We start from the raw sequence: 115,343 nt of genomic DNA on the forward strand, positions 1-115,343 counted from the left end.
ATTTCACCGACCGAAGGGAGGTTTATTTCTATGGTATTTCCAAATATTTCAAAGTGTTATCCGATACAAACTACAAGGGTTCAGATGTTTTGACTTTTTTAGGTCCGGGTGATCAAAATCCAGCCAATATTCCATTCCGATTTTTTGCATCACCCGAATGGAAGCCTTGTTGTCAGAGGAGGCAAATGAAAGAACTTCTTTTAATCCTAGCTCCTTTGCATAGTCAAGGCATCTTTTAGCACCTTCTGTTGTAAACCCTCTGTTCCAAAATTCTTTGTGGATTCTCCATCCTATATCCACACATGGAGTGAATTCCGCCTCAAAAGTTTTCCATCCCATTCCGATCATTCCCAGTAGTTCTCCTGTTGCCAATAAATCAACCGCAAAATAGCAGTAGCCTTTATCATCAAACAGACGGTTCATCCGCTCCATCATGGCCTGAGACTCTTCTACCGATAAGGGTTTTTCGAAGTATTTCATGATTTCCGGATCAGCATTCATCTGACTGAAAGCTTCTAAATCTGAGTCTATCCAAGATCGAAAACCCAAGTTAGGTGAGGTGAAGAGGTGGGATTTATCCATTTGAGATTAATTTTCTGTCATTTTTAGATCATAATCGAAAAAATACATGATTATTTTCGATTATAATCGAGGATTTATATATTTTTGTAGTATGATTACTCGACAAATTGAATCGGAATTACGGACGAGGCTCTACAAAGGTAAGCTATTAGTGATTGTCGGGCCGAGGCAGGTAGGGAAAACAACGTTAATGAAACAGATTCTGAATTTTCCGAATGATGCTGTACTGTGGCTCAACTGCGATAATCCAGATGATCGATTGGGGCTTCAGGACACTACGGTTTCTTCACTTCGATCTCTGATTGGAGACTATAAGTTAGTCGTGATAGATGAGGCACAGCGAGTATCAAATATCGGACTTACACTTAAGATTTTGGCGGATGAATTCCCCGAAGTTCAGGTTCTAGCTTCTGGATCATCGGCCTTGGAGCTTGCAAACTCAATTAAAGAGCCATTAACAGGACGAAAGCGGGAATTTCAACTATACCCGATTTCAACCCAAGAACTTTGTGAACATACGTCTCCTCGTGAGGAACTGCGACTTTTGGAAAAGCGACTGGTATTTGGATTTTATCCAGAGGTAATTAATCACCCTAGCGATGCTCGAGAGGCACTTCAGGAAATCAGTAGTAGTTATTTGTATAAAGATATTTTGAGTTTGCAGGAAGTAAGAAAGCCCGCAATTTTGCAGAAATTATTACTTGCTTTAGCGCTTCAAGTAGGATCAGAAGTCACGTTTAACGACTTGGGTAATACCGTGGGAATTGATAAGGAAACCGCCGAGAAGTATTTAGATCTTTTGGAAAAGGCATTTGTTATTTTTCGATTGAACTCCTTCTCGAATATGCGAGTGAGAAAATAGCGAAGTGAGATTAATAACCAAGAAGTTCGAAATTCTGGGGTATCATCAAAATAATTTCAATTCTTTGGAATTAAGGACGGATAAAGGGGCGCTTTGGGAGAATTTTTTAATCAGTGAGCGGATGAAATACCTGAGCTACCATCGGATAGCTACTAATGTCTATTTTTGGCGGACTACTACAGGAAAGGAAATTGACTGGCTCGAGGAGCGTGAAGGAAAACTTTTTCATTTGAGGCAAAATGGAATCCTGAGCGGAAGGCTAAACTTCCTTTAGGTTTTGAGGAAGCTTATCCCAATACCGAGTTTCAGATCGTCCATAGAGAGAATTACATTGATTTTTTGAGATAGATTTTCTTAAAGAGAAATTAATCCCTGATTGAATCCAGCTGCAATAGAGTTCCAATGGATTCCATTTTAAATTCCCTTACACAGCCATCCCATTAAAAGGATTAAACCTTCTTCTTCCTACGCCCATGCCTACGGCTCGGCAGATGGTTTTTTCTCCAAACTTTCCATTGATTTTGTCCATGGCCTGGTACAGGTTGATTTGCTCCTGGGTATCTTCAAAGAGTTTGATCTGATAATTCCCATAAACCAGCGAACTGAAACGTACTCCAATCAGGCGGATTAACATGCGGCGGCTGTAGAGCTTACGGAAAAGTTCCTTGACCAGTGGGATCAGCGTATGGTCTGCGGAAGTATAGGGAATGCGTTGCTGCACGGTGTGGGTATCAAAATCCGAATAGCGAATCTTGACGCTCACACAGGCTGTTAACTGTAGGTTTTGACGCAGTTTTCCAGCGAGCTGCTCACACATGGCTACGAGCGTTGCTTCCAGCATTTTCACATCAATGGTGTCCTGTTCGAAGGTGTTTTCCGTAGAGATGGACTTGGCTTCAGAGTAAGGAGTTACCGGAGACCGGTCGATGCCATTAGCCTTTTCCCAGATCATATTCCCATTTTTCCCAAAAGTAGCCTGCAGGAGTTCGGCTGGCATTTGCTGCAAGGTATGCACTTTCCGAACGCCCATATTGTAGAGCGTTTGGGAGGTTTTCTCTCCGATCATGGGGATTTTCCGTACCGAAAGAGGAGCGAGAAAGGGCTTTTCTTCCCCAAAAAGAACCTGTTTTTCATTATTGGGTTTGGCTTCACCCGTAGCTACTTTGGAGACAGTTTTGTTTTCTGAGAGTCCCAGGGAAATAGGCAGTCCCGTTTCTTTCATGATGCGTTGTCGGATTTGCTGCGAAAGCTTGAAGCAACCGAAAAAGCGATCCATTCCCGTAAGGTCGATGTAGAATTCATCGATGGAGGATTTTTCAAACAAAGGGACTTCCTCCCGGATGATCTCGGTGACCTCGTGGGATTTTTGACTGTACTTTTCGAAATCTCCTCGGATGATCAATGCCTCGGGACAAAGTTGCCTGGCAGTACGCATGGGCATGGCAGAGTGTACCCCGAATTTTCTTGCTTCATAACTACAGGAAGCTACGACCCCACGGTCTCCTGAGCCCCCGATCAATATAGGCTTCCCGTTGAGCCTACTGTCAAATAACCGTTCTACCGACACAAAATAGGAATCCAAATCCATGTGCACGATGCTTCTCTTCCCTTCCATTTGCATTGTTAATTAAATTGACATTTTAATGTTTATAATTTAAACAAAAGTTTTATATTTGGATACTTGGAGTGAAAGATTGAAGGAGATTGACAAATAACAAAAGACATGCTTTGCAGGATTTGCCTGTAGCGGATACAATAGAAATAAAATGGAAATACACCTCCCTTCGGTCGGTGAAATAATTGATTCGAAATCTATTTCGTAAAAAATATACTTCGCTAAAAAATAAAATATGAATGAGAAATCAGCTTATATCCCAATTCATGAGCTAGAGGTTTATCGTCTTTCCCGAAAGCTTTCTACTAGTGAATGGACTGTTTATCAACGGTTGAGCTTTCAAGAAAAGAAGGTTTGGGGCGATCAAATGTTATCTGCTATTAATTCAGTAGGAGCAAATATTGCCGAGGGATATGCTCGATTTCATTTTTCAGAAAAATCCAGATTCTATTACATTTCAAGGGCATCTTTATCCGAAGGCGTAGAACATTGGATTGATTTGGGCTTTGAAAGAGGTGTTGTTTCTGATCAAGAATTCTTATTATTCAATCAGCTCAGGCGTGATGTTCAAGTCAGGTTAAATAACATGATTAAATCTACTTATTCTGCTAAAAATCAACTAAAAGATAATAGCTAGTCTAGTATTTCGCCCGCTTGCGGGCTTATTTCCATTGTGTTTCCACTGTATTTCAGATATAATTATGACTTTAAACGCCAACATTAAGTTTCTAAGAAAGAAAAAATCGCTCACCCAAGAGATGTTAGCCTCTGCCTTGGGGATTTCCAGGTCTAAACTGGCAGGTTATGAGCTCAATGTCAATCCTCCCTTGGAAACCTTGGTGAAGCTATCGGATCATCTGGGGGTATCAGTGGATATCTTGCTTCGGGAAGATTTGACATCTTATTCGGAATATAAGCTTCGTGAATTGCTGGAAACAGACCAGTTTCTAAGAGGAAGAAAACTTCGGGTTTTGGCGACGACCGTGGATGAACAGGGGAGGGAGCTAATCGAAGTGGTTTCCCAACGTGCCAAAGCAAGTTACCTGGCCGGTTTTGCCGATCCGGAATACATTGCTGAACTGCCTCGATTTGCCTTGCCATTTCTACCCATGGATAAAAAGCATCGCGTGTTTCAGGTAGATGGAGATTCTATGCTCCCCATCCCTGATGGAGCTTGGATCGTATGTGAATATGTAGATGATTGGCTGTCCATCAAAAATGGGGAACGCTATGTGGTGGTAACCGAACAGGATGGCGTGACTTTTAAACTGGCGTACAATCGAATCCAAAAAGAAAAGAAGTTGCTACTTTGTTCCGCCAATCCGATTTACCCGCCTTTTGAGGTGGAGATTGAACAGGTAAGGGAGATTTGGAGGTATCGATTGGCGATGAGTTGATGTCTTCACTAATGAAATGGAAATATGTCTCATTCCGTTCGGCGAAATGCAGTTGAAATACGTTTATGTACCCTCTTTTAAAAAACACTGATTAGTCCATGCCAATTATAGCCACCACCCTGGGAAACATGCTCATCGAACTAGATGAGGGGAAACTCACTTTACTTCAGTTTACCGAGGATCCGGTGAGTGATGAATCCTTGGAAGGAATGGTGAAGGAAGTAAAACATCAGCTGGATGAGTACCTCTCTGGCAAGAGAAAAGTATTTGATCTTCCTTTGGATTTAAAAGGAACAGATTTTCAAAAAGTGTTTGGCAGGCCGTGAATGAAATCCCTTTCGGGCAAACGACTACCTATATGAAATTGTCCCAAAAACTGGGAAACCCAGCAGCGATTCGTGCGGTGGGAGCAGCTATTGGAGCCAATCCCATTTTGGTGATTGTTCCCTGCCACAGGATTATCGGCACGAATGGTCAGCTGACAGGCTATGCAGGAGGCTTGGAAAGAAAACAAGCACTGCTGGAGTTGGAAGGTTTTCCTGTCCAACAGAGCTTGTTTTGAGCCTAGTCTTTCAGTTCGACGATTACCTCTATTTCTACGGCAATATCATTGGGCAGTGCTGCCACACCCACGGCAGATCTTGCATGCTTCCCCGCTTCTCCAAACACTTCTACCATCAAGTCAGAAAAACCATTGATGACTGCAGGATGCTTGGTGAAGTCAGGAGCAGAATTGACCATTCCCAATACTTTTACAAATTGTTTGATTCGGCTCAGATCCCCGCCCGTAGCAGCTTTGAGCACAGCCAGAATTTCTACGCCTGTTTCTCTAGCAGCTTGATACCCCTCTTCCACGGTTAGATCAGCCCCCACTTTGCCGTACACATCAGGTCCATTTCCGGCAAGATAAAGCACATTTCCTACTTGTCGCCATTTAACGTAAGTCCCCATAGGTACACCGACTTCGGGTAGGTTAAGACCTAATTCTTTGATTTTTGCTTCAGGATTTTGAGCCTGTACCATCATTGGAAGGCAAAAGATGAATGCCAATCCGAGGATTAATTGTTTCAATTTCATGCGTTGGTTGATGTTTAGTATTCCTAAGCTAAGGGTTTCTGCTTATTTTTACAGCCTATTTAAACCCTATTTCCATGAGCGATCTGAGCATAATTCCATATTCTCCTGATTACAAAGCTGATTTTGTAGCGATCACCAAAGCTTGGGTAGAAGATTATTTTACGCTGGAACCCTTTGATATTGCTCAGCTGGAAAATCCTGAGCAGGTAATCATCCAACCTGGAGGGGATATTATTTTTGCCAAGATGGGCGATGAAGTTGTGGGCACTGTAGGCCTTGCGAAAGCAGAAGATGGAATTTTTGAAATGGTGAAAATGGGAGTGAAGCCAGTTGCCCAAGGAAAGGGCGTAGGTATGTTATTGGGTAAGGCCATTATTGAAAAGGCCAAAGAAATGGGAGGGAAGAAACTGGTCCTGTATAGTAGTACCAAACTTCAGCCAGCCTTACATATTTACAAAAAACTTGGTTTTTATGAATCGGTGCCAGAAGCGGGTAAATATTGTAGATGTGATGTGAAGATGGAGTTAGACCTGGTCTAGGCCTGCTTTTGAAAACAGGATTTTTATCATGTTTCTCGTTGATTTTCATTAGGATAAGTTAATAGGTTTTTAAGGATATTGAGGTTTAAGTATTAACCCCAATAACCATGAAGACTATACTCGTTCCTTTCGATTTTTCACCATACGCTGTTGCCGCTTTGCAGACTGCTTATAAAATCAGTCATAAGTCAGGTGCAGAAATTTTATGTGTTACCGTGGTCCCTACCGAATTGGATTGGGAATTTTTATCTGAAGAGGCAAAAGCCAAACATTCTCAAGTTCTGGATGAATACAATGAAGCCAAGGAAGTCTTGCCCTCCTATTTAAGAAATATTGCTCCTGCCAAAGCCCCGATCAAACCTATCGTGAAAATTGGTGTTCCATTTGAATCAATTCTTCAGGTTGCAAAGAGTAGTATTCCACCGACTTGATTGTCTTGGGAGCTTATGGAAAAGGGAATGGGGGAGTGAATTTTATTGGGAGTACCCTTCAAAAAATCTTAAGAAACTCCCCTATCCTGTTCTTGCTGTCAAGGAATTATTGGATGGGAATGGGTTTCGGAAAGTAGGTTTTGCCTCAAATTTTGACCCGGCTTCCAAAACTGCATTTGAACGTATCAAGCCATTGGTTAAACTTTTTAGAGCCAGTGTGCATCTGGTTTTTGTCAATACCCCCGCTCATTTTACCAATTCGATTGAAGTGGAGGAACGTATGAATCATTTTATGAAGGGCTTTGAGGAGCTCACCTTCCATAAACACGTGTTTAATTATTCCGATCCTGAAACCGGACTAGAGAAATTCAGTGATTTGCATAAAATAGGATTGATGGCTTTGGTTTCCGGTCACCATGAAAAAATCCCGAATTATCAGATTGGAACGACTGAAACGCTGGTGTTTCAAAGTGATTTGGCTGTGCTTAGTATTAAGCTTTGAATTACCAGAATCTAAATCGCTTCTCGTAGATTCGATCCCGGAAGATCCAGTTTTCGAAGATGTCTTCGGATAAGTGAATTTCCAATCCTATGTTGATGGTCAAATACCCATCAAAACGGTGTCTTAATCCAGAGCCTCTTCTGATTCTGCCCCCATTTTTTAGGATTTTATCTACGTCTGGCATCCCATTGTCATCTAAAAACTGAGGGTTTCTAATGGCTAGCCTCAAGCGATCTGGATTGCTTCCATCTACATAATCTTCCACCAGATCCAGGTAAAATTCACTGACATTATAGGCGGAAATATCATCCATATAGTCGGTGAGCGTGAATCTATAATTCCCCTCAAACGTCAGGTCCATGTATACATTTAACTTGTATTTAAGGCCCAGTCCCATTGGGAAAGCGATGATGTAACGCTCGTAGGGGTTGTTTTCGAGTTGTAAGGGCCTTAAATCCACCCACTCTCCATCTAGCTGTGTTTCAGGATTATTGGTGGACAATGCCAATCCTGCAAAAATATAGGGGTTCCAAAGTGGTCTATGGATATTGGGTACTTTGACCGGGTGCCAATGGTATTCGAAGATGCTGGATATTTCCCAGTTTTTGGCTCGGAAGGTTAGATTTCTGGGAAATCTGAAGGCTCTTGGATCTGAAGGTTCATCCGCACCGGACATTTTGTAATAAGTGCCTTCCAACCTTGTTCGAAGGTGCGTTCCTATCGTTCTTCTCACCGAAAAGGTGGCGTTCCAATCTGGCTGGATTCCTTCCTGATATTTCCAAAAGGAATATAACTCTCCAAAATATTGGGTAGGTCCTATACTTGCTCCGATAGACCAGGGTTCTTCAAAACGATACCGGTAAAAGCTCTGAGAATTGGCGGCTGACCAAGTGCAGATAAACAGACCTATGAATAACAGTTTTCTCATGTTCAACCCCAAGCTTTCCTGAATGAAAAGAGTTTATTTACGAAAAATAGGCTATTTAATCATATTTTCAAATCCGGAGCGAAGATGCAAATCCCTTTGAGGGAATGGAATTTCGATCCCTTCTTCACCAAATCTTCTAAAGATTTCATAATACAACTGACTTTTAAGGATTTTTGGTCTATTGATATATTCAGAAGTCCAAACCCTTAAGTTGAAGTTGATACTGCTGTCCCCGTAATCTTCAAAAAGTACATCTGGCTCCGGAGTGGTCAATACCCCTTTATTGGCATTGGCGACATCCAGTAATATTTCCCTGACTTTTTCTGGATTCTCCTTGTAGGAAACCCCGACGGGGAAATTGAAACGGATCTTTCGCTCATTGTGGGACCAGTTGATTACCTGACTATCTATGAATTGACTGTTGGGAACGATGATGGTGATGTTGTCGTTGGTGACAATCATAGTGGACCGTGCAGAAATCTTGATTACATCCCCTGTTACATCTCCCACTTCAATTCGATCTCCGACTTTGATGGGTTGCTCAAATAGGATAATCAGTCCACTGATGAAATTGTTGGTGATATTCTGAAGACCAAAACCAATACCCACACCCAAGGCACCGGCCAAAATCCCAAAGGCACTAAGATCAATCCCATTGGTTTGTAGGATGGAAAAGATCCCTCCCAGAATCAATAGATATTTGATCATGGTCCCAATAGATTGCTTGGTACCTACGTCTATATGGTATCGCTTCAGAACCTTATGGACCATAAACCGTCTGATCCATTCTGTCACCACAAATAGCGCGACGAATGAAATGGATAGGGTAATGATTAATCCAATGGTAAGTTTAGAGTCTCCCAAATTGAAAAGGCTGTAATTCATGAGGTCCTGAAACCATTCTATAAATGAGGAAGCTTTTTCTTTTGCTACTTGATTTAGATTTTCTTGCATATAATTCGGGTACTTTGTCGAAATTTCGCCTTTAATATTATTGAGAACAAGGGCCTTAAACTATATATATTTAAACCTGATTAAAAATTCAATATACTATTTTGTTTTAAGAGTGATTTAGTCTTGCTTTTAAAATGGATGATTGGATTTTATTAATTTTGACGTATGAGTAAGAATAAAGAAGAACTTGAACATAGGCTTCGGCTACGGAATATAAAGCTCTCGGATTTTGATGATATCCGGGAAATCATGGTTTCGATTTATAAAAATCCAGGGGTGCCTGGACTAAAGAAGAACTTAAAAATCAATTACGAGTTTTCCCAGAGGGTCAGATTTGTATTGAAGACAATGGGAGAGTGGTGGCTGCAGCCTTGAGTTTGATCGTAGACTACAATCAGTTCGGTGATAACCATACCTATGATGAGATCACGGGATATGGGAAGTTTGACACCCACAACGACGAGGGAGATACCTTGTATGGAACCGATGTGTTTGTGCATAAGGAATACCGTGGAATGCGTATTGGACGTAGACTGTATGATGCACGAAAGGAACTCTGTGAAAACCTCAACTTAAGGTCTATTATTGCCGGAGGTAGAATCCCCGGATATGCCAATTATGCGGATGAGATGACCCCTCGTAAATACATCGATTTGGTCAAGAATAAAGAGATTTTTGATCCGGTGTTGTCTTTCCAGCTTGCCAATGAATTCCACGTTCGGAAAGTAATTACCAAATACCTTCCTGAAGATACTGATTCACGTGCCTATGCCACCCTCTTGGAGTGGATCAATATCTATTATGAGAAAGATGAAAAGCTGATCGGGAATAAGAAATCCATCGTAAGATTGGGTCTGGTTCAATGGAAAATGCGTCGTTTTTCCAATGTGGATGACCTGATGCAACAGGTAGAGTTTTTCGTGGATACGGTATCAGGGTACAAATCAGACTTTTGCTTGCTTCCTGAATTCTTTAATGCCCCTTTGTTGGCAGAGTTTAATGACATGGATGCCTCTGAAGCTATCCGTAACCTGGCCGATTATACCGATGAGATTGTTTCCAGGATGAGTGACTTGGCAGTTTCTTATAATGTGAATGTGATTGGCGGTTCCATGCCCGAGTACGATGGCAAAAAACTAAGGAACGTGAGTTACTTATGTAGAAGGGACGGTACGCAAGCCAAGCAATACAAACTCCATATCACTCCTGATGAAGCAGCCTATTGGGGACTTCAGGGAGGAAATGGAATCAATGTGTTTGATACGGACGCTGGAAGGATCGGTATTCTGATTTGCTATGATGTGGAATTCCCTGAATTGGGTAGGATCTTGGCAGAACAGGAGATGGACATACTATTTGTGCCCTTCTGGACGGATACAAAAAATGCCTTCCTTCGGGTAAATACCTGTGCCAAATCCCGGGCCATCGAAAATGAATGTTATGTGGCGATCACGGGTTCTGTAGGAAACCTTCCTAAGGTGGAAAATATGGATATACAGTATTCTCAAGCAGCCATTTTTTCACCATCTGATTTCTCCTTTCCTCATGATGCGGTGGTAGCGCAGGCTTCTGAAAATGAAGAAACCATTATTGTGGCAGATGTAGACTTGGATTTATTGACCAAGCAAAGAAAAGCCGGAAGTGTAAGAAATTTAGAACAAAGAAGATTAGACCTTTATTCAATCCAATGGAAACAGAAAAAATAATCGCATCCTATTTCAGTTCAATTTCTGAAGAGATCTGGGAACGGGCAAAAAGATCAAACTCCTGATTTCGGATATAGATGGGGTGATGACAGACGGGGGTATTATCTATGACGATAGAGGATTGGAATTCAAAAAATTCAATGTAAAAGATGGGTTGATTGTCAAGCATTTGAGGAAATCCGGTGTTTTGGTTGGAGCAATTACTGGCAGGGAGTCCCAAGTAGTGATGAACCGATGCGAGGAATTGAAGTTTGATTTTCATTACCATGGAGTGAAGGATAAAGGCAAAAAGCTAAACGATCTCCTGGAAACCATGGAAATAGACATGGAGACCGTTGCTTACATTGGGGATGATTTGATCGATGTTCCCATACTAAGCCAAGTAGGACTTGCCATTTGTCCTGCAGATGCCTTGGTCTATGTACAGCCATTTGCCCATTGGGTGACCCAAAGCAAAGGTGGAGAAGGGGTGTTTAGAGAGGTAGGCGATTTGATTTTACATTCCAAAGGACTATTGGTCCCGATTATTGAGAGTTTATCAACTAAAGAAGCATGATTAGAAATACTAAACCCATGAAAATTACCGATCAGGTGATTTTAGGGGAAGAAAAACCGGTACTTTTTTCAGGCCCTTGTGCCGTAGAAAGCTATGATATTTGCCTTGAAATTGGCACCAAAGTAAAAGCTTGGGCAGAAGAACATGGCTTTTCCTATGTTTTTAAGGCTTCATTTGATAAAGCTAATAGAACTTCCTCAGGTTCGTTCCGAAGTATTGGGATGGATAAGTCCTTGGAAGTTTTGCAACGCGTAGGCAAGGCTTTGGACGTTCCTTTGGTTACAGATATTCATGAAAGCTACCAAGCAAAGGAAGTAGCTGAGGTAGTAGATGTTTTGCAAATACCTGCCTTCCTTTGTAGACAAACCGATTTATTATTGGCTGCCGGAGAAACCGGAAAAGCAGTGAAGATCAAGAGAGGTCAGTTCATGGCACCGGAAGATATGCAATACGCAGTGACCAAAGTGCGGTCTACAGGCAATGAAAACGTGTGCTTGACCGAAAGAGGTTTTTCCCTTGGCTACCATAACCTGGTGGTGGATATGAGGGGGCTGCCCATCATGAGGCAATTTGCCCCGGTGGTATTTGACATTACTCATTCAGTTCAACAACCGGGAGGTCAAGGAGGAACATCCGGAGGGCAACGGGAATTCGCGCCGATTTTGGCAAGGGCTGCAGCAGGCACCGGGATTGATGGCTTCTTTATAGAAACCCATCCAGATCCAGCTAAAGCATTGAGCGACGGGCCGAATTTGATTCCCCTTCACAGAATGGGTGATTTCCTGGAGATGCTCAAGGAGGCTTGGGAAGTAGGAAGAAAATATCAGGACTTTCAAATCCAATAAATCATAATTATCTATGAAAATTCCATTATTTACCTTTTTGCTCCTCTTTTTTATAGTTCATATTGATTCTTTATATGCCCAATCTGAAGATGAGGTGAGTAGACTGATCCGGTTCAGAATGGAATCAGATGAACCCCTAGATAAGATTGAAATCCGTAAGATTTCCTTATTGACTGCGGACGAGATCATCGACTTTTATAATCATCGGGCATTTGAAAAAGCATGGACTCAAAATGGTTTATTGACAAAAGCAGCCTATGATTTGAGGTTGGAGATTATTCAATCTGAATTTGATGGGTTGACGCCCGAGGATTACCATTTAAGTAGGATTGAGTCCTTTTTCAGGACTTTTGAAGCGAACCAGGCCAATGGAGTACCAAACGAACCAGGAGATCTGGCAGATTTCGATATTTTCTTAAGCGATGCCTTTTTTCACTTGGCTAGGAACCTCGAGATCGGCAAGGTTGATCCGTCTAAGTTTGGCGAGGACTGGGAAATCGCCAGAAAAGAGCCCGTTTTTAACTATCCTGTCTTGTTGGAACAAGCCTTGGCTCAAAATGATATTCATGGAAACATGGAGCTTCTGTATCCCAAATTCAGCATCTATAAGAAAGGGAGGGAAGTCATCCGCGAGCTTGTAGAAAAGGTAAAAGAGGATACGTTGAATTGGAAAAAGGTCAAAATTGACAAGGCAATCCGTGTTGGAGAATCCAATTCAGTGATTCCCCGATTAAGGGAACGTTTGATTTATTGGGGCTTACTGGAGGAATATAAGTTCCAAGACGATAGACTCTATGACTCGATCATGATGGATGGAATCAAGGATTTTCAGGGAACGCACGGGTTGGATATAGATGGTATTATTGGTAAGAAGACAGTCCTGGCATTTAATGATAGTCCCCAGCAACAGCTGAATACGGCGATCGTCAATATGGAAAGGCTGCGTTGGCTTCCAGATACGGTAAAAAATGCAGAGTTTATTCTGGTGAATATTGCCAATTTCCAGTTGGATTACCTGAAAAATCTCGACACCCTTTTTTCCGAACGGGTGATAGTAGGAAAGAAGTACCATGAATCCCCCATATTTATGGCAGACATGAGTTACATCGTTTTTAGTCCTTATTGGAATATTCCCTATTCCATTACCCAAAGTGAAATCATTCCCAGTGTGAGGAGAAACCCGAATTACATTTCTGAAAAGAACATGGAAGTCATCACGCCTTCAGGCAAGGTGGTAGATCCAAGTACCATTAACTGGAATTCCAGGTCATTCCCATATTTGGTTCGTCAGAAACCCGGAGAAGGAAACTCTTTGGGCTTGGTGAAATTTATGTTTCCCAACAAACACAACGTTTATATCCACGATACCAATGCCCGGTCTCTTTTCGCTCTGGATGACCGAGCCCGAAGTCACGGATGTATCCGAGTAAGGAATCCCCAGGATTTTGCCAAGATCCTGTTGGCAGATGACCCAACCTGGACCATGGAGCATATACAAACTGCCATGCATCAGACCCAGGAACAAGTCGTCCAATTGAATCGTAAAATCCCTGTGGTGTTGGTTTATCTTACGTTTTGGGCAGACTCCAAGGGAGAGGCACATTTTAGGGAGGATATTTATGATCGGGACGAAAAAGTACTGTCGGCTTTGAAGCAGAACAGTTTGGACTAATAAGAGAGTCCCGATTCCCCAAAACAGGGATTTTATTTCGCGAATCCATTTGAATCCATTTCAAATGGATTTTTCTTTTTTAATCAAAAACTTCATTTGGAACCTATATGGCCTTCTTTTTCGATTCTTTATGAAGCTTTGAAAATCCAGCATTCTAATTGGACTGAGGAGCATAGGAATACCTCAACCTACCCACCTTGACTATGAAAAATAAACCATTGATTATTATTTTAACCTTATTTCTTATTGCTGCCGCCATTTTTATAGTGGGTAGAATGGGAAGGTCGGATCTTACGGAGGAAATAGAAATGAGACTTTCTTCCTACGATGAAAAACAAGCTGTTCAGATTGCAGGAGAACCACTACTTAGCTCAGAAGAAATCAAGGCCTTTTATGCAGAAAGGGATTTTGAAGAAATCTGGTCAGAGAATGGAAAAATCAATTCTCTTGCTGAAAATTTCCTTGAGGAAATTGACCATGTCAAATACGATGGACTTAACCCAGAAGATTACAATCAAATTTTGATTCAGGAGTTTTTCGAAGAAATTGAAGGAAAAAGAAAGATTCTTAAACCCAAGTCCACTCCAGAATTAGTGGATTTGGAGTTCCTGATGACGGATGCATTTTTGAGGCTTTCCAAAGACTTGGAGGTGGGAAAAGTCGCTCCAAATTCGAGGGGCTCCTATTGGAAATTAGCGGCAAAAGAATCGAAAATCAATTCCCAAGATTTGCTGGAAGAAGTAGCGGATGGTCTTGACATCCAAAAAGCACTGGCATCCCTTTATCCTGAAATAGAAATGTACACGAAGGGAAGAGAAGTAATTCAAAGTCTATATGAGAAGAGCCAGGATGATACGCTGAGCTGGAAGCCTGTCAGTTTCGAGCATTCTCTAAAAGTTGGAGATACGCATGCATCTGTACCTGGCTTAAGGGATCGATTGAAGTTCTGGGGTTACCTGGGAGCGTATGAGGTGAAGGATCCCCTTCTTTTTGATTCTACCATGTGGAAAGGCTTGAAAAGTTATCAATTGGAAAATGGAATGAATCCAGATGGAGCGATAGGGGAGTTGACCGCTGATTTCCTAAATGATTCTCCTGAAAAGCTGATTGAAATCGCCTCGGTCAATCTTGAAAGGATGCGTTGGATTCCTGAGATCAAATGGGAGGAAGAATTGGTTTTGGTGAATATTGCCAATTACCAATTGGACTACATGAATAATGGGGATACCACGCTATCTGCTAAAGTCATTGTAGGGAAAGAATACAATGAATCCCCGGTATTTACGGCTCCCATGAGTTACATCGTTTTTAGTCCCTATTGGAACATTCCACCTTCCATTACGCATGATGAAATCATTCCTTCTGTACGAAAAAATGGAGATTATCTAAGGGAGAAAAATATGGAAGTAGTGTCTAACTCGGGAGAAGTCCTGAACCCAAAGCAAGTAAACTGGACGGGAAAAGAGGGCGCTGATTTTCCATATCGTATCAGACAAAAGCCAGGAGGATCCAATTCCTTGGGCTTGGTGAAATTCATGTTCCCAAATGATTATAACATCTACATTCATGACACCCCCGCCAGAAGTCTTTTTGCGAGAGAGTCAAGAGCATTGAGCCATGGGTGCATCCGTATTCAGTACCCAGACCTTTTTGCGGAAGCCTTGCTGAAAGATAAAAAATGGACCAAGGAACGAATCCAAGAGGCCATGCATAAGGAACAAGAAGAAGTGGTAAAACTGGACAGAGAAATCCCTGTACTATTGCTGTATTTGACATTTTGGACTGATGAGTCGGGAAATGCTCATTTCAGACCTGATATCTACCATCGGGATACGGAATTGATCAAGAAGCTGAAAGCACCTCTGAAGACTGAATCAAAGCAGAGGTCTTGAGGTAATTGGGATCTTTTCCATAAATAAACAAAAGAGAGCCTCCTTTGATAAAGTCAATGGCTTTTGAAGAGATTTCTGTTGGAAGCGCTGGACAACCCAGGCTCCTTCCCAATCTCCCTACGTTCTTTGCAAATTCCTCTCGGGCATAATCAGCACCATGGATCACGATTGCTCGATTCCTGGCTTGATCATTAAACCCTTTTTCCAAACCATCCAGGCGAAGGGAATAGCCATGTTTCCCATGATAAGTTTCAGCGGTTTTATAAAAGCCAAGGCTGCTTTGATAGGATTCTGGCTGGTTGGAGAATTTGCTGGCCATCAGATTACCGGAGTTTCTCCCATGGGAAACAACCGTATGCAGCAATACCATTTTGTTTTGTGGATCAATGATCCAAAGTCGCTTTTCTGTGGATGGCAAACTAAAATCAATGATGGTAATTACCTGCGATTTCAACTCTCCACTCAATTTCTTCCATCCCTTAAAGGCAAGATCGAACACTTCCTTATTGGGGAGCGCAACTGAAGTTTCAGCCAACTGCTCGTATAAAGTAAGGGGTGGAGACACCATGGTTTTTTCAATCGATGTTGGCTCTTCCAATGGAAGGACGTAACTGAAAATCCAAAGAATGGGAATAAGTAAATTGGTTGAAATCATTTAATCCGGGTGATTTTTCAAAGATACAATGTTGATTTCTGGAATAAAAGTTCCAATGGTTCAGAACTTTAAAGGATTTTATTGATTTGGATCAACTATTTATGGGAACCTATTGCTAAGTTCTTCCAGTTATTAAGTTGCTTGATTACTCAACGGCTTTTATAGCGAAATATTATTCTGTAATTTTGCAGCTGATTTTAAATTTAAAGCCCTGATCAGTAGGGAATTATTAATAATGTTTAAAAAAATCTAGAAAAAGATAAACAAAAAATAAATTTCCACTGTTCAAACAACGCATGAAAGTTACCGTATTTAGAAAAGAGCATTTTAATGCCGCGCACCGTTTACACAATCCAGAATGGTCAGATGAGCAAAACAAGGCTTTTTTCGGTAAGTGTAATAATCCCAATTATCATGGTCACAATTATGAATTAGTGGTGACTTTGAAAGGGGAGGTAGACCCAACTTCTGGGTATGTATATGATATGAAAGTGCTCAGCGATTTGATCAAGGAGCATGTCTTAAATAGATTTGATCATAAAAATTTAAACCTGGATACCGATGAATTCAGTCAACTTAACCCAACCGCCGAAAACATTGCAGTGGTTATTTGGAATATTTTGAGGGATAAAATTGATCGGAAATTCGAATTAAAGATTCGACTTTATGAAACAGAAAGAAACTTTGTTGAATACGATGGGAATTAATATTTCCAGCGCCTCATTTGAAGAAATTGGGGAAGAGCATGTGGGGACATCTTTAGAAACACCATTGAGAGAGGATGCTTTTGAGATGGATGATGAATTAAAGATCGAATTAATCGAAAAGCATTTCCGTGAAATCATGCATATCATGGGTTTGGATTTGACTGACGATAGTTTGAAAGGGACCCCTCATCGTGTCGCAAAAATGTATGTAAAAGAAGTTTTCAGCGGTTTGAATCCAAAAAAAGCCTGTTGCCAAACTTTTTGAAAACAAGTACAAGTACAATGAGATGTTGGTGGAGAAAGATATCACCTTCCATTCCCACTGCGAACATCATTTTGTACCGATTTATGGTAAGGCTCATGTAGCATATATTTCAGGTGGAGAAGTAATTGGCCTATCTAAAATCAATAGAATTGTACAATATTTTGCCAAGAGACCACAAGTTCAAGAAAGGCTGACGATGCAAATCGGGAACGAATTGAAAGAGGTTTTGAAGACAGATGATGTGGCAATTATCATGGATGCCAATCATATGTGTGTAAGTTCCAGAGGAGTTCAGGATGTGAACAGTTCCACCGTGACATCTTTCTTTTCAGGCAAATTTGAAAAAGACGAACAAGCTCGAAATGAGTTTTTAAAATATATCTCTTTAGAGAAGTAATATTAATTGTACTAAACCAACACCAAAACCGGGCCTAGGCTCGGTTTTTTTTATGATTTGAGATTCCTCATTTGGATCATTGCCCTGTTCTAGGAAGACAGGAGTTTTTCAACCCATATGACTGATTACATTGGCAAGGCCTGCTGCCCAAATCAAAAACCCCACCGCTATTTGCCACTTGAGCTTTTTATGGTACCAGATAAATAGCCCATAGCCCAGGATAAAAAACAAGATCCATGTTAAACCGAAATCTCCAAACAGATGCCCCACTGCACGGTCCCAGGCCGGTTGGATGAGCAGGAAAGAGCCTAACATGATATTGGCCTTGTGTTTATTGGTGTCTTTTCTTCTGTTGTAATAGGCCAATCCGATTAAGATTGATCCAAAAACAAGCTGACTAAAAACCATGATCGATAATGGTGCAAATTCCTTGAAGTAGAGGGGTAAGGTGCTAAGTAGAAAACCGATGTAAATCAGAAAGCCAATTTTTCCGACTTTCATATGAGTTGCCGCATTTCCTTTTCTGATGAGTACATTTTGTACGACCAACAGGGTAAACCAGCTAAATGCAAAAAAGCATGAATTAGAAATTTGGGTTGTGAGTTACTGGGTTGATGGACGTCGGTTAACCAATTGTCAGAAAAACCAATGACCATGATGATCCAAAGTAGTATGCTGAGCACCAAAAAGAAGTGTTTTCTCATATGTTCTGATGATTAATCTGAATTAGTTATTGAATACCCGATGTGTTAATCTACTTATTCCGCTAAATCGGAGTTTTTCTAAAATACTCATTTTTAGTTGATTCCAAATTGGTGTATTCATGGGAGCTCTTCATAAAAGAAAATTGGAGCCATTAAAAAAACCATTGAGGTGTTGGAGACCTCAATGGTTAATGGGTAGAAGAAATTCTAAAACAGCTTGAGCTGATCAGGAAAAAGACATGGATGCGCTTATTCGCTTACATGAAACCTAGTTTTTACTTACTTTCTCAATTTCTATTCGTCGGTCTTTTCGTTCCAAAGCTTTATTGAACTCCTGAATGTCATGGTTGATCAGTTCTGAAAATTGCTCAATGGCCACTTGTAATCGTGCGTCTAAAACCTGATAAACTTCACCCTGCTGGTTGGTAGGACGGTAGTCGATTCCACTTGCATTGATATCACTGGCCAATGCACTCAAGCGACCATAAAGCTTGATAGGGGATCGAAAGGCGTCTTCACGTGCACCTGTCAGGTGGATGTCATAGAGTTTGGAGGCTACTTCTTCGGCTGCTGTTTTTAATCGTAAGGCCTCCTGCTGCGTTTTCCGATCTGACTCTTCAGCGAGAATGATGTCCAATTCTTTTCTTAATTGTTCAACTGCATTGATATTACTAACGGCCAAATTCATGGCATCACGTAATTGTAAAGAGAAAGCAACTTGGGCTTGCAAATCTTCCATACTGCCTTCAGCATAAGGATCTTTCAAGACCATAAATGTGGTGGATGTGTTCGCTACTTCTGTACCCGTTGAATCTGACAAAATCAAATTGGCGGTATATTCGCCAGGCACAACCCTTGGGCCATACTGTCCTGCCATCAGGTCTAAATCCCATTGCACCAATGGTCTCCAACCTTCCCCATTGAGTTGAACCCAAGGCCTTCCTGGAGGTGCCACACGAAGTTTTGGAGTGTAAGTAGGCTCATAGCGTAAGTCCCATTGCACCCTGTTGGCTCCGGCATTGGTACGGGCAGGCAAGCTACGCACCAATTCCCCATTGGTATTTTTAATCTCAATTTTGGCATCCCCAACAAAAGCTTCTGGCAAATGATAATTCAGACTTGCCCCATAATTTGGGTTTCGACCTGAATTGAAGCTGGCCCCATCTGTTTTGATGTTTTCTCGCTCGTTAAAGCGATACGCATCCCGAACTTCATAGAATGCGACCTCTTGCATATTGTCTAGATTTCTGACAGCGGCAAGGTCATCCAAAATGTAATAACCACGACCATAGGTTCCCACTACCAAGTCATCAAAACGTTCCTGGATCTCCAACCAATACACAGGAGCAGGGGAAGGTTGAGTTTTAGACGACTCCAGCTTTGTCCATCATCGTAGCTGACATAAATCCCTTTGTCGATACCGGCAAAGAGTAATCCCGGTCTTTTTGGGTCTTCTTTGACCACATGTACAAAACTTGATTCAGAGCTTGGAATACCCTCGGAAATCCTGGTCCAGCTTTGTCCATAATCAGTGGTTTTGAAAATATAAGGATCAAAATCGCCCATTTGATGTAGGTCCACCGTGATATAGGCTGTGGCCTTGTCATAACGAGAAGGCTCTATGTTGGCGATGGTTCCCCATTCTGGAAGATCCGGGATATTTGCGGTCAAATTGGTCCAATTTTTTCCGCCATCCTTGGTCAATTGAACTTGCCCATCATTTGTCCCGACCCAAATCACATCCGCCTCCAACTTCGATTCTTCAATGGCAAAAAGAGTGGCCCCATCAAAAGTCATGAGGTTATCAGTGGCTACTCCTCCCGAGTTTTGCTGATGGTCTTTCAGGTTCAAAGTCAGATCAGGTGATATGATTTGCCAACTTTGGCCTTCATCATCTGTCTTATGCACAAACTGGCTTCCCACATAGACTCTTCCCTTGGTATGAGGAGAATGTGCCAGTGGAAAATTCCAATGCCAGCGGTATTTCATGTCTGCCGGAGCCCAACCATAGCCTGCTTCTGGCCATACGCGCACCTCTCTGGAATAGCCGGTTCTCAGATCATGCCTTTCCAACCCACCATCGTAGCAGCCAGACCAAATGATATGGTTATCCACCGGGTCAGGTTTGGCGAAGCCACTTTCACAACCCCCAACGCCTTTCCAAAGTCCCAAAGGAATGTATCCTGCCAAAGAATTGCTAGGTCCCATATAAGACCAACCATCTTGTCTATTTCCAAAAACATTATAGGGGATCTGGTCATCTACCGCCACATGGTACATCTGTGCAATCGGCAATACCACCCGTTGAAAAGAAGCTCCATGGTTGAAACTGATACTTACCCCTCCATCATGGGCTACCATGATCCGGTCCGGATCGGTGGGGTCAATCCAAATGTCATGGTTGTCACCTCCGCCACGGGGCGGTCTGGGATTTCTGGTTTTACCCCCGTCTAAGGAATGGACAAAACGTACCGACATGGAGTAAATTTCATTGGGATCTCCTGTGTTAACACGGAGTCGCGTGTAGTAGGGTGCACGCTCGTTCCAGTCATGTTCCTGGCTCATTAATTCCCAACTCAAGCCCTTATCTTCAGAGCGCCATACTTCAGGGCTTTCTGCCTCAAAAAGTGCATAGACCACATTGGGGTCGCTGTGTGAAATGGCTACGGAAGTCTTGCCTACGGGTCTCTCTGCTCCGAAGGTCAAGCCATTCTTGCTCATGGGTTCCCAGGTATCCCCACCGTCAGTGGATTTATAAATACCACTACCTGCTCCACCTGAGTTGAGCCCCCAAGTATTGATGTGGATGGACCACATGGCAGCATAGAGAATATCAGGGTTTTCGGGATCAATGGCTAAATCTGAAGCCCCGGTTCCTTCATCAATGAATAGGACATGTTCCCAGGTATCTCCACCATCTTTGGTACGATAGATTCCTCTTTCTTTTTGGGGCCCATAGGTGTGTCCCAAGGAGGCTGCATAAACTATTTCAGGATTAGTCGGATGAACTAAAACCCGGCCTATACGACCTGTTTTTCTAAACCTTTGTGTTCCCAGGTTTTGCCTGCATCAGGAGAGAAGTAAATCCCATTTCCCATGGCATGGGCTGGTCTAATGATAAATGTTTCTCCGGTTCCTACCCACACCTGATTGGGGTCTGAAGGGGCCAGTTCCACCGCAGCTACGGAGGATATATCCTGATCATCGAAAATGGGGCGCCAGTTGATGCCCATGTCTTCCGTTTTCCAAAGTCCCCCAGAAGCAGCGCCAATATAGGCAACTTGTGGATTACCTGGTTCGCCTATTACCGCAATCGCACGATTGCCTTCAGGACCAATAAACCGAAACTGATGATTGTTTAATTGCTCATCAAGCGAGGATTGGGCCAGGGTAATGGTAGAGATTAAAAGGAGTGATAAAAAACTAAGTAATGCTTTGCTCATGGTCTGTGTGTTGTTTGGGAACTTTAAAATAAGGAATATTCCCTTAGGATTAATTTGAATTCTACCAATGGACCCAGTCAGCTTCTGTCTTTGGCTTTTTTGCTTTTCGTGATTTCAATCTCGAAAGGTATTCGTATGGGTAATAGTCCTATTCTCGCGCTTGAACCAGATTGGAAATCCGTCCTCTGATTGTTCCAATTCCTTAGCTGAAGTGCTAAAAGAATCCCTACCATCACAAACACAATCTCTTCAAAAGCATATTTTATATACTTTCTAGTTTTACCTTCTAAAAGTAGATTTTGGCGAATTTTTCAAAAGAAATTGATCATGGGTTAGTAGTTGTCATTATCAAGCCAAATGAATGCGTCTATTCATTAATGTCTGGCTTTTATACCCTAAACTACCCAATAATTTGTCATTCGAATTAAAGGATTTCCAGTTGAGGCCATTTTAATCAACAATAGAGTGTAAGATTTGGTCCTAGAAACTAGAATAGTTAAAAATCATCAAACTTTTTTGACTAAGGGTTTAAATACCTATTTTGTTAGAAATAGCTTATGATGAAACAAATTTTTTGGGTATTCCTGCTTTCTGCAATGTTGTCTTGCAGCGAAAAAGCCACCGACACGATCGAAACCAAAAACATTCCTGAACTAGTCGTGGTAGATAGTTTGGTGATTGATCGGCTGACCAAGCCCAGCTTGGTGGATGTGAAAACCGACCATTCGGAGTATTTATTTTATGATTGGAAGACTTCCGAATTTCTAAGAATCAGTCCCAATGGAGAAATTTTGGAATCCGCAAATTTGACCGGAGATGGAAAGAACAGCATGCAGGCTGGTTATTTTGTTGCTGCCAGGTATGGGAAGGATAATGAACTCTTGATTCAGACCATTTCTGGTACTTATGTGTATGACCTTGACTTTAGGTTAAAGGAGAAATGGGAGAATAACTATGAGCTGGTCACACGAACCGTAGGGGAAGTCCCGGTTTTGATACGAATGGAGATATTTTATACACCTTTTCCATAGAGGCAAGTGACCGGCCAGAAATCATAAAAAAGGAAGATTATAGCATAGCTTATCCTTTTATTACCCTAAGGGACATTGAAACCTATGAAGTCCTACAATCCGAATTTATTCCCAAAGAAAGTCAATTGGCTAAAAACCAGGCTACTATGCCAAATTGGATCCGCTGGTTCAGTTTGATGCCAATAAACTCTATCTCTTGTTTCCCAACTCTCCCGAGCTTTATGAGTACCAGTTGCCGGAATTAACCTTGGTTGATCAACTGGATTTAAATCCTGAGGAAAATTACAAGCTGATTGAGCCTGCCGAACTGGGAAGCAACCAAGAGTTTTTAAAAGCTTGGCAGCTGGAGAGTATATTAACTTCACCTTTTCCAATGGTTATTTATTGACTAGTTATTATAGTGCCGCTCCAAAAGAGGAGGTGGAAGCACTTCCAAAAGAGGTAATAGGAGGAAAGGAATTTATGGAATTGGTGGATCTATATAAATCAACACCTACGTATCAAATCTTTAAGGGGAAGGAAAAGCTTTGGGAAGGGGATTTTGACATAAAACTGAATATCATCAGGGATGTGATCTTCGCAAGCTATCTGCCTGGGGAAGATCCTGATGCAGTAGAGAAGGATGTGCAGACGATTTATTTTTATGAATTGAGGTAATAAGTTCAGGATTTAGGATTTTGAACAGTTAGGATTTTACGCCACACCAATTTATGCTTGTTTGGACCAATGAAATCAGTACTTAATATGAGTTGGTCATCCCTGAACTCAAATTTTCTGATTTGATTTTGACCGACCCAATTCGGGAATGAACTCATTTTTATTTGATGGACTACTTGATTAGAATGCGGGTGTACCTCATAATTCCCCGAATAGGCAATAAACCCCTTAAACGCTGCAAGAACTTCATTTGGTTGACTTTGAAGAGGGTCCTCAGATAGCATTAATGGCCGATTGTTTTTCATGATCATGACTGACATCTGTCCATGGCCATCATAATTTATTTTCCCTATGGCATCCTCTCCATAGGGAAATTCTATACTCCCATCTTCTTTCTCAATGGTCCATTCTTGTAGTTCCCAAGCACCAATAAATTGCGGGTCTTTCATGTTTTTCTGGTTTAATACACTCAATATGGTGGTATTTTAATGGATACTTTGCCGCGGATTCCAACACAGTACTTCCTATCCATAAATCACCATCCAACTCATTTATGATGGTAAGCCTTTCTCGTAAAATCTTGTAGAAAACCTTTTTTAATTAGTCCTTACATTCTAAAATATTCATTTTAATTGACTTGGAAGTAATGGCAGGTATTGACCTCCGAAAAATAATATTTAGGAAACCCTCAAGTTTACATGAATCCCAACTGTTTTTTTGCTTTTCGGGATTAGTAATTTCGAAGTATTTTAGGAAGATTTAGAATCCGATTTTTTTACTTGGAGTTGAGATCCATTGAAAAAGGTTCCTTATTACTAATCCGGAACAGTAAATTTGATTGAGCTATGAGAAATATGTTTTTCGCTTTATGCCTCCCGCTTTTAATAATCTCCTCTTGTAAGGAAAAAGAGACAGATGAAGGATCAGACTATCCTCTAATCAATACGGTAACAGGGCAAATTCCAATAGACTCCATGGGTTTGACGTTGATCCATGAGCATATGCTGGTGGATTTTATTGGGACAGATTCGGTTTCTCCAAATCGCTATGATCGGGAAGCGGTGATCAATAAAGTGCTTCCCTATTTATTGGAAGTAAAGCAATTTGGAGTCAAAACGATTTTTGACTGTACGCCTTCTTACCTGGCAAAAGACCCCTTGTTGTTGAAAGAACTTAGCGAAAAATCCGGAATCCGGATTGTGACCAATACAGGCTTTTACGGGGCCGTAGGCGGGAAATATTTATCAGATTTTATCTTTCAGGAAAATGCCTCTCAGATTGCTGACCGCTGGATCGCAGAATTTAATTCTGGTATTGATTCTACTGGAATCAAACCGGGATTTATCAAGATTTCTGTCAATGAAGAGGAACCCTTAAGAGAGGTAGATGCCAAGTTGGTAAGAGCGGCAGGCATAACACATGTGCAAACTGGCCTACAGATAGCTTCCCACACGGGAACCTGGAATACAGCGAAGCAAGAAGTTGAAATTTTACAAAATATGGGCATTGATCCTTCTGGATTTATTTGGGTGCATGCTCAGGCGGAACAGGATTTTCAGAATTACCTGGAAGCAGCCAATTTAGGGGTATGGATCAGTTTGGATGGAATAGGCTGGGGGCTGGACGAGTACGTGGATCGCCTGACCTTTGCAAAATCAAATGGTATTTTAGAACATATCTTGATCTCCCATGATGCAGGATGGTATGATCCATCCAAACCAGATGGAGGAGACTTTCAGCCCTTTACCAATATTTTTGAAAAGCTTATGCCTGCATTAAATGAAAAAGGATTTAAGCAGTCCGATTGGGATTTGCTGTTGATCGAAAATCCTAAAATTGCATTTGGAAAAGCACAGGAGGGAGATTCTTAGATCACTTTTCTCAAAACTGATTGTCTTTCTTCTTTCTTCGGATTTCAGACATCCGCATAGGCATTTGATCGATCGTTCTAAATAGACTTTCGCGAGTAAGTAGCTCATTTTTTCGGAGTTTAACTCCTCCATCCAACCCCATCAGAATCACCTCAAATTCGGAAGTTGGATTTTTGAGTTTTTCTAGATCTTTTCCAGCCTTTTTCCAATCCTCTCTTTCCTCTAGTCCCATTTTGTATTTCCCGGCAACGGATAGGTATACTGCAATTTTCCGTTCCTCCAATCCCTCAGGACCTTTTTTAAATTCCTCTATTTGTTTCTTGAATAAGGGATTGGTAGCATTTTCGGACTGAATAATTACCAATCTATCCTTCCATTGATGAGAGGAAAGACGTTGTGCATTGCTTGGGGAAATGACCATGAATAAAAATATGATGAAGAATAATCTCAAGTTGATCATACTCACCTAACTCAATTCAACCCAATTGGTTATAAAAAACTGAGGGAATCTATTTTTTCTGGGATCATTTCTGTCTCTAGATTATTGTCTTAATCGGTTAAAAATCAATATATTGAACTAGCTAATTATTGACCCTATGAGTTACCCAAGCATTTTCAACGACGTTCTTGGTCCCGTGATGAGAGGACCATCCAGTTCCCATTGTGCAGCTGCTTTACGAATTGGCAGGATTTGCCATGACTTAATGGATGGCCGTATTTCAACCATAGAAATTGATTTTGACCCCGATGGCTCATTGGCTACTACCCATAAGGATCAAGGTTCGGATATGGGCTTGTTTGGTGGCTTTTTAGGCTGGGAAGCAGACGATGAACGGTTAGTCCATTCAGAAATTCATTTAGGAGCTGCAGGGATTCAATATAAAATAACGATCAAAGAACTGGAGTCCAAACATCCAAATACCTATCAAATCACCTTAAGTAACCCTTGGGAACAACACCAAGTCATTGCCAATTCTACAGGAGGAGGAATGATTGAGGTAATAGAAATTGATGGAGTTCCGATCTCTTTGGCAGGAGATAAATACGTTACTTTGATTTACGCAAATGATTTAGCAATCGTGAATCATTATTTGGAGCAAACGGGGGTGTTGGAGGATTTTGATGTCATTGCTGGACCTGGGAAGTTTGTCATGTTGACCGGATTGTCATTTTTAGAAACTACCCTTCTGGAAGAATTAAAAGAGCTGGATGCTGTCTCCCAAATCAAACAGCTCAAACCGGTACTACCTATTCTGGCAAGCAAAAACCCTAAAGTACCCTTCATCACCTGTGATGAAATGTTCGCCTACAATGAAGACAAGAATTTAAGTTTGTGGGAATTGGCACTTAAATACGAAAGCATGCGGGGAAATATCTCTGAGGAGGAGGTGCTATCCAAAGCAAATTCTATTCGGATTATTCTAAAAAATGCAGTTGAAACCGGACTGAAAGGGACGGAGTTTGAAGATCGGATTTTAGGACCTCAATCGGTGAATTTCAAATCCATGATGGAAGGGAAAAAGCTGATCGATGCGGATGTGCTCAATCGGATTATCATGTACGTTTCTGCCATTATGGAAGTAAAGAGTTCCATGGGCGTCATCGTCGCCGCCCCTACAGCAGGATCCTGTGGAGCCATGCCAGGTGCAGTATTGGGTGTTGCTGATTCCTTGGGGCTTTCAGAAGAAGAAACCAATAAAGCCCTGTTAGTCGCTGGATTAATTGGAGTATTTATCGCTGCGCATTCCACCTTTGCTGCTGAAGTAGGAGGATGTCAGGCAGAATGCGGTTCAGGTTCTACCATGGCTGCTGCTGCCATTGTCAGTTTGGCCGGGGCCAGTTTGAAACAAAGTATTGCTGCCGCTTCCATGGCCTTGCAAAGTTCTTTGGGAATGATCTGTGATCCGATTGGAAACCGAGTAGAAGCCCCTTGTCTCAATAAAAACGTGATGGCAGCCTCCAATGCCTTATCCTGTGCTAATATGGCCTTGGCCAATTACGATCACTTGATTCCATTGGACGAAGTGATCGAAACCATGTATGCGGTAGGCAAAAGCATCCCAAATACTTTGAGATGTACCAATTTGGGTGGTCTTTCTATTACCAAAACTGCCAAAGAAATCGAAAGCCGATTGGAGCAAAAGCAATTCTTTAAAAGCTGCTAACTTTCCGTTTTCTTAACTCATGGTTTTACAAAGCTGAAGAATTTCCCAGTTGGTGAATGGTATTCTGTATGGAACCTACGAATTCTTTTCCATCCTCATCTTGAAGTTGGTACTGAATCTCCATGACCCAAGTAGGTTGGATATCAGGGATGCTCAATAAAACCGTTTTTCCATCTTTGTCCAATTCTACTTTTGATACGTTGATGGTCTTCTCATTGTAATGCTTGGATCCATAGTTTCTGGATCGTAACAAGTCCCAGGTTTTGACTGTGTAGTTTGAAATCTGCTGAACACTTTCCTCATCCAATGAGGCTGAAAATGTTAATTCAATGCCTGTTTGAGTGGCTTTGATTCCAATAGGAACAACTAGCGGTTGATCTACTTTTCTAATTCTATAGAGTCCACCTAATTGGGGTTGGGCAGAACCCCAGGCAGAAAGTCCACACAGGTATAGTTGTCCATCACCAGGGTTGAATCTCCCTCGCATGACTCCCGTAGAGAATCTTGGAATAGGTAATTCCACGATTCCTCCCTGGACTTGCTCTCCGACGGTTTCATAAGGAATCACAAATACTTTTCCATAGCCATAGGAGAGGTTCAAAAGCTTTCCATTGAGTGGCCCCCATTTTTCACTGTCTACCCAGAGAAGTTCAGAGGGAGATTGGTCAATATCCCTTTCCACCCAAACCAAGGGAAGCTCCATGCCACTCTCGGTACTGTCTTTCGGTGGGTTGTAGCCAAACATATTGCCGTAAAAACCACCTTCTTTGACCCAATTGATTCGGTTCATCGGATTCCAATGACCTTCCTGATCCGTTACGATAAAGGTCCCGTCGGGATTGAGACATACGCCATTGGCAGCACGAAATCCGCTGGCAATGATCTCCGTATTTTGTCCGTCTTTGCTTACCTTAATCAAGGTCCCATGTTGGGGGTCAGGGCTTCCCTGGCATGTCGACCACTCTTTGCATAATAAAAATTCCCCTCTTCATCCACTTGAAGTCCCATGGCAAATTCATGGAAGTGATCGGTGACCATATGGTCATTGTTGAAACTTTCGTAGAAATCTGTTTCTAGATCCCCGTTCAAGTCTTGAAGTCGAACCAGTTGGTCTCTACATGTTACAAAGATTTCCTCATTGACCACCTTGATTCCCAGGGGTTGGAATAGTCCCGAAGCGATTCTCTTCCAGCTCAGCTTTCCGGAATCTTCCAAAAACCCTTCTACAAGCCACACGTCTCCATCGGTAGAACAAATCACCCCTTTGTTGGGATCTTTGAAGAAGTCCAGCCCGCTCAGCCTGAATTGATTTTTCCAGGGACTATCAAAGGGTGGGTTCATGATGTCTACCTGAAATGGTCCATCTTGCGCACCCCTTAAAATTTCAGTGTTTAGCTTTTCAGGATACCTGGCAGGCCCACCTTTGGTGAAGCTACTTAAGTCTTCCGGTTTTGGAGCAGAGTTGGCCAATTCCTGTAGCCCAGCGTTTCCTGCCTGGGCCATCCATAATTTTAATTGGATGGTTTTCCCATTTTCAATAGTCAAGACATGGAAACCATTTTCCTTGCTTAAACTGGCACCTTCTCCTGTCAAGGCCACTGCAGTACTGCTCGGCGCTACTCTCATTTTTAGGGTTTCTTCCGAAGGGGTCAGGTGGAGTGTTCTGGTGAAAACAGGCTGATTTTCCAGCGTTTCCAAGCCAAAAGCCTCCAAAAGCTTGGCGTTTCCCACGGTGTAGGATAAAACTACCCGGTCCCCATATTGATAAAGCCCTTCGTAATGCGTCCATTCCTTGGGCAAAGGGCCAAACTTCCGTTGGTCCCGAGCTGTAAACCTGGGGTCTTCAAAACTTCCGGTCTTGGGGTTTGCCCAGCCGGGTGCTACTGGATTTTCAAAGTGAAGTTCACCAATGGTTCTTGGGGAGATATTGTGTCTACCATTGAATAAAATTGCCTCCCAATCAATAAAACCTTCTCCGGTCCAAGCCCCGGCTACACGCATCAGGTCATGGTCAAACATCATCCAGGCTTTTCCTGCCGCCACTCCTCCAGGGCCTTGATCCAATCGGATAGCAATGCCTTTGTATGCGAAATTTGAATTGACCAGATTTTCATCGGGGAGGGAGCTTTGCCTGAAGAGCGCTCCCTTGGAGCGGCATCCAAACCTGCCAACTCATAGGTGTTGATCAAGAAATTGCCATAATCCATTTCTGCCCAAGGCTTGAATTCCTTGGGTTCCGGACCTATGTTGGTTCCGACTGGTAAGCTTGCCAAGTAGGTGGAATCTACTTCAACGAATTGTCCCGGGTTTTCCTCTTTCAAAAAGTCTCTCTCAAGTAATTGATGAGATCATATTTTTCCACTGGGGTCAAATTGACTTGTGGAGGCATGGAGCCATAGCCCCGGGTCAGGGTTTGGTAGATGGAATAAGGATCTTTGCCCACCTTAAATTCGTCTTTCCAAAACTTAAAAGCATTCGGCATGGACCCTTCCTGGTCTGGGTTTCCATGGCAATTAAAGCAAATGTTGTTGTAAATATGTTCTCCGGTTCGAATGGACTCGCCTTGTCGATCTCCCCAGGCAGTAATCAACCGTTGATGGTCTAAGTTTTTTTCGAATGCCGGAAGATCTGACTTTGACAAAGTAAATCCGGAAGTACTTTTTCATCAGAATCCTTGTTGCTGGAATCACAGGCGTCAAAAATCAAGAGAAGAGAAAGAAGGCTTATTCCAAGGACCAGTTTTTTCATAGGTTGATTTGATGGGTTGATCAAAAAAGCGATTTCCTTCCTGCGCAATTGCGGGATAGGGATGATGAAAAATACATATTTCTCAGGGCGAATGGTACTATTCACGGAATTTTCTTTTGTAAAGAAAGTTGCTTCCTGTATAGATATTTACCAATCAAAAAAAATGAATAATAGGTAGAATCAATCAGATTCTAGATGGTTTTTGGAGGGAGATATTGGTTCCCTGATTATTGAAAGGTTAGCTCTCCCAATTGGTTTTTCATGGCCTCCTGCGCATCCAAGATTTTTTGATCGTGCCAGGATGATCTACTGTCAAAAGGTCTTTTACCGTATCCAAGGTTTTTACATAGTAATCTGACCAGGTATCGAGAATCTCTTGTTCCTCTTTGATAGATCCTCCTGCTGCTATTGAAGATTTGCTCAACTCATATTCCGTGGTTAATCTTTTCTGTGCACGGGCTGCGATTAACTCGACCATTTGCTCGGCTGTTTGATTATCTCCATTCAAAAGCGTGTAGGCCGAGACCAAAGCAGCAGTCCCAACATTGACCATGGTATTTTGGGAAACTTTGTCCAATCGATCCTGATCGGTATGGTAGAATTGGTCGGTAAAGTGCCAAAGTAATAAACCCGGGATGTCGGCTCTTAAAAATGGGGTATGGTCTGATCCTCCTTCAAAAGGGTTGGTTTTAACTACCCAATTTGCATAGGCGCCTTGCTCCTCAAAAACATGAATCATGAAATCATTCAGGTAATGGGGTTTCATATCTTCTTTTTCCAAAGGCCTACCGCCCCATTCTGAATGTTGGTCTTCTCCCCGGGTCCAAATGGCACTGGGATCAGGCATTTTTCGATCAGGAAGGTTCCCCCGGTGATCTCGGTATTTTCACCCACCATATCCAACGATATTCCCCAGTTGATTTCTGGTTCCCTTTTTCTTCTTCCTCAATGTATCTACGGGTAGAAATAATTTCATCTCCCCATAAAAAGGTCAGGGTTCTCTTTAAATCCAATTCACCCTTCTGGAAAAGATCTGCAGTAATCTGCGCCATTTCCAATTGAGTCCCAACGCCGGTAGCATTGTCATTGGCACCAGGTTCTTGGATATGCGCCGAGAAGACTAAACTTTCCATTGGAAGCTCAGAACCCTTTACATTTGCAACTACAGTCAGTTCTTCCGAATCATAAATCTTGGTTTGGATGTTGACATGTACAGAAACAGGGCCTTTTTCTAATGCTGCTTTCAGTTTTTCTTTGGCTTCGTAGGAAAGCGCCACTGCCCAAGCAGGTTTTTTGGCATCATATCGAAGACCTCTGAACTGAATGGATTTGGTGTTCTTGTTGGGTTGAAGGTAATCCGGCATATCATAGGTGAAGATTCCCAATGCCCCGCCTTCTTTCACAGCGGATTGAAAGGCACGGTAGCCTCCTTCGCCTGCAAATATGATTTTCCCTACTACATCCAGGCCTTTCAAGGCTTCTTTGTTTTCAACGTAAATAACTTCTGCCGTAATCCCCTCTTTTGGAGTGGAAGAAGAGTATTGGTACATCAAATGCCGATTGGTGGAAAAGTCCAACAGTTTCTCCGCTTGCCCAATAATTTGAACAGATCCATCCAGGGGTTCCCAGGTGGGTCTTTCCATTTTCTGGTTTCGATTCGGTAGGTCAAGCGATCTTCATTGGTAGCATCTTCCTCTAAAACATACCCCGCTTCTTCCAATTTGGAGGAGATACGGTACACCGTATTGTTGAACCCTGTATTTCCTGCTACCCTCCAATATTTTTCTACGAAGGCAACGGTTTCATAAGCCTCTTTTCCTTCAAATTTGGGTCTGACCAATTCGAAATAGGAATTGGTGGTTTGAAGAAGGCTCCTCTTTTGGGAAAAGACTGAAACAGATAGGATAAAAAGGAGCAGAAAAAGGATGCCTGACTTTTGCATAAGGAAAATCTCAATTCGTAATAAGCCGTAAATTTTATGGATTTTAGTTTGAGAACCTACTCGCTGAAGTAATTTGATCTATTGTTTTGGGGAGGATAGAAAAATAAACCAAACATTATTCGGTAAAATATTTCATATCATTTCCTCAATTTGCCTGACCTGCTTACCTTTGCGCATGGCAGAACAAATCCTAATCCTTGATTTCGGTTCTCAGTACACACAACTCATCGCCCGAAGAGTTAGAGAGCTGAACGTTTATTGTGAAATCCACCCCTATAATAAAGTACCAGAAATCACTTCCGATGTCAAAGGAGTGATCCTTTCAGGTTCTCCTTGCTCCGTAAGGGAAGCAGGTGCTCCTGATTTGGATTTGGATGTTTTAAGGGGAAAATTACCATTATTGGGCGTTTGCTATGGTTCCCAATTATTAGCTCAGAAATATGGAGGAGAAGTTCTTCCTTCTGAAATCCGGGAATACGGCAGGGCAAATTTAAGTCATATTGATACCCATTTTGACTTGTTGAAAGAAATGAGTCATGGTTCACAGGTGTGGATGTCTCATGGAGATACAATCAAGGAGCTTCCCGAGAATTTTGAAGTGATCGCAAGTACCGACTCCGTACGAGTAGCTGCATTCAAAGTAAAGGAGGAAGAAACCTACGGAATTCAATTTCACCCTGAAGTAACGCACTCAACAGAAGGCAAAAACTTACTTAGAAATTTCGTGGTTGGTATCTGTGGATGCGCGCAGGATTGGACTTCTGATGTATTTATCGATGCTACAGTTGCTGAATTGAAAGAGAAAATCGGATCTGATAAAGTGGTGATGGGACTTTCAGGCGGCGTAGATTCATCGGTAGCTGCTACCTTGATTCATCGGGCAATTGGTGATCAATTGACCTGTGTTTTTGTAGACAATGGATTGCTACGTAAGAATGAATTCGAAGAAGTGTTGGATTCTTACAAGCATATGGGCCTGAACGTGATCGGTGTTGATTCCAAACAGAGATTCTACGATGCTTTGAAAGGATTAACTGATCCAGAAGATAAAAGAAAAGCGATAGGTCGTGTTTTCATCGAAGTGTTCGATGATGAAGCACATAAAATCGAAGGGGTAAAATGGTTGGGGCAAGGAACGATCTATCCGGATGTGATTGAATCTGTATCAGTGAAAGGTCCATCTGCAACGATCAAATCTCACCATAATGTGGGAGGATTACCCGATTTCATGAAGCTTTCTGTAGTAGAGCCATTGAATACCTTGTTCAAAGATGAGGTTCGTGAAGTAGGTAGGGCATTGGAAATTGTGGAAACAATTATTGGTAGACACCCATTCCCAGGGCCAGGTTTAGGAATCCGGATATTGGGAGATGTCACAGCTGAAAAAGTTAAAACCTTACAGGAAGTAGATCATATTTTTATTCAAGGTCTGAAGGATCATGGTTTGTATGATCAGGTTTGGCAAGCAGGTGCAATGTTGCTGCCCATTCAGTCGGTAGGGGTAATGGGAGACGAAAGAACCTATGAAAAGGTGGTTGCATTGAGAGCAGTAGGCTCCGTAGATGGAATGACTGCAGATTGATCCACTTGCCGTATGAGTTTTTGGGCAAAATCTCCAATGAAATTATCAACCGTGTCAAAGGGGTAAATAGAGTTGTCTATGATATCTCTTCCAAGCCACCGGCAACGATCGAATGGGAATAAACCCTTAGGGCGTTTTTGGAGCCACGAAGATCTTGTAATACAAACGGTTGTATTATATATTGTTAAAACCCGAAGTAACAGCTTCGGGTTTTTCATTTTGATTAGCTTTCGGCCTAAACTTTGGGTTTGAAAATATTGGGTTAAATTTGCAAACCCTGTTTTGATGTTCGATACACTTTCAAATACATGAGAAAATATTTCTTATTACTTTCCGCGTTTTTCATAATCACCGTCAATTTTGCACAAAATATTCCTGCGGATTATCAAAAGGCCCAAAATTTCCTGAATTCAAAAATTACTGGGAGGCCATGCCTTTGTTCCGAGAGTTTTTGGATGCAGATAAATACGGGAACCTTTCCAATTATGCGGCATTCCATATTGGTGAAGCAGCTTTGGGTGCCAATCAGCCGGAGCAGGCTATCACAGCCCTTCGTTTGGTATCCGAAAAGGTTTGGACAAAGTCAGATGAATCTAAGTACTTATTGGCCTTGGCTTATTTCCAAAACCAACAAAATCAAGAGGCCTTGAAAACCATCAAAGGAATCAAGAAAGAATCTGTGAGGGAATTGGCAGAGAATGCAACTTTCGAATACCTCAAGCAGACCAGTGCCAGCTTTATGGTAGCCAATCTGCAAGAATTCAAAGAGAATAAAGGATATACTGCCGCCCTTAAAATGGTTTTGGAAAGCCAGACGATTTTGTCAGCAACGGAAAGAGCAGCCTATTATGAACTTCAGGGAAACGCGCAGGGAGTAAATGCTGTCAAAGACATGGTCCTGGATTTTGTGGTGATATTGCCTTTTACAAGTTCCCCAAATGCACCTGCTTCTTCCGTGGAGGCCTCCAGTTTTGTGTTTGAGTTATTTCAGGGAATCAAGTTCGCAGTCAATCGATTGCAAGAGGAAGGAAAGCAAGTAACGCTTCATACCTTTGATTCCAAGCGCGATATGAATCATTTGAGTGAGCTTTTGAAAGATCCGGTCATGGCAAAAGCCGATGCAATCATTGGACCTATCTATCAGGATGAAGTGGATTTGGTGAGTTCTTTTGCTGAATCTTCCAAAATTCCATTGATTCACCCACTTTCTAATTTGGGAGAGCGATTTGAAAATACGGAATATAGCTACCTTTTTAGACCTTCTGTGGCCTCTCTTTCCAGAGGAGTAGTAGATGCATTGAAGAAGCAGGATTGGGGAAAGAAAGTAGCGATTGGATACAGTGGAAGTTCCCGGGATGAAAGAACAGGTCTTCTATTGAAAGACCAGCTGACTGCAGCAGGATTTTCAGTCATCGATGAGCAGCAAGTCAATCCCCGCAATGTGATTGACTTCCTACAACGACAAGGCATTAGAACAGGGATGGATAGTGTGGAATTGGAGGTAGATCAAATCATTTTATTAACGGATGATCCATCGATTGCCCAGCCTACCTTTGGATTGATGGAATCGGTGAATGCTTCAGTGCCATTTTTGGTAATGGATTCCTGGTTGGGATTCAATTTTGCGGATTATGAAATGCTGGAGTTTCCCAACTTCCATTTTATTTCCAATAATACACCCAGGTTCCATGCGGAAGCCATGCAGCAGTTTAAGGATAATTTCTATGCCCAGAACCTAGTATATCCGAGCTTAAATGCAACTATCGGGAGGGAATTGGTGTTTTGGTTATCTTCAAATATGGGTCCAAGCAAGGGCTTTGATTTGAGAAGGAATTTGGATCAGTCCGCCTTCCAAACAGGTAAAGTGACTTGGGGATTTAATTTCCAGAATAGCAATAATAATCGATATGTCCCTGTATTCAAGATGGAAGAAGGGGAATTGAAACCATTACAGTAATACATGCAAATTTCAGAAAGTAAAAGGCTGTTTGCCCATGCTCAACAATTCATTCCGGGAGGCGTAAATTCTCCTGTCAGGGCATTTCGTGCAGTGGGAGGAGAGCCTCTATTTATCAAGAAGGCAGAAGGTGCCTATTTGATGGATGAAGATGGAAACCAATTCATTGAACTAATCAATAGCTGGGGGCCTATGATCTTGGGACATAATCATCCCATGATTAAAGAAGCTGTATTAAAAGCCATGGAAGATGGTACTTCCTTCGGAGCTCCAACTGCCAAAGAAATTGAAATTGCTGAATTAATAGTCAGTATGGTTCCTTCGGTAGAGAAAGTACGAATGGTAAACTCGGGAACTGAAGCGACTATGTCAGCAATCCGAGTAGCCAGAGGTTATACTGGCCGTGATAAGTTTATCAAAATGGAAGGGAATTATCATGGACACGGAGACTCATTTTTGATTTCAGCAGGATCTGGAGCCATGACCATGGGGAATCCAGATTCCCCTGGTGTGACAAAAGGAACAGCCAAAGACACTTTGTTGGCGCCATACAATGATTTGGAAGCCATAGAAACATTGGTAGCTGCAAATAAGGGAGAAATTGCTGCCTTGATTTTAGAGCCAGTGCCAGGAAATATGGGACTTTGTCTTCCTAAAGCCGGATACCTTCAAGGCCTTCGTGATATTTGTACTCGAGAAGGAATTGTATTGATTTTTGATGAGGTGATGACCGGATTCAGATTGGCAAAAGGAGGAGCCCAGGAGCTTTTTGGAGTAATTCCTGATATGACTACTTTGGGTAAAATCATCGGTGGAGGAATGCCAGTAGGGGCTTATGGTGGTAAGAAAGAAATCATGGAATTTGTTTCTCCTTCAGGACCTGTTTACCAGGCAGGAACATTGTCTGGAAACCCCATTGCCATGGCAGCTGGATTGGCCATGTTGAATCATCTCAATACGCATCCAGAAGAATATGCCAGATTGAATCATATTGGTGAATTGATCTCTGGTGGAATCATGTCAATCAATAAGGAGCTTGGTTTGAATTATACGGTCAACAGGCTAGGAAGCATGTACTCTATGTTCTTTACAGATCAGGAAGTGTATGATTTTGCTACCGCTAAGGAATCAGATACGACCCTTTTTGGGAAATACTTCCAAGCCATGTTGAAAAGAGGAGTATACCTAGCTCCTTCCCAATTTGAAAGTTTGTTTTTATCCACTGCCTTATCGGATGAATTGATCCATAAAATTCTTCAGGCACATCGGGAAAGCATGATTGAACTGATGCACTAATAGAGACCGGCTTTGAGCCGGTTTTTTTATTTCAATCCTAAAATAATTTTTAGAAAACCTGCCAAAAATACCCAATAATGGGTATTTCGCTGCATATTCATAACCCGTACCTTTGATCCAGTTGATAAGTTTTAAAGAAGAGGTTGCTTAGTTTAACTTGATATTTAACCCATTTTTCTTCTATTTTTTGGGAACCTGTTTCATGCAGGTTTTCTTTTTTAAAAAGGTTTTCAGGGAAATGTCTAACTCCAAAATCATCGCGAAAGCCAAGCCTGTAAAATAAAATAGGCCCAGGAACCAGAATTTTAGTAGGGTTTTAAACCATCCTTGTTCGGATACCTTCAACATGGATACATAGGTGTAAGTAGAGACTCCGATAAAGGCCAATAAGAAAATCAATGGGATCGCTATTTGTAATTTTGCCATCCATAGAATAGCCAATCCATAAAGAAGGTAGGCAAAGGAATGAATATGAAGTCCATGGATTAAATGTTCTACATAATATTTCTTACTTCGGATGTTTAAAAGCCACAGGAGAAAAGCAAAGAAAGGCAATAATAAAAACATCATCAAGGGAAGGTTCTGGGCAGCACTTGAAATGAACAGACTGGAATTGGCTATAAATCTCCTTTTTGAGGCACATCCAGGCCAACCGAAACATTGAAGGAGGTTTGGGATAACGCCTCAGAAAAGGTAGAGTCCGAAACTTCCGGATCAATGGACAATGCCCTTAGGCTTTTCCAACTATTTTGGGAGCTTTTTATGGAATCTTGAACCAACTGATCAATATTTTCCAGGTTTTCGGCATTCAATTGCATGGAGTCAATAGTGATTCCAAGTTCTTTTACTTCATCCAGTTTACCTGTTTTCTTGAGAGAATCAAATGTTTTACCCGCTCTCGAATTGATCTTCATTAATCCCTGACTGTCTTCATTAATCCCTTCTGCGGTGATTTCTCCACTCATGATCCGATCTACTAGATCTGCTGGAATGACCATGGAGACAATGAAAAAATAAAATAGGGAAGTGATTAAATACAAGCGGATAGGATGAATATATTTTCTTCTTTTTCCTTCATTAAATGTGTTGGTTAGCTTCCCGGGATGAAATAAGAAAACCGGTAGGGTTTGGAAAAAGACCGTTTCGAAGTTTAAATAATTGGAAATAAAATCTTTTAAAAAACGGATAATGGTAACCCTCTGGTCCACGTTTTCTTGCCCACAAAATGAACAGAAATTATCTGCATTCGTGAGCTCTTTGCCGCAATTGAGGCAATGATCCAGTTTTCTTGAGTCTTTCAATCGATGGTTTTTTTCAGGAAAGTTAATCTATCAGGTTCAAATTAATACAGCTTTCGACATAACCCTTAAATTTGTTTGAAAATAAAAGCAACATGGCAGTAAAAGTATACGGAATCAAGAATTGTAATACCATGAAAAAAGCATTTGACTTTCTTCAGGAAAAGGGAGTTGACTACGAGTTTTTCGATTACAAAAAACAAAAACCTTCCAAAGAATTATTAGAAAGTTTCTTGACCAAGACGGATTTGGATTCATTGATCAACAGGAAAGGAATGACCTTCCGAAAATTGGATGATCAAACCAAAGAGTCCTTAAATGATGCTTCCAAAGCAATAGCTTTGTTGATTGATCACTCCAGTATGATCAAACGCCCTGTCATCGTCTATCCGAATGGAGCTTTGACATTGGGCTTTGATCCAGAGGCGATCAGTGAACAGTTGGCTTAATACTCAATCGTATCAGTTGGGAGAGGTGGAAGTTGATAGAGCTCATTCTCTAGGTAGAAGCTGAGGTCCTTTGGGATTTCAGCTTCTGATAGGGGTGTTTCAAAGGCAAACACTTTTTCCAAAGAAGGATGATTATTGAGGAGATTCAGTTGGTCAAAACTGATGGCCGTGTTATTCAGATAAAGATTTTTTAAATGCTGATTTGAATTTAAAGCAGCTAAGGTAGAACCTGAAATCCCTGTTTGGTTTAATTTCAAAACAGTCAAATTGGGAAGGCTGGAAATGCTGTCCAGGATGGGGTCTGTAATTTCTGTGCCTGTCAAATCAAGGTAAACAATTTGGTTTTTTACAGGGGTTAATTTAGTCCAGTCCTGATTGCTAAAGTCTTGAAAATTGATACATGAAATGAGCAACCAGTTCGACTCTTCGGATACCTGTTCGGCAAAAAATCCCTCAGATTTTAATTGATCAAGGGTTTCTGCCGACGCGGCTTCTACTAGTTGTTCTGGGTAAAACGGCTTTTCAACCCGATGAAAGAAAGGTTCCAGGGTTTCTGCTGAAATAGTGGATTCTCCAAGTTTGGATTCTTTGGTTCCTCCTAGCTCTATCCATGCTTTGATTAATTCTATGGCCTCTTTTTGAGGTTGTCTTTTTTCCTCAGGGGGCATATGGTCCTCATCGTCCTTGGGTAGAATCAACCGAGCGTACAAGGAGCTTTCCTCAGCATTCCCTGCCATTAAAACACTTCCTCCTTCCCCACCTTTCAATAGCGCTTCGAAAGAGGTCAGGTCTAACTCTCCTTTTAAATTTTTGGGGTTATGGCAGCTTTTGCAATTCTGATTGATAATAGGTTGCACCACCTGATCATAATAAGCCAATTGCTCCCATCCTTGTTCGGGGATGACCAACCCTTGGTCAGCCTGCAAATCTACGCCCATGAGTTCCTGGACTTCCGGAGGTAACACTTCAATAAGGTATTCTTCTCCATGGGTAATATTTCCTCCCAAATGTCCAGTAAGAAGCATCAGGCCAAACAGCCCTGTGGATTTCCATTTTAAATGTTTTGGAAATACGGACTCCTTGTTGACTTCGTAAAAGAGCCAAAAGGAAGCTAGCGCAGTGGACCAACCTAGCATAAAGTGAAACTGGACTGTATCCCATGTGAATCCTTCGTATTGGTATTGAAGAAAACCTGAAACCGAAGAAAGGACTGCAGCGATTCCTCCTAACAGAAAAGCAAGCCGGATCGCATCCAAGTGTTGATTGGAGTCTTTTTTAGAAAGAAAAACAAGGATGATCCCGAATGCCAATATGCCTATGGGAAGGTGAACAAGGATAGGATGAAACCTTCCGAATAGCGGTAAAATGAAATCAATCATGTGCGAAACGGGCTTGAATTGCTTTCATGATATATACATTGGCTTCCCATTGATCTGCAATGGGTTTATTGGTAAATGGAATGGTCGGTAAATACGGTGGAGGACCAAATTCCGTGGTAATGGTAAAAATTTCACCGTTGGAATTCCGGATGATTTCTTCCCAAATATCCAGGTGAACCTTTACTGCATTTTCCCATTCAGGAGCGGCTGGATTATTGATTTGTGGTCCTTCAGCAAAACCCACCCGAGCATGAATATGATGGACAGCGGGCATGATTTTTTGAAGGTTGGGATCGTTTTTGGAGATCAAGCGTTCGTGCACTACCATCCAATGGCTGATATCCAAGGTGTATTTTAGATCAGGAAATCGCTCCAACATGGCAACAGCTGCAGGCAAGGTATAGGAAAATCTTCCTCGATGGGTTTCGTGGATGATCGGAATTCCAGATTCTTTGGAATAAGCATCAGCTACTTTTATAAATGCCAAATTTTGTTCAGAAGTCCAGAAATCATTTCCCGTGTGGTTATTGACCTTGACTGGTTTCCAGGATAATATCTCTTTCAATCCTGCTTCATAGGATTGTAATGCCTCCTCAAATGGAAGTCCTCTATTGGTCCCGTGGAGGAAAATGACTTTGAGTTGATACTTTTCCAGTCCTTCTTTTAGGGTTGCTCTAGCTTCATCAGATCCTGGCATCCAAACTTCAATACCATCATATCCATCGGATTTTACCTTGGCCAAAAACTCATCCATAGGCAACTCATTTCCCCAATCAGTCTGGAAGAACATCAGTTGATGTTGGGCCAATAGGGTAAGGGGAATAATCCTAATACCAGGAGCAGGATTATCTTATTGATCAATCGCATGTTTATGCTAAAATTTTTCTTATTAATTCTCCTTCTACATCAGTTAGTCTGAAAGGCCTTCCTTGGAATTCGTAGGTAAATTGCTCGTGGTCAAAACCCATTAAATGCAGAATGGTCGCATGAATATCATGTACGGATACCTGTTCACCTATCCCAGAGAACCCAAAGTCATCGGTCAGTCCATAACTGGCTCCTTTCTTGATTCCGCCGCCTGCCATCCACATGGTAAAGGCATCACCATGGTGATCTCTTCCCAAAAAGCTTTGGGTTTTTCCTTCACGGTTTTCCTGCATGGGAGTCCTCCCAAATTCACCACCCCATACCACCAAGGTATCTTCCAGTAACCCTCTTTGTTTTAGATCCAGTAGAAGTGCAGACATGGGACGATCAATCTCTCTACACTTATTTCTAAGCCCCATATCGATGGAACCGTCGTGATCAGTACCATGCGTATCCCAGCCCCAATCGTAAAGCTGAACAAAACGAACTCCCTTTTCCACCAGTTTTCTGGCCAACAAGCAATTGTTGGCAAAAGACTCTGTACCGGGTTTGGTTCCATACAGGTCATGGATGTACTCAGGTTCATCATTGATGTTCATTACCTCAGGTACCTCAATCTGCATCCGGTAAGCCATCTCGTACTGATTGATTCTAGCTAGAATCTCAGGGTCTCCATAATTTGTGAATTCCTCTTTATTGACCTTGTTGATGGCAGAAATCAAGTTCTTCTTCATGTCCCTGGACATTCCGTCTGGGTCTTGAAGGTAAAGTACTGGATCGCCCTTGGATCTACATTGAACACCTTGGTAAACGGAGGGAAGGAATCCACTTCCCCAAACGCTTTTTCCTGCATCGGGGTTTTTCCTCCTGAGGTCAATACCACAAAACCGGGTAAGTTTTGATTTTCTGTACCTAGTCCATAGGTTACCCAGCTACCTAAACTTGGACGACCTAGCCTTGGGCTTCCAGTCTGCATGAAAAGTTGGGCAGGTCCATGATTGAATTGATCGGTATGGACTGCCTTTAAGAAAGCAACCTCATCGACCACTTTGGAGAAGTGGGGTAAGAAGTCAGATACCCATGCACCTGATTCTCCATGTTGTGCAAAGTTGGCTTGAGGTCCCAATAAATTCGGAACCCCGCGGATAAATGCAAATGTTCTTCCTTCTAATAGGGATTCCGGGCAGGGTTGGTTATGGTATTTTGCCAATTCAGGCTTGTAGTCAAATAACTCCAATTGCGAAGGGGCTCCTGCCATATGTAGATAAATAATCGATTTGGCTTTCCCTCCATAAGGAGGAGGTAATGGAGCTAATGGATTTAAATCCCGCTGGCTTAAATCAAGGCCACCAGATTGTTTGGCAGTATCTGTGTTGCAACCAAACATCAAAGGTGCGAGTGCCAAACCTCCCATTTTACTAACACAATCCATTAGAAAATGTCGTCTGGTTTGCCTTTCCAGCTTTTGCTGGGTCAGCTCGTTTACTAACTTTTCGACTTGTTTCATGTTAAGGTTTGGTTAGAAATTCATCCAAATTCAATAATGCGTTTGCCACTACGGCCATGGCTGCCAGCTCAGGGGTTGTCTCCACATCCTCTAATTTTATAAAAGCATGCATGGAGGCTGTATCTTTTTTAAACTCTTGATAAGAGCTTTCATACAAAGTGGTCAAGGCATCTAGTTTTTGATCACTTATAGGGGTTAGCATCAATTGCTCATATCCAAATGCGATTGCTTTTGAAGGGTTTGAATCTTTGGCCTTCATGATTTTACCCAAATTTGCAGCAGCTTCTAAATAGACTGGATCGTTTAGCGTCACCAAGGCTTGGAGAGGGGTATTGGTGACGATTCTTCTACTTAGACACACCTCCCGACTTCCTGCATCAAAAGTGATGAAAGAAGGGTAGGGGCTTGTTCTTTTGATGAAGGTGTATATTCCTCTTCTATATCTGTCTTCTCCTTCTGCTTCCGTCCAGGATTCTCCGTTATAAACGGTCTGCCAAATTCCTTCCGGTTGAGGAGGTTTCACGCTTGGCCCAAACATCTTAGGGGAAAGTAATCCAGCTACTGCCAAGGATTGATCGCGAATTTGCTCTGCACTCAAACGCACTCTAGGCCCTCGGGCATACCATTTGTTTTGAGGATCTATCGAATAAAGAGCCGGAGAAACCACCGAACTTTGCCTGTAGGTTCTGGAAGTGACGATTTCCCGGATGAGTTTTTTCATACTCCAGTCATATTCGTTCATCGTGACCCAAGCCAGGTAATCCAAAAGTTCAGGATGGGAAGGAGGGTCAGACTGTGTGCCCATGTCTTCTAAGGTGCTGACCAAACCTCTTCCAAATAGTTGATCCCAAATTCGATTTACAAATGTTCTGGAGGTTAATGGGTTTTCCTTATCCGTCAACCAATACGCAAATCCCAGTCTGTTTTTGGGCCATTCCTCTTTCCATGGATTCAACTCATCAGGGGTGTTGGGATTCACCTTGTCTCCAAGAACCAACCAATTCCCACGTTCGAAAACTCGGGTTTCCCGCTTCATGTAATCCGGATTTTCGATCAGGATCGGAAGCTTCGTTCCTTTGAATTTCAGTAAGTCTTCCCAGGTTTCTTGAATGGGTTTATATCCTTCTTTTTCTTTTCCCGGAAGGGTAGGGACAAATGCAAACCAAACTATGGCAGAAGTATTTTGCTGGGGTTTGGCATTTGGGCTAACTACCGAAATGTATAAATCATTGATACCATAAATTGGTTTGAAAGGAAATGCTGAGATGATTTCGCCATTCGTTTTATTAATAGTGAAGGTACTCAGAACTTCTCCTTCAGGACCGTCTTTTTGGATGGTTATTTTACTCCCATCAATTCCTGTCCGATAATTCATTAGTAATTGATCTGACCCTTGCGTATCAATATTTCTCAAATAAGCAGAACCTCCAGGCCACATACCCAGCCATTTGGTATCGATCAATTCAGCTTTGTCAAAATCCGTCGCGATATGGGCCTCATATTTTGGCTCAAAAAGGTTAAGAATTCCTTTCTTTTTCTTGCCTCTTCAGCTCCTTGTAAATCCTGTACCCAATTCACAATATTCGCTACATCCATTTTTTCCTCATCCGAATAAAACCGGAGTTTCGGCTCTTCGTCATGGGTGTCTTCATCACGGGTATTATTGAAAAAAGCGGCAGATTCATAAAACTCCTCCTGCCTGATAGGATCGTAAGGATGGCTATGACATTGTACACAGGCCATGGTGGTACTCTGCCATACTTCATAGGTGGTATTTAGTCGATCCAACACGGCCGAAACCCGAAATTCCTCATCTTGCGTTCCACCTTCATCATTATTCATGGTGTTTCGGTGGAAGGCAGTAGCTGTTAATTGCTCAGTGGTTGGGTTAGGCAATAGATCACCTGCCAATTGCTCAATGGTAAACTCATCGAAAGGTTTATCCTTGTTGAACGAATTGATTACATAGTCCCGGAAAGGCCAAAGGGTTCTTGATACATCCCGCTCATATCCTTTGGTATCCGCATATCTTGCCAAATCCAGCCACCAGCTTGCCCAATTTTCTCCATATGTAGGTTGCTCCAATAAATAATCGACTGCTTCCTCATAGGAAATCTTCTCTTTCTCATAAAGTGCCACCAACGAATCGGAAGGAGGCAGGCCAGTAATGTCTAAGGAAACCCTCCTTAAAAGTTTGTTGGGGTTTTCTTCTTGAGAAAATTCCAAATTCAATTCTTCCAGCTTTTCCTCTACAAAAAAGTCGATTGGATTGGAATTTGAAATGGTGTTTTCCGAACCGATGCCAGCTTCCAGTTTGATTTCTTGGGCAGCAGGCTCCTGCACCGGTTCATAGGCCCAATGTTTTCCCCATTTTGCACCCTGTTTAATCCAAGATTTAAGCAAATCAATTTCTTCTTGGGAAAGAGGTGCTTTTTCATAGGGCATCCTAAGCTCAGGATCAGATTCCGTCAGTCTTTTAATTAATTCACTGTTGTTTGGGTCTCCAGGAATGATCGCAGGATGACCAGATTCTGTAACTGCTAATGCCTCATTTTCAAACAATACACTAAATCCACCACTTTTTTTACCCCACCATGGCAGGATATGCAGTGTTTGTTCAAGATGGGTTTGATTTGGGTACTAAAGTCTACTTCCTGGGTTTTTCCAAAGAGAAGAAATCCCATTACAGTCAGGATGACCGCTGTAGTAAGAAGTAATATGATGCGATTGTTTGACATGGGTTTAATACTGATTCGAAAAATAGTTATTTTAAAACTACTTCAAAAATCAAGTCCACACTCATATCAAAATAGACCAAAAAAAAGACTTGAAAGGAATGTTTCAAGTCTTTTGAGTTTCTTAAAAAGAAAAATTTGGAAGGTTTTCCAAAATGTCTTTGGTCATCTTGTCCAGGTCATAGTCAGGTTTCCAACCCCAGTCGTTTTGGGCTGGGCTGTCATCGATGCTATCCGGCCAGGAATCGGCAATTGCTTGTCTGAAATCTGGATTGTATTCAATTTCAAAGTTAGGATAATGCTTCAAAATACTTTGGTAGATGTCTTTTGGAGCAAAGCTGATCGAAGAAAGGTTATAGCTGGACCTTATTTTAACTGATTCAGAAGGGGCATGCATAAGGTCCAAGGTGGCTTTGATGGCATCAGGCATATACATCATGGGAAGGTAACTGTCTTCTCTCAGGAAGCAATTGAATTTTTCGCCTGCAATAGCTTTATGATAAATATCTACTGCATAGTCAGTAGTTCCACCTCCCGGTAAAGATTTGTATCCAATCAACCCTGGGTATCTCAGGCTTCTTACGTCCACATGGTATTTTTGGAAATAATACTCGCACCATCTTTCGCCCGCCTGCTTAGAGATCCCATATACGGTATTGGGTTCTTTTACACAATACTGTGGGGTATTGATTTTGGGAGTGTTTGGACCGAATACTGCTATGGAAGAAGGCCAATAAACTTTTTCCAGTTTAAATTCTCGAGCCATTTCCAACACAAAAAGCAGGCTGTCCATATTTAAATCCCAGGCAAACAATGGTTTTTTCTCCCCTGTAGCGGAAAGTACTGCTGCTAGGTGATAAATCTGCTTTACATTCTCCTTTTTAATCAAATCTTTGGCAGCTTCCTGATCCATGATATCAAGCACTTCAAACCGGCAATAATCGAACTTGGATTTTGCTGCTTCATTTAAGTCCGTGGCGATAACTTGCTCACCACCATACATGTCGCTTAGAGATTTTGTCAGTTCGGAACCAAGTTGTCCTGCAGCTCCGATTACAAGGATTTTTTCCATTTTAAATTCTTTCAAAAATCACCCAAAGCCCTGCTTTAGGTTTTTGTTTATATTTGGGAATGCGATGGCAAAAGTAAGAAAAATCTAAAGTCTTGCAGGACTTTTTGATTGATGGCTAAAGAAAGTATTTGAACTATTAATTCATAACTACAAATGTACGACAGATTAAAACCCAAATTGGTTGAAGAACTAAAAGGTATCGAGGAAGCTGGACTATTTAAAAAGGAAGAATAATCACCTCTCCACAATCTGCAGAAATCACGATAGCAGGTGGACAGAAAGTATTGAATTTTTGTGCCAATAATTATTTAGGGCTTTCTTCTCATCCCAAGGTGATTGAAGCTGCCAAGGATGCGATCGATACCCATGGTTTCGGGATGTCGTCGGTACGATTTATTTGTGGAACCCAAGACATTCATAAAGAATTGGAAAGGAAGATTTCCGAGTTTTTGGGTACAGAAGACACCATTTTGTACGCGGCTGCTTTTGATGCAAATGGAGGGGTATTCGAACCTATTTTAGGTCCAGAGGATGCCATTATTTCGGATGCCCTAAATCACGCTTCCATCATAGATGGGGTCAGATTATGTAAGGCGATGAGATTTAGGTATCAGCATAATGACATGGAGGATCTTGAAGCTCAATTGAAGGATGCTGATGCGAAGGGAGCAAAGCAAAAAATAATTGTGACGGATGGAGTATTCTCCATGGATGGTACCATCGCGCAACTGGATAAGATAGTTGCCTTGGCAGAAAAATACGAAGCCTTGGTGATGTCTGATGAATGTCATTCTACAGGTTTTATGGGAAAAACCGGAAGAGGAGTGCATGAGCAATGCCATGTCATGGGCAAAATTGACATCATTACAGGGACTTTAGGTAAAGCCTTGGGTGGTGCATCTGGAGGATTTACTTCTGGAAGAAAAGAGATTATTGAGTTGTTAAGACAAAGATCCAGACCATATTTGTTTTCCAATACCTTAGCTCCATCCATTACCGGGGCTTCCATAGCAGTCTTTGATTTGCTGACCGAAACGACCGCGCTTAGAGATAAGTTGGAAGAAAATACCACCTATTTCCGTGAGAAAATGACTACTGCTGGATTCGATATTAAGCCGGGTACCCATCCAATCGTACCAGTCATGTTATATGATGCAGTACTTTCCCAAAAAATGGCTGAAAAACTTCTGAAAAGGGTATCTATGTAATAGGTTTCTATTATCCTGTAGTACCTAAAGGGCAAGCTAGAATTCGTGTCCAGATTTCTGCAGGTCATGAAAAGCAACATTTGGATCAAGCAATTGCGGCCTTTACGGAGGTAGGAAAAGAATTGGGAGTGATCAAGTAAGCAAAGCTTACTTTCTGGACTCTTTTGAAGAGTACTGTATCAATAAAAAGCCGGGTTTCTAAGAAAGATTCCCGGCTTACTTTTTTGAAATAGGATACTTGACAAGATATTACCTTACGGTCACATGGTAGCATCGCTGTTTTCTCTCTTTGAGGTAAAAGATTTTTCCAGCTTTCTGAAATTCCTCTAAAACCTGTTCCAGTTTTTTCTGTGATTTTCTACTCCAGTTTTTCTTACCATTGAATCGGATGTAGGAAATATCAAATGATGCGCCATAGGAATGCGAGCTGTTTCCATTGGTTGCATTACTGTTTCTTCTTCTCAAGCTTTTTTGCTGTTTGGGAGTTCGGGTAACAGAGGTAAGGGTAAAATAGCTATCAGATTCCATAATGGTTTGAAATGCCACTCCAATTTCCTCTAAAACTGCTTTAGAATAAGGGGTTATGTAAGGATGGCTATGCGTTAATTTCATTACCTCATACCCAGTTCCCTTATCGATCAGCACTAGTTTTTCTTCCTCAATAAGTTTATTGAAATGATCTTCATCCTCAATTAACCCAAACCCATTATGCTCCGCTGCAAACAGGTGTTTGTCATATTCTTTGGTAACCTCCTTGGGAACAGGAGGGACTACTCTAAGTTCGGGCAATTCAACCTCGATGGCTTCCGGCATTTCAGGCTTTTCTTCCTTCGGGGCGGCTATCGTGGTAAGAGTAGTATAGGTGTCTTTTAATTGCTGTTTCAACTCTGGCATATAGCCTTGCGTTGCCAGTGCACCTGCCGAAAAAAGTATGAAAAAAAGGCTAGGTGAATGAAAGACGGTTTTTTCATAGGTGAAGTAAACTTGATTGCTTTTTAACTTTTTCTTGGTGACGAGTAATAGATCGAAGCAAAGATTAAACCAATCTAATGCTAGTCTTTATCCGTGGTATTAGCACGGCGTTTAATCTGCTTTTGGACAAAGTAATCTTTAATTTTCTAACGAAAAATCCCAGAATAAATTTTTCTGGGGCAATAAGAGTTTATAAAAGGCAAATTCAATGTTGAATTCTCTTGATTGGACCCGCGAACCAGCAGGCAAGCAACCTTTCAAAAATAGCGTTAGCTGGTATTTTGCAGTATGTTTTCCAAAAGAAAAGGCAAACTGTTCCGCTTGCCTTGGTTTAAGATGACTTACTGGTCATGGCCATTTTTCGTCTTTTTTCAATTCATATTCTTCAATATCTTCAAATCTAGCATCCACATCCTCATTGTTCAGGTAGTCGTTGATGGTTTCCCGGACTTCTTGAAAAGACATGTTATGAAGAATTTTTCCATTTTTTGCCATGGATAATTGCCCAGTTTCTTCAGAAACGATCAGGATTAAAGTGTCTGTTGCTTCGGACATACCTATACCAGCTCTATGCCTTAATCCAAATTGAGCGGGTACTTCTCTTTCCGTAACTGGAAGAATACAACGAGCAGCTTTGATTTTACCATTGTAAATGATCACTGCCCCATCATGAAGAGGACTGTATTTATTGAAAATAGAAATCAATAAGCGTTTAGAAAGGTCTGCATCCAATATATCCCCACTTTCTGCATAGAATTTTAATTCAGTGCTTTTTGAAATAACCATCAATGCCCCGGTATTACTTCCGGCCAGGGTTTTGGAAGCGTCTATGATTGGGCTGATATTGAATACTGAGTTTTCTCGTTTTCTCCAGAAGAACAGGAGGTCTTTCCACATATTATCATCAGAGAGAAAAGAAGATCTGCCGATGAGCAGGAGGAATTTTCTGATTTCGGGTGCGAAAATGATAATGGCTGCAATCACACCGACTCCCATAAATTGACCTAAAATGGCGGAAAGAAGCTCCATTCTCAAAGCTCTCACCAATAGATAAATCAAGTAAATGGATAGGAAGCCTAAAAATATTTTGATGGCCACACTACCCTTCAATAATTTATAAACCTGATATAATAGTGCAGCTACCAGCGCAATATCTATCATATTGACGATAGAGATGTCTAAAAATCCTATTTTAAATAAAAATGTCAAGGGTAAAGTGTGTGGTATAATTTTAATGTTTCTTTTGCTTCTTTAACGTCATGTACTCTAAGTAAGTTTGCGCCTTGACAAAGCGCAAACATATTTAAAGCAGTAGTCCCATTTAATGCATCATCCGCATTAATTCCAAGGGTTTTGTAAATCATTGACTTACGAGAGATTCCTACCAAAATAGGACATGATAAACGTTGAAATTGCTTTAAATTTTTCAGCAAAAATAATTCTGTTCAATCGTTTTTGCAAATCCAAAGCCAGGATCAATTATTACATCTTTAATGCCAAACTTTTTAAATTGTTCCTGTTTTTCAGCGAAATAATTCAATATTTCCGCTAAAATATCAGAATAATTTGTTAGTTCATGCATATTCGCTGGATTTCCACGCATATGCATCGCGATATAAGGAACTTTTAACTTTCCTACCGTCGGTATCATTTCGGGGTCCAAATCCCCTGATGAAATATCATTTACGATATGGGCTCCAGAACCGATTGCCTGATAGGCAACATTTGCACGAAAAGTATCTACGGAAAGTAAGGTTTCTGGAAAATTCTTAGAGATCCATTCTACCGCAGGTACCACCCTGTTAATTTCTTCCTCCTCAGAAACTTCTGCTGCCCCAGGTCTTGTACTATAACCGCCAATGTCTAAAATGTCAGCTCCTTCAGAAATCAGTTTTTCAACTTGTCCAGCAAAGTCATTTGAACTAAAATTGGCTCTGCTTTTTCCAAAAAATGAATCAGGGGTTACATTTAATATACCCATAATTTTTGGACTATTCCAAACTTGGAGCCGTCCGTTAAATTGAAATGTATATTTTTGGGGAAATACGCTATCTTCGAATGAAGAAACTCCCGTAACAGGAAACATTAAACTAGAATAAAATTTGGAGACGCTAACTAGCAACGAATATACACAAGTTATCAGCCGTTGTAAAGAATTATTTCGTAAGAAAACCATTGATTATGGGACGGCTTGGAGGATCTTAAGACTTTCTTCTATCACCGATCAAATTTTCATCAAAGCCCAGCGAATTCGTTCCATTCAAGAGAAAGGGAGTCAAAAAGTAAATGATCCTATCGTGGATGAGTTTGTGGGGATTATCAACTATTGCCTCATCGCTTTGCTTCAAATCAGTTTTTCTGAAGACCAGCGCATGGAAATACCTTTTGAGGATCTGGAACCGGTTTATGATAAGTGGGTCAGTGAGACCAAAGGTTTGTTGGAAAACAAAAACCATGATTATGGAGAGGCTTGGCGAGAAATGAGAGTCAGTTCCATGACTGATATTGTATTAATGAAGCTTTTGCGTGTTAAACAAATTGAAGACAACGAGGGCCAAACTTTAGTTTCTGAAGGAATAGAAGCGAATTACCAGGATATGATAAATTACTCAGTATTTTGTTTGATTAAACTAGGATATCACCATGATTAAAGATGGCTTTCTTTGGGTTCTTCGTCTGTTAGTAGGAGGGCTTTTTATTTTTCAGGATTAATAAAAGTGAATGACCCAGTGGGTACCTCCATTAAACTGGAAGAATATTTTGATGTTTTTTCAAATGATATTGCGGGCTTTTTTGCCGTATTTGAACCATTTGCTCTTGAAATAGGAGTGTTTTTAGTGGTGTTAGAGGTGGCCTTGGGAGTGATGTTGATTTTGGGGGTGAAAAGTAAGTATACAGTTTGGGCATTGGGTCTCATGATCTTGTTTTTTACATTTCTCACTTTTTATTCAGCTTATTTCAATAAGGTCACTGATTGTGGATGTTTTGGGGATGCTATCAAATTGACACCTTGGGAATCATTCTACAAGGATATTATCCTGTTGGTCTTGATTATTATATTATTCATATTTCAAGCAGACTTGCCTAAAAGCTCAGCCAAATGGGCAAATGTAACAGTGGTAGTAGTCGTTGTTTCCTCTTTGATTCTTTCCATTCTAGCCATTAGGAACCTTCCATTTATAGATTTTCGAGCCTATAAAGTAGGTGTAAATATTCCGAAGGCGATGGAGCCTTCAGCTCCTTTGTTGTATTCCTATGTGATGAAGAAAGATGGCCAAACTGTAGTGATGGATCAATATCCTTCAGATGATAGCTACGAGTTTGTGGAGATGAACTTGAAGAACCCTGAAAGTCTTCCTAAAATCTCTGATTTTGCTGTTTGGAATGAAAATGGGGATTATTCTTCTGAAATGTTTACCGGCAACAAAGTGGTGGTTTTAGTGAGTAGCATGTCCAAAATGGATGATTCGAATTTGGAGGAGATCGATGAGTTGGTACAAAGTTTATATGGCTCTCCTTTAGAAGTGGTCTTTGTAGCCGCAGCCACGGAGGAAGAGATAAATTCTTTGATAAATGAAAGAGGATGGGGTATCACTGGTCTTCAAGCAGATGCTACTGTTGTGAAAACAATTATTCGTTCGAATCCCGGAATCATGGTATTAAAAGATGGAGAAGTATTAGGTAAATATCATCACAACAATACCCCTTCTGCAGAAGAGGTAATTGATCTTTATGTAAAATGACAAAAGAGCTTAAAGTTGTTTTGGTAGGATTGCCTGGTTCAGGGAAAAGCACCTTTGGAAGGCAACTTGCATCAGTATTGGATTTTCCATACTATGATTTGGATTCATTGATTGAAGCAAATTATAAAATGAAAATCCCCGAAATTTTCAAATCTTACGGAGAGGGGCAGTTTAGGGAATGGGAAACGGAATCATTGAAAAAAATATTGGAGGCCCAAGAATCCTACGTATTAGCTTCTGGAGGTGGATGCCCTTGCTTCAATGACAACATGGAGCTGATCAATGAACATGCAGTTTCTGTATACTTAGATGTACCGATAGGGGAGATTTCAAACAGGTTAGGAGTATCCAAAATCCAAAACAGACCTATGTTTCAGGATTTAGACAGGGAAGAAATTGTAATGAAGCTAAAAAGCTTACTCACCGACCGGGAATATTTTTATAACCAGGCAAAAATAAAGCTCAGCGGAGAAGAGTTTTCCGCTGAGCTTCTAATGTCTGAATTGATCAGCTTATTAAAAACTAAATCCTAGTGTTAGCATTCCTGTAAAGATTCTGTTTTCAAGTTCGGTTACCGGTCCAATGTTATTGTTTTGTCCATCTAATACCTGATAGCTGGAATACAATCCATTAGACTTTTGGCTAATCAAAGCCATGTCAATGCTAAACTTATTGAATTTGGCACCAACACCGCCGCTGATTTGATTGGTACTACGGTCAAAGTCCGAATTAGCAATTGGGTCTCCATAATAAGCATATCCACCTCTTAATCTTAAGACATCCAATCGGACTTCAGCTCCCAGTCTATAGTTTAAAGTGCTGGTATAAAGCGTTCTGATTACTTGGTTGTCAGGTCCTTCATCAAAATCTCTACTTTTAATGGTAGCGTTGCTGTAATCTACAAAGTCCACATCTGCAGAAATAAACCCGTTCTTTCCTAAGAAGAAAGTAGCTCCTGCACCGATCTTTAAAGGGGTGTTTAGGTTGTAGGATCCTAAAATATAATCTGACAATGCATCTACTTCTCCCAAGACAATGTCTTCAGGCTCATATTCGTAGTTGTCATAGTTGGCGTACATACTCGCCTCATATTCCTCATTCAAGGCATACCAAGTAGGTGTTTGGAAGGTAAATCCTAAGTTCAAGTAATCAATGGGTTTGTAAATCAACCCAAGGTTTAGGTTAATTCCAGAACCGTTGATAAAAAGTCTTTCCGTAAGTGAGGAGTTAATTAATGGCCCATCAGGGAATTCTTCATTGTAAGTTTTAATGGAGGTAAAATTCAAGTTCCTTATTCCTAGAGAACCGCCCACAAATACCTTATGGTTAAAATTAGCTCCATAGCTGAAGGATATTTGGTTGGAGCTTCCTTCTTGTCTGATGTTCTCATCTTGAAAAGGAAAGCCAGTTACAAAAGAATCATAGGTACTAGGGTCATTAATTACATTTCCATCCTCATCAAAAAACACAGGATTGATTTGATAGGTAGAATATGCCAATCCTGTCAATCCAAAGGATTCAATTTGACTTTCACGGATTCCATTTGCATCCTGTAAGTAAAAATCAATGATAGAAGTATTTCCCAATTCATCTGAAAAGAATCCATACTCTGTATTGAAATTGGCGATTCTTTGAATGCTGATACCGAATGCCCCACCTTTAAATGCTCCTCGACTTAAGCCTTCTTTTGGATTGGCCATTACATAACTTAGGTTCGGAAGATTGAAATTCGTGGTGTTAAAGGATTTTTGTTGATTTAAATAATTGGAATTGACTTTCCAATCCGAGTATCCTAAAGAAATACTAGCTTCAGAGGTTCTAAAAAGCCTAACCCTGCAGGGTTTCCGGCAATATTGGACACATCTCCACCAAGAGACCATTGTGTTCCTCCAATAGCCATTACTCTGGATGAACCTGCTGGTTTAACGTGGCTGAATCTATATGCATCTTCATAATATCCACTTTGCCCTAATGCTAAATTGGATGAAAATAATACGACAAAGAAAATAAAGGGAGTTAGCCTCATTGAATCAATAATTTGTTTTATAGATAACGGATGGGGTAATAAATTGTGACATTTTGGTCAAAAAAAGAGGGGAATTAATTTCCCCTTCCTCCTCTGGATGATGATCCACGGGAGACACTGCCTCCGCTGCTTCTCGAACCTCCAGTACTAATTCCGCTACCTGAACTTCTGCTTGGAGTGCTAAAAGTTCTAGTATTTGTATTTCTAGATGGTGAAGACATTCTTGAAGGAGAGGTTCCATAAGAAGGAGTTCTGCCTGCAGGAATATTGCTTCTATTGTAGGAAGGACTAGCTGATCTATTATAAGAAGGACTAGTGCTTCTGTATGTTCTTGAATTTCTACTTGGGCTGTTATAATAAGGATTAGAAGATCTAGAGTTAGTTCCAGAATAGCTTGGTCTAGCTGAAGGCATTGCACTTCTAGATCTTGTAGCACTTCTGGTAACCGCTGGAGAACTTACATTTCTAGTAGTTCCTACTCTTGTTCTACCATTGGTATAGTAATCATTTTTAGAGCTGCTAAATTGTCTGGAAGCAGATCTGGTGCTATTTCCTGAAACTAAACTTCTATTGGTAGGAGAATTGATTGCATCTCTTCTTGCTTGTGCTCTTGATGTGCTAGGAAGAATTGCAGAGCTTCTGGATCTTGAATTAGCAGTTGCTAAACCAGCTCCTCTGGTTCCTCTAGAACCTCTCACTACTCTTCTATCCCCGTATTCACCACCAGGTAAGATGTAAATAGGTCTATTGTAACCATATCCTGGGAAACCATATCCTGGATATCCATAAACTGGATAACCAAATCCATACATCGGATAACCAAATCCTGGATAACCCCAACCAAGACCTAAACTAGGACCCCAGCCCCACATGGAGCCAAAACCAAATCCGATTCCAAAACCTAAACTAAATCCTGGTCTGAATCCATAGGATGGAAACATTCCCGGCATGTAGAATGGATCGTAGAATCCCATTCCCCAGGGACTAAAACCTCCCATGTAGCCAAGGCTAAAGGAAATAGATGGATTGAAACCTGATCCGAAGGATGAGGTATTTGAATTATTTACTCTATAATCATCGTAGGCATTAATGTCACCTTCTCCGGCGGAAGCAATTCCTTCGTCAAAATAAACCATGTCATTGGATGCAGTATCCTCTGTAGCAGAATATCTCGCGATATACTCAGGGTTTACGTTTCGAGTACTGAAATTTTCACCTTGATAGGTTTCGGTATTTAGAGAACCTAAACTTTCGAAAGACTCAGGATTATTGTTCTGCACAGCAAATTCAGTCGCAATTCTTGCGTCTGAAGCCATGAAATACAAATTATCCTGTTCCCCTCCAGTACTAGCTAGTCTATTTGTACTACAAGCACTGATCGCAAAGGCTCCCAGAATTACAGATGATGTTAATAATGAAATTTTCTTCATGGTCGAAGTTAGATTGTTACTTTCTTATACGGTCTTAAAAGTGAAGGGTTATACTTTTTACTTTATATTTGCCATGCTCAATTTAGCAAAATTAAGGACAAAAAGTATCTGAATCAATTATAATGAGTAAAGGACTACCTAAGAGAAGTGAAGATTATTCACTTTGGTACAACGAATTAGTTAAAAAAGCTGACTTGGCAGAGAATTCTGCAGTAAGGGGCTGTATGGTAATCAAACCTTATGGCTATTCTATTTGGGAAAAAATGCAGGCTGAATTGGATCGAATGTTCAAAGAAACTGGACATACCAATGCCTATTTCCCATTATTTATTCCGAAATCTTATTTAAGTAAAGAAGCCAGCCACGTAGAAGGTTTTGCCAAGGAATGCGCTGTCGTAACACACTATAGATTAAAGAATGCGGAAGATGGTAGTGGGGTGATTGTGGATCCAGAAGCGAAGTTGGAAGAAGAACTGATCGTTAGACCTACTTCTGAAACCGTGATTTGGAGTACCTATAAAAATTGGATTCAGTCTTACCGTGATTTACCTCTGTTAGTGAATCAGTGGGCCAATGTGGTAAGATGGGAAATGAGAACCAGGCTATTCTTGAGGACAGCAGAGTTTTTATGGCAGGAAGGACATACTGCACATGCCACTGCGGAAGAAGCAAAAGCAGAAACCATGCAGATGATGAATGTATATGCACAGTTCGCAGAGGAATTTATGGCACTACCAGTGGTGAGAGGTAGAAAATCTGCGAATGAACGATTTGCTGGTGCAGATGATACGCTTTGTATTGAAGCGATGATGCAGGATGGAAAGGCATTGCAGGCAGGAACCTCCCATTTCCTGGGACAAAACTTTGCGAAAGCTTTTGATGTGAAATTTGCTACCAAAGAAGGTGGATTGGATTATGTGTGGGGTACTTCATGGGGGGTAAGTACTCGATTAATGGGAGCATTGATTATGGCGCATTCTGATGACAATGGATTGGTGTTGCCTCCAAAATTGGCTCCAATCCAGGTAGTGATTGTTCCTATATATAGAAAAGACGAGGAATTCGAAGCGATTTCAGAAAAGGCCAATGAAATCATGGCTGAGTTGAGAAAATCAGGGATTTCCGTGAAGTATGATCATAGAGATACGCATAAGCCAGGCTTTAAATTTGCCGAATACGAATTAAAAGGGGTTCCTTTAAGAATAGCCATTGGACCTAGAGATTTGGAAAACGGAACGATTGAAATTGCCCGTAGGGATAATCTGACCAAATCTCAATTTGAATTGGCATCCCAACCTATAGCTGAAAAAATCGGGGGATGCTGGATGAGATTCAAGAGTCTATTTATTCTAAAGCTTATAAATTCAGGGAAGAAAAAACGACTGAAGTAAATTCTTGGGAAGAATTTAAAGAAGTCTTGGAGAATAAAGGAGGATTTGTTTCTGCCCATTGGGATGGAACTCCAGAGACCGAAGATAAAATTAAGGAATTGACCAAGGCGACTATTAGGTGTATTCCATTAAATAGGAAAGAGGAAGCAGGAACCTGTGTGTTGACAGGAAAGCCTTCTGAAGGTAGAGTATATTTCGCCAAAGCTTATTAATGAGAAACCCGGAATTTTCCGGGTTTTTTTATGTTTATTGACTACACTAATCAGGATTCTCGTATTTTAGGATTCTAGTTCAGTGCGTGATGACTATACTAATTTTATCCACTTTACTGTTTATAGGCCTAATCTTGATGGTTGCGGAAGTCCTTTTTGTTCCTGGTACCACAGTGGTTGGTGTGTTTGGGCTGATAGTAAGTGCTGCAGGTATTATTTATGCCTTCGTATCTTTTGATGCGGGGACGGCATGGTGGATCTCAGGAATTGCTGTGATTTTAAATTTACTGGCTATTGTTTACAGCTTTAGATCAGGAGTATGGAACAAGTTTTCTCTCAAAACGACCAACCAAGGCCGTGCTTTTGACGGAAGGACGGAAGGATTGCAGGTAGGAATGCCAGGAAAAGCGATCTCAGATTTAAAACCTTTTGGAAAGGCATCTTTTGGGGTAGAAGAGAAAGTTTATGAAGTGAAATCTGAGTCTGGATTTATAGAAGTAGGCAAAGAAATCACCATTATGAAAATTGAAAACAATCAAATTTTAGTTAAATAACATGGATCCAAATAGCTCATTGTTTATCCTGGTTGCTGCGGTGGCAGGAATCATTTTACTTTTCATCTTTCTATATTTTGTACCGGTTAATCTTTGGATTACCGCACAGTTTTCCAACGTTCGAGTGGGGTTACTAGAACTAGTTGGAATGAGAATTAGAAAAGTACCACCAAGTGTAGTGGTGAATTCTTTGATTACTGCAACGAAAGCCGGTCTGGAGCTTACCACCAATGATTTGGAAACGCATTATTTAGCTGGAGGAAATGTGCCAAATGTTATAAGAGCCTTGATTTCGGCGGATAAAGCCAACATCAATCTATCTTTTAAACAGGCAACCGCGATTGACTTGGCTGGAAGGGATGTTTTCGAGGCTGTTCAGATTTCCGTGAATCCCAAAGTGATCAATACGCCAAATGTAGCTGCTGTGGCTGCAGATGGGATCCAATTGATTGCAAAAGCAAGAGTGACTGTACGTGCCAATATTGCACAATTGGTAGGTGGTGCCGGAGAGGAGACCATTTTGGCAAGGGTAGGGGAAGGAATTGTAACTTCCATAGGATCTGCCTCCAATCATAAAAGTGTATTGGAAAACCCCGATAAGATTTCCAAGCTTGTTTTAGAGAGAGGTCTCGATGCGGGAACCGCCTTTGAAATTCTTTCCATTGATATTGCAGATATTGACGTAGGAACCAACATCGGGGCGAAACTTCAAATCGATCAGGCATCGGCAGACTTAAAAGTTGCAGAGGCAAAAGCCGAAGAAAGAAGAGCTATGGCAGTAGCTTTGGAGCAAGAGATGAAAGCCAAAAACGTAGAAATGCGTGCGAAAGTAGTGGAAGCAGAGGCAGAGGTTCCGAAGGCTTTAGCAGAGGCTTTCAGAAGTGGACAATTAGGGGTAATGGATTATTACCGAATGGAAAATATTAAATCTGATACTTCCATGAGAGACTCCATAGCAAAATCTGATACGGACTCAAAAGATTCTGGAAAAGGGAAATCGGATAAATAGAATTCCAAATAAAGTAAAAGCCCCAATGAGATTTTTTTCATTGGGGCTTTTTGCATTTTTGGAACACTACTTTTTGCTTTTTTTCCTTCCTGTACTTTCTGGTTCAATGACTACTACGGGTTCATAAAGATTTTTAGTTAATATTTTTCCAGTGCCGGAATCAATTAAAACATCTTCAAATGCCAATGGAAGAAGCACCTCACCTGAGTCTGAGAGCAGTCCGGTTTTTCCTCTTTTTGAACCACGATTAAATCTCTTTGAGCACGATGTACACGATCAAATTCAATTGGGATTAATTCTTTGCCAGTAGAATCCAGAATGCCTGATTTATTAGCTTTTTCTACAATGAAATACCCGTCATTGGTTCGAAGTACCTGATCAAAGGCTTCTTGATTGACCACCTCTCCATAAGCATTCAATAGATAAAATTGATTGTTGGATCGAGCTACTGAAAAACCTTTTTTGAATGGTTTTATTTCATCCCAAGATGAATTTCCTAAGACTTCTCCGTTGGCTTTAATGATCCCCCATTTTCCTCCTTTTTAAATCCTGCCAAAGATTCTGAAAAAGGGTGAGATCTTCATATTGTGGCTGAATGACCCATTCTCCCATGGAATTGACAAAGCCAACAGAACCTTCTTTCAAAGCTGGAAATAGACCGTTTGATCCCATCAGAATTTTTTCTAAGGGAGCGTTCGGGCGAACTAACCACCCTCCTTTGCCTAACAAACCTAAATTGCCATCTCTAAATCTAATGTTGTAGAGATCTTCGCCAATTCTTGTTACTTCTTCCATGCCTACAGCGTCCAACAGAATTCCGCCCTCTTTCATAACCCTACGAAGCTTGCCATGGATGTACTCCAACATTAACCCATCTTCCAATGTGATTCTATGATAAGAATTATACCGAACATTGGCTTTCAATTCATTTCCTTCGATCAATAAAAATTGATTGTCCTCAAAACCAAAATAGAAATTCCCTTTATTGTGCTTCAGTTCATCAATTACGGGGTCAAGTACATAATCACCTTCCCGGTTAATTAATCCATACCCTGTATCTTCTTTTGCCAGAAGGAAGTCCCCTTCGGATTCTTCCAATAACTGAAATGATTTTTGGCCGGCATTGGACAAAGGGATAAAATACTCGTCTCCAATTTGGGTAATTAGCATCCCCGTCTTTGTAAAAAAGCCCTATCCAAAGTACCCAAAGGTGTGGTTTTTCCATTTCCTCTTTCAAAAACCCAGTACTTATTCCCTTTTCTTGCTAGCAGTAAGTTGAAGTAGGTTTGAATCTCCTCGTATTCTAAAGGAAGTACTTGCTGACCGTACTCATGAAAAGCACCTATCCCATCAGGCCCTTTTACCAAAATCCATGGTTCAAGATATTGGTATACTTCGGTTCCCTGTAGAGAAACAGCAGGGGTGAGGTCAGCTGATAATAAACTTAAAACAGAGTCTTTTTTACCAATCCTGACAGTCTCACTCAACAGTTCAACATGATCGTAAAGAAGTCTTTTTGCAATCTGTACTCATCATCATACACCTCCCAAGTTTGGGAAAAGGTAGATTGCTTGGAGCAAATTGTGATAATAAATAAAACGAGTACAAACTTGATTGCTTTCATTTGTTATGGAGCAGAAATTTTGAATAGGGCTCAAATATAAAATGACCAAAGGTTTTTACAATCCTTTGGTCATTTCTCTTTATGTGTTTAGTAAATTACTTTTTTGTTTTCCCGGTCAAGATCAAAAAGATCAGAAATGAATTCGATCATTTCTTCTGCTTGATCTCGTTGGCAGGCAGCTCTCAGTTGAACCACAGGTACTTTCAGGATTTTCTGCATCATGCTTTTGGTGATCTTGTCAATCACTGCATATTCTTTTTCATCTGCATTTTTCAAATACCTGCTTAATTCCTCCAATCGGATTTGCTCGAGGGTCTGCTTTAATTTATTGATGGTAGGAGAAACCATCATTTCTTTTTCCAATTGTAAAACTCTTCAATGCTTTCATCAATGATGCTTTCTACAAGAGGTACAGCAGCAAGTCTTTTTTCTAAAGCTTTTGAAGTTTTACTTCGAATATTATCCACGTTATACAAGATCACCCCTGGAACATCCTCTACACTAGTTTCTATACTTCTAGGAACGGAAAGATCTACTAATAATTTGTAACTAGGAATGTCGAAAGATTTGATTAGCTCCTTGGTGATAAAAGGCTCGTTTTTCATGATCGAACAAACGATCACATCGGCCTCTTCCATGGCTTCGAAACAATTCTCAAAAGGAATGACTTCAAAACCTAATGGCGCTGCAATTTCCTCTGCTTTGGAAAGTGTTCTATTGGTGACCTTCACTTTAGCATTAGGAAGATACACCATGTTTTTAGCAACATCTTCTCCAATCTCTCCAACTCCGATCAATAAAATTCTAGGCTGGTAAGTGTTAGAGGTCAGGCTTTCAATTAATTCAATCGCCGCGTAAGAAAGAGATGCTGCACCTTCTCTAAATCCAGTTTCCTGTACAATTCTTTTGTTGGTAAAGAAGACAGTATGCATCAATCTATGAAGGAATGGTCCTGCCATTTCTAAATCTGCAGATGCCTGATACGCTCTTTTTACCTGATTGGAAATCTGAATATCTCCCACTACCTGTGCTTCCAATCCCATGGAAACCCGGAACAAATGAGCAATCGCTGCTCTATCATTATTGTAGATCTGGAAATATTCTAAATAATTGACTACGTCTGGAAGACCTTTTTCAAGCCCAATCAATTTGATGATTTCTGTACTCAAGTCAAGATCATGACTGTAATACACCTCAGTTCTGTTGCAGGTAGAAAGTATCAGTACATCATTCAAACTGAAGAAATCCTTCAATTTCAATAATGTTCGCTGTATTTCCTGATCACTGAGAGCGATAATCTCTCGAATCTGGACGGGTGCGGTCTTATGTGATAAACTTAATGCTCTGAACTTGATTTGCATAGGGACAAGTCTTACAACGCAAATTTAAATACAATAGGCATGTAATTGGCTTTTTTGCCTATCGAAATCCCAATTTGGAATCTATCTAAATAACAAATAGCTAGATATTGCAAATTTCATGAATTTTGAATTAAGATGCCAATATTCTTAAATTATACGTCATAGACAGAATCAATTCTTTCAGGCAATCCTAATTTTTATATGAAAGGCACTATTTTTTACTGGCTCAAATCCTATTTGGGTTTTTCAAATAAAGAGTCCAGAGGGTTCTTATTTCTACTTCCTTTTTTGACCATTTTGTTATTGATTCCTACACTATTCGGATATATAAGAGATCAGGCTGCAGAAGACTATCAACTTCAATTTCAGGGGAAAATAGATTCTTTAAGGAGGGCTGGAGTAGAATTGGTTTCCTCTCCTGATCCAGTGTTTAATCCAGAAGATACTATAAAAAATAAATTACAAGCCGAGGATCAACAGTTCCAAAATTTAAACAAGATTCCTTTGTCACAAGCAGATTCTGCCACGCTCCAAATCGTTCCTGGGATCGGTCCTGCATTTGCCAGTAGAATTATCAAGTATAGGGAACAGCTTGGTGGCTTTCATGATGAAGGCCAACTATTAGAAGTTTATGGGTTAAAACCGGAAACAGTCGAGGAACTTTTGAAATACTTTGAGTTTGATGAAATGATCACCCAAAAACTGAAAATCAACCAATCTACAGAGACAGATCTTGCCAAGCATCCTTACATTTCCTATTCAGAAGCAAAAGTTATTTTGGCTTACAAAAAACAACATGGAGACTATCAATCCACTGAGGACTTGAAAGCGATTAAAATTTTCAAGCCTGAATGGATTGATAAAATTGCTCCTTATTTAGTGTTTTGATAGACGACTTCTCCTCCGATGACGGTTCTATCTATGGGGAGCTCTCTCAGGTTTTTAGCATCTTCGACCATGATGTCTTTTTCCATGATTACCAAATCGGCTAATTTCCCAACTTCAATACTTCCCTTTAAATTTTCTTCAAAATTTGCATAGGCAGCCAAATGGTCATTCCTTTTAAAGCAGCTTCTCTAGTCAGTTTGTTTTCAATTTGAAAGCCCTCGTCCGGCCAGTTGTTTTTATCTTTTCTGGCAACCGCCGCATGAAAACCATAAAGAGGATTGATGAATTCTACAGGGAAATCACTTCCTAGTGCAATCATTCCATTTTGTTCCAATAGCTCATTGAAAATATAGGCATGCTTGATTCGATCCGGACCTAGACGTTGTTCCGCCCAATACATGTCTGAAGTGGCATGGGTGGGTTGCACCGACGGAATAATGCTGTATTCGGCAAATTTGGATACATCTTCAGGGTTTACTACTTGTGCATGTTCAATTCTCCAGCGTAAGTCATTCTTTCCTTTTAAGACATCCGCATAAATATTCAGTAGGGTTCTATTCGCTGAATCTCCAATGCAATGGGTATTCATTTGGAATCCATGCTCATACATTTTTGCAGCTAAATCTTTGAAATCATCCTCTGTACTTAGCAAAAATCCTGTCTGATCCGGTTTGTCAGAATAAGGTTTTAATAAAGCAGCCCCTCTAGACCCTAAAGCCCCATCTCCATAAATTTTAAAACTTCTTACCGTTAAATGCTCGTCTTGATAGATTCCTTTATCAAAATAATAGTCCATGTTTTCCGCTGTTGGATTGACCATGGCATAAATCCTCATTTTCAATACAGAATCCTGATGAAGTTGTTGGTATAATTCAATGGTTTCCCGATCTAGCCCAGCATCCACCACAGAGGTAAGACCAACTGCAAAGCAATTTTCCTGAGCAGCCAGTAAGGCTTTTCTGGCTTGTTCCACAGTTGTTTTTGGGATTTTGGTACTTACTAAATCAATGGCATTGTCTATTAGTACTCCCGTTGGTTTCCCATTTTCCAAGATCACACTTCCCCCAAGCATTTTTGTCTGAGAAGTGATTCCACCCATTGACAATGCTTTTTGATTAACTAAAGCAGCGTGTCCATCAATTCTAGTTAGGAGAACTGGCGTGTTTGGGAAGAGCTCGTCCAGTTTTTCCCGGGTGGGGAACTCTTGCCCCTCCCATAGGTTTTGATCCCAACCTTGTCCTAAAATCCAGGGTTCATCTGGATTGGCCTCCGCATAGTTTTTTACTCGTTGGATCAGTTCCTCATAACTTTTGGCCCCCACTAAGTCCACCACTCTTAGCCCATCAGCATATCTATTAAAGTGGGTGTGGGCATCTATGAATCCTGGGTAAACGGACTTTCCTTTAAGATCCACCTTTTCTATCGCATCATAACCTCCTAAGATTTCGTCACTGGATCCTATGGCAAGAAATTTTCCGTCTTTGATCGCAAGCGCTTCGCTTATTTCGAATTCTGAGTTGACCGTATAAATCGTTCCATCAAAGTAAATTACGTCTGCCTGGATTTTTGGGGATTGGCAAGAAGCCAAAACAAACAATCCGCTAAGGATAGAGGTAGTGAAGAACTTTGTAAAGAACTTTAATTTTGACTGAGGATTTATGTACATATTTGTTTATGAATCAGAGAATGGATCGTGTTCAATTACCAAATCTCAATCTTCCGCCCATTGAGCCAAAGCTTCAAGAAATGGATGGGAAATTAGGGATTTTTGATAGTCTCCGAAAGAAGTATTTGATATTAACTCCAGAAGAATGGGTTCGACAGCATTGGATTAACTTTCTAATAAATCAATTGGGCTATTCCAAAGGTCTCATCGCTTTGGAAAAAGGCTTGGTTTATAATAAACTTCAAAAAAGAACTGATTTGGTCGTTTGGGACAAAGGTGGCGATCCCTTTCTCCTCATAGAATGTAAGGCACCAAAGGTGAAATTGACGCAAAAAACCATGGAGCAAGCATGCCTTTATCATCAAAAAATCAAAGCTAAATTTTTGATTATATCGAATGGATTGAACCACATTTGTTTGGAATGGGATGTAATATCCAAGAAATTTCATCAATTGAAATCCATTCCAGAACCTCCAAAATAGAGGGGTTTCTTATGATTTATGTCAGTCTTTTTATAAATTTCACCCAATTAATTAGCCGATTATGAGTGGTCAATCTGGAAATACGCCTTGTGAGCTTTGTGCAAGTAGAAAATTATCTCTTTTTGCCGATTTACCTGAGGTGCACGTTTGCACCATTTCGGATAACAAAAATCTGATTTCTCATAAGAAAGGCCAGATCCTTTATTATGAAGGAACTAAGCCATTGGGTATTTTTTGTATCAATTCGGGAGTAGTTAAAGTTTATAAAACTGCATCCAATGGAAAAGAACAAATCATTCACCTATCTCAGAAAGGGGACTTCTTAGGTTATTCTGCACTGCTTGGGGAAGAGAATTATACCAACTCTGCCATGATTGTTGAAGATGCCAAAATATGTTTCATTCCGAAAGAGGCTTTTTGACTACCTTATTCAGCAATACCCCGTTTTTAAAGAATCACGAAGGCACTCAGCCATGAGCTTGGAGTCATGGAAGAAAAACTGACAGATGCCACACAGAAAAGTATCAGGGAAAGATTAGCTTTTGTCCTGCTTCAATTGGGAAGCTGCTATGGTGTGGAAGGAGGAGAAAGCCAGAAAATTGATTTGGTTTTAAGCAGGGAGGAGATTGCAAGTATGGTAGGTACTGCCACCGAATCTGTGATTCGTTTACTTTCCGAGTTCAAGAAAGACAATTTAATTGCTTTGGAAGGCAAGCGTATCGTCATTAAAGACCGAAGAGGTTTGGCTAGATTGTCAGATTTTTACGCATAATATGAACCCTTGGGGATGCTCCTAAGTTTCATAATTATGACAGCCTCGAAACGAATACCATTTTATCTTCCAAAAATGTTCCTATTCACTTTGGTGATGTTTCTATCCCTAAGTGCAAATGCTCAATCCATTGCCTATAAGGCATTATTAAGCTCCTTTTATGATCCCGAATTTCCGGTGTTAAAACCATCTGAAATCAAAGATCTATCAGCATTTCAAGTGGTAGATGCTAGAGAGAAGAAAGAATTTGAAGTTTCTCACCTAAAGGGTGCCCATTGGGTAGGATATGATACATTTGAACTAGCCAATGTGAAAGATTTGGATAAAGAAAAACCAGTATTAGTGTATTGTACGGTAGGGGCTAGGTCTCAGGATATTGGCGAAAAATTGAAGGCCAATGGTTTCAAAGAAGTCTACAACCTATATGGAGGAATTATCCATTGGTCGAATGAGGGGCTTCCACTTTATCATTTAGGAAAAGCTACGCAAAAAGTACATACCTATTCCAGAAGCTGGGGAATCTGGCTCAATAAAGGAGAGAAAGTCTATTGAAGGAAATCTGTCAGGTGGACGACATAACTACTTTTTGACTGATCTTTGACTGGAAGGGACCGTATGAGATGAAAAACGACATCATGAAGAGCATTAAAAACTATTTATTGGCGGGAATGGCATTTTTCTCCTTAGCCTGCCAAAGTTCAAATTCGGAAGGATCGAATGGTAATGAAAAATCACTAGAAGGACCCTTAACCCCCTCAAAGGAAGTTAAAGTCCCTGACCATCAAGTTTGGGATGAACTCTTAAAAAAACATGTGGATGCAAAGGGGATGGTGGATTATGAGGGGTTTGTATCTGACCAATCCAAACTCAACTCCTACCTTCAGACTTTAAGTGATAACCCGCCCAATAAAGCGACTTGGTCCAAAGAAGAGCAATTAGTGTATTGGATTAATGCCTATAATGGGTTTACTGTTAAATTGATCGTAGATAATTACCCCACCAATAGTATCAGGGACTTAGGGCCTGCTTTAAAAATCCCTATGATCAGCGATGTCTGGCATTATAAATTCTTTGAGATAGGGGGAGAAGAGTTCAACCTGGATGAGATTGAACATGGCATCTTAAGGAAAGAATTTGAGGAACCAAGAATTCATTTTGCGGTGAACTGTGCTTCTATATCATGCCCACCACTGTTGAATGAGGCATTCACCGTTTCTAAACTTGAAGAGCAACTCAATAAACAAGCCATCGCATTTATAAACGATGGAGTAAGAAATAAAATCACCAAAAATTCTATCCAGATTTCCTCGATCTTTTCTTGGTTTAAGGGAGATTTTACAAATGATGGCAGTTTAATTGATTTTTGAATCAATACAGCCGAGTGAAAATTGATAAGAATGCAAAAATCAGTTACTTAGATTACGATTGGAATCTCAATAAACAGTAATCGAGGATTTTAGATTCAGATAATAGTTAACAAACTTCAGAAAACCAGCCCTATTAATGAGTAAAACCCGACACGTTGTGATTATTGGCAATGGAATTTCCGGAGTCACATGTGCCCGCCAATTAAGGAAATTGGATGATCAGATCCGTATTACTTTAATTTCAGGGGAATCGAAGTATTTTTTTTCAAGAACAGCCTTGATGTATGTCTACATGGGGCATATGAAGTTTGAACACACGCAACCCTATGAGCCTTGGTTTTGGAATAAAAATCGAATTGAATTACTCCATGACTGGGTAAAGGAAGTTGATTTTGAAAACAAGAAACTTATGTTTCAATCGACTAATGAGTTAAGCTATGATGAGTTGGTGATCGCTACGGGATCAAAACCAAATAAATTTGGCTGGCCTGGGCAAGATTTGTTAGGTGTGCAAGGGCTTTACTCCAAGCAGGACTTAGAGTCCATGGAAGATTTGACAAAGGATGGTGTGGAGAGAGCAGTGATTGTGGGCGGAGGGCTGATCGGAATAGAAATGGCTGAGATGTTGGCCTATCGGAAGATTCCTGTGACGTTTTTGGTGCGGGAAGGAGGGTTTTGGAATAATGTATTACCAAAAGAAGAGTCGGACTTGGTAGGAAGGCATGTGAAGGCACATCATATTGATTTAAGGCTGGAAACTGGATTAAAAGAAATTGTTTCAGATCAGCACGGACGGGTGAAATCGGTGATTACTTCATCTGGAGAAGAGATTTACTGTCAGTTTGTAGGCTTGACCGCAGGAGTGACCCCTAATATTGATTTCCTAAGGGAAAGTAAACTGGAAGTAAATAGAGGAGTAAAAGTAGACTCGCTCTTTCAAACCAATATCCCGAATGTCTATGCAATTGGAGATTGTGCAGAGTTTCATCAAGCCCCTGCACCGGATAGAAAATTGGTGGAGCAGGTGTGGTATACCGGAAGAATGCATGGGGAGACCTTGGCTTATACCCTTCATGGAAAGCCTACACCCTACCAACCAGGCGTTTGGTTTAATTCTGCAAAGTTCCTGGATATTGAGTACCAGACTTATGGAACTGTTCCTCCCCAATGGTCAACGGAGGAATTTGACTCCTTTTATTGGGAACATTCATCTGGAAAGGTTGCATTTCGGATGTTAATGCTAAAAGATGGTACCATTCAAGGTGTAAATAATTTTGGGTTTCGTCTGAAACATGAATTCTTTGACAAAGTCATTAAAGGAAGATGGAAGGGTGAACAGGTGATTGCACAGCTGGAGAAGGCCAATTTTGACCCAGAGTTTTTGCCCCTTACATCCAGGAAATCCAAAAGGCCTATAATGCCCAATTCGGCACAGCCATTAAAATAGGGAAGAGATCGTTCATCCAAAAACTTCTGGGAGCAAGCATATGAAATTGATTCAAAAAATAGGCATACTATTGTTTTTGGTGGGGATAGGACTCTTTACCGTCATTCCATTTTTGGGGAGTTACAGACTGATTGAAACCCAAGTAATAGAACACACAAAAGATATTCACCAAGAAAAGATGGTGGAAATTCTTGCTCCACTATATGGAGAGGAATTCAGTTCTAACTTCTCATTTATAGGGAGTTTCAAGGAGTATTTCAATCAATACAATGACCAATTAAAATCCCAGTCCTTGTGGGATGAGGTCATTTGGGATGACTATAGTTTTCCTTTGGCGAAAGCTGCTTTGAGTAGTCCTGTTAAGGATAACCCAATGCTCTTCTTACTGCTTTCGGTAGGATTAGCAGTCTTAGGGGGACTGATGTACAATCTTCCTAGCTATCAAGGCGAATCCGAGGGAGTTAAGAATAATGGGGTATTTCATTCTGCCATGAAAAATAGAGGCTGGATGGGGATGATAACCGGCGCCTATTTAATTCTCTTTTACATCATTTTGTATTGGTATCCAGCGTATCTGGTCAATTTAGTGGCCATGGTGGATCCCTTGAGCCAGATGTTAAGTGGTCATCCGGCCAGTCAATGGTTCCTCTACGGATTTATATACACCCTTGCAATCCTGGTGATGGGAATCAGGATGTTTCGAAAATATAGAGGGAATAAATACCAACAGCTCCGAACTGCCTCGGTCATGTTTTTTCAAACAGCCTTTGCTTTTTTGATACCTGAAATCTTGGTGTTATTTAATCAACCTTATTTTGATTTTAAAAACATCTGGCCTCTGGATTATGATTTCTTTTATGACTACCAAATAGATGCCTTTCTTAGTGGAGGCGGTGTTGGTATGTTTATGCTGATTTGGGGGATTTTGTTGATCATTATAGGGGTGCCTGTTTTTACCTATTTCTTTGGAAAAAGATGGTATTGTTCCTGGGTTTGTGGTTGTGGTGGATTGGCTGAAACAGTTGGGGATCCCTACAGACAATTATCAGACAAGCGTTTAAAAGCCTGGAAATATGAACGGGTTATTATCCATAGTGTATTGGTTTTGGCAGTGGTCATGACAGTTTTGACTATTGCTAATTACTTTTCAGGATTTTCTCTTTTGGGAAATGTAACGAACCAGTTACATTCGTTTTATGGTTTTGCTATAGGATCAGCATTTGCAGGAGTTGTTGGTACCGGATTTTACCCTTTTATGGGCAATAGAGTGTGGTGCCGATTTGGATGTCCTCTCGCCGCTTATTTGGGAATCGTTCAACGATTCAAATCCAGGTTTAGAATTACCACCAATGGAGGACAGTGTATTTCTTGCGGAAATTGCTCTACCTATTGCGAAATGGGGATAGATGTAAGATGGTATGCACAAAGAGGCCAAAACATTGTCCGATCCAGCTGTGTTGGTTGCGGAGTTTGTTCTTCAGTTTGTCCAAGAGGGGTGTTAAAACTGGAAAACGATTCGGAAGAAGGCAGAATCAATGAATTGCCCATTATTATTGGAAATGATTCCATAAAGTTGAACGCCTAAATGATCTTTCTTTACCTATTGATAGGAACATACATCCTGGGGATGCTATTCATATTTGTTTATAGTCTTGCCCAGGGCAACCTTCTTTGGAATTTTTGGAAGGCCCGAAAAAGTTGGCCAGCATCCCGGTAAAGGAAATGGAAAACTGGCCGAAAGTAACCGTTCAGCTTCCTGTTTTCAATGAACTTTATGTGGTAGAGCGCCTGATTGAGGCTGCTTCCAAATTGAATTACTCAAAAGAGTTGTTGGAAATCCAAGTATTAGACGACAGTACCGATGAAACAGCGGACTTGTTGAAAAAAAGATTGCACAATACCCCGAAATAAATTTCCAATACATTCACCGAACCAATAGGGCAGGTTTTAAAGCAGGTGCTTTGAAAGATGGACTGGACAAGGCTAGTGGTGAATTTATCGCCATTTTTGACGCGGATTTTGTTCCTGATCCCGATTTTTGCGCAAGACTTTGCCATTTTTCAGTTCAGAAAAGATAGGGATGGTCCAGACAAGGTGGACCCATTTGAATCGAAATTATTCTTTGTTGACGCGCTTACAGGCATTTGCCTTGGATGCACATTTTCTCATCGAACAAATGGGAAGAAATAATCAGCAAGCGTTCATCAACTTTAACGGAACCGGTGGAATTTGGAGGAAGAGCTGTATTCTTGATGCTGGAAACTGGCATGATGATACCCTGACAGAAGATCTTGATCTTAGTTATCGGGCTCAGCGAAAAGGATGGGAGTTTGTGTACCGACCGGAAATTGAATCCCCAGCGGAGCTTCCGCCTATTATGTCTGCTGTGAAATCCCAGCAATTTAGATGGACCAAAGGCGGGGCAGAATGTGCGGTCAAACATATCCATGGGGTGATGGCACAGGCGCTTCCTTTTCGGGTGAAATTTCATGCGTTCGCTCATCTTTTCAACAGTAGCATTTTCATTGCGATCTTACTGGTGAGTTTTAGTAGCATTGGCGTTTGGTGGGCAGGGGTGACCGGTTTGATTCCTGAAAAACTATTCAAGTTGGCAGGGGTATTTATGATTGGTTTCGTAATTATCGCAGGAGTGTATTTGGTCTCTTATTTCTATGCCAGAAGGTCTTTCATCAAAAGCTTGGGACAAGTGTTTTGGCAACTTCCGTTATTCCTTTCTGTTTCTATGGGATTGGCACTTCACAATGCCCAGGCAGTATGGGAAGGGCTTTCAGGAAAAAAATCCCCCTTTATCCGAACACCAAAATTTAATTTGGAAGGAGGAAAACAAGGCCTTCAATCAAATAATTATATTAATTTCAGGATCCCGATTACCACTTACTTCGAAGGGTTGTTCGCCCTGATCTTTTGGGGAATGGTTTTCCTTCATATGCAATGGAGAACTTATGAAATGCTCCCTTTCCATCTCATGTTAGCTCTGGGATATAGTTTGGTTTTTATTACCTCATTCAAAGCTTATAGTCTTGGTAAATCCTAACGATTTCAATAATCCAGTAATTATTGATGTGATCATTCCTGCCTACAATGAGGAAAAATCGATTCCCTATGTAATCCGTGATATTCGGATTTTGTCAGGCATGTGGTAGTCGCCAATAATAATTCCAATGATGGGACCAAAGATGCTGCTGAACAAGAAGGAGCCGTAGTGGTTTTTGAACCTCAAAAAGGATATGGAAAAGCCTGTTTGACCGCAATGGCCTGGATTGAAAAACAAAAGATCCAACCAGACATCGTGGTGTTTCTGGATGGGGACTACAGCGACTATCCCGAGGAAATGGAGGGTTTGGTGAAGCCAATCATTGAGAATGAAGCAGAAATGGTGATTGGTTCCAGGGCGAAAGGTCAAAAGGAAGCAGGATCTATGACGTTTCCTCAGGTTTTTGGAAATTGGCTGGCCACTACGATGATGCGCTATATTCAAAAAGCGAATTATTCCGACCTTGGTCCCTTTAGGGCAATTGCCTGGAAGAAGTTATTGAGCTTGAATATGGAAGACCAAAACTTTGGTTGGACCATAGAGATGCAAATCAAAGCGCATAAAAAAGGACTGAGGTATACAGAAAGGCCTGTGAATTATAGAAAAAGGATAGGTGTCTCCAAAGTGAGTGGAACTGTTAAAGGCGTGATCGGTGCAGGGTACAAAATAATTTGGACGATTTTTAAATATTGGTAAATTGGTTTAAAATGAGACAATTAGCAATTTTCTTTTCTTTCATCATGCTTTTCGGCTGTGGTGTAAATCCCCGGTCTGGAGTGGACGAGAATCAGTTTTCCAACTACTGGTACCAAGGGAAGGCCGAAATTAATGTCTTTGATTTGGAACAATACCGCTATGGAGAAAAGCGTGAAGGGGAAGCAGTGATGATTTTCGTGACAGAAGACTTTTCAAGGAGAAAACAAGTGAAACTGGATCACCCTGAAGATGCAGGGGCAGATGCCCGAAAAGTTCTGAAAATGAATATGACCAGGGAATTTGTGACTGGGATTTATCCCTATCATACCATGCTTTCAGCTTTTACTCCAGTATATGATGAAGAAAATGCCTTTAAAATTACTGCATCTGTCACCGAATGGTGTGGACAGTCTTTTACCCAATTAAACTGGAAAAATGGATCCTATAAAGCTCGGCTGTTCTCCTATTTTGAATCGGAGGGAGACCAGGAATTGAGCTTGGATGGTGCTGCAGAAGATGAACTATTTAATACGATTAGACTTAACCCATCTATTGTTCCCGAGGGGGATGTTCGCTTGATCCCTTCATTAATTTTCCAAAGATTTTCTCATGTACCTTTAAAAGTAGAACGAGCTTCCATTTCCAAAAGAGATGTCTCAGGAAACCAAGCAGAAATCACAGTAGAATATAAATCCATCAATAGGAAGGTAAGCGTCCGTTATCAGAAATTCTTCCCCTTCGAGATTTTGTCTTGGGAAGAAATCCAAACCAAAGAAAATGGAGCAGTTGAGCGAACCATAGGAACAAGAAAAAGCATGGAAATGCTTGATTATTGGAATAGAAACGGATCAGAAGATGAGGAGCTGAGAAGGGCTCTTGGGCTTTGAAAGACAATCTGAAACGAGGTTGGCAATTCTTATTATGGCTAATTTTGGCTATTGGAATTTATTTTTTGAGTCAGATTCCCCGTGAATCCTTTGGGTTAATTTTCCTGATTTATTCCTGTTGCTTTGCAGCCCTACTTGTAATTTATAGAAGTTCTAATGGTAGAATAAATTGGCTGGGAGTTTTTGTTGCCGGCCTGTTTTTAAGGCTTCTCATGTTCAATTCCACACCGCAATGGTCTGAGGATTATGCTCGATTTTTTGGGATGGGGAGCTAATCAGAATTCATCAGAACCCTTATTTGGAAACGCCTTCAGATTGGATGGAAACGCATGTAGAGGATTCCACCGATTATTTGGAAAGTCTTTACGGGTTGATGAATTCTCCAAATTATTATTCTGTGTATCCTCCGACGAACCAACTGCTGTTTGTGGTAGCTTCCTATCTTTCTAAGCAACATGTGCTGAATGGAATTAATTGGTTGAGGATACTTTTGATCCTTTCTGAAGTTGGGGTGTTTATTTTATTGTGGAATTTATTGAGAGGGAATTCTAAATTGATTCTGTATTGGTTCAACCCTTTTGTAATTCTTGAACTAAGTGGTAACCTCCATTTTGAAGGATTGGTCTTATTGGCCTTGCTTCTTTCGCTTTGGGCTTATAAAAAGCAGCAATTTTTGGCTTCTGGATCATTTTGGTCTTTAGCTGTCGGTCTGAAAATCCTGCCTTTGATGTTGCTTCCTTCCTTTCTGGGAACAAAGAAAATCAGAAAGTCTTTGGGTTTTTGGATGGGAGGAATCATTGTTTTTGGGATTTGTTTTTTGCCCTTGGTACTAAATAATTCCTGGAATAGTCTTCTGACCAGCTTACAGTTGTATCAAGGTAAATTTGAATTCAATGCCTCTGTGTATTACCTTCTTCGAGAAGTAGGTTTTTGGATAAAAGGATACAATACCATCGCAACATTGACCAAAATTCTAAGTGCAATTACCTTGGTGGGGATTAGTTATATTTCTTGGAAGAAAAAAGCGGAGTCAATGGGTCAACTGGCTGAAATCTGGGTGTTGATCTATTTAATATATTTACTCCTCCAGCCTATTATTCACCCTTGGTATATCATCCCAGCGTTTGGATTGAGTCTTTTGACCAACATGAAATCCATGGTATTCTGGACTTTTTCAGCCATACTTTCCTATCATGCGTATAGTCAGGTTGATTTCATAGAAAATCCTTGGGTTTTATTCTTGGAGTATTTGATTCTTGGTATTGGATTGACTTGGGATTTCAAGAAGGAGAACTTTAATTTAAAACCTATCCATTGATTCAGCATGAAAAAAATATGTTACCTCATTGTTTGCGCTCTTTTTTTGCTTGGCTCATGTACAAAGAGCCCAGAGCAAAAAGCGATATCAATTTTAGAAAAGGCGATAGAGGCACATGGTGGGCAAGAAGCTTGGGACCAACTGGAAACATTGAAATTTAGAAAATGGACCAGATTATTGCTGGAGGATGGATCGATTGAAAGTGAAACAGATCAATTGATTGAACTTCGGATGAAGCCTTATTTGGAGGGATCCATTTCTTGGATTTCTGATAGTATTGAACATATTTCTACTTTTAATGGGTCTACCATGAATTATACCATGGGCGGGAACTCCATTAAAAATCAAGGATTTCTTCAATCCAAAAAGAAAGATTTTGATGCGGCTTATTATGTGATTGCGCAGCCTTGGAAATTACTCGAAGATGAAGGAGCATCTTTGTATTATGAAGGTCAAAAGAATTGGCATCAGGCCAGCTCGCAGAAGTAGTTCGTGTAGACTACGGACCTGAGGAGGATGTTTGGTGGTATTATTTTGATCCGGTAAGCTATCAAATGCTTGGAAATGAGGTTCAATTAAAGGACCATCGTAGTTTGGTGGAAAATGATACCATGGAACAAGCCGGCCCTTTTCTTCTTTATGGAAAAAGAACCAGCTATAGAATCAATGAAAAAGGCGAAAAACTCTATGTCCGAGCTGAATACCAATATTCTGATTTTGAAATCACCCTTGAGAAACAACAAAAGTAACCACTCTTTATCCCCAATTATGAAATCTTTCTTTTACCCGCTGATTTTAGTTTCCATTGTTCTGATATCCTCCTGTGATCCGAGAACCGAGGCCGAAAAAATAGTCGATAAATCCATTGAAGCCCATGGTGGAAAGGCGTATCAGTCCTCCATCATTGAGTTTGATTTCAGAGACATTCACTATACCATATATAAGACTCCTGAATCCTTTGAATACATCAGAGAATTTTCGCATCCTTCTGGAGAAGTAAAAGACGTTTTAAATAATGACGGATTTGTCCGGACAGTAAATGGGGTAGAATTAGATACCTTAAATGCAGAGTGGATAGGAAAATATACTCGTTCGGTCAATTCGGTTGCCTATTTTGCATTTTTACCTTATGGTTTAAACGATCGGGCAGCAATCAAAACCGATCTTGGAATTACCGAGATTAAAGGTGAAGAATACCATCTGATCAAGGTTACCTTTTCTGAAGATGGAGGTGGAGAGGATTTTGAAGATGAGTTCCTTTACTGGATAGGTAAAGATGATTATTTGATGGACTATATGGCCTATTACTACCTTACTGATGGAGGTGGAGTGAGAATGAGGTCCGTGATAAAAGTAAATGAAGTGGGAGGGATTCGATTCCAAGATTACCTAAACCTAAAGCCAGAAAGTGAACAAACCCCAGTAGAGGATATGCAGGAGTTGTATCTAAATGGTAAATTAGAAGTGCTTTCTGAAATTATTCTTGAAAATATAGAAGTGAGAAAGTTGGAATAAGCTAGAAATGAACCCAAAAAAACTGACATTTAAGAATAGGAAAGGCCTGGATCTGGCAGCTCATTTGTATGAACCGCTAGATCAGGTGCCTATTTACTACGCAGTTTTTGCTCATTGTTTTACCTGCTCTCAAAACTTTTCTGCTGTTAAGCGAATCAGTATTGCCCTTTCTCAACAAGGAATAGCGGTTTTAAGCTTTGATTTTACCGGTTTAGGAAATAGCGAAGGAGAATTCGAAGAGAGTAATTTCTCTTCAAATATCACCGATTTAAAAGATGCTGCTGATTTCTTAGAGAATACCTATCAAGCCCCAAAAATGTTAGTTGGCCATTCTCTTGGTGGAGCAGCGGTGCTGTATGCAAGTTTGGATCTACCAAAAGTTACTGCCGTGGTGACCATAGGTGCCCCGGCTTTTCCTGAGCATGTGACCCATCTTTTTACAGAAAGTCTAGATCAAATAGAGAAATTAGGAAGTGCGGAGGTAAAGATTGGAGGAAGACCTTTTCGAATTTCAAAAGAATTCGTGGATGACCTAAATCAGAAGCCTTTAGAAAATCTCTTGAAAAATCTCAAGAAATCACTATTGATCGTCCATTCCCCACAGGATGAAATTGTAGGGATCAATAATGCTTCTGAATTATATCATGCAGCAAGGCATCCGAAGAGTTTTGTATCCCTGGATGGTTCTGACCATATGATCAGCAAAAAAGAAGATAGTCAGTATGTAGGTGAACTTATTTCAAGTTGGAGCAAACGATATGTCTTAGTAGATAAGAAAGAAGGTGAAAAGTACCTGACAGATGGAAACCAAGTAAAAGTAAGGTTATCTGGCCCAGGGTATACCACAGAAATCAAAACTCCTTATCATCATATGATTGCAGATGAGCCTTTGGAAGTTGGTGGGAATAATCTTGGTCCTAATCCCTATGATTTTTTAATGGCCTCTTTGGGGAGTTGTACAGCTATGACACTCAAAATGTATGCTACCAGGAAGAAATGGGACTTGAAAGAAGTGACGGTTTTCTTGAATCATGACAAGGTTCATCTGAATGACAGTAAAAACCCAAATGAAAAGGAATCAAAAGTCAGTCGATTTACCAGAATTATAGAATTGGAGGGGATTTAGGGGAAGATCAGCGACAAAGACTCTTAGAAATTTCGCATCGTTGCCCTGTACATCGTACCTTAGAAGAAGATATTGTGATCCAGACACTTATTAAAAAATCATGAAGCCTTGGTATAGCAAGTATTTGTTAAGCTCTTTTGCGGTTTTTCTAGCTTTTGGAATGCTGTGGTGGAGCATGCCGGAAGAGGAAATATTGGTGGTTTCAGAAAAGTGGAAAGGTGTATGTTGGGTAGGTAGTAGATCTCCTTTGGATGGAAGTGAGTTAAGAGCTTTGAAAGCCATAGGAGCCAATGCCATTTCTCAAACTCCATTTGGTTGGCAAAGTGATATCCATAGTCCTGAGATTCGTTGGGAGGTGGACGCAGAGCGTCAATGGTGGGGGGAATCAGGTAAGGGAATTCAGGTGACCCATGATTCCTCCAAAGTATTGGGAATCACCAATATGCTGAAACCTCATCTTTGGGTGAGGGGAAGTTGGCCGGGAGAGATTAAAATGAAAAATAAGGCCGATTGGGAAGCTTGGTTCACTAATTACACTGCATTTATTGTAGATTATGCCCAGCTCGCAGAGGAGTTGGAGATACCCATGCTTTGCATTGGGACTGAATTGGAGATGACTAGTGATAGGGCAGAAGATTGGGAGCAGATTATAGCAGCTATTAGAAAGGTTTATTCTGGAAAGCTGGTCTATGCAGCGAATTTCACTGAGTTTGAACACATTACTTTTTGGGATAAGCTAGACTATATTGGGATCCAGGCTTATTTCCCCTTAGCAGATGATCACAACCCTAGCCTTGAAGAATTAAAAGAAGGGTGGGGAAGGCAGCTCCCGAAAGTTGAAAAGGTGGTTAAAAAGTACCAAAAACCAGTTTTGTTTACCGAAATCGGCTATTGTAATACGGTGGATGCTGCCATTGAGCCTTGGGTTTGGCCCAATGAACGAAAAGAAATTGAGTTTTCGGAAACGGCGCAAGCATTATGTTACGAGGCATTTTTGAATCAGCATGGCCCAAGAGTTGGTTGGCTGGAGTGTATTTTTGGAAGTGGTATCCCAACAGGCATGATCGAGAACCTGATTTTACTCCTCAAGGGAAAAAGGCCGAATTGGTAATGGCCAAGTACTTTACTAAGGATCAAGATTCTTAAGAATTCCCTGCTGGCGGAGGTCACGATTTATGTTGGGTATGGTTTTGAAAATTTAATTCTGATAAAATTCTGTATTTTAGAATAATTGAACATTTTCAAAGTGAAATGGTGATTTGCCATTCCTGAGATAATTTGATTTTTCTATGAAAACGATCCGAATATTCATTGCTTCATCTTCAGAATTGAAAGAAGATAGGGATCAATTCAGGAATTTTATTAGCCGACAAAATGATATTCTTCATAAGAAAGGCTTGTACTTGGAATTGGTGCAATGGGAAAATTTTTTAGATGCTATTTCTGACTCCAGGCTTCAAAATGAATACAATGAAGCGATACGTAACTGCGATATCGTTTTGTGTTTGTTTTTTACCAAAGTAGGGAAGTATACCGCGGAGGAATTTGATACCGCATACCAAGTTTTTAAAGAAAAAGGGAAGCCAATGATTTGGACTTACTTTAAGAATGCCCAAATCAATACTGGCTCTATAACCGATGAGATCAATACGCTGTTGGCATTTAAAAAGAAAATTGGGGGCTTGGGCCATTTCTACACAGAGTATACCAATATTGACAATCTGATAAACCAATATAGGAATCAGTTAGATAAGTTTTTGGCAAATTATGAGGAGGAGACGAGCTCAGGGAAAGATCCAAAAACCAACAGGGAAAGAGGGCAAGAAGCCCAAGTTGATCAGGTAGTTTTCAATGAAGAATTAACAAAACGATTATTAGAGGCTATAGGAAAGCATAATAGGAAAGCTGCAGATTTCCTAAGTGCCAATGGGGATTGGGAGGAAAACCCACAACTCGTTAGAACAGCCAAAAGGATTATCATCAATGGGTATGTAGGGGTGATTGGAGTACAAATCCGGAAACTGATGTCAATCGGAGAGGAGCTCTACTCTACGAGTAAGTTGACAAGGTATATTGAAAATTGTCAACTGGCCGCAAAGCGAAGCCTTCAACTGATCTGCTACTCTTTGATATCTACCTTATGGGATCATCATTTAGAGAAGAAATCAGAATTTTCTCCGAAGCAAAAAGAAGCCATAGCTAAATTTTTTAAAAATGCCGCGGAAGAGGACCTGATGGCTTTCTTGGACCTAATGGACCACCTGATCACAGCTTTCAAAGACAATAAGTTGGAATTCCTGATTTCTGAATCATTGGAAATTCTTCCCCAGCTACAAGAGGGGACTTCCTTTTACCAAGCTTGCGAGCAATTGATGGAGCTTCAGAAATCAACGAAAGGAAAAGAGCTTTCAGGAAAAGACTGTTTAGAGGCAGAGGAGAATTTGTCCATAATTCTGGAAAATTTAAGCTTCCTGGCTGAGTATAGAATGATTTCCATTAATGAGATCGATTTTAATCAACAGCGAAACGACGAGGAGGGATTGTACCTGCATAATTATACGTTTTTAGTAGGAGAAAGTCAGGCGAATAATACCAGCCAAAGTAATGTTAGAAGAGAGTCTTCACCTGTGATTTCCCATGCGGTGATTTTGTTTAAAGACAATTACAGGAAGAATATTAACCTGGACCCCTTTATTATAGACTATAATGGGCTTGCTTTGACTGGAGGTTCAAAAATTTGTTTTTATTCTTATTGCAATACCTACGACGATGGCAATCTGAACTTCAAGTTTATCGAGGATAACAGCAATGTGGTGATTAATAAATCCAATAACCCCAAGCCAGATGAGGAGGATTTAAATGCTTTGAATAGATGGCTTTCCAAAAAGGAAAATAGGAAAGACATGAATTTCGATAAGGTCTATAGTTTGTTTTATCATGCAAAGAAGACCCTAACCGGAATTGAAGAAGAAACCACCGAAGATTTATTTTGATTTCCGCACTCTCTAAAAGATAATTTCATGAAAAAATATCCTTTCAAATTTCTGGATTCCTATGATAGAGAAGATAGGGTCGTATTTTTTGGAAGGGATGAGGAGATCAATACCCTGTATGAAATGGTGTTTCAGTCTCCCGTAGTATTGGTTTATGGGGCTTCAGGAACCGGTAAAACCAGTTTGATAAACTGTGGGCTAGCTGGCAAGTTTCAACCTCATGACTGGTTGGATTTGATGGTCAGACGGGGAAATAATATCAACAGCTCCTTGAAAACCATTTTGAAAAACGCGGGTGGAGAGGCAGAAGAGGAAGGTGCACCGTGGGTGGATGATTGGGATTCTGTAACGGACAAGAATGGAGAGGAGTTGACGCCTACCAGGAAAGCCTTAAAAGCAATCTATCAGAAATCCTTTAGACCCATATACCTGATATTTGACCAGTTTGAAGAACTGTTTATTCTGGGATCTAAATCCGAACAACAGGAGTTTTTAGAAACAATTAAAGGGATTTTGCATTCCTACCAGCCTGTTAAAATGATTTTTTCCATTCGGGAAGAGTATTTGGGATACTTGGTGGAATTCGAACGTGAAATCCCACAACTTCTTCAGAAGAAGCTTCGAGTAGAACCTATGAATTTAGATAAAGTGAAGCAGGTGATTATAGGCGCGGCTGCTTTTGAAGGTTCCAATATTAGCATCAAGACAGGTGAAGAAGATGCGGTCGCTGAGGCTATTTTCCAAAAAATTAAAGGCGGAAAGAAATCCCTGACAATCCAATTGCCCTTCTTACAGGTGTTTTTAGATAAACTTTATTTGAATATATCTGGGGATCAAAAAGAGAAAAGCCTGCGGAATTTACCTTGGCAAAGGTCAATGAAATGGGGGAGATCGGGGATATTCTAAGCAATTTCCTGGAAGAGCAGGTTGCTTCTATTTCCAGTGGATTGAAGGGTAAATACCCGAAGTTAAACGTAGATACCACCTGGAAAATTTTATCTCCTTTTGCTACCCTGGAAGGCACCAAAGAGCCTATCAGCAAGAAAGAGCTTTTTGATCGATTACCGGATTTTGATAAAAAGTTGGTGGAAGAAGTCCTTTTGGCTTTTATCAATAGTCGAATGCTCCGCTATAATGAGAGCATAGACTCCTTTGAAATCGCGCATGATTCCTTAGCCAAGCCCATCGCTGAAAAACGAAGTGTAGAGGAGAAAGCGTTGTTGGAGATCAAACGCTTGATCAAAAGTCAGGTGTCAATCAAAGAGGAGGCAAGAGAATATTTCTCCGAAAAACAACTGGTGTTTATTGAACCCTATTTAGAGAAGTTCAAGCAAACCAAAGAGGAAACAGATTGGATTAAAAAAGTGAACAATACATCCGGGAACAAAAAGAATTAGCAGCAAAGAATAAGCTGTTAGAATTGAATAAAAAGAAAAGGGAAAGAAGGGTTTGGATAGGAGTAATCGCAAGCATTATACTGATAAGTATTTCATTTTTTGTGATAAGGGAGATAAACAATAGAAGGTCTCAAATTGCAGATTTGGAAAGAGATTTAGCCAGACAAAAAGATCTTGATCGAACGGAAGAGTTATTGAGATTAGTAATGAAGGGGCGTGGGAGAAATTATGAAAATGTAAGCGACTCTGCTTTGATGGACATTCTTTATAAAGAGCGGACCTATCCTTTGGATAGTTTGATTTCTATAGAAGCATCGGTAAGCCCTTCCAATAAAGGTGGAAATAACAGGAATTTCACGATGTGGTTAGATGTGCCTTCCTTCCGCAAAGAAGAGATCAAAGAGGTCCATTATCATTTTTGTCCCGGATTTATTGACCGGCTTCGAATCTCAAGAGATCCTTCATCCCAATTTTCAATAGGCTATTTGGGGTATGGATATTGTCCAGTTATGAAAATCGAGATATTACTGAATGCAGGGGATACGATTACCAGAAACTTTTCCTATGAGGAGTATTTTAAAGCTAACCCACCTGAAGGCAGCTAATGTTCAGGTATTAATTGAGAGCTTGAATCCCCGCGCTTCTGAGGTGATCTTGTACATCCCAACTTCCATTTAAATCCAATTCAGGTACTTGCCCAATGTCATTTTGGTGAAAATGGTACACCAGAATGGTCAGGTCTTTAGTGGGTAGCGTTTTAACCTTTAAGTCATTAGGAAGAGTTGGGTAGCTGTTTTGGAGGATTTCTTCAGCAAAACTGGTAGTCATGAGGTTGCCACCCTGTGTAGCTGGCTTAGAGGCCACTACAAATGCGAACATCCGGAATTCGGACTCTACCTCAAAAAAGATAGACTTGAATATCTCAAAGTAGGAAAATTTTCCATCCTCCCCCATGCTTTCTGTGAACCGTTTATCTGAGCTGACTTTGGTACCGTCTTTATTGAACTTTTCGAGGCTGGTAGTCATGGCATATCCGTCCATATCGTAATAGTAATGGAGATGATTACTTCCGAATCCTGCTTCTTGCATCTTTGATTTAAAAAATAAGTCTACCTGATTCAAAGTCTGTAAGTCAGGCTTAAAGTTTTTGATGAGTTGATGGGTAGATGACTTAGGGGCTGGGTTTGGGAAAAAGTACATGATGTTTTGGTCTGGACTTGGTGCAGAAATAGCAGCTAAACTTTCGTCCCTAATCCCTTCAGACCTTCTAGATGGATACCTCCTTTTTAGTTGGCTAAAAAGCAAAGCCGTCACCTCTGGAGTCAGCTCTTTTTTGATAAACTCATCCTCTTCAAAACTGAGTAGCTCCATAAATTCATCATAATGATGATATAAGGTTTCTGTATTAAAATTGGCAGGGGGTCTAGTTCGTTGGGTAGCGAGAAATTTTAACTGTAAATATCTTGAAATTAACTCCAGCCTATTTTCTAATCGGTAACCTGGGTTAATCGAGTAACTTTTAAATGAAGGTGCATTTGGGAAATCAATTGTATTGTTTAAAGTGGACATACTCAGAGGTATTTCGAAAAGTCCAGCATAGTAGGTAAGCGAATCCAATTCAATCCTATTTCGTTCTTTGGCTTTAAGAAAGATGCGTTGAAAGTCGGTATAGATATTTTCATTGAATAAGGCATTGTATTGGTTTTTCACTTGATAAATTTCTGAACGGATATCATCTGCAGCATCTAAGTCAAAATTGATGATTTCATAAAATGAAAGCTGTTCAATTGAATAGCTGGAATATTCATTTAGTTTGGCAGCGTTGTAAAAATTGATACTCCGATCCAATACACTTTTAATTCTTCTTAAGGTATTTCTATCTGGTTTCGAATCATGGAGGTAGAGCCGCTTTGCTTGGTTTTGATACCAAATGGACTGAGTAAAGCTGTGTAAAGGCTGAAAGGTTCTAATGAAGGTTCGGTCTTCAATCCGGTCAATTTCGTCTTTCTCAAAAGCAAGAATTTTTAAAATCCGATCGTCATCTATGGAATCATAATATGTGGAAGTTAAATACAAGTTCATATAAGCCTGGGCAAGGGAAATCGTATCGTTTGGAACAGCGTTTATACGATGATTAGCCATGATTCCATGGATGGAAAAAGAGAAAAGTAAAAAGCAAGGAAGAATTTTGAAAAGTTTCATTTCAGTAAATTGAATGAAGAGTACCCTCATTTTATGAATAGAAAATAAGTTGTTACACGTGTTTCATTGGAAACCCAATTAAATTAATGAAATAGGTAGGACCTACTTTCTATAGTTGAATATACTTTAATAATATGGTTAAATCCACTAGTATAAACTTGATATTCAATTAAATGTAAAGTGAGGAATTGCCGATAAATCAATCTTTTATGTGACATAAGTCATGAATTTCTTAGGGAAAATAGGCTAGGTTTATTGTGTTGAAAGCGCTTTTCAACTGAACCGTAAAATCAACCAAACCTTGGAAATCATGAAAAAGAACATGGGAACAATCGATAGAGCAATTAGATTGGTAGTAGCAGCAGTTTTAGTACTACTATACTTTTCTGGAATAGTTTCAGGAACTTTAGGGATTATTTCATTAATAGTTGCTTTGGTATTCGCCATTACCAGTATCGTAAGCTATTGTCCATTGTATGCTATCGTTGGAATCAAAACATGCCATCATCACTCGGTAAAATAGAGTTGTTTAGAAATACTAAAAATATTAAAACCAGAATGAATAGATTCTGGTTTTTTTATGATGTAAATTCACCGTCTGAAAGAATTTAAAGTTGAAAATTTCAATATTTACCATACTATTGAAATTTGAATCCAAAAAATACCAATTCATGAAGAATAACAAACGAAGAGAATTCCTAAAAGCTTCTGGTCTTGCAGGCTTAGGATTAATCGGAGCCGGATCTGCTTTTGCAGAAACTAACATCAATGAGCTGCCAGGACAAATTCAAAAATATGCTGGAAGAGCTCAGAAATTCAATATGTCTGGATACGCTGCACCTAAAATTGAGACTGTAAGAGTAGGGATTGTTGGTTTGGGAATGAGAGGCCCTGGTGCTGTAAATCGTTTGAGTAAAATTGAAGGCGTCGAAATTAAAGCCCTATGCGACTTGATGCCAGAAAGAGTGGAGAAGGCCAAGGAGCAATTAAAAGATACATCTCATAACCCAGATGGTTATTCCGGGAAAGTCTATTCCTGGAAAGAAATGTTTGATCGTCCGGATTTGGATTTGATTTACATTGCTACTCCGTGGGAATGGCATACTCCAATGGCTGTTTATGCCATGGAAGCGGGCAAACATGCGGCTTGTGAGGTGCCTATTGCAAGAACTTTAGATGAATGCTGGCAATTGGTGGAGACTTCTGAGCGTACCAAAAAGCACTGTATGCAATTAGAAAACTGTTGCTATGACTTCTTTGAATTAATGACCTTGAAAATGGCAAGAGAAGGGTACTTCGGAGAGGTTTTACACGTAGAAGGTGCCTATATCCATGATTTGCTTGCGCTTAACTTCGATAAGAATGGATACCAAGGTATGTGGAGATTGAAAGAAAATTACCGAGATGGAAATTTATACCCTACCCATGGTTTAGGTCCTATTTGCCAAATCCTGAATATCAATCGGGGTGATCAGATGGATTATTTAACTTCTGTTTCATCTAATGATTTTATGATGAAAGAGAAAGCGGAAGAATTGGCTGCCCAAGATAATTTCTTCTCTGATTTTGCTACCAAAAGCTATAGAGGGAATATGAATACCTCGGTTGTGAAGACAAAAATGGAAAGACCATCATGATTCAGCATGATGTGACCAGTCCAAGACCTTATTCAAGACTTCATGTCATATCTGGTACCGAAGGCTATGCACAGAAATACCCAAGTCCTAAAGTATCAAGAGGGCATGGTTGGTTGAATGATGAGGAGTATAAAGATTTGGAAACAAAATACACTCCGGAAATTGTACAAAAAGTAGGAGAGTTGGCCAAGCAAGTTGGAGGTCATGGAGGAATGGATTTCATCATGGACTGGAGATTGATTGACTGCTTGAGAAATGGTTTGCCCTTGGATCAGGATGTATATGATGCAGCGCTTTGGAGTAGTATTTCTCCATTGAGTGAATGGTCTGTGGCCAATCGCTCTAACTCCATTGATGTGCCTGACTTTACTGGAGGAAGTTGGAAAACCAACAAGCCAGTGCCAATTACATTAAGAGGATAAAAATTGGAAGCCCGATAAGTACTTATCGGGCTTTTTTAATGTTCGAAGGAAAAGAGTGATTTTTTCTTTTGAGTAACCTGTATGATGGTATGGAGTCGAACTAGGGCCTCTTCCCTGTTCAGTTGTTAGATTGCATGGTCTCTCTTTTGATCCTCTCCCTTCCAAATTTTTTTATTGGTCCAGTCCTCTGCTGGGTCTGTCCAGAAAGGATGACTTGCAGGAAGACCTAAGGGTAGGAATCCAAGTGAACAAAGGTATAAACTACCTGTACTGATATAGGGCTCTGCAAGGCCCGGTTGGTGTCCTGCTAATCCCAATTGCAGCCAATTGTTTGAATCAAACGTACCCTTTGGCGAAAAAGCCGGGTATATACATGGGTCAAAGCAGCTCTTACCTGCCCGTTGCTCAGTTCTTCAGGAAGCATTTCCTTCAGGGCCAATTCTGCCAAAGGCTGGAATGCACCAGATCTGTAACAAATAGATCTTCCAATAGCTGGGTACGTTCCTTCCGGAGAGATCATCAATTCCAGTTGTCTCCCAAATCGTTGCATTCGTGTTTTAGCTTCTTTCAAATCAGCCTCGTAGGCTTTTTGTTTGGTTACAGCTACTTCTAATACTTGGATGAGCATGGGTTGTATGACGTAGGAATTGTAATAGTCTAGGTGGAAATTAGGTCCATCTCCGTACCATCCGTCTCCAAGGTACCATTCCATGTGTTTTTTAATGGCGAAATCCATTCTCATCAAATCCCCTTGTTCTCCAACAGAAAACAAAAAGGCATCAATCATGGCACCAAAAAGAATCCAATTATTATAGAATGGCTTGATGGCCAGCTTTTGAGCATGAAGCTCCTTGATCAACCGTGCCTTGGTCTCCGCTTCCAAAGGCTCCCAAAGTTGCTTTGGAGCGCGCATGATTCCATGGACTAAAAATGCCCCATCTACTAAGGGCTGAGCACCTTTGGTCCAATTGATGTAATCAGGAGAATCCGGATCTACTGCATGTTTGATGCTCAGCAGGGCTTTTTCTCTCAATTCCTGTTGTATTTGAGCTTCCTCACCACCGATTTCCTCCAACGCTAACCAAGGAGCCAAGCCAGCAAGCAGCCTTCCTATGGCTTCTAAGTAAGTGACTGTGTCCCGATCGCCGTAGGCATCCTTAGGGATTTCCACAGGCATGGATGCTGTAAGCTTTCCTTGGGACATGGCATCTAAAACCGGATGGGATATTTTATATAATAAATCTGCCCAGACTTTCCTGTCGGATGCCAGGGGAATTCTGTTTGATTGGCCTTTCACCTGATTTGAAAGGCCTATGGCTGCACCAAGAGCTGGGACAGCCTTGATAAAGTCACGTCTTTTTATCGTCATTTAGGATGGTAATTATTCTTTGGAAGCAGAAAGTAGGTTGATTACGGCTTGATTTAATTGCTCATCTTTTCCTATCAACTCATCTAATTCTACAATGGATACTTTTCTAAAATCAATGGGATGACTTTCACTTTGAAGAGAAATGTAACCTTCTTTGATCATCTGTCCATCAATTTTTACCGCAGGGTCAACAGGTGAGACATTGCCACCGCCGATTTGGGGTTTATTGTAACTGAAAACCGTATCCATCCCTACCATATGGTGAACCACAGAATCGTTCAACACAATAAAGTTGGCCGTTACCCATTGGTCTCCTGCATAGGTTTTTGAAGAGGAATTAATACAATGTGGCGTGAAAAGCGAATCTGCCAAAACTACATTGGTTCCAGGAGTACAGAGATTACAGGTGCTTCGTTCATCTGTCCCGTTCCCTCCTAAAAATTGAGCTTCTATTGAAATAGGGAAGTCTTGGTCTACCAGCATGGTTCTGGGGTCCTGTCCGTGCAGCATTGCTCCACTGTTCCTCCATGCCCAACCTTCTCCTCCTGTTGCTTGCTCTCCCACAAATCGGTATTGGACTTGAAGGACATAATTGGAGAAAGATTCATCATAGAAGATATGGCCATATTGCCGGTCGAATTGATCGTATCCATCATAGCGTACCTGCATCATTCCGTCTTCTACCCGAAATGTATTGGCAAAGTTGTCATTCAACTCATGCTTGCTGATTTTGATCATCCAATTGTCCAGGTCCTTTCCATTGAATAACTCTCTCCACTCAAGTTTTGGAGTTTCTTCTTCCACTGAAGATTGGGTGCCTGAACTACAGGCAAAAAGAGTAAGGCAACTCAGTGCCAAGCTGATAGATTTTTTCATATTATTTCAGTTGTAATGTGACAAGTACTGGATAATGATCCGAATGAGGAACATTCAATACCTCGTAGGATAAAAGTGAAAATTTGCTCGAGTTATACCATACATAGTCTATTCTCGCTCCATCTTCCTTGGATCCATAGGTGGGGGAATAGGGGTAGGCAATGCACCCGCGTCTTTCCAATTTCCTTTGATACTTCGATATTCTTCGGAAGTAGGTGTAAAATTTAAATCTCCTACCCAAATTGTTGGTAGGCTTTCTTTTTTAGCTTTTTTGCTCACTTCCGTAACTTGGGCAATTCTGTTTTTTTCAAATTGGTGGCATAAGTGGGTGCCGGCAAATGCGATTTTAGTTCCGGAGTCTAAGGTAATGATAGCCCATGCCGCGGCTCTGGGTTCGCCCCTTCTGGTATGGACAAGTTTTGAGTTTCAAAAGTAGCCGGATTTTTAATCAGCAAGCCTTCTCCATAGCCCCTTCTGCAAAATCCATTGCTTTTGCAAAATAGCCATGGTACCCAGTTAACTCCGCCAGTTGCTGTACTAAATCTACTTTCGTGCCATAAACTTTTGCGGTTCGGGTAGTCATACTGTCCACTTCCTGCATGGCTACCATATCTGGGTTAAGTTCTTTGATCAATGCCGCAATTTCATCCAGGTTAGGTTGCCCTGGATTAAAAGGGTTTTCACCATGGTAAATATTGTAGGTTAGAATTTTTACTAGTTCATTTTTGTCCTGAGCAACAAGACCACCGCTTAGCAGACAAAAAGAAAGCAGAAAGAAAAAGTTTTCATTAATTCATGTAGGGTTGGGTTTTCAATTGAAAGGTAAAAAGGAATACATCAAATTCTCCAGTTTCCTTGGTGAAAGGTTGATTTTAAAGGATGAAATTGATTTTTCATCGAATTCCATTCTGGTTGAGAATAGGCTTTGATAATATAAGAGGCTTGATTTTGTATTTATCAATTGATTGAATTCAATAAGAGAAATATCCTGTAGAATCAACTATATTCAGGATAAAGTTAGTTAAATGAGAAAACTCGGGATAGCACTTATTTTGCTTGTTGTAATAGGTATAGCAGGAACGCATTTATTGGAAAATTGGCTTTCCCAGAGAATTCCCGAAATCCTCAATGAACAAGAGGATAGGGATTATGATTTACTGATTGAAAATATCAATATCCATTTATTGCAAAGTAAGGTTGATTTGCATGGGATCAGACTGGTTCCTCTAAAAGATTCCGTAAATACAGAGGTGAGTGGTTCCTTAAGAGATATTTCCATGTCAGGAGTGGACTTGATGAAAGTGATTTTTGACAAAAAGCTAGAAATTTCGGAATTGAAAATTAAGGAGCCTTCCTTGCGATTGATTCAGAAAAACAAAAAAGGAACTGCCCAAGAGAGTTCTATGGCTTTCCAATTATTGTTTCAGGACATTATTTCTAGGGGGAGATCAAGGATTTTATTCTTGAAAATGGCAATGCTGAATTTTTTAGGGATGTGGATAGCTTGGTTAGAGTTGGGCAATTCACCGATTTAAATTTAGAAATCAAAGATCTACAATCTGATTCAGCTTTGATCAAAAAAGATATTCCATTCACGTTGGAAAGCCTCGTAGCCAATCTTAAGAATATTCAATACGCAGTGAACTCAGATCAACTTCTAAAAGTGGAGGAGCTAACTTATCATTCACAGGAAAATTCGATGGTTTTTAAAGGGATTGGATTCACCTATAATTCGGGTTTGCTTGGTGCTTTGAGTCAAACCGACATTCAAAAGGACTTGATTGAATTTGAAGTAAAAGAATTAAAATTGACTCATATTGATACGAAGAGCAGTATCTATGGGGATTTGTCTCTGATTGCTGGGCTGGCGACGATTGACAGTTTGGAACTCATAGATCTTAGGGATAAAAACAAGCCCAGGCCATCTGAACCCGTTAAGCCCATGTTTGAAGGGATCATTGAGAAGATTCCCTTTCCTTTGAGACTAGATACGATCAGAATTCAAAACTCCAAGATCTCTTACCAAGAAATCGGGGAGGGAATACCGAACCGGCTGATTTGTCTTTTGAAAATGTTTCGGCCGAATTATACAACGTGCTGACTACCGATTCATTACAGCAAGGTAAAACCATGACATTGAATTCCAGGGCTAAGTTAAGAGGGCATGCTGATGTGGAAATGAACATTCAGGTTCCCTATGGAAATGACGTGTTTCAATTAGATGCAACAATAAGTGGATTTAATCTTCCAGTTATCAACGAGCTATTTGCCAAGATGGGTAAATTCAAAGTTGATTCTGGAATTCTTTTAGGGTTAAGATTGACCATGGATGCCCAGAAATATTCATCCAGAAATACGCTTGCTTTCGATTATAGGGAGTTGAAATTGGCAATGATTCCTGACGATGATTCCAAAAAAGGCTTGAATACTTTGATTAATTCAGCCGCCAACTTATTTACTTCAAAGGAAAATATTCCTAACTCCAATAATTATAAAACAGCCAGATATAGTACCAGTAGAAACGTGTACAGAGGTCCTTTTAATTTGATATGGGAATCCTCCAAGGAAGGATTGATAGAAATAGTTCCAGTCGGCATCGCCAGAACATTTATAGGCGGGAGGAAAAATAAAGAGGCCTCCTCCTTGGTGTTTTTTGGTATCCTACCTGCTCTGGTTTGAGCAGGTTTTGAGGCTTCTTAATTAGGCAAGGTGAGGAGGGTTAGCTTAATGAATACCTGTTATTTTTTCTTTCGTTTGACCATCTCTTTTGCGACCTCCTGATCTAAGGTGTACTGACTATCCTCTAGATGATTAATGATATTTTGGTAATTGGTTTCATCTCTATTTTGAGAAAGTTTTGCACTGGCTTGTACCTCATTGATTTTTATTTCTATCCCAATTAACCCTTTCAATTGACTGTTGAGGTATTTTTCGCTCATGCCTTCGACGCTAACTCGATTGGGCCTTCCTGCCTCAAAAGTATGGACGAGAGATTTGAGGTGTTCCATCAACTCATCCCCCTCGATAATCCGGATACTCCCATAGATGTGTACAGCCAAATAATTCCATGTAGGCACATTTTCGTGATTGTACCAGGAAGAGGATATGTAGGCATGTGGACCTTGGAATAGAACCAATACTTCCTCTTCCCCCAAATGCTTCCATTGTTGATTGGCTTTTGCCACATGTCCAGATAAGACCGCATCTCCGTTTTTGTCTTTGCTTAAAAGTAATGGGAGGTGGGTTGCCCATGGTCTTCCATCTACTTTGGATACCAATGTTGCAAAGGGATTCTGCTGGATTAGGTAACTTATTTCCTCCTCGTTTTCCCAACGATTAATAGGGTGTATATACATTGCTTGAAAGATTGTGGGCTGAAATTAAAAAGGAAATTTTGAAGAAAGAGAAAATCGGGCTTATTTCACCAATCATCATTTTTATTATTTTAGTTATATGAATAGTCAGTCCACTGATAAACTTGAGTTTGCTGCAAAATTTGTCAATAATACCAATGCACCGATATTCTTGACAGGGAAGGCAGGAACTGGGAAAACCACATTTTTACGAGATCTGGCGAAGCGTACCCATAAAAGGCATGTGATCTTGGCTCCAACTGGTATAGCTGCATTACATGCCAAAGGAGTGACCATTCATTCACAATTTTTGCTTCCATTAGGAAGTTTTTTGCCTGTGAGAGAACCTGAGGGAAATTTTACAGATCAATATGGATTCTATACCCAGCATACCTTAGGGAGAAGACACCCTTTGAATCAGCTCCGAAAAAGTGTATTAAAAGCAGTGGAACTATTGGTGATCGATGAAGTCAGTATGCTTCGAGCAGATGTCTTAGATGCCATCGATTACAGGATGAAAAGTGTCAAAAGGAATTTTAAAGAGCCTTTTGGAGGAGTCCAGCTATTAATGATCGGAGACTTATTTCAACTGCCTCCTATCGTCAAAGATGAGGAATGGCAAGTGCTCAATCGATTTTATAATAGCATGCATTTTTTTGAGGCCAAAGCCTTGCAGAATTCAGGGATGGTATACCTGGAACTGGATAAGATTTTCCGTCAACAAGATGATCAGTTTATCAATGTGCTCAACCACTTACGGGATAATCAGGTGACGCATGAAGATATTCAGCTTTTGAATAAACATTATAAAACAGCGGATGAAATCGGTGAATTGGAGGATTACATCACCATCACCACCCATAATTACAAAGCGGATCAAATCAATCAAAAAGAGATGGGGAATCTGACCGGTTCCTCCAGTTTTTATGAGGCGGATCTGGAAGGTGATTTCCCGAATCTTTATTTCCGCTTCCACAAAAACTTGAATTAAGGGAAGGAGCTCAGATCATGTTCGTGAAAAATGACAGCTCTGGAAATGCATCCTACTTCAATGGTAAAATCGCCAAAGTGCTACATCTCAAAAAGAATGAGATTTTGGTCGAAATGCAGGATACCCATGAGGAATACATCTTGAGGAAAGAAGTTTGGGAAAATAAAAAATACGTGGTCAATCCGGATACCAAGGAATTGGAAGATGAGGTGGTGGGGACATTCGCTCAATACCCTATCAAATTGGCCTGGGCGGTGACTGTTCATAAAAGCCAAGGCTTAACCTTTGACAAGGCTATCATTGATGTAGGAAGAGCTTTTGCTCCTGGACAGGTTTATGTGGCACTATCCAGGCTAAGAAGCTTGGAAGGCTTGGTGTTAAGAAGTAAAATCCAATCAAACTTGGTGTATTCTGATCACCAGGTAGTCAACTTTTCTCAAAGTGCCGGAAATCAAGCTGACTTATCAGGTTTGTTGCTTCAGCACCAATATCGTTACCTGGGGAGTTTGGTGGATCAAACTTTTGATTTTGTGCCTGTTTTGAGGGAATTGGAAAGCTTCCAAAAAGAGCAAAACAGCAGTATGGAGTTTGAGGATGTTGAAATGCAAGTAACTGTTCCCGAGGTTTTTGAAACCATTTCCAAAGAGGTAGGAAATACGGAAAAGTTTAGGAGACAGCTTCTCTTTTTACTTCAGGAAAAAGAATCAGAAAAGCTCCAGGAAAGAATTTCAAAAGGAGGTCAATACTACCGAAACCTAATCGCTAATTCCTTGAAAAAATCATTTCTCAGATGGGAATGGCTGAGCAATTTTCCAGAACTAAGAAGTATTTGGAAGGCTTGGAGGCGATTGAAGAGAGTTTGTTAAGAAAATACTTGGAAATCAGTAAGCTAGGAAGGTTGATTGAAGTGATTTCAAGAGGAGGTGTTCCAGAAAGAATGGAGGATTTAGAAGAAGAGATGCTGAGCTTGAGAAGGCAATTTATCCTGATGGCCAAGGAGCATGCCGCAGATAAAATAAAAGATATAAAGTCTAAAACCGGCCGTAAAAAGAAAGGGACTTTAAAACCCAAAAGGCAAAAAGGAGATTCTCAAGAGGTGACTTTCCAGTTCTTTCAAGAAGGAAAAACCATCCAGGAGATTTCTAAGGAACGAGGATTAGCCCTATCTACGATCAAAAGTCATTTGGCTTATGGGATTGAAACAGGTAGGGTAGAATTGGAGGATTGCCTAACTCAAGATGTCATAGCTGAAATCAGGGACCAATTGGAAAAGCAAAAGAGCATGAGTGATTTGAGAGCATTTTTTGATGGGAAATATGATTATGGAACGCTCAAAATGGTCATTGCAGGGAATAAGGTAGGTTTTTAAAAAATAAAAGGGGAGTCTTTAGAACTCCCCAACTCGGAAACGGGAATAGATTAATCGTTAATGTTTCCGTAGTATTTATCGTGAAATTTATATCGCGCCTGATCTTGTGCTTCTATTTGCTTACCCTCCACGTCAATGATCATGCTGGCAGGGGTTTCATCTGAACCTACTACCACATCCCAAGTTGGAAGTCCCTCTCCATTTGGATTTCCAGTTTTAATGAAATTGGCAAAATATTCCATCATTGTTTTAGATACTTGGTAGTCCTCTGCTGTCCAAGCATACGCATCTACCAAGTGAAGGTTACCCATCGCATATTCAATTTCACAGGCATGGGGAGCACCGATAGGTTCTGGCATCCTAGGTCCCCCTTCGATTGTTCCTCCCGCAAGTCCAGGTGATAAATTAGCGTCCTTAAGAGGTGGACGAAGTTTGCTATATAAATACCTATAAACCGGTTGGTTTGAATTTTTCGCATGTAGGTCTAACCATTTCCAGGTGCTGTATGCAATAAACCGATCTGCTGCCAAGTGTGTAGCAGACCATTCCACTTCGTTCATATCACCATGCGGATGGAGCCTCAAAACCTCTTCATGGTCGTTTGGGTAAGTTTGCTTTACCACTTCAATAAATGCTTCAGGGGTATAGGGTTTGCCTTTCATAAAAGCCATTCCGGGGATTTCTGCTGAGTTCCACCCGGCAAGCAAAGGAACCATTGCCTGTTCTTGAGCTTCAAATATTTCTGGTAAAGTATTAGGTAAGAAATATCCATCAAGCACTACCGGGAACCCAAATCTTTGGGATTCATTGTAGATTTCATACACTTCTTTAGTAGATAAATTTCGTAATTCATCCAAGCTTTGATACCCTGCTTTGGAAGCAAATTCAGCTCCAGTTTGTTCTGCTTCTGCTAAACTAACAGGTGCCAAAGTAGGATTAATTCCTGCTCCACTTTCTCCAATGGCTCCATCGATTAAATCTTTGGAAAGGGGGAGGCCATTTGATAACTTACAGAGATAGATCCAGCAGATTCACCTGCTATCGTTACTTGATTAGGATCCCCTCCGAATGCTTCAATATTTTCCTGAACCCATTTCAAAGATGCCATTTGGTCGAGGAGTCCATAATTTCCGGATGCTTGGTAAGGAGATTCAGCACTTAGTTCCGGATGTGCCAAGAAGCCAAATACGTTCAATCGGTAGTTCACTGTGACTACCACAATCCCCTTCTGGGCCATAGCTTCTCCATTGTATCTAGGTTCAGAGCCATCTCCAGCCACATAGCCTCCTCCATAGAAATAAACCAGTACCGGAAGGTTTTTGGTATTTCTATCAGCGGGTGTCCACACATTCAGGTATAAACAGTCTTCGCTTAAACCATCGGATTTAAAATCCATGTCTCCAAATACAGGAGCTTGTACTGCCCTGGGTCCAAATTGGGTGGTTTTTTAATTCCTGACCAATTGTCAAGAGGCTGAGGGGCTTTCCATCGAAGTTCGCCTACTGGTGGTTTTGCGAAAGGGATACCAAAGAATTTTTGAATCCCTGATTTGGTATCAAAAGACCCTTCTATAATTCCGTTTTTTATTTTAGTTTGCACAGCAAATGCATTTAGGTTTTGGGCTTTCAGTTTGAAAGGAATAGTAACCAAAAGTGCTAGCGTAAAAATCTGAACTAGTTTGAAAGCAGATTTCATAGGATTGAGTTTATTGTATCGTTGTGAAACAATGGTAATTCCTTATTTTTACAAATCCAATAGATAACCTAGATTTTCAAAGAAAACCCATGTCATTACCCACCAACGAATACATCCCTCACATTTCTTATGATTCCGTCATTTTTGGCTTTTCAGGGGAAAAGCTGAAAATCCTTATTCTCGAATACCATAATATGAAGACCTATGCGCTTCCAGGAGGATTTGTTAAAATGGATGAACCTTTGGATGATGCTGTAAAAAGGGGGCTTACTGAGCGAACTGGCTTAGATAAAATTTACCTGGAACAGTTCCATACCTTTGGCTCTATGCAAAGGTTCAAGCCTGAAATCATGCGTAGAATTTTGGAGGAGCAAGGTCATCAGGTGGAGGACCATTGGATGTTGGGAAGATTTATCACAGTTGGTTATTATGCCTTGATCAATTATGAAAGTGTGACCCCTACTCCTGATGCCCTTTCTGATTCCATCGATTGGTATGATTATGATCAATTACCTGAATTGATGATGGACCATCGGGAATTGGTGGAAAAAGCCTTAGAGCATTTAAGAATTCATTTAGATCATAAGCTATTGAGCTTTAATCTCTTGCCAGATAAGTTCACAATGAAAGAGCTCCAACAGGTCTATGAAGCTATTTTAGGGGAAGAATTGAATAGAGCGAATTTCCAGCGCAAAATGTTGAGTCTTGGTATCTTACAAAGGCATGATAAACTATACACCGGAGGCTCTCACAAAGCCCCTTATTTGTACAGCTTTAAAAAGGCTTGAATTAATTTAAAATAGGCAGGGAATCTACGGTATCTCGCAGTTTTTTGGGAGCAAATAATCGGTACCCCACATGGACCTGCATGTACCTCCAGTTGGCATTGGTGACAGAAGTATTCTGTTGTTTAAATCTCCTGTTTTCTGCAGTGACGTAGAATCCTGAAAAAACCGTTCTCCATTATATCCTATTGCTCCTCGGGCATCCCATTTGAAGACTCCATTATTTTGTCTCACCTCAAATCTTTCATCAACTGTCCTAGTAATAACCTTAGAGGAAAGTAGCCCATATCCTAATGCTGCACCTGCAGATGCATAAAATTGTTCATTAAACACATAGGTGTAATAATAACCGGCATTGGCAATGATTTCAAGATTATTGGATTTTTGAGAGGAGGCAGTGCCCGTCAGTTCTTCTCGGTTGTCCACGATGTAGTAGCGGTATAATAAAGTAGGTAAGAAAGTGCCTGCGCTTTTAAGCTGCTGTTCGGTTCCCGAAATTAGAGCATTCGTAGAAAAATGTGGGTTGAAATTATATCCCGTAACGCCCTGAATACTCCTATAATGTAAGTTCGGGAATTGGATGTAAGGATCTCCTTCTTGCCAATTGGGATCGTAATCGGAGGTGTTTTCCAAATAATATCTAGTGGTTCTGGTGTAGGCAAAAGATTGTACCCAATGAGTGAAATTGAGGTTAAAATTAAACCCAATCCCCGTGGTTTTGCCTTTTAGGATATCGTCATCATTACTGGAAATGAATCTTGGGATATAATTAAAACCTGCTGAAAGAAATCAATAGTTTAGGTTAAGCCTTAAATTAGAGCTCCCATTTGGATATATGTTCGTGACGGTGGGGCCTGCATCAATGGAAAATCGTTCGTTATCATTGACGAAACTCAACCTCAATACAAGATAGTTGTTCATTTTCTCAATAAACCCATCTTGAACCACTACCCCAATGGATCCAGGAGTCGTGTCCGTTTTACTCGATTCCTTTTCTTTTGGAGGCCTGGTAAATCCTTTCCAAGTGAATTCCTATTGGAATTGCCATTTATAGAAGTGTTATGGGGTGAATTGAAGGCTTCATCTCTAGTTGAGGGCTCTTGACTATAAGCATGGCCTTCCATTGAAAAAAATACAATAACCCCTGCCACAAAAATAGTACAGTTCATGATCAGAACATTTGTTGTATTTTCAATTTAAATATTGATGGCCATATTTCATCACTTCTTTGGAAGGGAGTCCACGGTTTTTTCGGTTAGGATTGCCATGATTGTGGTGATTCCTTCTTTATAATTTCCTAGACGGATATTTTCATTTGGACTGTGTTGGTTGTTGTCAGCATTCACTGTAGGAATGGTTACAGCGGGAATACCTAAGGCATCCACAAAAGGAGAAATTGGAATAGAACCACCAGAAATCCGTATTTGAACAGGTTCTTTTCCAAAAGCCCGATTCATAGAAGCCCGGAGCCATTGTCCTGCTTCAGAGTCCAAAGGAGTTCTGAATGCCTGGTAGGATATTGAAAAATCAACTTTGACAATTTTTGGGTAGTTCATTCTTTCCTCATCACTGGGATCTTTGGTTACGATATGGAAGCCTTGTTCCTCGATGTGGTTTTTAACCAATCCAAACAATCGCTCTGGATCTGACTCTGGAACCAATCTAATATCAATCTCGGCGACGGCAGTTGCAGGAACAATGGTTCTAGCTTCATTTCCTACCCATGCAGATGCTAATCCTCTGATATTCAGCGAAGGGTATTGGATGCTTTCCTGATAAGTTTGTCCTACGTTGTCAGTTCTTCCTATTCCTAGCTTTTTTGGATGGCTTCTTCATCATCTGGAACTTTCGATAGAATTTCTTTTTCTTCAGCTGTCAATTCAATTCCATCGTAATAGCCTGGGATCAACACTCTTCCATTTTCATCTTTCATCGAAGCTAATAATTGGGAAAGCAGTAAGGCTGGATTCGGAGCATAATTCCCATAATGACCGCTATGTTGTGGGAATTTTGGTCCATAGGTAGTCAAAGTCAAATCGGAAATACCTCTCGCACCAAAACTTAATGTAGGCTCATTGCTTATATGCCTTGGACCATCTAAAATCAACATCATATCCGCAGCTAATTTCTCTTTATATTTTACAACAGCTCCAGGTAATTTTGGGGATCCTTGTTCTTCTTCAAAGTCCAAAATGATTTTTACATTATAATCAGGCGCAATATTTTCTTTTGCCAACCCATCCCAAGCGGTAAGAAACATGGCTACTGGTCCTTTGTCATCCGAAGTGGATCGGGCAAATATTCTCCAATTTGGATCATACTCATGTCGAAGCTTGGAGGTGGGGATAATTTCCCAATCTCCATGAGCATTTTGAGATTTAAGCACAGGAGAGTAGGGATCCTCTTGATTCCATTTACTTCTATCTACAGCCTGTCCATCCATATGGAAATAAAAAAGAATGGTTTTGGTAGCTCCTGGAGAACTTTTTCCAACCAGTAGCAATGGAATTCCATCTGTGGCAAGTCGTTCGGTAGTCCAGCCCCTTTCTCCAAACTGCTTTTCACTCCATGCAATGTTTGTCTCAATTTGCTCCGGATAAAATGCATCGTTGGGCATACTGACAATTTCTTGCAATAAGGATAATCCATGTTGCCAATTTTGCTCCGTTAAATCTTTGAGCGCTGCTTTCTTTAATTCTTGGGCAAAACTCTGAAAGTAAATAAAGGATACAGCAAGGAGTAGTATTTTTTTCATAAGGTATCAGGTTGGATTTGAAAATAGATAAATAGAAGGCTAAATGAAAGAAGCATTTGCTAATTGGTGACTTTAAAATCTGGAGGGATGCGTATTTTGCCATGTAATACTCTGAATAATATGGCTTTAGGATTAGGAGCTTTTCAGTCTATAGCTTATTTTAGAGCTGTATTTTTATAATTCATACTGAGTATTTTGTAATTGATTATGGAGTCTTCCGCCTCTATTGCTCCAAAAGGACAATACACACTAATTAAAAATCAATTCCTGAGTTGCTATGAGGAGCTAAGTAAATTGGCCCATCATAAATTGAGGTTTGAACATCATGCCTATACATTGGATACTTCTGCATTGGTGCATGAAGCCTATTTAAAAATGGAAAATCACGAAAATGGTTTTCAGGATAAAGGGCATTTTTTAGCAATTGCAGCGATCGTTATGCGTAGATTTTTAGTCGATTATGCAAGACAGAGACAGCGGCTAAAAAGGGGAGGAGATCAAATCCAATTAACGTATGGAGCCATATCAAACCCAGTAATTACAACCCCTGAGGAGGTACTTCATCTCAATGAGGCATTGACTAGATTAAAATCTATTAATCACCGGCATTGTCGGGTGGTTGAATTTCACTTTTTGGTGGATATAAACATGAGGAAATAGCCGATATGATGGGAGTATCTATTGATACAGTGAGAAGAGACTGGAGGCTAGCAAAAGCTTGGTTGAGCAATGAATTGAAGAATTAAACTTTTTAGACCATGATGAAGGGAAAGTGGGAGGAAGTAGAAAGACTTTTTCATCAGTTGACGGATTCGACTGTAGAGGAGAAAAGAAAATTGTTGTCCACCATTTTTCAAGAGGATAAGGAGCTGCATTCCCTCCTGTTGGACCTGCTTGATTCTGATCAATCCAGTCATCGGATTTTCGCAGAGTCACCACAGAAGATATTTTCCAAATTAGACGATGACCAAGACCTCCTTGGTGAAAATGTGGGAGCATTTCGTATTGATTCGATCATAGGAACGGGGGCTATGGGCTCGGTTTTTTTGGCAAAAAGAAATGATGGTCAATTCGATCAGACTGTGGCAATCAAAATCCTGAGGCCGCTGATTATGGATTCAGGAATGAGAGAGTTTTTTCAAAAAGAACGACAGATTCTTGCCAGACTCAATCACCCAAACATTGCAAGGCTATATGATGGTGGGTTTACTGATTCAGAACGCCCTTTTTTCACCATGGAATATGTATCAGGTAAATCTTTATTAGAATATATTGATGAAAGGAAATTGAGTCTTAGAGCTAGATTGGAACTGTTTTTACAAGTCTGCAAAGCTGTTCAATATGCACATCAAAACCTGATTGTTCATTTGGACTTAAAGCCTCAAAATATCATAGTGAATGAGGAAAGTCAGGTGAAGTTGTTGGATTTTGGAGTTTCCAGAATCTTGGAGGATTCAGAAGAGACAGCAAGTAGTTTTACGCTAGCTTATGCATCTCCAGAACAGATTCAAAAGAAGAATGCTGGAGTTAGCTCGGATATTTATTCTTTGGGAATTATCCTATTTGAAATGGTCTGTGGGATTCACCCCTATCAAAAATTTTTCCAAGAGCCAGTCGCTTTGAAAGCCGCCAAGCTAGAAGGGAATTCAGCACTTTTTGATGCTGGTCTGGATGCCAAAAGATGGTTTATTTCTGACCTTCATTCTATTTATGAAAAGGCAACGCAACTTCTCCCCGAAGACAGGTTTTCTTCGGTAGAAGTGATGAAGCGGGACCTTCAGGCGTTTTTATATGATTACCCCATTTCCTCCCGAACTAAAAGTTGGAATTATGCAACTGGGAAGTATTTAAAAAGGAATAGAAATACAGTAGTATCCATTGGTGTTGCTGCCTTGCTTTTAATCAGTAGTGGTGTTTTTTACACGATACGGTTGAGTCAAGAAAGAAATTTTGCACAATCAGAAGCAAAAAGAGCCAATCAAATCTCGGACCTTCTATCGGATGTGTTTATGGCAGCCGATCCAAATATTGGGGGAGCTGATACCATCACAGCCATTCAATTATTGAATCAAGGCTATGAGAATCTGGAGAAAAATTTGGGCGATGAACCTGAATTGTATGCTTCCATGATTTCTCGTTTGGCTCCCATTTTTTAACTTAGGGGATTATCAAAAAGGGGAGGAGTTGTCCAAGAAGGCCTTGCAGATTAACCTAAGTTTACCGGGTATTTCTCCTGAAACCCTTTCGGATAATGAAACCCAAATGGCAGCCATGTATTATGTCAAAGGGGTTTATGATTCAGCTTTGGTATACGCTGAGAATGCGATTGCTAGATTAAAAAAAGCCGGTGATTTGCGAAGTATCTATATGTCAAATGCTTTAGTGGAGTTAGGGAATGTATTGTATGATTTTGGAGAATTTGAGCGAGCTGATTCTGCCTATCAAGCTGCTTTTGATATCAGTAAAAGAGAATATGAATCACCTCATGTGGAATTGGCTTTTGAACTACATATGATAGGAGCAAATGCTAGGGAAAAAGGAGACTATGCAAAAGCTGAGAAATACCTTTTGCAAGCTCTTGAAATGAAGAAAGAATTGTTCGATGAACCGCATTTGGAAATTGCATACACCTATAATCACCTAGGGAGCTTATACCAATCTATGGAGCAAGATTCCATTGCCTTGGGTTATATTGAAAAGTCTCTTGAGCAGCGTCAATCTATATTGGGGGAATTTCATGTAGAAACCATGGCAAGCATGGCTAATTATGCACGGACTCTAGTAAGGATGGGATCACCTTTGGATGCTATTCCTATTTATAATAAGACTTTGGTTATTACAGACTCTTTGGTTGGGAAAAACCATTTTTATTTTTGGGCACTTACAGGAAGCCTTGGAACTGCTCAGTTTGAAGCGGGGATATTTGATCAGGCAGCGATTAATTATCAGTTAACTCATGATCATTATCTAGAATTATTACCGGAAGGAGATCCCAGAATAGCCTCTCCATTAAATGGGTTGGGAAAGATAAAAATGCAGGAGAAAAATTATGAACTGGCGAAAAACTACTTTTTAGAAGCGTTAAAAATCAGGGAAGAAGGATATCCAAAAGGCCATCCCCAGATAGCCCAAAGCCAACAAGCACTGGGAGAATGCCTGTTAGCTAGTGGGGATTATTCTATCGCCATAGAATATTTGGAGATGGCCTTGGAATCATTAGAATCGAATCCAGAAACTTCACCTGCAACCTTGGAGGAGCTGACCTCCAAATTGTTAGCAGCAAAAGAAGCGGTATTGGATAATTCCTAAACCTTTTGTTTTATTAGCAAGAAACGCCTTTTACATATACCTGAGTTTTTAATGCGTTCATGGTGCTTTCATAACAGGCTTGAGTAGGTTTTGAAAAGGTTCTATCACTTAGAAATTTCCATTTGAAACCATCTAGGAATTCAATCGTAAGCCGTATTCCATACGCACCTGCTGGTACGGTTTTTACTTTTTAGTATTGGTTTTAATATCCCCACTATTGATAGTGCGGTTATATTCTATCCCATTTGTTCGTTGTTTGTAGGTGATGGTAAACCGCATCGTGACTCCAAGGAATCCATTTTTGTTATTTAATGAGATTTCCGCAGAAGGATATAATTTATCAGTGCAGGATTCTACATCGTATTCTGTGGTATAGCCCAATTTTGCAGTGCTATTATCTTTCAAATAAGTTAGTTTGTAAGAAATCGGAACTCCAGGATTGTCCCTAGTATACACCGCATTGTCCCCAGTGATGATACTATTGAGGTCTCCAAAGTTTTTAGCTTCCACTGCCTTGGATGCCACAGAAGCATTACCCCCAATGGTCACTACTGTAATGGTTGATTTATTTAGAATTTCTTTGTACTTGGATTCCAGTTCGGCGGAAACATTACTGGTTACTCCAGTGGCATAATTTAAAGTCCCTTCTAATTCTATGTCTGTTGCAGAGGAAGTAGATACCATTCTAAACATGATGATTCTACCATAGTTCACCGCCTGAACATAGGCTGGAGGTGCAGAGGCACTGAATTTTTGTTCTACATCGGCCAAGGTAGCTTTAGGTCCAAAAACCTCACCTGGATTGAAAGGTTCGTTCATGGTGATGGAATAAAATACCTGTTTGAATACCATCATTGCCACACGTTCAGTTTTTGTGGATTCATAACTAAATTGAGTGGAGACATCTCCTCTTGCCCATTCAACATTCAGGCCCACATCCATGCTTAATTGCCTGGAGCTGTAGGAAGTACTGGCTGAATAACTTGAATTTGCTGCATTGACATATCCTTCCTGATAAGCATTTGCATTCCACCATTCCAACGCCTCATCGATTTTAGCTTGGACAGAAGTATTGGTAGGATTGTCGACAGTAATATTTCCATTTTCACCTATGCCAGGTAAATCTAGTCTTAAAGAAACGGGAGCCCTGTCTACTCCGGCTGGAGTAGGAAGCCCTCCAAGGGTTTCTTTATCTGCGATTACTAACGCACCCGGATAAATAATCCCATTGGTAGGACGGAGGATGGCGATATTTTCAAAATTGTTTTTAAGGTCATACGTTAATGTTACACATTCGGTAAATCCTCCTGAATATCCAGAAGTACTCGTTTTACTATTGACTTGTGTCCTTTGAGAGGATCCTGAAATGGGCTGGACATTTAATATTTCTTCAGGATCATTCGGTAGATTCCTTAGGTAATCCCCAATAGTTTCAGCATCTGGAGAAATTTTGATCGGTTCTTCCTTACCTCCAAAATCGCAGGAAGAAAAAATCAGAGAGAGAAAAATGGCTAAGAAAAATGCCTGTTGTTTTTTTGAAATAATAATTTCATGGCGAATAGAATTTTGGTTGTAATTCTATAGGCGCTGTTTTAACTGAAAAGTGGTAATTACTTTTTAAAAAATATGAAGTTTTTTATAAAAAAGCTCCTGGGGCCGTCCAACGAGTGATTTTTGATTGACTTATTTTTTCTTTTGGTAAATGAGATAGTGCTGGATGGGCAAGAACTTTCCATTTTTCTCCAATTCAAAACCATTGGCATTCATCTCTTTGGTGACTTGTTTTTCGGTCATTTTGTGCAATGGTTTAATGTTGATAGTAGGGTCTTCTCCTCGGTATTCAAGGAGTAGGACCTTGCCATTGGGAGATAAGGATTCATAAATACTTTGCAGCATTTCCTGAGGATAGGATAACTCATGGTACACATCAACCATGATCACTAGGTCTATAGCTCCTTTTGGAAGGTTAGGTGATTTTTCTGATCCTTGAACTGTCTCAACATTTTTCAAGTCTAGTTCTTTACTTTTTGCATTGATGTAATCAATCGCATCTTTTTGAATTTCCACAGCATACACTTTGCCTTGAGGAACATGTGGGGCGATACGAAAAGTATAATATCCTGAGCCTGCACCAATATCTGCCACTGTACTCGATGAATTGATGGGTAGATTCTCTAAAGCAGCGGCAATTCCCTCTTCTCGTTCTCTACTCGCTCTTTCCAGCCAATCCTTACCCGCAAATCCCATGACTTGGGAGATTTCCCTTCCTAAATAAACTTTTCCGGTTCCATCCCAACTCGGTTCTTTGGATTGGTAAACTTGGGTATCATTTTTAGAAGATTGAGCTAAAACTACATGTTGAAAATTCAATCCAATCCCCAGAATAAAAGCAAAAACATATTTTTTCATCTTATATCTTTTACTACTAAACTTAAATAAATGATGCTTGTTTTTCTGAAAGGTAAAATATGGCTATTCTTAGAAAGGCGTAGTGTTTTTACTGGATTTTTCATAGAGACCGGTTAAAAACCTTTTCAAACCTGCTTTAGTAAAATGTAGGTAAAAAAGCGAATTCAACCTATGTTTTAAGTCGTTCATTTTCAGATAAATAATTGCTATTTCTTTATTTTAATAGTATATTCAGTTAGAATTTTTTAGCTACCTCAATTGAATAAGTGTGTTAGTTCAACTTAATAAATTTTTAAATGAAAGAATCAAATAGTAATTCTCGAAGAAGTTTTCTTGAAAAAATCGCATTAGGTTCTGCGGTGGGTGGATTAGCTGGAATATTGAATCCAGCAGTTGCAAATCCACTAGAAGAAAATAAGAAGAAGATGCATGAAGCTGACGAATGGTTTAAAAAGGTCAAAGGTTCGCATCGAATTGTATATGATGGTTCTACACCCCATGATGGGTTCCCAATCATTTGGAATTGGGCATTTTACTTAACCAATAATCAAACTGATAGTCCTGATTCTGACATTACTGCCATGACGGTACTTAGACACGCTGCCATTCCATTTGCATTAGATGATAGACTTTGGTCAAAGTATAAATTAGGGGCTGTATTTGAAGTGAATGATCCTGCTACGGGGGCTCCTTCCTTAAGAAATCCATATTATGAGCCAAAACCAGGTGATTTTCCAATGCCTCAAATTCAGGGAATCAAAGACCTTCAAGCAAGAGGAGCTATGTTTTGTGTCTGTGATTTAGCACTTCAGGTGTATAGTGGGGCTATAGCAGGTCAGATGAACCTGCAAATGGAAGATGTATACAAAGATATGATCAGCGGAGTACACCCTGGGATCCAAGTAGTTCCTTCAGGGGTCTGGGCATTGGGTAGAGCCCAAGAGCATGGCTGCGCTTATGTATTTGCTGGAGGCTAAAGTTTATAAAAGATGAGAAAGTCCGTTTTATTCCTGTTTGGATTGATTCTTTCCATGGCTGTTCATGCTCAAACTCCTCCCGTAAAAATCGTTTTTGACGTGACAAGTGGGGAGGAAGGGGTACATCAATCAGCAATGAGGCACATTTCTGTGATGGCGAATCAATACCCTGATTCTGAATTCGAGATGGTGGTCTATAGCAGTGCTTTAGGCATGGTTTTGAAAGATAAGTCCTCGGTTTCCAAAGAATTGGAGGAATTGGCAAAAAAAGAGAATGTGACGTTTAAGGTTTGTCAAATGAGTTTGGACAGATATAAATTACCCACTTCCAGTTTGATCCCGGGTGTAGGAACTGTTCCAGATGGAATTTTAGAGATCATCAAGAAGCAGCAAGAAGGCTGGGGATATATCAAAGAGAGTAAATAATTGCTCTTACCTTTAAATCTAGGAGGGCCTGAGCAATCGGGCCCTTTTTTATTTTAGCAAAGCTATCAATTCATCCATTTTCATAAATTCTCCCAATGGAAATGAAATGGCCTGTTCCACGCTAGGATAGTTTACAAATATCACTTCTTGATGGTTGTCGAAAAATCTACTGAATAGTTCCTGGGCTACGGAGGATTTTGAGTTGATTGGATAGAGGTTTTTCAAAGTTTCTGCATGAAAAAAGCCGATGATCTGTTTCTTGTTGTTCAGGGCAAATTCAATTTCTTTGGCAGACCAGACTGAATGAAAGATGTTTTCCGATAAAAAGACTCCGAAAAAAGGGAGCTTTTCAATGGCGGTTTTTACCTCCGAATTGATATGCTGATGGTACAGTAAATCAGTTTCTGCCAGCCAAAGATGCAGGTCTTGTTTGGCAAGTGCTTTAGCCAGGTCCACTACCTTTTCTGAATCTTTGAAGCTATGGGATAAAAACATGCATTTTTCCGCGCTTCTGTCCAGTTCATCCAATAAGAGCTCTTTATCTTGCTTTATAAAATCCATTCCCTCTCTTTTTTTGACCTTATCGATATGCCCCCAGAGCACATCTAAGCTTTTCTTGGAAGGTAATGTGGAATAGCGAAATTGATGGTCTCTACTTTTTGATATGCTTTCAGTAGAATTTCATCCAATTCCAAAGGAGAAATGGTGTCAATTTGTAAGGATTGAAGGATTCCCTGTGAAGTATTCCATTTTGAATTAGAGCTTAAAAGGAACTGTTCAACTTGATGTATAAGGGTGGGATCTTCCATAATCCAAGAGGTCTTATTTCAATTTGACCAAAGGATAATTCAGCCCATTCACCTCATTTTTCATTACTTGGTACTTTTTCAGGCTTCGGAACAATTCGGTAAGGTTTCTAAACCCATAAGATCTTGGATCAAAACTTGGATCAATCTTTCTCAATGAGGCTCCGATTTTAGCAATGTGAATTTCTTCTTCTTCGTCCGAAGAAATCTCAAAAGCCTTATCTATTAGGTTTAAGTCCAAGGTTGGAGCTTCTTTTAAAATCTCTTCTTTCTTGGAATCTTCTGCTCTATTACTTCCTTGTTTTGAGGTATTGGATGAGGTTTTTCCGCTCTTTCTGGAGGAGCTTTTCTCCTCTTCCGTATCTGGACCGAGATTTTCTGCAAAGGTGAATATTTCGCAAGATTGGACAAAGGCCTTGGGGGTGATTCTACGCCCGATTCCCATGACAAATAATCCTTCTTCCCGGATTCTTTTGGCAAGCCCAGTGTAATCTGAATCACTTGACACAATACAAAACCCATCCACACTATCGCTATGTAGAATATCCATGGCATCAATGATCAGGGAGCTATCCGTAGAGTTTTTTCCTGTGGTATAGGAGAATTTTTGGATAGGGTTGAAAGAATGAAGGTTGATCATTTCTTTCCAGCTATTCATCTGTGGGGTAGTCCAATCCCCATAAATACGTCGTATGGTGGCTTTTCCATATTTGGAAACCTCTTCTAATATCTCTTTGATTAATTTAGCCTGTGCATTATCGCCATCAATTAGTACTGCGATGTTGAATTTATTGTCTCTCATCTCTAATTTTTGTGAATACCTAAATCTACCAAAAATTAAGGGCTTATCTCAGGAATGGTTTTCCCGAGTTTAGGTTATTTTGGAAAGAAGTACTTGGAATCAAGGATTCTTTGCGAACTTTGATCCTTCCTAACTCAATACCTGTGGCCACAAAAGTTCTATTTATTACACCACCCTTTACCCAACTAAATACGCCTTATCCTGCGACAGCCTATTTAAAAGGGTATTTAAATACCTTGGGGATTCCTTCCAACCAAATGGATTTAGGGATGGAGGTAATTTTAGCCTTGTTTTCGAAAAAGGACTTCAAAAGATTTTTGATTTGATTGAACAGCAGGATTTGGAGTTATCGGACAATGCTGCCAGAATAGTCAGGCTCCAGGCAAATTACCTTCAAACCATAGATGCAGTCATCTCTTTTTTGCAGGATAAAAATCCCACGTTGGCATATCATATTTCGGAAGGAGATTATTTACCGGAAGCAGGTAGGTTTGAACAATTGGATGATTTGGAATGGGCATTTGGGACCTTGGGGGTACGTGATAAAGCCCGGTATTTTGCCACCTTATACCTGGAAGATCTAGGAGATTTGATCACAGAAGCCATTGATCCTAATTTTGGTTTTAGTCGGTATGCAGAAAAACTTGCTGTTTCTGCAAGTGATTTTGATGAGATGGAAGTTGCATTGAATCAGGAAACTGGCTTGATAGACCAAATGATGCTAGAATTGCTTGGGGAGGAAATTAAAAAGGTTCAGCCTGATTCCATTGCCTTTTCTGTTCCTTTTCCTGGCAACCTTTATGGAGCTCTGAAATGTGGTCAATTTATCAAATCCCGATTTCCCGAAATCAGTGTATGGATGGGAGGGGTATCCAAATACCGAGCTGAGATCATTAAAGGATCCAAGAATTTTTGACTTCATCGATTTTATAACCTTGGATGATGGTGAAGCTCCTGTGCGCCTATTGTTAGCGCATTTGGAAGGGAAGAGACCTTTGGAGGAGCTGAAGAGAACATTTATTCGGGAAGATGGTAAGGTGGTGTTCCTGAATAATTCCTCTGTGAAGGATGTGTCCCAGCGTGAGGTGGGAACTCCTGATTATTCAGATTTGAAATTACAGGATTATTTATCAGTCATTGAAGTGGCCAATCCCATGCATCGGTTATGGAGTGATGGGCGTTGGAATAAGTTGACCTTGGCACATGGCTGTTACTGGGGAAAGTGTACTTTTTGTGACATCTCTCTGGATTACATAGGTAGATATGAACCGATTACTGCTTCCATTCTTGCGGATAGAATTGAAGAGATAATGGACCAGACGGGAAATAATGGGTTCCATTTTGTGGATGAGGCGGCACCCCCTGCCTTGATGAGAGATTTGGCAATTGAAATCTTGAGGCGAGGCTTGACAGTAGTCTGGTGGACCAATATCAGGTTTGAAAGTAGCTTTACCTTAGATCTTTGCCGCTTGCTCAGAGCCTCTGGATGCATTGCAGTATCTGGTGGATTGGAAGTCGCTTCAGACCGCTTGCTTGCTTTGATTAAGAAAGGAGTGACAGTGTCCCAGGTAGCCCAAGTATGTAATCATTTTACAGAATCAGGAATTATGGTTCATGCTTATTTGATGTATGGATTTCCTACCCAAACCACACAAGAGACGGTGGACTCCTTGGAAATGGTCCGGCAACTTTTTGAAATGGGAGTATTGCAATCCGCATTTTGGCATCGCTTTGCGATGACTGCCCACAGTCCCGTAGGATTAAACCCAAAGGCCTTTAGTATTTCCCGGGTGGGAGAGAAAGAGGGGGATTTTGCCAATAATGAATTGGAATTTGTGGATCCTGTAGGAGCTGACCATGGGGAGTTTGGAGATGGATTAAGAAAGTCTCTTTTTAATTACATGCATGGAATTGGTTTTGAAATACCCCTGCAAGATTGGTTTGATAGGAAAATGCCAAAGACAAGCATTGGTCCTCAGTATATCGCAAAAGCAATTCAAGGTGAACCTGATATTCCCTATAAGGATCAACAACGAATTCTCTGGATCGGGGCTCAACCTGAATTGATTGCCTTGGAAGATGAGGATTCCTGTGATTTGGTTTTTTCAGGGAAAAAGAAGATTTCGCAATGGAATTGCCAATGGCTTTGGGCGAGTGGGTGTTTAATTTGCTTTCCGAGGTTTCCTACTCCCAGAACCTAAAGACCCTGAAACCTATCCGTCAAAGTTATGAAAGCCAACTTGGAGACTTCGAAGAGTTGGTAGAATCTGAAGTTTGGGATATTTTGAGATCACAAGGATTGTTGATTTTTTAACCTGTATTGGTGTTTATTAGTTGGTTAAAAGGCTGATTGTTAAAATTATGGTCTGGGATTTGTTCCTCTTCTTTTAAATTATTGTGTAAATTCCAGTGGTACATTCATATACTATGGAAGAACAACTCATTTTAAAAAAAGAAAAGACGGATAGAGAGCATCAGACTTTCTTTCGAGTGACTTTTAAGAATAATTGCAACCTTCTTCAGATTGCTGACAACAAGGCAAACATTATTATCAGTATCAATGCTTTGGTGATTTCATCTGTAGTGGCCATCATGGGGTATGGGACTATCTCTCATCAGATTGAAATAGAACGACCCATTACTTTATTACCCATTTTATTGCTTCTGTTTACCTGCTTTGTTTCTACGATCCTGGCAGTTCAGTCAGCAAAACCGAAAATCATGGGTAATAAAACCACCTCCAATATAGACCCAAAATCCAGTATTATGTTTTTTGGTTCAAGCGCGGATTTATCGATGGAAGAGTACTTGAGTGAGGTAAACCGGATTCTACCTTCCAAAAAAGAAATTCAGGAACAAATGTCTATCGCGTTATTTTATCAGGCCAAAGTCCTCAATAAAAAATACATGCTCCTAAGACATGCTTATAATGTGTTTATTCTGGGGTTAGCCCTAGGTATATTGACCTTTTTGATTTATTTAGGCATGATTTACTAATCAAATCGCATTAAAAAAGGGGAGCAAATCACTCCCCTTTTTAGAATCAAAATCGTTAACTTTTGAGCTTTTTATTGAAAAAATCAATGGTTCTTTCCCAAGCCAAAGTCGCCGCAGCCTCGTCATATCTCGGGGTGGTGTTATTATGAAATCCGTGATTTACATCTGGGTAAACAAAAGCTTGGTATTCAATATTGTTTGCTTTCAAAACTTCCTCATAGGCTGGCCATCCTGCATTGACACGTTCATCCAAACCGGCATATTGAAGCATCAGAGGAGCTTTGATCTTGGCGGCATCCTCCGCAGAGGGTTGTCCTCCATAAAAAGGGACTGCAGCGCCCAAATCGGGTAGTCTTACAGCCATCATATTGGAAATCCAACCACCAAAGCAGAAGCCTACTACTCCCACTTCTCCTGTACAATCAGGGTGGTTTTTGAGGGTTTCATAGGCAGCGATAAAGTCCTCTAACATTTCATTTCTATCCCTTTTGGATTGCATGGCTCTACCTTCATCATCATTACCGGGATAGCCTCCCAAAGGAGTCAAGGCATCTGGGGCCAAGGAAATAAAACCAGCCACTGCACATCTCCTTCCCACATCTTCTATATAGGGATTCAACCCCCTGTTTTCATGTACTACCACGATTCCAGGAACCTTGCCAGTCATCCCGGTAGGAGTGGAGAGCAATCCTTTGATTTTGCCTCCTCCTTTGGGGGAGTCGTACATAATGTATTCAGATTCCAGGCGCTCATCATCTGGTAATATGGTTCGGGTGTCCACATAATTAGGCATCATGGCACTCATTAATGAGGCTACCGTAACTCCTCCAACGGCATAAGCCGAAAGTTTTTCTACAAAAGTCCTTCGGTCTAGTTTGTTGTGTGCATAGGCATCATAGAGATCAAAAACTTCCTGTTGGATATCCTCTTTTTTTAATTGTTTCATGGTCTGTTTGGTTTATCGGGGTTTATTAAAAGTTCGAGTTATAATTTATTAAAAATCAGATGTTTTTCATGAAATATTCAGTGAGGAATTAGTTTTCTTTTACTAATGAACCTATGGAGTGAAGCATGGTAAAAGATTCTCGCTGAACTACTTGTCCGGTAAATCTGACAGGATGTTTCAAATAATCGATTTTACTTATTTGGGAAAATTTGGGTGATGCTGTCTTTCTTGTTTTCGTATAGAATTTCAAAGGCGTTGTTTTTCAGGTTCTGTCCTAGTCGAAGGTTCTCCTCAAAATCACTGCTTTGAATACTAATTTGAGCACCCTCTTTGTCGTCTAAGCCCAATATCATTCCCTCATATCCATCGCTTCTATCAAATCCCAAAGAAACTCTATATCGATCCTTCATTTTTATTAGACCATATCCAGTTCTCTCGGTTCCTGTGGAATCATTCACGACTATTCCTGAAGAAGGCCCAATCCTTTTGCCGAAAAAAGGGTCAGGGACATGATCCCCCAAAGCCAATTTATCGTACCCATGTTCATCCAACATCAATATGCCAAAGGCTCGATTATCCACTTCTTTTTCAAAGTTCTCCATGAATTTGGCTTCCGGAGGAAACCAGTCTGCATAGGCAGCTTCCACCTTTTTCAAATCATCCCTAATTCGATCCTTGGAGGTGGGAATTGGAGCCCCAATGAGTATTCTATCATTTCCTTCCTCGTCAACAATCACTATCCCCTGTGTAGTGATAACAGGATGGGAAAATCTATCTATCCATAAAAAAGCGATGCTGATAAGTAATACAATTAATCCTAATCCTTGCCATTTGACCATTCTTTCCAGTCTTTTAATCTCGTTCATCTGATTGGTGTTAAGTGTAAAACAGTACTTACCCTAATAGATGCAGACAAAAACGGAAAGGTTGCTCGGCTTGATTTCGGCTTGATTAATGGGTGATAATAGCACTTGATTCACCTAGACTGATATGGGAAAGCACATATTTGCCCTTGGAGTCCTCTTGAATAGGGAGGCTTTCCTGTCCATTAGCAAAGGCTTGGTTCCATTCATTTGGAATATAGGTTTTGATGGTTAGAGGTACGGAATAGATCTCAGGGTCGAGCGTTGAATTTAAAACAATGTTGATTTGATCCTTTTCCATTGAACTTTCCACTTCTGTATTTTTCCGAGCTCGGATGTATTTGGTGACATCTCGGAACGTTTCAATCCAAAGCTCGTTTTCTTTGGATTTCATAAATGAAAAATACTCCTCAAGTTGCTCTTTCGTCTTTGGCTCCCAGCCCAGATTTTCTACTCCATGTATCACTAATACCAACCAGATATTGTCATGATTCAGGGTCGTGTCAATCCATGATTTCATGTCTTCGAACGAATGCCGGGTTAGGATTCCACGCTGCCATTGTACGTATTCTTTTTGTGATTCTCCCGGAACAACATCACTACCGCGGTTTATTTCTTCTAGCCAAGATTCAGGCATCCTGTTTCTCAGCGCAGGGTATATTTCATAAGCATATTCCATGACCCGTTCGTTTTCGGTGCCATAGGGTCCCTCTGCTGAAAAAATTGATTCTTCCCCGATGAACTTTTGGAGATCGGCTTTGCTTTGTTCCAGTTCATACAACATATTCACTTCATCCAATACCGCTAATCTCGGATGGGTCACCGTATGGGAGGCAATCTCATGTCCTTGGGCAGCATAGGACTTATACTGTTCCCAGGTAGTGGTATCTTCTTCATTGTTATGAAAAATAACCTCACCAGTATTCACCATTTTACCATTTCGGAGTTTTTCATAGCCTTCATCTAGCAGTTCATAGGCTTCCTCTACTCTTCCTGACTCAAACATTGATCCTACTCTGGCATGATAGTCTTCCGCTTCTGTGGTGCCCGTGAAGGCGATCAGGGAAGCCCGCTCAAAGAAATTGCTGGAATCTGTTTTGAATTCTCGCGTTTCAGCAATGATTTCCTGTGGATCTCTTCCGATAAATTTTCCTTTTCCAGAACCAGGAACTTTCCCGGTGATGATATAAAAGGTGGCAGGCAGGTTCAAACTATCCATGATCGGTTTCGCAATCGTGAATTGGTTGATAATTCCATCATCATAGGTGACAGAAATGGCCCCTTTTTTATCTTCTGGCCATTTGGTGATTTCCGAGGTTCCCACAATTGGATCAGGTTGGGAACATGAAAATGTGGAGGCTATACCTATCAAATAAATCCATTTAGAAAGGTTTTTCATGGAAGGTCAGGGCTTTAAATGTGATTTTTTATCTTCTAACAGAGTTAATATACAGGATTGTTTGAAATGAAATGCTTTATAAGTGAATGGCTAGTTGATTTTAGTCATTAGAATCACCCCTGTGGACCAGTTCATTTTGCACAAATGAAAATCTTCTCGGTATTCCAATTGTTTCACCAAATCCTGCGCTTTCTCAGCATGTCCATTCGGCCAATTGGGTTGCTCATCCATATCATCAATCACGTAGATTCCTCCCACCTGGAGCAGGGAAAAACCTCATCCAGATGACTGTATTTACCAGGCCAGGCATCTGCAAAAATCAAGTCAAAGCCAGGGCCCTGGTACTCCTCTATCCATTTGGCACCATCCTCCATAACCAAATTGACTCTAGAATCCTTTCCAAAAATCCTTTTGCGATTTCAATTAATTGGGAATCGTTATCTACTGAAGTAATGGTTGAATCTGGATCCATCCCATCCACCATCCAAGAAAGTGATAATCCTATGCCGGTTCCAAGCTCGAGGAAATTGCCTTTTGGTTTACTAGCAATCAACGTTTTTAAGAGGCAACCTATGTAAAGGTCAGATGGCATAGTAAAACCAATCTCTGAAGATTTAGCTTCAAGTTGAAGGTGGATTTTCGGTTTGTTTTGGATGATACGATCGTTCATGGAAAAACTAAGATAAAATGAATTCAGACTCCTTGAATGTCAAGGTTGGATGCTCTGTTATTAATTTCCAAGTTGAATTTTAAACCGTTGCTTTCAAAATATCTTCAATAGTATCTACTACTTCCTTTGCATTGGATTTGGAAAAGCACAAAGGAGGTTTTGTTTTTAATACATTGTCATGAGGTCCGTCGGTGCTGATTAGGATATTTCTTTCTCTCAGCTCGTTTTTGATCCATGCTGCCAATTGAGTAGCTGGATTTTTAGTTCCTGGTTCAACGATTTCTACTCCTAAGAAAAGCCCAGACCCTCTAACATCCCCTATGCATTCATGACTTGCTTGTAAGGATTTAAAAAGTTCAGTATAGTAGTTACCTACCATTCTTGCGTTTTCTTGAAGCTTTTCCTCTTCAATTACCTCTAAGACAGAAAGTCCAATGGCACAGGATACAGGATTTCCACCGAAAGAACTAAAAAACTCAACTCCCTTGCTAAAAGAAGCTGCTATTTCCTCAGTAGTTACAACCGCTCCCATAGGATGACCATTCCCCATTGGTTTCCCCAAAATCACCATGTCTGGAACTACCTCCTGAGCTTCATATCCCCAAAAATGATCTCCCATTCTCCCGAAACCTGTTTGAACTTCGTCACTAATACAGATTCCTCCCTGTTTACGGATTGCTGGATATAGCGCTTTTAAATAGCCTTTGGCCAAGGGGACTTGTCCACCGCATCCGACAATTGGTTCTGTGATAAATGCTCCAATTCCTTCAGGAAATTCTTCCATTAAAGAAATGGCTTCCTGAGCATATCGCTTACCAGCGCTCCCATCATTGGATTGGTATTTTCCTAGATAGGTGTCTG

General features: G+C 40.5%; 116 protein-coding genes and 16 pseudogenes (1 of these 132 running past the window's edge). 72 read left to right on the forward strand and 60 right to left on the reverse strand.

The window, feature by feature from the left end; translation table 11 throughout:
• Positions 1–48: 48 nt before the first annotated feature.
• A complete protein-coding gene (locus V8V91_RS23620; RefSeq protein WP_373397518.1) occupies positions 49–582 on the reverse strand; it encodes a GNAT family N-acetyltransferase in 534 nt (177 codons plus the stop codon).
• Positions 583–673: 91 nt separating this feature from the next.
• On the opposite strand from V8V91_RS23620, the gene V8V91_RS23625 reads away from it, so the two are divergent.
• The gene (locus tag V8V91_RS23625) at positions 674–1,444 is read left to right on the forward strand and encodes an ATP-binding protein (protein WP_373397519.1); all 771 of its coding nucleotides are present in this window, start codon (positions 674–676) and stop codon (positions 1,442–1,444) included.
• A gap of 4 nt (positions 1,445–1,448) precedes the next feature.
• The gene (locus tag V8V91_RS23630) at positions 1,449–1,718 is read left to right on the forward strand and encodes a DUF4143 domain-containing protein (protein ID WP_373397520.1); all 270 of its coding nucleotides are present in this window, start codon (positions 1,449–1,451) and stop codon (positions 1,716–1,718) included.
• Between the two features lie 150 nt (positions 1,719–1,868).
• Here V8V91_RS23630 and dinB read toward each other — a convergent pair whose 3' ends face one another.
• Entirely contained in the window at positions 1,869–3,059 is a 1,191-nt protein-coding gene (gene dinB, locus V8V91_RS23635) for a DNA polymerase IV (protein ID WP_373397521.1), read from the reverse strand.
• A gap of 235 nt (positions 3,060–3,294) precedes the next feature.
• On the opposite strand from dinB, the gene V8V91_RS23640 reads away from it, so the two are divergent.
• The 4 genes from V8V91_RS23640 (at position 3,295) to V8V91_RS23655 (ending at position 5,018) form a co-directional block, all read left to right on the forward strand.
• Positions 3,295–3,696 carry a four helix bundle protein gene (locus V8V91_RS23640; RefSeq protein ID WP_373397522.1) on the forward strand — a complete coding sequence of 134 codons (402 nt, stop codon included), beginning with the start codon at positions 3,295–3,297 and terminating at the stop codon, positions 3,694–3,696.
• Between the two features lie 64 nt (positions 3,697–3,760).
• A complete protein-coding gene (locus V8V91_RS23645) occupies positions 3,761–4,456 on the forward strand; it encodes a LexA family transcriptional regulator (protein ID WP_074223307.1) in 696 nt (231 codons plus the stop codon).
• A 98-nt stretch (positions 4,457–4,554) separates the two neighbouring features.
• Positions 4,555–4,782 carry a hypothetical protein gene (locus tag V8V91_RS23650; RefSeq protein ID WP_373397523.1) on the forward strand — a complete coding sequence of 76 codons (228 nt, stop codon included), beginning with the start codon at positions 4,555–4,557 and terminating at the stop codon, positions 4,780–4,782.
• Positions 4,779–5,018 carry a methylated-DNA--[protein]-cysteine S-methyltransferase gene (locus tag V8V91_RS23655; RefSeq protein ID WP_373397524.1) on the forward strand — a complete coding sequence of 80 codons (240 nt, stop codon included), beginning with the start codon at positions 4,779–4,781 and terminating at the stop codon, positions 5,016–5,018. The genes V8V91_RS23650 and V8V91_RS23655 overlap by 4 nt, the downstream gene beginning before the upstream one ends.
• Before the next feature lie 2 nt (positions 5,019–5,020).
• Here the strand turns inward: V8V91_RS23655 and V8V91_RS23660 are convergent, their stop codons facing one another.
• Entirely contained in the window at positions 5,021–5,533 is a 513-nt protein-coding gene (locus V8V91_RS23660; RefSeq protein ID WP_373397526.1) for a RidA family protein, read from the reverse strand.
• Between the two features lie 74 nt (positions 5,534–5,607).
• Here V8V91_RS23660 and V8V91_RS23665 point away from each other — a divergent pair, with 74 nt between their 5' ends.
• From V8V91_RS23665 to V8V91_RS23675, 3 genes are all read left to right on the forward strand, one after another.
• Complete coding sequence (locus tag V8V91_RS23665) at positions 5,608–6,072, forward strand: GNAT family N-acetyltransferase (protein WP_074223310.1); 465 nt, start codon at positions 5,608–5,610, stop codon at positions 6,070–6,072.
• A gap of 107 nt (positions 6,073–6,179) precedes the next feature.
• The gene (locus V8V91_RS23670) at positions 6,180–6,503 is read left to right on the forward strand and encodes a universal stress protein (protein ID WP_373397527.1); all 324 of its coding nucleotides are present in this window, start codon (positions 6,180–6,182) and stop codon (positions 6,501–6,503) included.
• Positions 6,475–7,005 carry a hypothetical protein gene (locus V8V91_RS23675; protein WP_373397528.1) on the forward strand — a complete coding sequence of 177 codons (531 nt, stop codon included), beginning with the start codon at positions 6,475–6,477 and terminating at the stop codon, positions 7,003–7,005. The genes V8V91_RS23670 and V8V91_RS23675 overlap by 29 nt, the downstream gene beginning before the upstream one ends.
• A gap of 1 nt (position 7,006) precedes the next feature.
• Here the strand turns inward: V8V91_RS23675 and V8V91_RS23680 are convergent, their stop codons facing one another.
• On the reverse strand, positions 7,007–7,933 hold the full coding sequence (locus V8V91_RS23680) for a DUF6089 family protein (protein WP_074223312.1): 927 nt from the start codon (positions 7,931–7,933) through the stop codon (positions 7,007–7,009).
• 51 nt (positions 7,934–7,984) lie between these two features.
• Entirely contained in the window at positions 7,985–8,887 is a 903-nt protein-coding gene (locus V8V91_RS23685; RefSeq protein WP_074223313.1) for a mechanosensitive ion channel family protein, read from the reverse strand.
• 165 nt (positions 8,888–9,052) lie between these two features.
• Between V8V91_RS23685 and V8V91_RS23690 the strand changes: the two are divergent.
• The 5 genes and pseudogenes from V8V91_RS23690 (at position 9,053) to V8V91_RS23710 (ending at position 15,558) form a co-directional block, all read left to right on the forward strand.
• Positions 9,053–10,593 (forward strand): annotated as a pseudogene (locus tag V8V91_RS23690) (GNAT family N-acetyltransferase).
• Positions 10,594–10,678: 85 nt separating this feature from the next.
• Complete coding sequence (locus V8V91_RS23695; RefSeq protein ID WP_373397530.1) at positions 10,679–11,149, forward strand: KdsC family phosphatase; 471 nt, start codon at positions 10,679–10,681, stop codon at positions 11,147–11,149.
• Positions 11,146–11,994 carry a 3-deoxy-8-phosphooctulonate synthase gene (kdsA, locus tag V8V91_RS23700; RefSeq protein ID WP_373397531.1) on the forward strand — a complete coding sequence of 283 codons (849 nt, stop codon included), beginning with the start codon at positions 11,146–11,148 and terminating at the stop codon, positions 11,992–11,994. The genes V8V91_RS23695 and kdsA overlap by 4 nt, the downstream gene beginning before the upstream one ends.
• Positions 11,995–12,007: 13 nt before the next feature.
• Positions 12,008–13,666: a murein L,D-transpeptidase gene (locus V8V91_RS23705; RefSeq protein ID WP_373397532.1), complete on the forward strand. Its 1,659-nt coding sequence runs from the start codon at positions 12,008–12,010 to the stop codon at positions 13,664–13,666.
• A 203-nt stretch (positions 13,667–13,869) separates the two neighbouring features.
• Entirely contained in the window at positions 13,870–15,558 is a 1,689-nt protein-coding gene (locus tag V8V91_RS23710; protein WP_373397533.1) for a murein L,D-transpeptidase, read from the forward strand.
• Here the strand turns inward: V8V91_RS23710 and V8V91_RS23715 are convergent.
• Positions 15,509–16,213, reverse strand: coding sequence for a murein L,D-transpeptidase catalytic domain family protein (locus tag V8V91_RS23715; RefSeq protein WP_373397534.1), 705 nt, complete (start codon positions 16,211–16,213; stop codon positions 15,509–15,511). The two genes, V8V91_RS23710 and V8V91_RS23715, sit on opposite strands and share 50 nt — an antisense overlap.
• Positions 16,214–16,509: 296 nt before the next feature.
• Between V8V91_RS23715 and V8V91_RS23720 the strand changes: the two genes are divergently transcribed.
• On the forward strand, positions 16,510–16,920 hold the full coding sequence (locus tag V8V91_RS23720; protein WP_373397535.1) for a 6-pyruvoyl tetrahydropterin synthase family protein: 411 nt from the start codon (positions 16,510–16,512) through the stop codon (positions 16,918–16,920).
• Positions 16,880–17,582: pseudogene (gene folE, locus V8V91_RS23725) on the forward strand (GTP cyclohydrolase I FolE). The gene V8V91_RS23720 and the pseudogene folE overlap by 41 nt, the downstream one beginning before the upstream one ends.
• Positions 17,583–17,690: 108 nt before the next feature.
• Here folE and V8V91_RS23730 read toward each other — a convergent pair.
• The 4 genes from V8V91_RS23730 to V8V91_RS23745 all read right to left on the reverse strand — a co-directional run bounded on the left by V8V91_RS23730 (position 17,691) and on the right by V8V91_RS23745 (position 21,729).
• Entirely contained in the window at positions 17,691–18,083 is a 393-nt protein-coding gene (locus V8V91_RS23730) for a hypothetical protein (RefSeq protein ID WP_373397536.1), read from the reverse strand.
• A gap of 471 nt (positions 18,084–18,554) precedes the next feature.
• Entirely contained in the window at positions 18,555–19,628 is a 1,074-nt protein-coding gene (locus tag V8V91_RS23735) for a hypothetical protein (protein ID WP_373397537.1), read from the reverse strand.
• Entirely contained in the window at positions 19,586–21,256 is a 1,671-nt protein-coding gene (locus V8V91_RS23740; protein ID WP_373397538.1) for a WD40/YVTN/BNR-like repeat-containing protein, read from the reverse strand. The genes V8V91_RS23735 and V8V91_RS23740 overlap by 43 nt, the downstream gene beginning before the upstream one ends.
• A gap of 50 nt (positions 21,257–21,306) precedes the next feature.
• Entirely contained in the window at positions 21,307–21,729 is a 423-nt protein-coding gene (locus V8V91_RS23745) for a WD40/YVTN/BNR-like repeat-containing protein (RefSeq protein WP_373397539.1), read from the reverse strand.
• Positions 21,730–22,286: 557 nt separating this feature from the next.
• Between V8V91_RS23745 and V8V91_RS23750 the strand changes: the two genes are divergently transcribed.
• The 3 genes from V8V91_RS23750 (at position 22,287) to V8V91_RS23760 (ending at position 23,417) form a co-directional block, all read left to right on the forward strand.
• Positions 22,287–22,760 (forward strand): hypothetical protein, encoded by a 474-nt coding sequence (locus V8V91_RS23750; protein WP_373397540.1) that lies wholly within the window; start codon positions 22,287–22,289, stop codon positions 22,758–22,760.
• A 154-nt stretch (positions 22,761–22,914) separates the two neighbouring features.
• The gene (locus tag V8V91_RS23755; RefSeq protein WP_373397541.1) at positions 22,915–23,148 is read left to right on the forward strand and encodes a hypothetical protein; all 234 of its coding nucleotides are present in this window, start codon (positions 22,915–22,917) and stop codon (positions 23,146–23,148) included.
• Positions 23,097–23,417, forward strand: coding sequence for a hypothetical protein (locus V8V91_RS23760; protein ID WP_373397542.1), 321 nt, complete (start codon positions 23,097–23,099; stop codon positions 23,415–23,417). Before V8V91_RS23755 ends, V8V91_RS23760 begins: the two co-directional genes overlap by 52 nt.
• A gap of 5 nt (positions 23,418–23,422) precedes the next feature.
• On the opposite strand, the gene V8V91_RS23765 is transcribed toward V8V91_RS23760, so the two are convergent.
• Positions 23,423–23,866 carry a lipocalin-like domain-containing protein gene (locus V8V91_RS23765; RefSeq protein WP_159439202.1) on the reverse strand — a complete coding sequence of 148 codons (444 nt, stop codon included), beginning with the start codon at positions 23,864–23,866 and terminating at the stop codon, positions 23,423–23,425.
• Positions 23,867–24,271: 405 nt separating this feature from the next.
• On the opposite strand from V8V91_RS23765, the gene V8V91_RS23770 reads away from it, so the two are divergent.
• Positions 24,272–25,288: a phosphotriesterase gene (locus V8V91_RS23770; RefSeq protein ID WP_373397543.1), complete on the forward strand. Its 1,017-nt coding sequence runs from the start codon at positions 24,272–24,274 to the stop codon at positions 25,286–25,288.
• A 10-nt stretch (positions 25,289–25,298) separates the two neighbouring features.
• Here V8V91_RS23770 and V8V91_RS23775 read toward each other — a convergent pair whose 3' ends face one another.
• Complete coding sequence (locus V8V91_RS23775; RefSeq protein ID WP_373397544.1) at positions 25,299–25,709, reverse strand: DUF4174 domain-containing protein; 411 nt, start codon at positions 25,707–25,709, stop codon at positions 25,299–25,301.
• A 175-nt stretch (positions 25,710–25,884) separates the two neighbouring features.
• Between V8V91_RS23775 and V8V91_RS23780 the strand changes: the two genes are divergently transcribed.
• Positions 25,885–27,453, forward strand: a complete 1,569-nt coding sequence (locus V8V91_RS23780) for an L-serine ammonia-lyase, iron-sulfur-dependent, subunit alpha (protein ID WP_373397545.1) — start codon at positions 25,885–25,887, stop codon at positions 27,451–27,453.
• 25 nt (positions 27,454–27,478) lie between these two features.
• Here V8V91_RS23780 and V8V91_RS23785 read toward each other — a convergent pair whose 3' ends face one another.
• The 7 genes from V8V91_RS23785 to V8V91_RS23815 all read right to left on the reverse strand — a co-directional run bounded on the left by V8V91_RS23785 (position 27,479) and on the right by V8V91_RS23815 (position 32,143).
• Positions 27,479–28,372 (reverse strand): hypothetical protein, encoded by an 894-nt coding sequence (locus V8V91_RS23785; RefSeq protein ID WP_373397546.1) that lies wholly within the window; start codon positions 28,370–28,372, stop codon positions 27,479–27,481.
• Positions 28,369–29,517, reverse strand: a complete 1,149-nt coding sequence (locus V8V91_RS23790) for a DUF6797 domain-containing protein (RefSeq protein ID WP_373397547.1) — start codon at positions 29,515–29,517, stop codon at positions 28,369–28,371. Before V8V91_RS23790 ends, V8V91_RS23785 begins: the two co-directional genes overlap by 4 nt.
• Complete coding sequence (locus V8V91_RS23795; protein WP_373397548.1) at positions 29,472–29,774, reverse strand: hypothetical protein; 303 nt, start codon at positions 29,772–29,774, stop codon at positions 29,472–29,474. The genes V8V91_RS23790 and V8V91_RS23795 overlap by 46 nt, the downstream gene beginning before the upstream one ends.
• Positions 29,771–30,094, reverse strand: a complete 324-nt coding sequence (locus tag V8V91_RS23800) for a cytochrome c (protein WP_373397550.1) — start codon at positions 30,092–30,094, stop codon at positions 29,771–29,773. Before V8V91_RS23800 ends, V8V91_RS23795 begins: the two co-directional genes overlap by 4 nt.
• A gap of 366 nt (positions 30,095–30,460) precedes the next feature.
• Positions 30,461–31,048 (reverse strand): M28 family peptidase, encoded by a 588-nt coding sequence (locus tag V8V91_RS23805; protein WP_373397551.1) that lies wholly within the window; start codon positions 31,046–31,048, stop codon positions 30,461–30,463.
• Between the two features lie 7 nt (positions 31,049–31,055).
• On the reverse strand, positions 31,056–31,844 hold the full coding sequence (locus V8V91_RS23810; RefSeq protein ID WP_373397552.1) for a M28 family peptidase: 789 nt from the start codon (positions 31,842–31,844) through the stop codon (positions 31,056–31,058).
• Positions 31,751–32,143 carry a hypothetical protein gene (locus tag V8V91_RS23815; protein ID WP_373397553.1) on the reverse strand — a complete coding sequence of 131 codons (393 nt, stop codon included), beginning with the start codon at positions 32,141–32,143 and terminating at the stop codon, positions 31,751–31,753. Before V8V91_RS23815 ends, V8V91_RS23810 begins: the two co-directional genes overlap by 94 nt.
• A gap of 175 nt (positions 32,144–32,318) precedes the next feature.
• On the opposite strand from V8V91_RS23815, the pseudogene guaA reads away from it, so the two are divergent.
• The 3 genes and pseudogenes from guaA (at position 32,319) to hemL (ending at position 36,978) form a co-directional block, all read left to right on the forward strand.
• Positions 32,319–33,847 (forward strand): annotated as a pseudogene (gene guaA, locus V8V91_RS23820) (glutamine-hydrolyzing GMP synthase).
• A gap of 308 nt (positions 33,848–34,155) precedes the next feature.
• Positions 34,156–35,682: an ABC transporter substrate-binding protein gene (locus tag V8V91_RS23825; protein WP_373397554.1), complete on the forward strand. Its 1,527-nt coding sequence runs from the start codon at positions 34,156–34,158 to the stop codon at positions 35,680–35,682.
• Positions 35,683–35,685: 3 nt separating this feature from the next.
• Positions 35,686–36,978 (forward strand): glutamate-1-semialdehyde 2,1-aminomutase, encoded by a 1,293-nt coding sequence (gene hemL / locus V8V91_RS23830; protein ID WP_373397555.1) that lies wholly within the window; start codon positions 35,686–35,688, stop codon positions 36,976–36,978.
• Between the two features lie 180 nt (positions 36,979–37,158).
• Here the strand turns inward: hemL and V8V91_RS23835 are convergent, their stop codons facing one another.
• Together V8V91_RS23835 and V8V91_RS23840 are read right to left on the reverse strand one after the other, a co-directional pair.
• Positions 37,159–37,548, reverse strand: coding sequence for a hypothetical protein (locus V8V91_RS23835; protein ID WP_373397556.1), 390 nt, complete (start codon positions 37,546–37,548; stop codon positions 37,159–37,161).
• A 47-nt stretch (positions 37,549–37,595) separates the two neighbouring features.
• The gene (locus V8V91_RS23840; protein WP_373397557.1) at positions 37,596–38,279 is read right to left on the reverse strand and encodes a DUF3667 domain-containing protein; all 684 of its coding nucleotides are present in this window, start codon (positions 38,277–38,279) and stop codon (positions 37,596–37,598) included.
• Positions 38,280–38,371: 92 nt separating this feature from the next.
• On the opposite strand from V8V91_RS23840, the gene V8V91_RS23845 reads away from it, so the two are divergent.
• Positions 38,372–38,725, forward strand: coding sequence for a Spx/MgsR family RNA polymerase-binding regulatory protein (locus V8V91_RS23845; protein WP_373397558.1), 354 nt, complete (start codon positions 38,372–38,374; stop codon positions 38,723–38,725).
• Here V8V91_RS23845 and V8V91_RS23850 read toward each other — a convergent pair.
• The 5 genes and pseudogenes from V8V91_RS23850 to V8V91_RS23870 form a co-directional block, all read right to left on the reverse strand.
• Entirely contained in the window at positions 38,722–40,104 is a 1,383-nt protein-coding gene (locus tag V8V91_RS23850) for a c-type cytochrome domain-containing protein (RefSeq protein ID WP_373397559.1), read from the reverse strand. The two genes, V8V91_RS23845 and V8V91_RS23850, sit on opposite strands and share 4 nt — an antisense overlap.
• Positions 40,097–40,912, reverse strand: coding sequence for a sugar phosphate isomerase/epimerase family protein (locus V8V91_RS23855; protein WP_373397561.1), 816 nt, complete (start codon positions 40,910–40,912; stop codon positions 40,097–40,099). Before V8V91_RS23855 ends, V8V91_RS23850 begins: the two co-directional genes overlap by 8 nt.
• 61 nt (positions 40,913–40,973) lie before the next feature.
• Positions 40,974–42,478: pseudogene (locus tag V8V91_RS23860) on the reverse strand (DUF1501 domain-containing protein).
• Position 42,479: 1 nt separating this feature from the next.
• On the reverse strand, positions 42,480–43,940 hold the full coding sequence (locus V8V91_RS23865) for a DUF1553 domain-containing protein (protein WP_373397562.1): 1,461 nt from the start codon (positions 43,938–43,940) through the stop codon (positions 42,480–42,482).
• On the reverse strand, positions 43,937–45,040 hold the full coding sequence (locus V8V91_RS23870) for a DUF1549 domain-containing protein (protein ID WP_373397563.1): 1,104 nt from the start codon (positions 45,038–45,040) through the stop codon (positions 43,937–43,939). The genes V8V91_RS23865 and V8V91_RS23870 overlap by 4 nt, the downstream gene beginning before the upstream one ends.
• A 32-nt stretch (positions 45,041–45,072) precedes the next feature.
• Between V8V91_RS23870 and V8V91_RS23875 the strand changes: the two genes are divergently transcribed.
• Entirely contained in the window at positions 45,073–45,195 is a 123-nt protein-coding gene (locus V8V91_RS23875) for a hypothetical protein (RefSeq protein WP_373397564.1), read from the forward strand.
• Positions 45,196–45,337: 142 nt separating this feature from the next.
• On the opposite strand, the gene V8V91_RS23880 is transcribed toward V8V91_RS23875, so the two are convergent.
• Positions 45,338–46,285, reverse strand: coding sequence for an NAD-dependent epimerase/dehydratase family protein (locus V8V91_RS23880; RefSeq protein WP_373397565.1), 948 nt, complete (start codon positions 46,283–46,285; stop codon positions 45,338–45,340).
• 153 nt (positions 46,286–46,438) lie between these two features.
• Here V8V91_RS23880 and kbl point away from each other — a divergent pair.
• A pseudogene (gene kbl / locus V8V91_RS23885) lies at positions 46,439–47,633 on the forward strand (glycine C-acetyltransferase).
• A gap of 109 nt (positions 47,634–47,742) precedes the next feature.
• Here the strand turns inward: kbl and V8V91_RS23890 are convergent.
• The 3 genes and pseudogenes from V8V91_RS23890 to folP form a co-directional block, all read right to left on the reverse strand.
• Positions 47,743–48,387 carry a DUF5715 family protein gene (locus V8V91_RS23890; RefSeq protein WP_373397566.1) on the reverse strand — a complete coding sequence of 215 codons (645 nt, stop codon included), beginning with the start codon at positions 48,385–48,387 and terminating at the stop codon, positions 47,743–47,745.
• Positions 48,388–48,813: 426 nt separating this feature from the next.
• The gene (gene cdaA / locus V8V91_RS23895) at positions 48,814–49,674 is read right to left on the reverse strand and encodes a diadenylate cyclase CdaA (RefSeq protein WP_373397567.1); all 861 of its coding nucleotides are present in this window, start codon (positions 49,672–49,674) and stop codon (positions 48,814–48,816) included.
• Positions 49,671–50,641 (reverse strand): annotated as a pseudogene (gene folP / locus V8V91_RS23900) (dihydropteroate synthase). Before folP ends, cdaA begins: the two are co-directional and overlap by 4 nt.
• Between folP and V8V91_RS23905 the strand changes: the two are divergent.
• The 3 genes from V8V91_RS23905 to V8V91_RS23915 all read left to right on the forward strand — a co-directional run bounded on the left by V8V91_RS23905 (position 50,568) and on the right by V8V91_RS23915 (position 52,741).
• Positions 50,568–51,116, forward strand: coding sequence for a DUF1599 domain-containing protein (locus V8V91_RS23905; RefSeq protein WP_373397569.1), 549 nt, complete (start codon positions 50,568–50,570; stop codon positions 51,114–51,116). The pseudogene folP and the gene V8V91_RS23905 sit on opposite strands and share 74 nt — an antisense overlap.
• 66 nt (positions 51,117–51,182) lie before the next feature.
• Positions 51,183–52,208, forward strand: a complete 1,026-nt coding sequence (locus V8V91_RS23910) for a BT_3928 family protein (protein ID WP_373397570.1) — start codon at positions 51,183–51,185, stop codon at positions 52,206–52,208.
• Positions 52,205–52,741, forward strand: a complete 537-nt coding sequence (locus V8V91_RS23915; RefSeq protein WP_373397571.1) for a shikimate kinase — start codon at positions 52,205–52,207, stop codon at positions 52,739–52,741. Before V8V91_RS23910 ends, V8V91_RS23915 begins: the two co-directional genes overlap by 4 nt.
• Here the strand turns inward: V8V91_RS23915 and V8V91_RS23920 are convergent.
• The 3 genes from V8V91_RS23920 to V8V91_RS23930 all read right to left on the reverse strand — a co-directional run bounded on the left by V8V91_RS23920 (position 52,724) and on the right by V8V91_RS23930 (position 55,664).
• Entirely contained in the window at positions 52,724–53,908 is a 1,185-nt protein-coding gene (locus V8V91_RS23920) for an OmpP1/FadL family transporter (RefSeq protein ID WP_373397573.1), read from the reverse strand. The two genes, V8V91_RS23915 and V8V91_RS23920, sit on opposite strands and share 18 nt — an antisense overlap.
• 92 nt (positions 53,909–54,000) lie before the next feature.
• Positions 54,001–54,234: a hypothetical protein gene (locus tag V8V91_RS23925; protein WP_373397574.1), complete on the reverse strand. Its 234-nt coding sequence runs from the start codon at positions 54,232–54,234 to the stop codon at positions 54,001–54,003.
• Positions 54,235–54,308: 74 nt separating this feature from the next.
• Complete coding sequence (locus V8V91_RS23930; protein ID WP_373397575.1) at positions 54,309–55,664, reverse strand: hypothetical protein; 1,356 nt, start codon at positions 55,662–55,664, stop codon at positions 54,309–54,311.
• A gap of 122 nt (positions 55,665–55,786) precedes the next feature.
• Between V8V91_RS23930 and proS the strand changes: the two are divergent.
• The 3 genes and pseudogenes from proS to floA all read left to right on the forward strand — a co-directional run bounded on the left by proS (position 55,787) and on the right by floA (position 58,830).
• Positions 55,787–57,267 (forward strand): annotated as a pseudogene (proS, locus tag V8V91_RS23935) (proline--tRNA ligase).
• A gap of 89 nt (positions 57,268–57,356) precedes the next feature.
• Positions 57,357–57,821, forward strand: coding sequence for an NfeD family protein (locus V8V91_RS23940; protein ID WP_373397576.1), 465 nt, complete (start codon positions 57,357–57,359; stop codon positions 57,819–57,821).
• Position 57,822: 1 nt separating this feature from the next.
• Positions 57,823–58,830, forward strand: a complete 1,008-nt coding sequence (gene floA / locus V8V91_RS23945) for a flotillin-like protein FloA (protein ID WP_373397577.1) — start codon at positions 57,823–57,825, stop codon at positions 58,828–58,830.
• A gap of 164 nt (positions 58,831–58,994) precedes the next feature.
• Here floA and V8V91_RS23950 read toward each other — a convergent pair whose 3' ends face one another.
• The 4 genes and pseudogenes from V8V91_RS23950 to hemA form a co-directional block, all read right to left on the reverse strand.
• Entirely contained in the window at positions 58,995–59,249 is a 255-nt protein-coding gene (locus V8V91_RS23950; RefSeq protein ID WP_373397578.1) for a WG repeat-containing protein, read from the reverse strand.
• Between the two features lie 97 nt (positions 59,250–59,346).
• Positions 59,347–60,000 carry a WG repeat-containing protein gene (locus V8V91_RS23955; RefSeq protein ID WP_373397579.1) on the reverse strand — a complete coding sequence of 218 codons (654 nt, stop codon included), beginning with the start codon at positions 59,998–60,000 and terminating at the stop codon, positions 59,347–59,349.
• On the reverse strand, positions 59,994–60,317 hold the full coding sequence (locus V8V91_RS23960; protein ID WP_373397580.1) for a hypothetical protein: 324 nt from the start codon (positions 60,315–60,317) through the stop codon (positions 59,994–59,996). Before V8V91_RS23960 ends, V8V91_RS23955 begins: the two co-directional genes overlap by 7 nt.
• Before the next feature lie 224 nt (positions 60,318–60,541).
• Positions 60,542–61,815: pseudogene (gene hemA, locus V8V91_RS23965) on the reverse strand (glutamyl-tRNA reductase).
• Positions 61,816–62,016: 201 nt separating this feature from the next.
• Between hemA and V8V91_RS23970 the strand changes: the two are divergent.
• Complete coding sequence (locus V8V91_RS23970; protein WP_373397581.1) at positions 62,017–62,703, forward strand: ComEA family DNA-binding protein; 687 nt, start codon at positions 62,017–62,019, stop codon at positions 62,701–62,703.
• On the opposite strand, the pseudogene V8V91_RS23975 reads toward V8V91_RS23970, so the two are convergent.
• Positions 62,688–64,369 (reverse strand): annotated as a pseudogene (locus V8V91_RS23975) (amidohydrolase). The gene V8V91_RS23970 and the pseudogene V8V91_RS23975 sit on opposite strands and share 16 nt — an antisense overlap.
• An 8-nt stretch (positions 64,370–64,377) precedes the next feature.
• On the opposite strand from V8V91_RS23975, the gene V8V91_RS23980 reads away from it, so the two are divergent.
• From V8V91_RS23980 to V8V91_RS24085, 22 genes and pseudogenes are all read left to right on the forward strand, one after another.
• Positions 64,378–64,851 (forward strand): type I restriction enzyme HsdR N-terminal domain-containing protein, encoded by a 474-nt coding sequence (locus V8V91_RS23980; RefSeq protein WP_373397583.1) that lies wholly within the window; start codon positions 64,378–64,380, stop codon positions 64,849–64,851.
• A gap of 61 nt (positions 64,852–64,912) precedes the next feature.
• Positions 64,913–65,623: pseudogene (locus V8V91_RS23985) on the forward strand (Crp/Fnr family transcriptional regulator).
• 75 nt (positions 65,624–65,698) lie between these two features.
• Positions 65,699–66,175, forward strand: coding sequence for a rhodanese-like domain-containing protein (locus V8V91_RS23990; RefSeq protein ID WP_373397585.1), 477 nt, complete (start codon positions 65,699–65,701; stop codon positions 66,173–66,175).
• Between the two features lie 68 nt (positions 66,176–66,243).
• On the forward strand, positions 66,244–66,990 hold the full coding sequence (locus V8V91_RS23995) for a DUF547 domain-containing protein (protein ID WP_373397587.1): 747 nt from the start codon (positions 66,244–66,246) through the stop codon (positions 66,988–66,990).
• Between the two features lie 136 nt (positions 66,991–67,126).
• The gene (locus V8V91_RS24000) at positions 67,127–68,437 is read left to right on the forward strand and encodes an NAD(P)/FAD-dependent oxidoreductase (protein ID WP_373397588.1); all 1,311 of its coding nucleotides are present in this window, start codon (positions 67,127–67,129) and stop codon (positions 68,435–68,437) included.
• A gap of 40 nt (positions 68,438–68,477) precedes the next feature.
• Complete coding sequence (locus V8V91_RS24005; protein WP_373397589.1) at positions 68,478–70,022, forward strand: 4Fe-4S binding protein; 1,545 nt, start codon at positions 68,478–68,480, stop codon at positions 70,020–70,022.
• A gap of 86 nt (positions 70,023–70,108) precedes the next feature.
• Positions 70,109–70,348, forward strand: coding sequence for a hypothetical protein (locus tag V8V91_RS24010; protein ID WP_373397590.1), 240 nt, complete (start codon positions 70,109–70,111; stop codon positions 70,346–70,348).
• Between the two features lie 11 nt (positions 70,349–70,359).
• Positions 70,360–70,515 (forward strand): glycosyltransferase, encoded by a 156-nt coding sequence (locus V8V91_RS24015; protein WP_373400799.1) that lies wholly within the window; start codon positions 70,360–70,362, stop codon positions 70,513–70,515.
• Positions 70,476–71,492 (forward strand): glycosyltransferase, encoded by a 1,017-nt coding sequence (locus V8V91_RS24020; protein WP_373397591.1) that lies wholly within the window; start codon positions 70,476–70,478, stop codon positions 71,490–71,492. Before V8V91_RS24015 ends, V8V91_RS24020 begins: the two co-directional genes overlap by 40 nt.
• Positions 71,479–71,601, forward strand: coding sequence for a hypothetical protein (locus V8V91_RS24025; RefSeq protein WP_373397593.1), 123 nt, complete (start codon positions 71,479–71,481; stop codon positions 71,599–71,601). Before V8V91_RS24020 ends, V8V91_RS24025 begins: the two co-directional genes overlap by 14 nt.
• Positions 71,595–72,188, forward strand: coding sequence for a glycosyltransferase family 2 protein (locus V8V91_RS24030; protein ID WP_373397595.1), 594 nt, complete (start codon positions 71,595–71,597; stop codon positions 72,186–72,188). The genes V8V91_RS24025 and V8V91_RS24030 overlap by 7 nt, the downstream gene beginning before the upstream one ends.
• 11 nt (positions 72,189–72,199) lie before the next feature.
• A complete protein-coding gene (locus tag V8V91_RS24035; protein WP_373397596.1) occupies positions 72,200–73,075 on the forward strand; it encodes a hypothetical protein in 876 nt (291 codons plus the stop codon).
• Positions 73,076–73,373: 298 nt separating this feature from the next.
• A complete protein-coding gene (locus tag V8V91_RS24040; protein WP_373397597.1) occupies positions 73,374–74,393 on the forward strand; it encodes a glycosyltransferase 87 family protein in 1,020 nt (339 codons plus the stop codon).
• A 45-nt stretch (positions 74,394–74,438) separates the two neighbouring features.
• Positions 74,439–74,882, forward strand: a complete 444-nt coding sequence (locus tag V8V91_RS24045; RefSeq protein WP_373397598.1) for a hypothetical protein — start codon at positions 74,439–74,441, stop codon at positions 74,880–74,882.
• Positions 74,855–75,142, forward strand: a complete 288-nt coding sequence (locus V8V91_RS24050; protein WP_373397599.1) for a hypothetical protein — start codon at positions 74,855–74,857, stop codon at positions 75,140–75,142. The genes V8V91_RS24045 and V8V91_RS24050 overlap by 28 nt, the downstream gene beginning before the upstream one ends.
• Before the next feature lie 19 nt (positions 75,143–75,161).
• Positions 75,162–75,908 carry a DUF6503 family protein gene (locus V8V91_RS24055; RefSeq protein WP_373397600.1) on the forward strand — a complete coding sequence of 249 codons (747 nt, stop codon included), beginning with the start codon at positions 75,162–75,164 and terminating at the stop codon, positions 75,906–75,908.
• A gap of 7 nt (positions 75,909–75,915) precedes the next feature.
• A complete protein-coding gene (locus tag V8V91_RS24060; RefSeq protein ID WP_373397601.1) occupies positions 75,916–77,034 on the forward strand; it encodes an alpha/beta fold hydrolase in 1,119 nt (372 codons plus the stop codon).
• A 100-nt stretch (positions 77,035–77,134) separates the two neighbouring features.
• The gene (locus V8V91_RS24065; protein WP_373397602.1) at positions 77,135–78,145 is read left to right on the forward strand and encodes a hypothetical protein; all 1,011 of its coding nucleotides are present in this window, start codon (positions 77,135–77,137) and stop codon (positions 78,143–78,145) included.
• Between the two features lie 178 nt (positions 78,146–78,323).
• On the forward strand, positions 78,324–80,027 hold the full coding sequence (locus V8V91_RS24070; RefSeq protein ID WP_373397603.1) for a hypothetical protein: 1,704 nt from the start codon (positions 78,324–78,326) through the stop codon (positions 80,025–80,027).
• 27 nt (positions 80,028–80,054) lie between these two features.
• Complete coding sequence (locus tag V8V91_RS24075; protein WP_373397604.1) at positions 80,055–80,933, forward strand: ATP-binding protein; 879 nt, start codon at positions 80,055–80,057, stop codon at positions 80,931–80,933.
• Positions 80,891–81,424 (forward strand): hypothetical protein, encoded by a 534-nt coding sequence (locus V8V91_RS24080; RefSeq protein ID WP_373397605.1) that lies wholly within the window; start codon positions 80,891–80,893, stop codon positions 81,422–81,424. The genes V8V91_RS24075 and V8V91_RS24080 overlap by 43 nt, the downstream gene beginning before the upstream one ends.
• A gap of 23 nt (positions 81,425–81,447) precedes the next feature.
• On the forward strand, positions 81,448–82,029 hold the full coding sequence (locus tag V8V91_RS24085; RefSeq protein WP_373397606.1) for a pYEATS domain-containing protein: 582 nt from the start codon (positions 81,448–81,450) through the stop codon (positions 82,027–82,029).
• Positions 82,030–82,039: 10 nt separating this feature from the next.
• On the opposite strand, the gene V8V91_RS24090 is transcribed toward V8V91_RS24085, so the two are convergent.
• Complete coding sequence (locus tag V8V91_RS24090; protein ID WP_373397607.1) at positions 82,040–83,566, reverse strand: hypothetical protein; 1,527 nt, start codon at positions 83,564–83,566, stop codon at positions 82,040–82,042.
• A 370-nt stretch (positions 83,567–83,936) separates the two neighbouring features.
• Between V8V91_RS24090 and V8V91_RS24095 the strand changes: the two genes are divergently transcribed.
• A complete protein-coding gene (locus V8V91_RS24095) occupies positions 83,937–84,149 on the forward strand; it encodes a DUF2892 domain-containing protein (protein ID WP_373397608.1) in 213 nt (70 codons plus the stop codon).
• Positions 84,150–84,297: 148 nt separating this feature from the next.
• Positions 84,298–85,685: pseudogene (locus tag V8V91_RS24100) on the forward strand (Gfo/Idh/MocA family protein).
• Between the two features lie 125 nt (positions 85,686–85,810).
• Here V8V91_RS24100 and V8V91_RS24105 read toward each other — a convergent pair.
• From V8V91_RS24105 to V8V91_RS24125, 5 genes and pseudogenes are all read right to left on the reverse strand, one after another.
• Positions 85,811–87,054: pseudogene (locus V8V91_RS24105) on the reverse strand (DUF2264 domain-containing protein).
• A gap of 12 nt (positions 87,055–87,066) precedes the next feature.
• Positions 87,067–87,930: a DUF1080 domain-containing protein gene (locus V8V91_RS24110; RefSeq protein ID WP_373397609.1), complete on the reverse strand. Its 864-nt coding sequence runs from the start codon at positions 87,928–87,930 to the stop codon at positions 87,067–87,069.
• A 1-nt stretch (position 87,931) separates the two neighbouring features.
• Positions 87,932–88,111, reverse strand: a complete 180-nt coding sequence (locus V8V91_RS24115) for an endonuclease/exonuclease/phosphatase family protein (protein ID WP_373397610.1) — start codon at positions 88,109–88,111, stop codon at positions 87,932–87,934.
• Entirely contained in the window at positions 88,039–88,209 is a 171-nt protein-coding gene (locus tag V8V91_RS24120; protein WP_373400863.1) for a hypothetical protein, read from the reverse strand. Before V8V91_RS24120 ends, V8V91_RS24115 begins: the two co-directional genes overlap by 73 nt.
• Positions 88,210–88,378: 169 nt before the next feature.
• On the reverse strand, positions 88,379–88,723 hold the full coding sequence (locus V8V91_RS24125) for an endonuclease/exonuclease/phosphatase family protein (protein WP_373400800.1): 345 nt from the start codon (positions 88,721–88,723) through the stop codon (positions 88,379–88,381).
• 232 nt (positions 88,724–88,955) lie between these two features.
• Here V8V91_RS24125 and V8V91_RS24130 point away from each other — a divergent pair, with 232 nt between their 5' ends.
• The 3 genes from V8V91_RS24130 to V8V91_RS24140 are packed head-to-tail and all read left to right on the forward strand — an operon-like array spanning position 88,956 to position 90,609.
• Positions 88,956–89,465: a hypothetical protein gene (locus V8V91_RS24130; protein ID WP_373397612.1), complete on the forward strand. Its 510-nt coding sequence runs from the start codon at positions 88,956–88,958 to the stop codon at positions 89,463–89,465.
• A complete protein-coding gene (locus V8V91_RS24135; protein WP_373397613.1) occupies positions 89,426–90,031 on the forward strand; it encodes a hypothetical protein in 606 nt (201 codons plus the stop codon). Before V8V91_RS24130 ends, V8V91_RS24135 begins: the two co-directional genes overlap by 40 nt.
• 29 nt (positions 90,032–90,060) lie before the next feature.
• A complete protein-coding gene (locus tag V8V91_RS24140; RefSeq protein ID WP_373397614.1) occupies positions 90,061–90,609 on the forward strand; it encodes a hypothetical protein in 549 nt (182 codons plus the stop codon).
• Positions 90,610–90,668: 59 nt separating this feature from the next.
• On the opposite strand, the gene V8V91_RS24145 is transcribed toward V8V91_RS24140, so the two are convergent.
• Positions 90,669–91,286: an FMN-binding negative transcriptional regulator gene (locus V8V91_RS24145; protein WP_373397615.1), complete on the reverse strand. Its 618-nt coding sequence runs from the start codon at positions 91,284–91,286 to the stop codon at positions 90,669–90,671.
• A gap of 97 nt (positions 91,287–91,383) precedes the next feature.
• Between V8V91_RS24145 and V8V91_RS24150 the strand changes: the two genes are divergently transcribed.
• From V8V91_RS24150 to V8V91_RS24160, 3 genes are read left to right on the forward strand one after another with little or no spacing between them, the layout of a single operon-like run.
• The gene (locus V8V91_RS24150; RefSeq protein WP_373397616.1) at positions 91,384–92,274 is read left to right on the forward strand and encodes an AAA family ATPase; all 891 of its coding nucleotides are present in this window, start codon (positions 91,384–91,386) and stop codon (positions 92,272–92,274) included.
• 17 nt (positions 92,275–92,291) lie between these two features.
• The gene (locus V8V91_RS24155; protein WP_373397618.1) at positions 92,292–93,140 is read left to right on the forward strand and encodes a hypothetical protein; all 849 of its coding nucleotides are present in this window, start codon (positions 92,292–92,294) and stop codon (positions 93,138–93,140) included.
• A complete protein-coding gene (locus tag V8V91_RS24160; protein ID WP_373397619.1) occupies positions 93,104–93,643 on the forward strand; it encodes a helix-turn-helix domain-containing protein in 540 nt (179 codons plus the stop codon). The genes V8V91_RS24155 and V8V91_RS24160 overlap by 37 nt, the downstream gene beginning before the upstream one ends.
• A 50-nt stretch (positions 93,644–93,693) precedes the next feature.
• On the opposite strand, the pseudogene V8V91_RS24165 reads toward V8V91_RS24160, so the two are convergent.
• Positions 93,694–95,338 (reverse strand): annotated as a pseudogene (locus V8V91_RS24165) (carboxylesterase/lipase family protein).
• Between the two features lie 89 nt (positions 95,339–95,427).
• On the opposite strand from V8V91_RS24165, the gene V8V91_RS24170 reads away from it, so the two are divergent.
• Positions 95,428–96,126, forward strand: coding sequence for an NUDIX domain-containing protein (locus V8V91_RS24170; RefSeq protein ID WP_373397620.1), 699 nt, complete (start codon positions 95,428–95,430; stop codon positions 96,124–96,126).
• Positions 96,127–96,150: 24 nt separating this feature from the next.
• On the opposite strand, the pseudogene V8V91_RS24175 reads toward V8V91_RS24170, so the two are convergent.
• From V8V91_RS24175 to V8V91_RS24185, 3 genes and pseudogenes are all read right to left on the reverse strand, one after another.
• Positions 96,151–96,897, reverse strand: a pseudogene (locus V8V91_RS24175) (DUF4421 family protein); the annotation flags it as partial.
• Between the two features lie 446 nt (positions 96,898–97,343).
• The gene (locus tag V8V91_RS24180; protein ID WP_373400802.1) at positions 97,344–97,931 is read right to left on the reverse strand and encodes a M20/M25/M40 family metallo-hydrolase; all 588 of its coding nucleotides are present in this window, start codon (positions 97,929–97,931) and stop codon (positions 97,344–97,346) included.
• A 2-nt stretch (positions 97,932–97,933) separates the two neighbouring features.
• Positions 97,934–98,878 carry a M20/M25/M40 family metallo-hydrolase gene (locus V8V91_RS24185; protein WP_373397621.1) on the reverse strand — a complete coding sequence of 315 codons (945 nt, stop codon included), beginning with the start codon at positions 98,876–98,878 and terminating at the stop codon, positions 97,934–97,936.
• Positions 98,879–99,085: 207 nt separating this feature from the next.
• Between V8V91_RS24185 and V8V91_RS24190 the strand changes: the two are divergent.
• From V8V91_RS24190 to V8V91_RS24200, 3 genes and pseudogenes are all read left to right on the forward strand, one after another.
• A pseudogene (locus V8V91_RS24190) lies at positions 99,086–99,624 on the forward strand (ECF-type sigma factor).
• A 12-nt stretch (positions 99,625–99,636) separates the two neighbouring features.
• On the forward strand, positions 99,637–101,034 hold the full coding sequence (locus tag V8V91_RS24195) for a serine/threonine protein kinase (RefSeq protein ID WP_373397622.1): 1,398 nt from the start codon (positions 99,637–99,639) through the stop codon (positions 101,032–101,034).
• 28 nt (positions 101,035–101,062) lie between these two features.
• Positions 101,063–102,187, forward strand: coding sequence for a tetratricopeptide repeat protein (locus V8V91_RS24200; protein WP_373397623.1), 1,125 nt, complete (start codon positions 101,063–101,065; stop codon positions 102,185–102,187).
• A gap of 183 nt (positions 102,188–102,370) precedes the next feature.
• Here the strand turns inward: V8V91_RS24200 and V8V91_RS24205 are convergent, their stop codons facing one another.
• Positions 102,371–103,747: a thiol-activated cytolysin family protein gene (locus V8V91_RS24205; RefSeq protein ID WP_373400803.1), complete on the reverse strand. Its 1,377-nt coding sequence runs from the start codon at positions 103,745–103,747 to the stop codon at positions 102,371–102,373.
• A 123-nt stretch (positions 103,748–103,870) separates the two neighbouring features.
• A complete protein-coding gene (locus V8V91_RS24210) occupies positions 103,871–104,596 on the reverse strand; it encodes a class I SAM-dependent methyltransferase (RefSeq protein ID WP_373397624.1) in 726 nt (241 codons plus the stop codon).
• A gap of 296 nt (positions 104,597–104,892) precedes the next feature.
• Here V8V91_RS24210 and V8V91_RS24215 point away from each other — a divergent pair, with 296 nt between their 5' ends.
• Together V8V91_RS24215 and V8V91_RS24220 are read left to right on the forward strand one after the other, a co-directional pair.
• Entirely contained in the window at positions 104,893–105,573 is a 681-nt protein-coding gene (locus tag V8V91_RS24215; protein WP_373397625.1) for a Tat (twin-arginine translocation) pathway signal sequence containing protein, read from the forward strand.
• A gap of 12 nt (positions 105,574–105,585) precedes the next feature.
• Positions 105,586–105,999, forward strand: a complete 414-nt coding sequence (locus tag V8V91_RS24220) for a DsrE family protein (RefSeq protein WP_373397626.1) — start codon at positions 105,586–105,588, stop codon at positions 105,997–105,999.
• A 48-nt stretch (positions 106,000–106,047) separates the two neighbouring features.
• Here V8V91_RS24220 and V8V91_RS24225 read toward each other — a convergent pair whose 3' ends face one another.
• From V8V91_RS24225 to V8V91_RS24235, 3 genes are read right to left on the reverse strand one after another with little or no spacing between them, the layout of a single operon-like run.
• Positions 106,048–106,560, reverse strand: a complete 513-nt coding sequence (locus V8V91_RS24225) for a toll/interleukin-1 receptor domain-containing protein (protein ID WP_373397627.1) — start codon at positions 106,558–106,560, stop codon at positions 106,048–106,050.
• Positions 106,561–106,604: 44 nt separating this feature from the next.
• Positions 106,605–106,808 carry a hypothetical protein gene (locus tag V8V91_RS24230; RefSeq protein WP_373397628.1) on the reverse strand — a complete coding sequence of 68 codons (204 nt, stop codon included), beginning with the start codon at positions 106,806–106,808 and terminating at the stop codon, positions 106,605–106,607.
• 13 nt (positions 106,809–106,821) lie between these two features.
• The gene (locus tag V8V91_RS24235) at positions 106,822–107,607 is read right to left on the reverse strand and encodes an NYN domain-containing protein (protein WP_373397629.1); all 786 of its coding nucleotides are present in this window, start codon (positions 107,605–107,607) and stop codon (positions 106,822–106,824) included.
• A 143-nt stretch (positions 107,608–107,750) separates the two neighbouring features.
• Here V8V91_RS24235 and V8V91_RS24240 point away from each other — a divergent pair.
• Both V8V91_RS24240 and V8V91_RS24245 read left to right on the forward strand, forming a co-directional pair.
• Positions 107,751–109,921: pseudogene (locus V8V91_RS24240) on the forward strand (radical SAM protein).
• A 113-nt stretch (positions 109,922–110,034) separates the two neighbouring features.
• Positions 110,035–110,604, forward strand: coding sequence for a Pycsar system effector family protein (locus V8V91_RS24245; RefSeq protein WP_373397630.1), 570 nt, complete (start codon positions 110,035–110,037; stop codon positions 110,602–110,604).
• A 55-nt stretch (positions 110,605–110,659) separates the two neighbouring features.
• Here the strand turns inward: V8V91_RS24245 and V8V91_RS24250 are convergent, their stop codons facing one another.
• The 6 genes from V8V91_RS24250 to V8V91_RS24275 all read right to left on the reverse strand — a co-directional run.
• On the reverse strand, positions 110,660–111,550 hold the full coding sequence (locus V8V91_RS24250; protein ID WP_373397631.1) for a dienelactone hydrolase family protein: 891 nt from the start codon (positions 111,548–111,550) through the stop codon (positions 110,660–110,662).
• Positions 111,551–111,741: 191 nt separating this feature from the next.
• A complete protein-coding gene (locus V8V91_RS24255; RefSeq protein WP_373397632.1) occupies positions 111,742–112,416 on the reverse strand; it encodes a hypothetical protein in 675 nt (224 codons plus the stop codon).
• An 85-nt stretch (positions 112,417–112,501) separates the two neighbouring features.
• Complete coding sequence (locus V8V91_RS24260) at positions 112,502–113,812, reverse strand: polysaccharide deacetylase family protein (RefSeq protein WP_373397634.1); 1,311 nt, start codon at positions 113,810–113,812, stop codon at positions 112,502–112,504.
• A gap of 90 nt (positions 113,813–113,902) precedes the next feature.
• The gene (locus V8V91_RS24265) at positions 113,903–114,070 is read right to left on the reverse strand and encodes a hypothetical protein (protein WP_373397635.1); all 168 of its coding nucleotides are present in this window, start codon (positions 114,068–114,070) and stop codon (positions 113,903–113,905) included.
• Positions 114,071–114,161: 91 nt separating this feature from the next.
• Positions 114,162–114,482, reverse strand: a complete 321-nt coding sequence (locus tag V8V91_RS24270; protein WP_373397637.1) for an O-methyltransferase — start codon at positions 114,480–114,482, stop codon at positions 114,162–114,164.
• A 79-nt stretch (positions 114,483–114,561) separates the two neighbouring features.
• Positions 114,562–115,343: the final stretch of an aminotransferase class III-fold pyridoxal phosphate-dependent enzyme gene (locus V8V91_RS24275; RefSeq protein ID WP_373397638.1), read on the reverse strand. Its footprint extends 826 nt past the window's final position; only the last 782 of its 1,608 coding nucleotides appear in the window; the start codon falls outside the window, past its right edge; the stop codon is at positions 114,562–114,564.

The organism is Algoriphagus halophilus, assembly GCF_041729275.1.
Classification (GTDB): domain Bacteria; phylum Bacteroidota; class Bacteroidia; order Cytophagales; family Cyclobacteriaceae; genus Algoriphagus; species Algoriphagus halophilus_A.

Coding starts and splice junctions, on each gene's coding strand:
- V8V91_RS23620 (WP_373397518.1), bottom strand. CDS start 582: ATGGATAAATCCCACCTCTTCACCTCACCTAACTTGGGTTTTCGATCT.
- V8V91_RS23625 (WP_373397519.1), top strand. CDS start 674: ATGATTACTCGACAAATTGAATCGGAATTACGGACGAGGCTCTACAAA.
- dinB (WP_373397521.1), bottom strand. CDS start 3,059: ATGGAAGGGAAGAGAAGCATCGTGCACATGGATTTGGATTCCTATTTT.
- V8V91_RS23640 (WP_373397522.1), top strand. CDS start 3,295: ATGAATGAGAAATCAGCTTATATCCCAATTCATGAGCTAGAGGTTTAT.
- V8V91_RS23645 (WP_074223307.1), top strand. CDS start 3,761: ATGACTTTAAACGCCAACATTAAGTTTCTAAGAAAGAAAAAATCGCTC.
- V8V91_RS23650 (WP_373397523.1), top strand. CDS start 4,555: ATGCCAATTATAGCCACCACCCTGGGAAACATGCTCATCGAACTAGAT.
- V8V91_RS23660 (WP_373397526.1), bottom strand. CDS start 5,533: ATGAAATTGAAACAATTAATCCTCGGATTGGCATTCATCTTTTGCCTT.
- V8V91_RS23665 (WP_074223310.1), top strand. CDS start 5,608: ATGAGCGATCTGAGCATAATTCCATATTCTCCTGATTACAAAGCTGAT.
- V8V91_RS23670 (WP_373397527.1), top strand. CDS start 6,180: ATGAAGACTATACTCGTTCCTTTCGATTTTTCACCATACGCTGTTGCC.
- V8V91_RS23680 (WP_074223312.1), bottom strand. CDS start 7,933: ATGAGAAAACTGTTATTCATAGGTCTGTTTATCTGCACTTGGTCAGCC.
- V8V91_RS23685 (WP_074223313.1), bottom strand. CDS start 8,887: ATGCAAGAAAATCTAAATCAAGTAGCAAAAGAAAAAGCTTCCTCATTT.
- V8V91_RS23695 (WP_373397530.1), top strand. CDS start 10,679: ATGACAGACGGGGGTATTATCTATGACGATAGAGGATTGGAATTCAAA.
- kdsA (WP_373397531.1), top strand. CDS start 11,146: ATGATTAGAAATACTAAACCCATGAAAATTACCGATCAGGTGATTTTA.
- V8V91_RS23705 (WP_373397532.1), top strand. CDS start 12,008: ATGAAAATTCCATTATTTACCTTTTTGCTCCTCTTTTTTATAGTTCAT.
- V8V91_RS23710 (WP_373397533.1), top strand. CDS start 13,870: ATGAAAAATAAACCATTGATTATTATTTTAACCTTATTTCTTATTGCT.
- V8V91_RS23715 (WP_373397534.1), bottom strand. CDS start 16,213: ATGATTTCAACCAATTTACTTATTCCCATTCTTTGGATTTTCAGTTAC.
- V8V91_RS23720 (WP_373397535.1), top strand. CDS start 16,510: ATGAAAGTTACCGTATTTAGAAAAGAGCATTTTAATGCCGCGCACCGT.
- V8V91_RS23730 (WP_373397536.1), bottom strand. CDS start 18,083: ATGAAAGTCGGAAAAATTGGCTTTCTGATTTACATCGGTTTTCTACTT.
- V8V91_RS23745 (WP_373397539.1), bottom strand. CDS start 21,729: ATGAGCAAAGCATTACTTAGTTTTTTATCACTCCTTTTAATCTCTACC.
- V8V91_RS23750 (WP_373397540.1), top strand. CDS start 22,287: ATGATGAAACAAATTTTTTGGGTATTCCTGCTTTCTGCAATGTTGTCT.
- V8V91_RS23765 (WP_159439202.1), bottom strand. CDS start 23,866: ATGAAAGACCCGCAATTTATTGGTGCTTGGGAACTACAAGAATGGACC.
- V8V91_RS23770 (WP_373397543.1), top strand. CDS start 24,272: ATGTTTTTCGCTTTATGCCTCCCGCTTTTAATAATCTCCTCTTGTAAG.
- V8V91_RS23775 (WP_373397544.1), bottom strand. CDS start 25,709: ATGGTCATTTCCCCAAGCAATGCACAACGTCTTTCCTCTCATCAATGG.
- V8V91_RS23780 (WP_373397545.1), top strand. CDS start 25,885: ATGAGTTACCCAAGCATTTTCAACGACGTTCTTGGTCCCGTGATGAGA.
- V8V91_RS23805 (WP_373397551.1), bottom strand. CDS start 31,048: ATGCCTGATCCCAGTGCCATTTGGACCCGGGGAGAAGACCAACATTCA.
- V8V91_RS23810 (WP_373397552.1), bottom strand. CDS start 31,844: ATGGAAAGACCCACCTGGGAACCCCTGGATGGATCTGTTCAAATTATT.
- V8V91_RS23815 (WP_373397553.1), bottom strand. CDS start 32,143: ATGCAAAAGTCAGGCATCCTTTTTCTGCTCCTTTTTATCCTATCTGTT.
- V8V91_RS23825 (WP_373397554.1), top strand. CDS start 34,156: ATGCCTTTGTTCCGAGAGTTTTTGGATGCAGATAAATACGGGAACCTT.
- hemL (WP_373397555.1), top strand. CDS start 35,686: ATGCAAATTTCAGAAAGTAAAAGGCTGTTTGCCCATGCTCAACAATTC.
- V8V91_RS23835 (WP_373397556.1), bottom strand. CDS start 37,548: ATGATGTTTTTATTATTGCCTTTCTTTGCTTTTCTCCTGTGGCTTTTA.
- V8V91_RS23845 (WP_373397558.1), top strand. CDS start 38,372: ATGGCAGTAAAAGTATACGGAATCAAGAATTGTAATACCATGAAAAAA.
- V8V91_RS23850 (WP_373397559.1), bottom strand. CDS start 40,104: ATGATTGATTTCATTTTACCGCTATTCGGAAGGTTTCATCCTATCCTT.
- V8V91_RS23875 (WP_373397564.1), top strand. CDS start 45,073: ATGGCAGGATATGCAGTGTTTGTTCAAGATGGGTTTGATTTGGGTACT.
- V8V91_RS23880 (WP_373397565.1), bottom strand. CDS start 46,285: ATGGAAAAAATCCTTGTAATCGGAGCTGCAGGACAACTTGGTTCCGAA.
- V8V91_RS23890 (WP_373397566.1), bottom strand. CDS start 48,387: ATGCCAGAGTTGAAACAGCAATTAAAAGACACCTATACTACTCTTACC.
- V8V91_RS23915 (WP_373397571.1), top strand. CDS start 52,205: ATGACAAAAGAGCTTAAAGTTGTTTTGGTAGGATTGCCTGGTTCAGGG.
- V8V91_RS23920 (WP_373397573.1), bottom strand. CDS start 53,908: ATGGCCAATCCAAAAGAAGGCTTAAGTCGAGGAGCATTTAAAGGTGGG.
- V8V91_RS23925 (WP_373397574.1), bottom strand. CDS start 54,234: ATGAGGCTAACTCCCTTTATTTTCTTTGTCGTATTATTTTCATCCAAT.
- V8V91_RS23930 (WP_373397575.1), bottom strand. CDS start 55,664: ATGAAGAAAATTTCATTATTAACATCATCTGTAATTCTGGGAGCCTTT.
- V8V91_RS23940 (WP_373397576.1), top strand. CDS start 57,357: ATGACTATACTAATTTTATCCACTTTACTGTTTATAGGCCTAATCTTG.
- floA (WP_373397577.1), top strand. CDS start 57,823: ATGGATCCAAATAGCTCATTGTTTATCCTGGTTGCTGCGGTGGCAGGA.
- V8V91_RS23955 (WP_373397579.1), bottom strand. CDS start 60,000: ATGCTAATTACCCAAATTGGAGACGAGTATTTTATCCCTTTGTCCAAT.
- V8V91_RS23970 (WP_373397581.1), top strand. CDS start 62,017: ATGAAAGGCACTATTTTTTACTGGCTCAAATCCTATTTGGGTTTTTCA.
- V8V91_RS23980 (WP_373397583.1), top strand. CDS start 64,378: ATGAATCAGAGAATGGATCGTGTTCAATTACCAAATCTCAATCTTCCG.
- V8V91_RS23990 (WP_373397585.1), top strand. CDS start 65,699: ATGTTCCTATTCACTTTGGTGATGTTTCTATCCCTAAGTGCAAATGCT.
- V8V91_RS23995 (WP_373397587.1), top strand. CDS start 66,244: ATGAAAAACGACATCATGAAGAGCATTAAAAACTATTTATTGGCGGGA.
- V8V91_RS24000 (WP_373397588.1), top strand. CDS start 67,127: ATGAGTAAAACCCGACACGTTGTGATTATTGGCAATGGAATTTCCGGA.
- V8V91_RS24005 (WP_373397589.1), top strand. CDS start 68,478: ATGAAATTGATTCAAAAAATAGGCATACTATTGTTTTTGGTGGGGATA.
- V8V91_RS24035 (WP_373397596.1), top strand. CDS start 72,200: ATGAGACAATTAGCAATTTTCTTTTCTTTCATCATGCTTTTCGGCTGT.
- V8V91_RS24055 (WP_373397600.1), top strand. CDS start 75,162: ATGAAATCTTTCTTTTACCCGCTGATTTTAGTTTCCATTGTTCTGATA.
- V8V91_RS24060 (WP_373397601.1), top strand. CDS start 75,916: ATGAACCCAAAAAAACTGACATTTAAGAATAGGAAAGGCCTGGATCTG.
- V8V91_RS24065 (WP_373397602.1), top strand. CDS start 77,135: ATGAAGCCTTGGTATAGCAAGTATTTGTTAAGCTCTTTTGCGGTTTTT.
- V8V91_RS24070 (WP_373397603.1), top strand. CDS start 78,324: ATGAAAACGATCCGAATATTCATTGCTTCATCTTCAGAATTGAAAGAA.
- V8V91_RS24075 (WP_373397604.1), top strand. CDS start 80,055: ATGAAAAAATATCCTTTCAAATTTCTGGATTCCTATGATAGAGAAGAT.
- V8V91_RS24090 (WP_373397607.1), bottom strand. CDS start 83,566: ATGGCTAATCATCGTATAAACGCTGTTCCAAACGATACGATTTCCCTT.
- V8V91_RS24095 (WP_373397608.1), top strand. CDS start 83,937: ATGAAAAAGAACATGGGAACAATCGATAGAGCAATTAGATTGGTAGTA.
- V8V91_RS24110 (WP_373397609.1), bottom strand. CDS start 87,930: ATGAAAAAATCTATCAGCTTGGCACTGAGTTGCCTTACTCTTTTTGCC.
- V8V91_RS24130 (WP_373397612.1), top strand. CDS start 88,956: ATGAGAAAACTCGGGATAGCACTTATTTTGCTTGTTGTAATAGGTATA.
- V8V91_RS24140 (WP_373397614.1), top strand. CDS start 90,061: ATGACATTGAATTCCAGGGCTAAGTTAAGAGGGCATGCTGATGTGGAA.
- V8V91_RS24145 (WP_373397615.1), bottom strand. CDS start 91,286: ATGTATATACACCCTATTAATCGTTGGGAAAACGAGGAGGAAATAAGT.
- V8V91_RS24150 (WP_373397616.1), top strand. CDS start 91,384: ATGAATAGTCAGTCCACTGATAAACTTGAGTTTGCTGCAAAATTTGTC.
- V8V91_RS24155 (WP_373397618.1), top strand. CDS start 92,292: ATGTTCGTGAAAAATGACAGCTCTGGAAATGCATCCTACTTCAATGGT.
- V8V91_RS24170 (WP_373397620.1), top strand. CDS start 95,428: ATGTCATTACCCACCAACGAATACATCCCTCACATTTCTTATGATTCC.
- V8V91_RS24185 (WP_373397621.1), bottom strand. CDS start 98,878: ATGAAAAAAATACTACTCCTTGCTGTATCCTTTATTTACTTTCAGAGT.
- V8V91_RS24195 (WP_373397622.1), top strand. CDS start 99,637: ATGATGAAGGGAAAGTGGGAGGAAGTAGAAAGACTTTTTCATCAGTTG.
- V8V91_RS24210 (WP_373397624.1), bottom strand. CDS start 104,596: ATGAAAAAATATGTTTTTGCTTTTATTCTGGGGATTGGATTGAATTTT.
- V8V91_RS24215 (WP_373397625.1), top strand. CDS start 104,893: ATGAAAGAATCAAATAGTAATTCTCGAAGAAGTTTTCTTGAAAAAATC.
- V8V91_RS24220 (WP_373397626.1), top strand. CDS start 105,586: ATGAGAAAGTCCGTTTTATTCCTGTTTGGATTGATTCTTTCCATGGCT.
- V8V91_RS24225 (WP_373397627.1), bottom strand. CDS start 106,560: ATGGATTTTATAAAGCAAGATAAAGAGCTCTTATTGGATGAACTGGAC.
- V8V91_RS24230 (WP_373397628.1), bottom strand. CDS start 106,808: ATGGAAGATCCCACCCTTATACATCAAGTTGAACAGTTCCTTTTAAGC.
- V8V91_RS24235 (WP_373397629.1), bottom strand. CDS start 107,607: ATGAGAGACAATAAATTCAACATCGCAGTACTAATTGATGGCGATAAT.
- V8V91_RS24245 (WP_373397630.1), top strand. CDS start 110,035: ATGGAAGAACAACTCATTTTAAAAAAAGAAAAGACGGATAGAGAGCAT.
- V8V91_RS24250 (WP_373397631.1), bottom strand. CDS start 111,550: ATGAAACAATTAAAAAAAGAGGATATCCAACAGGAAGTTTTTGATCTC.
- V8V91_RS24255 (WP_373397632.1), bottom strand. CDS start 112,416: ATGAACGAGATTAAAAGACTGGAAAGAATGGTCAAATGGCAAGGATTA.
- V8V91_RS24260 (WP_373397634.1), bottom strand. CDS start 113,812: ATGAAAAACCTTTCTAAATGGATTTATTTGATAGGTATAGCCTCCACA.
- V8V91_RS24270 (WP_373397637.1), bottom strand. CDS start 114,482: ATGAACGATCGTATCATCCAAAACAAACCGAAAATCCACCTTCAACTT.